Genomic DNA, 90,763 nt, shown 5'->3' with positions numbered 1-90,763 from the left:
ATTTAGCGTTAAGAAAATGGCAATAAAGCAAAGATTAGCGATTTAACTGGGGCGTGTTTTCTTTGCCTACTTTCTTTTACACGAGTAAAAGAAAGTAGGTCGCCATCGGCGAAACCCGATACTAATTTAAAATAAAATTTAAACAAAATAGGAAAACCCAAAATGAAATCATACAACATCGCAGTCCTCCCCGGTGACGGAATCGGTCCTGAAGTGATGGCGGAGGCGATTAAAGTCCTCAATAAAATCCAAGACAAATTCGCTATTAAATTCAATTTTAATGAATTTTATGTAGGAGGCGCCGCCATTGATCACTGTGGCAGCCCGTTACCTACTGAAACGTTAAAAGGTTGTGAAAACGCAGATGCGATTTTATTCGGTTCCGTAGGCGGCCCTAAATGGACACATTTACCGCCGGACCAACAGCCGGAACGAGGCGCACTATTGCCATTGCGCAAACATTTCAAATTATTCTGCAACTTACGTCCGGCAACCCTTTACAAAGGGTTAGAAAAATTCTGTCCGTTACGTGCGGATATTGCCGCGAAAGGCTTTGATATGGTCGTGGTACGTGAACTGACAGGAGGAATTTATTTCGGACAGCCGAAAGGTCGAGAAGGAGAAGGCGCACAAACCAAAGCATTCGATACGGAAGTGTATTACAAATATGAAATCGAACGCATTGCCCGTGCCGCTTTTGAAGCGGCAATGAAACGCCGTAAACATATCACCTCCGTAGATAAAGCCAATGTGTTGCAATCTTCTATTTTATGGCGCGAGACCGTGGCAGAAATTGCAAAAGATTACCCTGACGTTAGCGTAGAAAATATGTATATCGACAACGCCACTATGCAGCTAATCAAAGCGCCGGAATCTTTTGACGTACTGCTCTGCTCCAACATTTTCGGCGATATTATTTCCGACGAAGCCGCCATGATCACCGGTTCAATGGGAATGTTACCTTCCGCCAGTTTAAATGAAGAAGGCTTCGGCTTATACGAACCGGCCGGCGGTTCTGCACCGGACATCGCAGGCAAAGGCATTGCCAATCCTATCGCACAAATTTTATCTGCGGCAATGATGTTACGTTACAGCTTCAACTTAAACGAAGCGGCGGATGCCATTGAAAGTTCGGTACAAAAAGTACTGTCGGCAGGTCATCGTACCGGTGATTTAGCCGATAATACCACAGCGATTTACACGGCAAAAATGGGTACATTGATTGCAGAAGCGATTTAATCATAAAGTGCGGTCAAAATTTAACTCGTTTTTCAACCGCACTTTCATCCTAATAAATAGAGAAAAACCTTATGGCAAAAACACTTTATGAAAAATTATTCGATGCACACGTAGTGTACGAAGCGGAAGGCGAAACACCGATTTTGTATATTAACCGCCATTTGATCCACGAAGTCACCAGCCCGCAAGCCTTTGACGGCTTACGTGTTGCTGGTCGCCAAGTCCGCCAGGTAGGCAAAACGTTCGGCACAATGGATCATAGTATTTCAACGCAAATACGTGATGTGAATAAATTAGAAGGGCAAGCAAAAATTCAGGTGTTAGAGCTTGAAAAAAATACTAAAGCCACCGGTATTCAGCTATTCGATATGAATACCAAAGAACAAGGTATTGTACACGTGATGGGGCCGGAACAGGGCTTAACCCTTCCGGGTATGACTATCGTTTGCGGTGACTCACACACCGCAACTCACGGCGCATTCGGCGCATTGGCATTCGGTATAGGTACATCAGAAGTAGAACACGTTTTAGCCACCCAAACGTTAAAGCAGGCCCGTGCGAAAAATATGAAGATCGAAGTGCGTGGAAAAGTCGCACCCGGCATTACCGCAAAAGATATTATCCTTGCCATCATCGGCAAAACCACCATGGCGGGCGGAACAGGACACGTTGTAGAATTTTGTGGAGAGGCTATCCGTGATCTTTCAATGGAAGGCAGAATGACCGTATGCAATATGGCGATTGAAATGGGCGCAAAAGCAGGCCTAATCGCACCGGATGAAACCACCTTTGAATACTTGAAAGGGCGTCCTCACGCACCTAAAGGTAAGGATTGGGATGATGCCGTTGAATACTGGAAAACCTTAAAATCCGATGAAAATGCGCAATTTGATACCGTTGTTACATTGGAAGCAAAAGATATTGCACCACAGGTTACTTGGGGAACCAACCCGGGCCAGGTGATTGGTATCAATCAGTTAGTGCCAAATCCAACGGAAATAGACGATCCCGTTACCCGTGCTTCGGCAGAAAAAGCCTTGCAGTACATTGGTTTGGAAGCCAATGCCAATTTAAAGAATATTTCCGTGGATCAAGTCTTTATCGGTTCTTGCACCAATGCACGTATTGAAGATTTACGTGCCGCAGCAGCGGTGATGAAAGGGCGTAAAAAAGCGGATAACGTGAAGCGCATTTTAGTCGTGCCAGGTTCCGGCTTGGTAAAAGAACAAGCGGAAAAAGAAGGCTTAGATAAAATTTTTATCGCAGCGGGTGCGGAATGGCGTAACCCGGGCTGCTCCATGTGCTTAGGGATGAATGACGATCGTTTAGGCGAATGGGAGCGCTGCGCCTCTACCAGCAATCGTAACTTTGAAGGCCGCCAAGGTCGTAACGGACGCACACACTTAGTCAGCCCGGCAATGGCTGCCGCTGCTGGGATGTTCGGTAAATTTGTCGATATTCGCGATGTGGCGTTAAATTAAGACTCGAAAAAGAGGAAAACAAAAATGGCAGGATTTAAACAACTTTCAGGCTTAGCGGTACCCTTGGATGCAGCCAATGTGGACACCGATGCCATCATTCCAAAACAATTTTTACAAGCCATTACACGCGTAGGTTTTGGCAAACATTTATTCCACGAGTGGCGTTATTTAGATGTAGAAGGCACACAGCCTAATCCGGAATTTGTACTCAATTTCCCACAATATCAAGGCGCAACAATTTTGCTCGCGCGTAAAAACCTCGGTTGTGGTTCGTCCCGTGAACACGCGCCTTGGGCACTTGCCGATTACGGTTTTAAAGTGATGATCGCCCCAAGTTTTGCGGATATTTTCTACAACAATAGTTTGAACAACCATATGTTGCCGATTCGTTTGAGCGAACAAGAAGTAGAAGAAATTTTCCAATGGATATGGGCAAACGAAGGCAAACAAATTCATGTGGATTTGGAAACCATGACCGTTACCACAGGTGACAAAGTTTATCACTTTGAACTGGACGAATTCCGCCGTCATTGCTTATTAAACGGCTTAGATAATATCGGCTTAACCCTTCAACACGAAGATAAAATCGCAGAATACGAGAAAAATATTCCGGCATTTTTGCGTTAATTTTCACTCGGAAAGTAAAATCGGCGGGTTTGCTATTCAGGCTCGCCATTTTTTATCAAAAACCTCTCAAAAATCAACCGCACTTTTCTCCAACAAATATTCCGTCGTAGCGTTTGACACGCCCAACCCTTGTCTCTATCATCTCCAACGATATTTTTTAAGAATTAGGAATACCATGATTGCTTACATTTTTTTAGCCTTATTCACGATCGCTGCAGTGATTTTTATCATCAACTCCCATTACCGCTGGACGTATTTTTTCGCCATTTCGCTCTTTGTGTTCTTCTTCGGCGGTATGCTTGCGCTTTCCGGACAATGGCAACGCGCACTAAATTTTACTTCAGTGCTTTTTGTGGTACTGATGTTATTCCATCGCCTAAAAATTCATTATTACAAACAACCTTTGCTTATTTCTGATTTTTTTCTTGTTGTCGATTGGCGAAACTGGGAAACTTTAATGCACTATAAAGGTGCGCTTGGTGGTGTTATTGGCTTACTTGCTTTACTCGGTTTTGCAATTTTCGCTTGGTCTGATGTGGAATCCCTTGGCGCAATCGGACATATTTTCGGTGTAATTTTATTTTTCAGCAGCTTCACATTAATGTGGCATTATTCCAAAAATTCCCATGCTTTACAGGTTTGGCTTGATTCTTTACCTGATGATGGTCGTGATGTATTCTTGAATCTGCCAATGTCTTGTCGGGGTATTTTCTTTAAAGTGCCACAATTTTCAGGCAAAAGCGAAAATTTTACGAAAAAAATGACCGCACTTTATGCCGAACAAACAGAACAAAGTTCAACTACCAAACCAGACATTGTAGTAGCATTGTTAGAATCCACACTTAATCCGCACCGGTTTGCTTTTACCAAACAAAACATTCCGCCATTACCTATGTTTGAACACCAATCAGATACGGTTTTTATGTCGCCACTTCGCGTCCACACCTTTGCCGGTGCAACCTGGAAATCTGAGTTTGCTTTTCTTGCAGGAGTGCCTTCTACGGATTTTGGTGCCCTTGCCAGCGGCGTGTTTTATTCCGTCGTGCCGCATATACAATCCGGTTTAGTAAAAAATTTACGTGATCAAGGCTATTTCTGCGTGGCGCTTTCGCCGTTTACCAAGGGAAACTACAATGCAAAATCAGCCTATGAGCATTTCGGTTTCGATTTGATGTTACAGCCACAAGATCTCGGCTATCCTGCGCCGTTTAGTAAAAATTTGTGGACAATCAGTAGCGAAGAAATGATGGAATACACGCGTATGATTTTAAAGAAAAAACATCCGGCACTTGAAAAAGTTACTCAGCCGATGTTTGTTTATGTGCTCACTATGCGTGAACACGGCCCCTATGATCTTGAGATGGAAAATATCTACAACCTTGAAATGCCAAATATTGGGGCAAAAAGCATTTCATCATTAAACGATTATACGCAACGTATTGTCTCGCTCAATGAAGCCATTGAAAAAATGGATGAATATTTACATCAACGTAACAAACCTTTTGTATTTGGCTATTTCGGCGATCATCAAGTGGCATTTGATAACGCCATTCCGGCAAAAAAAGGCGATTTTACTTTCCCTGATTACATCACTCAATTTGTCGTTAGAAGTAACGTAACAACGCCATTTAAGCAAGAACAAGATTTCCTCGATCTTGCCTTTGCCGGCGGTTTATTGTTAGATGTTGCCGGATTAGCGGTACAAGATGATTTTATGAAAGCCAATAAAGCGATGCGTCGATTAAGTGAAGGAAAACTGGAAGATAGCCTAAATAACCAGTTCGTCAATGACTATCGCCACTATCTCTATCAAACATTAAAAATTGCGCAATAAATCTTATCGGATAATTGTTCAATATTTCATTATAATAACGGAGAATCTTCAACAACAAAGGAGTCTATATGAACCTCAAAACTCTCTTAGCATTAACATTAACTGCCGTGTGCACATCAGCCTTAGCAAATGCACAACCAGCAACCGATAAATCAATTGAAGTCAAAGTACAACAACTTGATCCGGTCAATGGTAATAAAGATGTGGGAACAGTCACGATCACCGAATCTGCCTACGGTTTAGTATTTACGCCGAATTTACAAGACTTAACGGCAGGTTTACACGGTTTCCATCTGCACCAAAATCCAAGCTGCGAACCAAAAGAAAAAGACGGTAAACTCACTGCGGGCTTGGCAGCCGGCGGTCACTGGGATCCAAAAGAGACCAAACAACACGGCTACCCTTGGCAAGATGATGCTCATTTAGGTGATTTACCTGCATTAACCGCACTGCCTGACGGTAGTGCAACCAATCCTGTTCTGGCTCCTCGTATTAAACATTTAGATGAGGTTCGCGGTCATTCCATCATGATTCATGCCGGCGGTGATAATCACTCCGATAGCCCTGCACCTCTTGGCGGTGGCGGTTCCCGTATGGCGTGTGGCGTAATTAAATAATCTATTACAAAAAATAACAATCCGCCCATAAAACGGGCGGTTTTTAGGCGACCCTATAAGGGCCTAGGACTTCACATACCCCTCAAGGGGCATGTGAAAAACTGACAACCGCACAATCACTTCATGTCCTACCCCTTAAAGGGGTCTACATATTCTTTCTTCGATAAATTATCCTGAATCATATCTTCTTTTTCTTGATTCCTTATATATTCTTCGACTACTTTTGTGTTTAACCCTACTATACTTACATAGTAACCCTTTGCCCAAAAGGGTCTATTCCCATATTGATATTTCAGATTCGTATGCCTTTCAAATATCATCAGCGAAGATTTACCTTTCTGGTATCCCATAAAACTTGATACTGCCAATTTGGAGGGGAATCTTCAAAAGCATATGAATATGCTCTTTCATTGCATGAGCTTCCAGAATTTGGACTTCTTTATAACTACACAATTGCCTTAATACCCCTCCAATATCTACTCGCAACTTTCCATAAATTGCCTTTCTTCGATACTTCGGGATAAAGACTATATGGTACTTACCATTCTATCTTGTGTGTGATAGACTTGAATCGTCATTGGATTGACTTGCTATGACTTATCCTCCTATATGTTGAATTATGGTTGTCAGCCTTATTTATTATAGGAGGATTTTTTTGCTCACCGCTTAAGCTTTTTGATTCCATACGCATAGCGTATGTTTTTTATAGCCAAACTATGTTTGCCTATAATAAAAGCGAGCTAAGTAATTTAGCCCGCTTTTTAATAGAGCATCCCCTTTGATAGGTAGGCAAGATATTGCTCTATCCGTATCAATCGGTTTCGCTTGATAATACAGTAAATTTTAACCGCACTTTTACACTATTTAATTTCTTCAGCCTTTTCAACGGTACCTTTAATAGTCAAACTGATCTCTGTTGAAATGAGATGTTCAAGAACAGAAGAAAGCTCATCTAAATGGGTAAGATTGCCGTTACCTTGTTCATCGAAATAATCTTCGTTTTTCAAACTAGCGATGAAGGTAGAGAATACCGCTTTATCAAAAAATTCTGGCGCATTAATACCGTGCAACACAGAAAGACGTTGCGCAACCAATTGACTTTCTTTTTCCAATGTAGCACGAGAAATTTGCGGGTCTTTTTGCAAAATTGTCACCGTAATATAATAGCGTTGTAAAATTTCACGCACTCCAGCCGCCCAAAGTTGTAAAATACGCACTTTCGGTCGATTCATTGAAAATAAATTTTCGCTAGAATAAATGACTTCCTGACGAGTAAATTCAGCAATGACTTTCCCAATTTGTACCCTTAATTCGTCCTGGCTGAAATGTAAAAACAATTCCCCTTTTAAGAATGGGTAAATTTTACTCATAGCGTCCAATAATAAATCTTTTTGAATAGTTTCATAATGCAAAATAATGCTTGCCACTAAAGACGGGAGTACAAAAGCGTGCTGAATATTGTTGCGATAGTAAGTCATTAATACTGCGGAGGTTCGTTCAAGGCGAACGATTTCACCAAAATTATCTTTTTCTACCAGCACACCGACACGATCAAGGCTCAGCACATGCTCTAACATTGTTTCAGAAGAATCTTTTGGGATCACCATATCTTCCGAATAAGGCGCTTGTTGTAACATTTGTTGGTAACTATCGAGTTGTTCAACCAATTGTTCACGGGAAAGCGCGCGTTGACGGGAAGAAAGTAACGCCATTCCAACCAAATTCATCGCATTAACTGCCGCTGCTTTATTAATATTTATCATCACTTGCTCGGAAATTTTGCCCACTGCATGGTTAAACCATTGCGGTTTTTCCTCATGGTGATTTTCTTTCCAATCGGGGAAATGTTGGTTCAAATAATTTGATAATGTAATAGGTTCTCCAAAATTAACAAAACCTTGCCCTAAATTCCGCAATTTTTTAATCACACGCAACACTAAACCTGCGTTTTCTTTTTCTTTTTCCGCTCCGCGTAATTCCTTAGCGTAAGTATCTACCTCCAATACGTGCTCATAACCGACATACACCGGCACAACGGAAATAGGTCTGGTTTGATGATGTTGAAGTGCTTGCAATGTCATCGACATCATACCGGTTTTCGGTGCAAGCAAACGACCGGTACGCGAACGTCCACCTTCAATAAAATATTCCACAGAATAACCACGATGGAATAATTCCGCTAAATACTCACGGAAAATTGCCGAATAGAGACGATTTCCTTTGAAAGTACGGCGAATAAAAAATGCCCCCCAGCTTCGGAATAGACTCCCTACCGGCCAGAAATTCAGATTAATTCCTGCCGCAATATGAGGCGGCACGAGCCCTTGATGATAAAGAACATAGGAAAGCAATAAGTAGTCGATATGGCTACGATGACAAGGCACATAAACAATTTCATGGCCTTCAAGAGCAAGTTTACGGACGCGATCCGCATTTTGCACGTCAATACCGGAATACAATTTATTCCATAACCAACGCAAAAAACGGTCCGCTGCACGTAGGCTCGAATGACTAACATCCGCAGCAATTTCATCTAAAATTTTATAAGCCTCTTTCTCGGCTTTTTCACGGCTGATATTTTTACTTTTTGCTTCATCATCAATCGCTGCTTGAATCGGCGCTGATTGCAATAATTTATTAAACATTGCCTCACGGTTCGGCAAGCGCGGACCTGTTGCAGAAATACGTTGGCGTGCAAAGTGCATTTTGGCAACCCGTGCTAATTTTTGCGCCATTTTTTCATCAGAACCGTGCATATTTGCCATATCACGCAATGAAACCGCTTGAGAAAAACGCACAAAAGTATCACGCCCAAACCAAATTGCAGCAAAAGTTTTCTGCATACTGTTTAGTAAACGCAAATTAGGTAAACCCGTTTTATTCTCATGTCCCGGAGAGCGTCCCCAAAGTACTGAAACCGGCACAATTTGCACATCTAAATCTTCAAAAGTGCGGTGTAATTCCAAGTATTTATTAAAAATTTGAATGGTTTCATCTTTCGCCCCTTTGGATTTAAAAAAGCGACGACCTTCGTCCAGATACACATAGCGGGGCAACGTCATCCCCTGTATTTCATTTTTTTCTGCCGGGTCAGGTAAACCGACACTCAGACAATTACGGCGAAAAATAACAAAATCGGTTTGTGAAGTGTAAGGCAGAACATAGACAATAGGTTGCAAAAGATTAAGTTGAAGCTCTTCGATAGGATTAACAGGAATAGGATTATTTTTTACCAAGAATGACAGTGGAAATTCCAATAATTTACGATAAGCATTCACGATACTCGACATAATTAGGTTCTCTTTTAGTTATTCAATTATCGCCGCAATGATACCACATAAGCCTCTTTAATCACTCCTTAAAATTTTTCTATAGAATATAAATAACAGTTGCAATAGCCTGTCCTCTGTATATAATATCAAAAAATCTGTATATAAGGACAGGAGTGGATATGAAACCATTAACCAATAGACAACAGGAAGTGTTGGATTTATTAAAGCGACACTTAGAAACTACCGGTATGCCCCCAACCCGTGCAGAGATTTCTCGTGAGCTGGGGTTTAAATCCCCTAATGCGGCTGAAGAACATTTAAAAGCGCTCGCCCGAAAAGGTGCAATTGAAATTGTTGCCGGCGCATCACGCGGTATCCGTATCTTAAGTGATAGTGATAGTGCTAATGATGAAATGGAAGGTTTACCGTTAATTGGTCGGGTTGCAGCAGGCGAACCGATTCTTGCCGAACAACATATTGAAGCGACTTATAGCGTAGACGCCAGTATGTTTAAACCGCAAGCGGATTTTTTATTGAAAGTTTACGGCCAATCAATGAAAGATATCGGCATTTTAGACGGCGATTTACTTGCGGTACATAGCACAAAAGATGTACGAAACGGGCAAGTCGTTGTCGCACGTATTGAGGATGAAGTCACCGTAAAACGTTTTGAACGTAAAGGATCGATTGTTTACCTTCATGCCGAAAATGAAGAATTCCAGCCTATTGTCGTAAATTTGGCGGAACAACCCAACTTTGAAATTGAAGGGATTGCCGTTGGGATTATCCGTAACAATGCATGGATGTAAATCTTAACTAATAAAGTGCGGTTAAAATCAACCGCACTTTTTTATTTTTACCTCTTATTTTCATAAGTTTGCCATTCAATTCATTGCTTACTATAATTCCGAAGTATCGTTTTAAAAGAATTAAGGATCGGAAATGCAATTTTCCAAAATGCATGGTTTAGGCAATGATTTTGTCGTGGTCGATGCCATTACACAAAATGTTTATTTCACACCCGAAACCATTAAACGTTTGGCAGATCGCCATCGTGGAATTGGTTTTGATCAACTATTGATTGTAGAGCCGCCTTACGATCCCGATTTAGATTTTCATTACCGTATTTTTAATGCCGACGGTAGCGAGGTATCGCAGTGCGGTAACGGCGCGCGCTGTTTTGCACGCTTCGTAACACTTAAAGGTTTAACCAATAAAAAAGACATATCCGTCAGCACGCAAAAAGGCAAAATGATTTTAACCGTAAAAGACAACGGGCAAATTCGGGTAAATATGGGTGAACCTATTTGGGAACCGGCAAAGATCCCTTTTATAGCCAATAAATTCGAAAAAAATTATATTTTACGTACCGATATTCAAACGGTTTTATGTGGTGCGGTTTCTATGGGAAACCCCCATTGCGTAGTGCAAGTGGAAGATATTCACACGGCAAATGTCGAACAACTTGGGCCGCTATTAGAAAATCACGAACGTTTCCCAGAAAGAGTTAATGTCGGATTTATGCAAATAATTAACCGCCACCACATTAAATTACGTGTTTATGAACGCGGTGCCGGTGAAACCCAAGCCTGCGGTAGCGGAGCCTGTGCAGCAGCAGCAGTGGGGATAATGCAAGGCTTACTTGATAATAAAGTCCAAGTGGATTTACCGGGAGGCAGCCTTACCATTGAATGGCAAGGGGAAAATCATCCGCTTTATATGACGGGTGACGCTACACATATTTATGATGGGAGCATTCAGCTTTGAACCCCAAAAGTGCGGTTAATTTCAACCGCACTTTTCTGTCCAATTATTCTTTATTTTCTAATAGTGAGATCACTTTCTTTAACGCTTCAATCTCGTTGTCTTTGGCTGCAAGCAATTCCTTTAATTTCTCGTTTTCAATGGCAAGTTTCTCATTCGCACCAAAATAGTTACTATAGTTAGAATGGTTATCACCAATAGAGCAAATTACAAAGCGTTCATCGTCATCTAATAACTGTGCGACATTAACATTAAAAACTTGTGCGATTTGCTTTAATTTCTCAACGCTCACATTCGTTTGACCTCGTTCAATTTTGGCATAACCAGTCGTGGACATACCTAGTTTTCTGCGACCTCCTCCTGCGTCCACTGATTCATTTCACGCATAATTTTAATTTTTTTCTGATGATTCCATAACTTACCCTATTAGTCACTTTTTAACTCTTTCAGCATTTCAAATAGCTCTTAGAGTTACTGGATTAAATTTGAGCTAAATATAGCATAGCAATTCCTTAGAACCAATTTTCATGAAGGAAATTAATATGAAAAAATTCATCTCAATTTTATTATTAACTGTCGTATTAATCCTTACTGGTTGCTCCGCAACGGTTAATAGAACAAGCTCAGAAAACAGTTACCAATCACAAAATTACACTAAAATAAACTCATCTATTTTACTTGGTGAATTTACCTATGAACCAGCTAAAATAGGTAAAGTAAGGGAAAGCCAACCAGAGAATACTGCTGTAGACACAATCTATTTTGATAGAAGTATCGCAGAAATAGTTAAACATTTTACTGCTAAAGAACTTATGTTAACAGACGTTAAAATTGGAACAGGTCATCTAACACTTTTAGGAAATGTTAAAGAACTAAAAATTGATGACTTAGGATATAGTGTTGATTTTAGCTATACAATTAACTACAAAATCTTAAAAAATGGTTCAACCGCATGGGACAGAGATTATTCTCCTACCAAAGTAACCGTATCAAAATTTGATTCTAACCCTATGAATACTATTACTAACCAAGTATATCGCATGATTGCAGCTGGTTACGAAAAATTTATCAATGATAATGGTGTTAAAACACTTTTAGAAACAAATAAATAGAATAAAAGTGCGGTTGAAATCAACCGCACTTTTTCGTTTTATATCCGGCTCAACCTTTCCCGCAAATCTTCCGCTGTTTGGCAAGTTCTAATCTTTTCAAACATCGCGTTGGCTTCCTCATATTCCTTATTTAAATAACGCAGCCATTGTTTAATTCGCGCGACATGATAAAAGCCCGAATCGTGAGAATTCTCCATTTCGGCATATTTTTGTAACATTGTCTGAATTTCTGACCACGGCATTTTTGGCACATTTGATTTTAAGACATGGCTTAAATTCGGTATGTTTAATGCGCCACGTCCAACCATAAGATCTTGGCAGCCTGTTTTGGCAAGACAATTTTGCCCGTCTTGCCAATGCCAAATTTCACCGTTTGCAATGACAGGAATAGATAGGCGTTCACAAATTTCGCTAATTTTTTCCCAATTAATGCGATCCGCCTGATAGCCATCAGCCTTAGTTCGACCATGGATAGCGATCTCTGTCGCACCACCTTGTTCCACCGCATCGGCAATCTCAATAGCTTGGGAAATATCATCCCAACCCAATCGTACTTTTACGCTAACGGGCTGATAATGAGGAACAGCTTTTCGCAAAGCCTGAGTGGCACGATAAATTAGTTCTGGTTGTTTAAGCAATGCGGCGCCGCCATGGCTACCGTTCACGGTTTTCGAGGGGCACCCGCAATTAAAATCAATGCCGTGAGAACCGAGTTCAATAGCTCGAACGGCATTTTCGGCTAAATAATCGGGATGTTGGCCGAGTAATTGAACCCGCACAGGTGTGCCTGAAAGCGTTAAGCCCTGATTTTTCAGTTCAGGGCATAAACGATAGAACACTTTATTAGGAAGAAGTTGATCAACTACGCGAACAAATTCCGTCACGCACAAGTCGTAGTCGTTCACCTCAGTAAGAAGTTGGCGAACAAGGGGATCCAGTATGCCTTGCATGGGTGCGAGAATCACACGCACAATTTATTTCCAACCCTTTGCTTTGCAAATCAAGTCGTAAGCCGATTGGATCTGTTGTGCTTTTTCTTTTGCCATTTCCATCATCTCCGGCGGTAAGCCTTTTGCAACTAGCTTATCCGGATGATGTTCATTCATTAAGCGACGATAGGCCCGTTTTACTGTACTTTGATCATCAGTCTCCATTACCCCTAATACTTTATAAGCATCGCTTAAAGTTGGCCCTGAAGATTGCTGATACCCGCCACTGTTTTGTTGGTATTGGTAATTCCCTTGCTGTTGATAGGCACCTTGTTGATATTGCTGATAAAATCCGCCTTGTGTGAAGGCTCGGGCGGCTATTTCCATGGCAATCATTTGCTCAAATTGCATACGGGAAAGTCCGAGTTCTTCTGCAATTACATAAAGCACCTCTTTTTCACCTTCATGTAATTGAGAATCCGAGAACGCCGCCTGTACTTGTACATGTAAGAACATCCGCAATAAATCTGCCCGTTGCCCACAGCCGATACGAAATTCACGAATAACCTGACGCATCGGAAAATCCGTTTCTTTACCACGTCGGAAAGCCTCTTGAGCGAGGCGGCGACCATTATCATCCAACTTCATCTGAGCCATTAACTGATTGGCAATTTGGATATCTTCTTCCGTCACCCGCCCTTTCGCTTTACTCAAATGCCCCAACACCGCAAAAGTCGTTTGCATAAAAAGTTCTTGGCGTGTGGTTTTACGTTTGAAAAAACTTGAATTCACGGCACCGAGTTCATATAACTTTTTATCGGCAATAGAACCCAAAATAAGACCGGCTACTGCACCAAAAAATCCGCCCATTTTCCAGCCAATAAACACACCTAAAATTTTTCCAATAAAATTCATTCTCTTCCTCTAAAGTGCGGTTGATTTTTGCCATATTTCTCTACAATGGCGACAAAGATTGATTTATCAAGTTCTATACACCGAATTCAGCTCGGTAGGTACGCATTATCGGCAAATAATCGTGATATTGCGAATCTTGTTCAATAAATTGCATTAAATCATCTAAATCAATGATGGATAACACACGACATTGATAATCGCGTTCAACTTCTTGAATCGCAGAAAGCGTACCTTTGCCACGTTCTTTACGATTTAAAGCAATCAATACGGCAGCCAATTCGGCATTATTTGCCCGAATAATTTGCATGGATTCACGAATTGCCGTTCCCGCGGTGATCACATCATCTACTAATAAAATTTTTCCTTGTAGCGAACTGCCGATTAAATCACCGCCTTCACCGTGATCTTTGGTTTCCTTACGGTTAAAACATACCGGTTTATCAATGCTGTAACGGTTGTATAATGCCACAGACACTGTCGTACCAATCGGGATACCTTTATAAGCCGGTCCAAAAATAATATCAAAATCAACCGCACTTGCTTGAACGGCAGCAGCGTAAAATTCGCCTAAACGCGCTAAATCTGCCCCGGTATTAAATAAACCTGCATTGAAAAAATACGGACTTTTGCGTCCGGATTTCAACGTGAATTCGCCAAATTTCAATACATTACGACTTAGCGCAAATTCAATAAAATCACGTTTATATTGTTCCATTTTTAATCCTTATAGCCCCAAAGCCTCACGTTGTGCAACAAAAATTTGACGACAGCCTTGTTTGGCTAAATCCAATAAAGCGAGTAATTCTTCATGACTAAACGGCTCGCCTTCTGCCGTGCCTTGTACTTCGATCATACGTCCGTCTTCCATCATCACGACATTCATATCCGTTTCTGCCGCAGAATCTTCCACATATTCCAAATCACAAACGGCTTTTCCTTCAACGATACCTACTGAAACGGCTGCGGCCAACCCTTTAATCGGATTCGCCTTTAGCGTGCCATTTTCAATTAATCCATTAATTGCATCACATAATGCAATTGCCGCACCGGTAATTGAAGCAGTACGAGTGCCTCCGTCAGCTTGAATCACATCACAATCTAAGGTAATTGCCCGTTCGCCTAAAGCTTTTAAATCAACCATCGCACGTAACGAGCGGGCAATTAAACGCTGAATTTCCATTGTACGTCCGCCTTGTTTACCCTTTGCCGCTTCACGTTGCATACGGCTATGTGTAGAGCGTGGCAACATACCGTATTCGGCGGTTACCCAACCTTGGTTTTGACCTTTTAAAAAACGCGGTACGGACTCTTCCACCGTGGCGGTACAAAGTACTTTCGTATCACCAAACTCAACGAGAACCGAACCTTCGGCATGTTTGGTATAATGACGGGTAATTTTAATTGGACGGAGTTGATGATTCTCTCGATTATTCGGGCGCATTGAAAATTCCTTAATATGTTAAAAAAGCGCATTATTCTAGCACGCTTTTATTTTTATTATGGGTTAGATTGCTCAAAATCGCGAATTTTATCAAAAGTTTCCTTTAAATCGGAAGCAAAATTAATTTTTTGTATTTCAGACATCGTATTTGATTTCACCAACATTCTGAGCGGTTGGAACTGCATATTACACAAGTAAAGCTGCTGGTGCGGTAACATATGTTGTACAAATCTCGTAAGCGCATGAATCCCCCCCGCATCCAGTACGGTCACAGCATCACACTGCAATACGATATGCTTGATTTCATGATCGGTATGTACCGTTTTATCATGCAAATCAGAAAATAATTTATCTGCCGCGGCAAAAAATAAAGGGCCGCTAATCCGATAGGCTAAAACGTCATTAAGATCATCCGGTACATTGTGTTCAATGGCTTTTGTCATTTCCGCAATGGTACGAATAAACAACAGGCTCGCTAATAATACGCCTACACTGATCGCAATAACCATATCAAACAATACGGTCAAAATTAAGCAGGTAAATAATACCGTAAGCTCATTTTTGCTAGAACGGCGGGCAAGATTTATGATTTCATGTATGCTTGCCATATTCCATGCAACAATCAAAAGTAATGCCGCCATAGAAGAAAGGGGCAGATAAGAGAGCGCTTTTGCAAAAAACAGTAACGCAAACAAAACGAGCAACGCATGTACTACACTGGCGATAGGTGAAACCGCGCCGGATTTGACATTCGCCGCAGAACGTGCAATAGCTGCCGTTGCAGTGATTCCACCAAAAAACGGGGAAACAATATTGCCTAATCCTTGTGCCAACAATTCATTATTAGAATGATGTTTAGTATCCGTCATATTATCAAGCACCACTGCACAAAGTAGTGATTCAATCGCGCCCAACACCGCCATAGAAAATGCCGCCGGCAATAGAGCTTGTAAACTATTAAAATTCCATTGAATCAATTCGCCTTGTGCATTAGGGATATTCCATGGCAAGGCAAAATCAGGCAACACGTTCGGAATACCGGATCCAATTGAACCGTCCGGCAGCGTATATTGGAACGCCAAACCAATCGTCACAACATTAAATCCAAAATATTGTAAAACCAGTGCCAACATCGTGCCTATAATCACTGCCGGTAAATGTCCCGGTATTGCAAGGCGTAATTTATGCCATTGGGTTAATACCAACAAAGTAGCCACACCCACCACAGTATCCGCCCAATTAATCGTCGGGAATGCGGTAAAAATTGCATGAATTTTTTCTAAATAATTCGATGGCATTTGTTCAATGTTCAAGCCTAAAAAATCTTTAATTTGCAAAGTACCGATAGTAATCCCAATCCCGCAGGTAAAACCTAAGGTTACCGGCAGCGGAATATATTCAATCAATCGACCAAGACGAAATAACGCCATTAAAATTAGGATCACTCCGGAAAGTACCGTTGCCATTAATAAACCGCTCAACCCAAATTGTTGGGTTACCGGATACAAAATCACCACAAAAGCGGCTGTAGGGCCTGAAATATTAAAGCGAGATCCACCCATAATTGCAATCACTGCGCCAGCAATAATTGCCGTATAAAGCCCGTGCTGAGGCGGCACACCACTTGCAATCGCCAATGCCATAGAAAGTGGAATAGCGATCACGCCTACGGTTAAGCCTGCAATAATATCCCGAAGAAATGATTTTTTTGTGTAACCGGCTCGGAAAGAATCTTTCAAAGCACTAAAAGGTTTTACGGATAAAAACACATTTTTAGAAAACAATGATTTGAGATGCATAAAAAAACAACAAGACATGAATAAAATATCGCTATTTTAGCGAAAATTTAAGAAGATTTTTATATTCTAGCTCAAAAAACTTGACTAAATTTATGCAAATCTTTATAGTTTGCGCACCTCAGCACGGTGAGATGTCCGAGTGGTTGAAGGAGCACGCCTGGAAAGCGTGTATGTGGGAAACCGCATCGGGGGTTCGAATCCCCCTCTCACCGCCATTATTCATTCTGTTTATACACAAAAATCTTTCTACAAAATAGGAAAGCTTCTCGTACCAATAATCTCCGATTCCTGTAAAGTCATATAAATGCCTTTAGGCTTTATTAAGTATATCAATTGGGGAAAAGAAACTTTTACTTATACAAAACAGGAAATTTCTTGAAATAAATACAATAACCGGCTAAGCATAATTAATGAATAAAAAAGCAAATGGCACGCCCTAAAGGATTCGAACCTTTGACCCACGCCTTAGAAGGGCGTTGCTCTATCCAGCTGAGCTAAGGGCGCATTTTAGGATTGTATCTTTTTTATGAAGTTCCAGGGGAAATATAAAAGAAATGGTCGGCGAGATAGGATTTGAACCTACGACCCACTGGTCCCAAACCAGTTGCGCTACCAAGCTGCGCTACTCGCCGACAAGTGCGGTCAATTATAGTGAGGTTTCTTATTCAGTCAATCAATTTTTATTATTTTTGTATTTGACTGCTCAAAATTATTTCAATTTCCCCATTCAGCATATTTGATTTTGTAAATTTCCCATTGTTAGATAAAATAGCAAATGTTTACGTTTCCATTATTAAGGACTTTTAATGACAGCACAAATTATCTCGGGAACTCAACTTTCTAAACAAATAAAATATAAAATTTCAAAAAAAATTACCCACTATCGCAATAAAGATAAACGCGCTCCCGGACTTGCCGTTATTCTCGTTGGCTCGGATCCCGCCTCTCAAGTTTATGTGGAAAGTAAACGTCGCAGTTGTGAGGAAATCGGGATTAATTCTAAATCCTATGATTTGCCGGAAACAACAACCGAACAGGATTTGCTTACTTTAATCGACCAATTAAATACCGATGAAACTATTGATGGTATCTTGGTACAGCTTCCTCTTCCAAAACAGATCAATCCGGAAGCAATTATTGAACGTATTGATCCGAAAAAAGATGTGGATGGTTTTCATCCTTATAACGTTGGACGTTTATGCCAGCGTATCCCGACTCTACGTGCTTGCACGCCCTATGGCGTAATGAAGTTATTAGAAACAACCGACATTGATTTACACGGAAAACATGCGGTTATCGTTGGCGCTTCAAATATTGTGGGCCGCCCAATGTCCTTGGAATTATTACTTGCCGGTGCAACGGTTACGGTTACTCACCGTTTTACAAAAGATCTGGAAAACCATGTTCGCCAAGCCGATATTTTGGTTGTTGCCGTCGGTAAACCTAATCTTGTGCCGGGTGACTGGGTAAAACAAGGGGCTGTTGTCATTGATGTCGGTATTAACCGAATTGAGGGTAAGTTAGTGGGTGATGTTGGATTTGAAGCCGCAGCCCAAAAAGCAAGCTACATTACACCGGTTCCGGGGGGAGTAGGCCCAATGACAGTCGCAATGTTAATGTATAATACAGTCTATGCTTACGAGCATAACAATAATTTAGTGTAACAAAAAAGTGCGGTTATTTTTGACCGCACTTTTGCTTTCTCGGATTAATGTAATTTCAATCTCGGTTTTAAATAGCGATTAATCTTATCCACCAAAATAATCAATCCAATTTTAGTACAGCCATGCAATGCATGTTGGTGCATACGATAAAGTGATACATAAGCAAATTGTGCAAATTTACCGTGCACGGTTAATGGATTCTTACCAAATTTATTCGTTAAACTACCCAAAGCCGTAAAACTGGAAAGCGATACTAAAGTGCCTTTATCATTGTATTTAAACGCCTTCAACGGTTTATTATCAAAGACGGCAAAAATATTTTTTGCACAAGCCTTTGCCATTTGGTGTGCGGCTTGAGCACGCGGAGGAACTAACGTGCCGTTGGGCTGAGTCAATGCCGCACAATCGCCGATAGCAAAAATACTCTCGTCGACCGTGGTTTGTAGCGTTTCTTTTACCACTAATTGGTTGGTATGATTAATCTCTAAACCATCAAAATTGTGGGTTACTTTTGAAGTTCGCACACCTGCCGCCCAAACAATTAAATCGGCTTTAATTTCCTCGCCGTCTTTTGTAATTAAAGTATTAGGTTGCGCCTCGGTGATCATCGTGCCGAGTTTGACATTCGCCCCCATATCCTTTAATTCGTCTAAAACGGCAGCAGACAAATCTTCCGGTAACGCTGGTAATAAACGAGGACCGGCTTCAACTAAGGTTACCTGCAAACAAGAATTATCAATTTTGCCATAGCCGTAAGAGGACAAATCTTCAGTGGCATGGTAAAGTTCCGCCGTTAATTCCACACCTGTCGCCCCACCACCGACAATAGCAATATTGACTTTATGTTCCTCAATCAATTTTTGTTTAAATTCTTCCTCACCAATATCGTCCAATGCACGGTTTTCAGAGAATTTCAAAAAGAGCTCCAAAACTTTTCGCTGGAAACGTAGTGCTTGCTCGGAACTATCCAAGAAAATACAGTTTTCCGCCACACCTTTAGTGTTAAAATCGTTGGATTTACTACCAATAGCCAAAACTAAATAATCATAAGGAATTCGACGTGCAATCACCAACATATCTCCTTCTTGACCGTAAATAGGTGCAAGTTCCACATACTTTTGTTCACGGTTAATACGGGTAATCGAGCCTTGTTCAAAGCTAAAATAGTGATTTTTACCATGCGCACGGTAGCTTAAAGAATCAACACCGTCATCCAAAACACCGGTTGCAATTTCATGTAATAAAGGTTTCCAAAGGTGGGTGGCGTTGCGATCCACTAAGGTTATTTTGGCTTTTCCCTTGCGGCCAAGTTTATTCCCCAAAAAAGTCGCCAATTCAACACCGCCGGCACCACCGCCAATGACTACGACGTTTTTCATATTGCTCTCCTAAATAAAATATTGTTAAAAATGTTAAATCTTTGTAATGATAACATAACTAAATAAATGATAAGAAAAACTTTCACGAAAATGACCGCACTTACCGATGGCAATGTTCATAAAGAGGCTGTAATCCCCGAATGGTATTCACTATAAAATTTACAGTATCAATATTTTGCAATGCGTTTTTTTCAATATTGTGACCGATACACCAAAAATCCTTATCGGAATGCAGCAATAAATTTTTTATATCGAGTTGATTAACCTGACGAAAATCGTTGTACTCGCTTTCATCGCAATGCCATATATCCCACTTGGAAAAAGCGTTAAAATCAAACTCATCCAGCCATTGATTATATTGTTGCAAGCTAATTTGCGAACGATCCGCACGGTAGCAATGCCAATCTAAACTCACCGATAAACGGCGACGATTTAACAAAACCGAAAAAATTGCCGCCGAATTTTGATTGAATTCATATTTAAAATAGGCAAAAAAATGCGCTCTGACTTGCCAACCGTTTGTCCAGCTTTCAATATGCGGTTTTGCAAAAGGCGTGCCAAGTTGTTTCGCCACTTCTTGAATAATGGCTTTCCAATTATTCCAATGGCATTTGTAATTAGCTTTAATCGAGGGGATGTCTGCCGGACAGAATTTTTTCATTTGTGCAAACTGGTAAAAAGGAATATCAAAAAGCTCGCACGATTCGGTAGTAAGAGAAAGCATTCATTACTCCTTAAAAAACACAATAATTTTTAACCGCATTTTGTATAAAGAATTGCTTGTCTTCCCAACGTAACATCGTCATTCTATTGTTCCACACACAGCCTGTATCCAACGCATAAATACCCTTTGGTGTCGGTTCGTCCACTAAACTTGCCCAATGCCCGAAAATAATCGGAATTTCTTGATAAATAGGATTATTCAAGTTAAACCAAGGCGTTAGTTCCGGTGGGGCACCTTTTAATGGTGATTTACAGGCAAAATCAAGGCGATGATCCCAATAGCAGAAACGCATACGGGTAAAAACATTAATAATATAGCGAAGGCGATCAACCCCCTGTAATTCAGACGACCAACGATCCGGTTGTTCCGCATACATATTTTCCAGTAAATGACAAATATCGCCTTGTCTTAATATATGTTCCACTTCCTTCGCACAGGCTTTCGCCGTAACCAGATCCCAATCAGGCGAGATGCCAGCGTGACACATAACAAAATGCTGTTTTTCATTATGTACAAGCAAAGGCTGATAGCGTAGCCAGTCAATCAGCTCTTCAAAATCCGGCGCTTGAAAAATACTATCTACCCGATCCTTTGATTTCACTTTTTTAATACCAAGTGCGGTAGAAATTAAATGTAAATCGTGATTACCTAAAACTGTTTGTGCAGCATTCCCCAAGGATTTCACAAAACGCAAACACTCTAGCGATTTATCCCCTCGCGCCACTAAATCCCCTACAAGATATAATTTATCCTGTATAGGTTCAAACGCCACTTTTTCCAACAAAAGTTGCAATTCATCATAACAGCCGTGTAGATCGCCTACAAAATATGTTGCCATGTTAACCGCTCTTTAATTAATCATCCGTATCAATAATTTCCGGTTTATTCATTTCTTCCGGAGGATTATTAGCCAACCAATTCGCCAAACGGGCGTAATCCGCAATGGAAAGATTTTCTGCACGTGCATTTAAATCGATCCCAAGTGCGGTCAAAATTTCTGCCGAAAATAAGGTTGATAACGCATTGCGCAAGGTTTTACGGCGTTGATTAAAAGCTTGTGAACACACTCTATTCAGCCAATATAAATCTTTCACCGGATGTGGCAACACTTGATGAGGAATTAAACGCACTACGGCCGAATCTACTTTCGGTGCGGGTTTAAAGGCTGTCGGAGGCACTTCTAACACCGGCATCACTTGACAAAAGTACTGTGCCATAATGGTTAAACGCCCGTAAGCCTTACTATTCGGTGCGGCACATAAACGTTTTACCACCTCTTTTTGCAACATAAAGTGCATATCTTGAATAATGTGATGATATTTAAAAAGGTGGAACATCAAAGGCGTAGAAATGTTATAGGGTAAATTTCCAAAGATACGTAATTTCCGCCCTGTCTCGGCTAAATTTTCTTGACGATAAAGCTCGCCAAAATCAAATTGCATCGCATCATTCTCGATCACAGTAATTTTATGATGTAGAAACGGGTGGTGGAGCAGACGTTCCGCCAGATCGCGATCCAGCTCCACTACGGTTAAATGATCGACTTGTTCGGCGACCGGCTCGGTTAATGCGCCAAGTCCGGGGCCGATTTCTAATAAAAATTGATCCTTTTGCGGATAAATCGCCGCAACAATATCCTGAATGACGTTGTTATCGTGCAAAAAATTTTGCCCGAAACGTTTGCGGGCGGTATGCCCTAAGTGTTTTTTGGAATTCATACTCTTCTATCTTTTATCAAATTGTGGTTATTATAGAGTGTGATTTGGGTTTGTAAATCATTGAACTATTGAATCCCAACCCTACACAAAAAGATTATTTTTTCAACACAATTTGATTTTCCCTTTCACCTCAACTCAAAAACGGCTATAATCCGCCCGTTTTCTTAAGTTTCCGCAGAAAGTGCGGTTAAAATTAGTTATTTTTTAGAGGATACAATGGCAAAAGAAGATAATATCGAAATGCAAGGTACCATTTTAGAAACGTTACCGAATACCATGTTTCGTGTAGAATTAGAAAACGGTCATGTGGTGACGGCTCACATTTCCGGTAAAATGCGTAAAAACTATATTCGTATTTTAACCGGTGATAAAGTTACGGTAGAAATGACCCCTTATGATCTTAGTAAAGGTCGTATTATTTTCCGTAGTCGATAATTTTAGAGAAAAGAAGAAAGCCGATATAAATTATCGGTTTTTTATTGCCTAAAAAAACTTCAAATCAGTTGCAAAAAACAAAAATTTAGATATAATCCGCAACCCTTAGCCACGTTCAATTTTTCGTTCCTTGCCTTTGCAGATTGGTGGCTAATCTATGTCAAAGGCTGATTAACCCGTAAGGAGCAGTAATGCGTCACTACGAAATCGTGTTTATGGTTCATCCGGACCAAAGCGAGCAAGTACCAGGTATGATTGAACGTTACACAGGTTCTATTAAAGAAGCCGGTGGTCAGATTCATCGCCTAGAAGATTGGGGTCGCCGTCAATTAGCATACCCAATCAACAAATTACACAAAGCACATTATGTGCTTATGAATGTAGAAGCGCCTCAACAAGTCATCGACGAGCTAGAAACGACTTTCCGTTATAACGATGCTGTATTACGCAGTCTTGTTATTCATACTAAGCACGCCGTAACAGAAGCGTCCCCAATGGTTAAAGCAAAGGATGATCGTAAAGCTTTAGCTGAAGTTGAAAACAACGATTTTGAGGATGCTGAAGAGTAATTCAAACGTTGATAATCGCTTTTCGTTAACTGGCGTTGTCTGCCAACTACCAAAGCGACATAAAAGCCCTAATGGTATTGAGCATTGCCGATTTTGGTTGGAACATCGTTCCGAACAGGTTGAAAGCGGTTTATCTCGCCAAGCGTGGTTAAAAATGCCCATTCAAGTTAGTGGCAATCAATTAGTAGAAAAAACTCAAAGCATTACGGTCGGCAATCAACTATTGGTTGTGGGTTTCATCACCTCACATAGAACCGTCAACGGTTTAAGCCAGTTAGTTTTACATGCCGAGCAAATCGAATTTATAGATTAGGAGACAGCCAAATGGCACGTTATTTCCGTCGTCGTAAGTTCTGCCGTTTCACTGCGGAAAATGTTGTGGAAATCGATTACAAAGATATCGCTACATTAAAGAACTACATTTCTGAAAGCGGCAAAATTGTACCAAGCCGTATTACCGGTACTCGTGCGAAGTACCAGCGTCAATTAGCCCGTGCAATCAAACGCGCGCGTTATTTAGCGTTATTGCCTTACTCTGATGCACATCATCACTAAGAAGGAGAAGGTCAAATGCAAGTTATTCTTTTAGATAAAATTGCTCACCTAGGTAATGTAGGTGATCAAGTAGATGTTAAATCAGGTTTTGCGCGTAACTTCTTAATCCCGCAAGGTAAAGCGGTTATGGCAACTAAAGCAAACATCGAACACTTTGAAGCACGTCGTGCCGAGTTAGAAGAAAAAGCGGCTAAATCATTAGCAGCGGCAATCGACCGTGCAGAACGTTTAGAAGCGTTAGAAAAAGTAACTATCTCTTCTAAAGCCGGTGATGAAGGTCGTTTATTCGGTTCTATCACTACCCGTGATGTAGCCGAAGCAGTTACTTCTGCAGGCGTTGAAGTGGCGAAAAGCGAAGTTCGTTTACCAAACGGTCCAATTCGTACCCTTGGTGAACACGATGTTCGTTTCCAACTTCACGGTGAAGTGTTTGCCTCATTAAACATCGTTATTGTTGCGGAATAATTTATCCGTACACAAAAAAACCCGACAGAAGTCGGGTTTTTTATTGCTAAGTTCAGTAAAAAGTGTGGTAAAAAATTTCACATTTTTTCATTTATTTTACCTCTGCAGGTAAAGTACCTCGTTCAATAATGACTCCTACACTATGCGCCTGTGCCACTGCTTTCGGTTTACTTAATTTCAAACGCAACCACGGAATAGAAAAACGTTTTTGTAATTGTTCGGCAACCTCGTAAGCAACACGTTCAACAAGTAAAAAGGGCTTTGCCTGCACATAATCTAGAATAAATCGGCTAACTTCCGCATAATTAAGACAATATTGTACGTCATCGGTTTCTGCCGCCTTTCTACAATCCCAGGCCATTTCAATATCAAACACTAATTTTTGTTGAATTTGTTGTTCCCAATCATAGATACCAATTTGGGCAAATACCGTTAATTCCTCAATAAAAATACGATCCATATCAGATTCCTCTAAAATTATAGTAGGCGTATGCTAGCAAGTTTAGGTAAAATAGCGAGGAAATTTTATCATTCTGGGGGATTAAATGAGCCTATTCGCCATTATTTACATGATTCTTGCCTATCTCTTAGGATCGATTTCCAGTGCAATCTTAATTTGTAAAGTAGCAGGCTTACCCGATCCTCGTCAATACGGCTCTCACAATCCAGGAGCAACGAATGTATTTCGTCTTGGCGGGCGTTGGACCGCACTTGCCGTACTCATTTTTGATATTTTAAAAGGTATGTTACCGGTTTGGGCTGGTTATTACCTAGGATTAACTCAATTTGAATTGGGTATGGTCGCTCTCGGGGGCTGTTTAGGACATATTTTTCCTATTTTTTTTAGATTTAAAGGTGGAAAAGGGGTCGCCACGGCATTTGGCGCAATTGCACCAATTGCATGGGCAGTAGCGGGATCGATTTTCGGTACTTGGTTTATCGTTTTCTTAATCAGTGGCTATTCTTCTTTAAGCGCAGTCGTTACCGCACTACTTGCACCTTTTTATGTCTGGTGGTTTAAACCTGAATTTACCTTCCCTGTAGCATTGGTAAGCTGTTTACTAATTTACCGCCATCATGATAACATTCAACGCTTATGGCGTGGGCAAGAAGACAAAATATGGTTAAAATTAAAGAAAAATTAAAATTAAAAAACCTACCATTTGGCAGGTTTTCTTTTTTCAAAAGTAGCTAAAAATTCACCGTACTTTTCAATTTTTTAAGAGCGTTAGCCTCAAGTTGACGAATACGTTCTGCGGACACATTATATTTTGCCGCTAAATCATGCAATGTTGCTTTATTATCATCTAACCAACGGGCTTTAATAATATCTTGACTACGTGCATCAAGGCTTTGCAATGCGTTACTTAACTGCTCAGTCGCTTGGCTTTCAAAATTTTCGTTCTCCAACTCCGCTGCGAAGTTAGAACTTTTATCCTCCAAATAAAGCGATGGTGAATAAGTTTCGCTTTCACTGTCATCAATTGGTAAATCAAAACCTACATCGGCACCGGTCATACGAGATTCCATTTCAATCACATCTTCTTTTGACACGCCTAATTCATTTGCCACAATATCTAATTCATTTTCATTGAACCAACCTAAACGCTGTTTTGTTTTACGTAGATTGAAAAATAATTTGCGTTGTGCTTTTGTGGTCGCAACTTTCACAATACGCCAATTGCGTAATACATATTCATGGATCTCAGCTTTAATCCAATGTACGGCAAAGGAAACTAAACGAACTCCTATTTCCGGATTAAAACGTTTTACTGCTTTCATTAAACCGATATTGCCTTCTTGAATAAGATCTGCCTGCGGTAAACCATAACCGGAGTAACCACGTGCAACGTGAATAACAAAACGAAGATGTGACAACACTAATTTCTTAGCCGCCTCAATATCACCGTTATAATATAAACGTTCCGCTAATTCTTTTTCTTCCTCTGCAGTCAACATTGGATATTCATTTGCCGCACGAATATAGCCTTCAATGCTACCTTGAGGAACTAACATCATTTGTGTTTCTTTATCCATCTTTTTCCTTCTTTTTGGACTTTGCCAATTAGTGATTTTCCTTATTGCACAATAAAGGGCTTTATTGAGCTAATTTACTTTCTAAGACAGGTTTTACCGATTAAAAGTTCAATATATTCAGCTATTTTTTAATACTTCAAGTTCTAAAATCAAACCTTCATTAAGTACCTTAAAAAGCAAATCAATATTGGGGTGTTTACCTGGATTTCTCTTGGCATCTTCCACATATTCCGCAAACCAATCTATGCCCTGTTGCGCCGAAGTGCGGTCTAATTTTCCATTAAATTTTTCCGCAAGAGCGTTGTAAAGGCGCAATGACCCTAGCTTTCCTGCTATGGCGGGAATATTATGAATGATCTCACCATCTTGCTTTACATTTAACCCGGTTAGGTGATCAATTATCGGAAACGTATCTAAAATCTCTTTAAAATTCATTCTATTTTCCTTTATTGATAGGAATCTTTATTCAATACGATAGCAAATTCTAGCACTTATACACGAAAAAATTAAGCAATCGCCTTTTCACTATCGATCTCCCCCTCCGCTCCGATAAAACGAACTTCCGGTTGGAGATAGACAGCAAATTTTTCCGCCACTGTTTGACGGATATAATGCGCAAGCTTCACTACATCTTGTCCTGTTGCGTTATTCTCATTAATCAGTACTAATGCCTGTTTTTTGTGCACTGAAGCACCACCAATTTTAAAGCCTTTAAGATTACATTGTTCAATTAACCAACCTGCTGCGAGCTTTACACGTCCATCAGGCTGTGGAAAGTGCGGTAGATTTTCGTTAAGTTTTTGCAATTCGGAAAACTGTTTGGCACTAATCACCGGGTTCTTAAAAAAACTCCCCGCATTGCCAAACACATCAGGATTCGGTAATTTACTTTGGCGAATATGGCAAACTTCATCAAATATTTGTTTCACCGTTACCCTTTCCCTATCGAAATTTACAAGCGTACCGTATTCCAATACGGGTTGCCAATTTTTTGACAGTTTTAACCCTATCGCAATAATTACATGATCATGCCGATAACGGTGCTTAAAAATACTTTCCCGATAACCAAAATCACATTCTTCCGTACTTAATCGAAATTGTTTGTCCGTTGCCAAATCGAGTACATCAACATAATGACAAACATCTTTAAATTCCACACCATAAGCGCCGATATTTTGAATCGGCGCTGATCCTGCACAGCCCGGAATCAGTGCAAGATTTTCTAACCCTCCAATGCCCCGTTCAAGACTGTATCTCACCAAATTATGCCAATTTTCCCCGGAATTGACGTGGAGATAGTGAAAACAATCATCTTGTTTATGGCTAATACCCAATAGTCGATTGATAATAACGATCCCATTAAAATCTTCGACAAAAAGCATGTTACTACCTTGCCCGAGAAACAGTACGGGAAGATTCTGAGCCTTTGCTCCAATCCAAGCCCCTTTCAATTGTTCAAGATTTTTTACTTCAGTAATCTCATTCGCATTGGCTGAAATATGAAAGGTATGAAAATATTGTAAACTTTTCATTATGTTTCCTTAAAATAGCTTCTGTGGTAACGTGATTTTAACTTGTGTACCGCCCTGTTCACGGCGATTAATGGTTAATTCTGCATTGAGCTGACCACAACGTTCCGCCATAATATTTAATCCGTAATGCCCTTCCGGTTCATCTAAACTTGGAATGCCAACGCCATCATCTTGAATAAGAATTTCATACTCTCCCTCTGGATTGATATGAGCAGTAATTTCAATTGTCGTTCCCAGTGAATGTTTGATCGCATTTAAAGTCGCTTCACGTACAACTTGTAGCAAATGGACGAGTTGCTGGGGATTCAAGCTTTGTGACGGGAGCTGGCTATTTACTCTCATTCGCATATTAGTTTGCGGACGCAAAGAATCAACAACTTGTTCCAATGCCTGCTGTAAATTAGCCTCCTGTACTGTTAGACGGAAGGTAGCCAACAACTCACGCAACTGCATATAACCGCTAGAAAGGGCTTGTTCAAAGTTATCAATAATGGCAAAACTTTTCTGTCGTGCCGCTTCATCATTCTTCCTTAAATTATGTTTCAACAAAGCAAGTTGGATCTGTAAAAAAGATAATACTTGAGCCAATGAATCATGTAACTCTCGCGCAATAATAGATCGTTCTTCCATTAATAAAAGTTGTTCTTGCTGACGTTGATTTTTGTGGAAATATAAGGCTCGTGCTAACATTTGCGCCAAATTTTGCATCATTCGAGGATCAGGGCAAGGTAATCCTGCTTGCCATGAAAGCACACCCAGCACCTCACTTTCCACTTTCAATTCTTGCGTTTCCAGACTCTGATACGTATTTTTCTCTCCTAATGCAATATCCCAATGCTCCGCCCCTAAAATATCCAATTCAATATAGCTCAAATGTTCACTCACAAAAATCTGGTGCAATATTTGGCTGAGAATTTTATCATCAATTGCATTCATAGTAAGTAACTGTGAGCTTTGGTAGAGGGTCGATAAAGAGCGGTTGGTTTGACGTAATTTTTGTGTTTTTTCATTCACTGCATCTTCAAGACGTGAATACAGTTTACCCAACTCTGTTGACATTTGCGTGAATACTCGCGCTAACGTACCAAGCTCATTATCATTTTTCGTATCAAGCGGAATATGTTTAAACTGGCGCATTTGCACTTGTATACTGGCCCGCGTGAGCAATTTTAACGGTTTCACCACTTCACGTTGCGTAAACCAAATGACATAAGAGACCATCCCCACAATGAGTAACATCGAAAAACACAGTACGGATAACGCCAAAAGCCATTTTTGCTCACTAAAACGTTGCAATTCAAACACAAAATAATCCACTTCACTCACATAATCCGTGAGATTTCGACTGTATTGTTGAATATCATTTTGTCGGGCAAAATTTTCCATTATCGCCCAACGTTGAAGGATGGTTTGGTACGATTGTTTTACTGCATCGGGAGTAAATAATTGATGCTGAATATCCATCAAACTTGGAGCATGGAGGCTTTTTTCATAAAACCCTAGATTTTTTTCAACAGTGTTCGGCTGCTTTTCCATCAAGTACAGCAAACGATAACTTTGCATACGAAGTGAACCGGAAACATTAATCGCTTCAGCATCGGATTTATTACTCGCCATAATCGCTAAACTCAGAGAACTAATAACCCCCGCAGCAATAATGATAAGAGAAAGATATTTTGCAATACGTAAAGAAACTGAACGAGTGAATTGCACTGGAATGCCTTTATAGAAAAATTCGTGCCATTTTAACATAAAAATACCCCAGCTTTTAAGTGAAAAGCCACTTTCATAGAAGGTAGTTTTTAGTTAGCTATAAAAAATAAGAAAAGACTATGCTTAAGGGATCTTTATAAGGCGCTAGAATCTTTGGGAAAATAATGTTTGAGAAGTTTATTAAACTATTCTAGGGTGGTGAACTAAGCAGAATTGGTCTTAACAGTAAGTGGCTTACTGTACGCATCCTTGCGGAATTTCTACCTAGCTCACCATGGAGGTGTTCTAGTCTGCAAGACATAAAACGATAAAAAGGTTTTTCAACCCTTTAAGCCACTTTTCAGGAGACCAATCCTGTATTCCTACACATTTGTAGGAATGTGGCGCATGATAGAGCCTTTTCCCTCCATTGTCAATTTAATGTGTATCTATTTGAATATTAAATATACAAAAAACTTTTTCATATATAAAAAAACCACTTTTCAGTGGTTTTTATCCATTATCTTACGCCATAAACAACAATAGTTTTACCATGGGCATAAATCAAATTTTGATCTTCTAGCATTTTAATGATACGCCCCACCGTTTCACGAGAACAACCGACCATTTGGCCTATTTCTTGGCGGGTAATTTTAATTTGCATACCATCCGGATGAGTCATTGCCTCAGGTTGTTTGGCAAGATTAATCAGCGTTTGTGCAATACGTCCGGCAACATCCAAAAATGCCAAATTACTTACTTGGCGAGAAGTATTCTGCACCCGACGTGCTAATTGCGCAGTTAAAAACATTAAAATCTCAGGATTAATTTGGATCAACTGACGATATTTTTTATAAGAAACTTCAGCAATTTCGCAAGGAGTTTTGGTTTTTACCCAAGCCGAACGTTTTGATCCCTCATCAAACAAACCTGCTTCACCAAAAAACTCACCTGCACCTAGATAAGTTAAAATCATCTCTTTGCCTTCATCATCTTTTGCTGAAACCATCACAGTACCTTTAATTACATAATAAAGCGTAGTTGCCTCTTCTCCGGCATAAATTAAAGTTGATTTCGCCGGGTATTTATGTAAATGGCAATGTGTCAAAAACCAATCTAAAGCAGGATCTCTTACAGAATGCTCAGCTTGCAATTGTTCCGCTTCAATATCAGCATCAATGTAATTTGACATATTGACTCCTTACCAATTTCTACTTCAAAAACTCCATTTTATCTTTTATATCAATGGATTCATGTAATTCTGACCAGATAACGACCGCACTTCCATTACGGATTTTTTCTAATAATTGTTCTTTTTTACGTGCAAATGGAATTTCTTCCGCTCCGTAATCGGTGCCCTCGCGTAATATGACACTTTCAACAATATTATCAAGGGTTTCGGATTCCAAGCTCTGCCATGGAATAATCATATATTTCCTTAAGAAAGTCAATTAGGCAAACAAAGGCTCAATAAAAAGCCATTGTTGTTCAAAAGATTGGTTTGATGTTACGCGGAAATTCGTTCGAACATAACGCATAAACTGCCCCTCGCATAAGGTCACTAAATGTGCGGCAATAATACGAATATCTACTGTAAATCCCTTTCCTTCCCGTAATTTGCGCATTTGTAGAATATTCACAAATTGCATTTCAAGGCGATCAAAAAACATTGCTACGCGCGCCTGTAATTCCGCATCTTCAAACATTAACGCATGCCCAGTTAAAATGCGTGTGAAACCGGGATTTTTACGGGCAAAATCCAAAATCATCTGTAAAATATCATGTACGCGATTCAGTGTATTGGTTTCATTACGCATAGAAGCATTGATTCGGCTCAATAAATTACTTTCAATATTTTCAATCAACGCTTCAAATATTTTTGTTTTACTAGGGAAATAACGATAGAGTGCCGCCTCCGACACACCAACTTCCTGTGCCAGACGAGCAGTGGTCATACGCTCCATTCCTCGTTCAGAATGTAACATATGGGTTAATACCGTTAATACTTGCTGACGGCGCTCTTTCACTGTACGTTTTTCAATTTTCGGTATTTTTACCTCCGGTGCAATTTCATCTACACCGGATAAAGATAACTGTTCTTCTATCATAGGTTACTGTTTGCCTGAATGTCCAAAACCGCCTTCACCACGCTCGGTTTGCTGAAAGTCCTGTACAAGATTAAATTCCGCCTGCACCACGGGAACAAATACTAACTGTGCAATACGATCGCCGATTTCAATTTTAAAAGGTTCAGAACCTCGATTCCACATGGAAACCATCAACGGACCTTGATAATCCGAATCAATCAATCCCACTAAATTTCCTAACACGATTCCATGTTTATGTCCTAAACCGGAACGTGGTAAAATAATCGCGGCTAGATTCGGATCTGCAATATAGACGGATAAGCCAGTCGGAATCAATCTTGTTTCATTCGGTTGAATTTCAAAACCTTCATCAATTAACGCCCGCAAATCCAGACCGGCAGAGCCTGCTGTGGCGTAAGTAGGTAAAGGAAATTCTTTTCCAATACGTTGATCTAAAATTTTTACATCAATTTTTTTCATTTTATACTCCGTTTGAAATTCTATTTCTTACATAAAGTGCGGTCAAAAATTATAATATTTTTTGATATTGTTTAACGATCTCATTAACTAAATCGGCTGCAAGTTCGGTTTTCGATTTAAAAGAAAGGGTTGTCCCCCCAGCTTTCCAAAAAAGTTGTAAAGCATTGTCATCCGCATTAAACACTTGCCCGTCCGATACATCATTCGCACAAATCATATCTAAATTTTTACGTTTTAGTTTCTCCTTCGCATAGTCAGCAAGATTTTGTGTTTCCGCTGCAAATCCCACAGTAAAAGGACGATTTTTCGTTAAATGCCCTACATCAGCAATAATATCCAGATTTTTAACTAACTTAAGCGACATTTCCTCAGCAGATTTTTTAATTTTTTGCTCGGCAATATCGGCAACACGATAATCAGCCACTGCCGCACAGCCAATAAAAATCTGATTTTTAACCGCATTTTCAAGGGCAACTTGCCACATTTCTTTTGCCGATATAACATCAATACGTGTCACATTATTCGGTGTCGGTAAACTTACAGGACCGGCAATTAATGTGACATTCGCGCCGCGTTTCGCAAAACTTTCTGCTATAGCAAAGCCCATTTTTCCGGAACTATGATTGGAAATATAACGCACCGGATCAATGGCTTCTCGAGTGGGGCCTGCGGTAATCACCACATTTAGCCCTTGTAAATCTTGGCTTTGCGTGAAAAAAACCGAAAGTGCCGTAAATATTTCCATCGGTTCCGACATCCGCCCTGCGCCCATATCACCACAAGCCTGAAAACCGCTATTTGGGCCTATCATCTGTACGCCTCTCGCTTGAAGTGCGGTCAAATTTTGTTGGGTGATTTGTTGGCGGAACATTTGTTGATTCATAGCCGGTGCAAGAAAAATCGGTGCATCGGTTGCCAAACAAATTGTAGAAAGCAAATCATTTGCCATCCCCACTGTAAAACGAGCAATAAAATCCGCACTAGCCGGCGCAACTACCACGACATCAGCCCATTTTGCAAGCTCAATATGCCCCATAGCAAGTTCCGCCTGCGGGTCAAGTAAAGATTGTGCGACGGCATTACCAGAAATAGCTTGTAAGGTCAGTGGTGTAACAAATTCCGCGGCAGCGGGTGTCAATACCACACGAACTTCAGCCTCAGCTTTACGTAATAAGCGAATAAATTCAATGGTTTTATAGGCTGCGACTCCTCCGGTTATTCCCACAACAATACGTTTTCCGCTTAGCTTCATTTCCTCTCCATTTAATTTGTTAGTGGTTAACCACAATTTGCGTATTTTACTTCAATTTAGTTGAATAAAAAATTTTATTTTCGCGATCCACTACGCAGTATTTACACGCCTAAATAGCCAAATCATACAAGAGCGGTCAAAATCTGAAAGATTTTTATTGATATAAGGTAAAACAATGGAAATTGACCAACTTATGCCGCGCGAAAAGTTATTAAAATATGGAGTCGCCGCTCTTTCAGACCAAGAACTCTTAGCAATTTTCTTACGTACCGGTATAAAAGGTTGCCCCGTTATGCAACTTTCAAAACAAGTCATTGAGCATTTTGGTTCGCTTCGCGCACTACTTTCTGCCGATCAAATTTCTTTTTGTGCAATGAAAGGTTTAGGTATTACGCAATTTATTCAACTTCAAGCTACTACCGAAATGACCAAACGTTACCTTAAACAAGAAATGTTTCATGCACAAATTTTTACCGACCCGGAAACAGTCAAACTCTATTTAAGAATTGAATTACAACACGAAGAACGTGAAATTTTTATGGCGTTATTTTTAGACAATCAACACAGACTCATAAAAAAAGAGCGGTTGTTTTTAGGCACAATTAATGTCGCAAACGTGTATCCGCGAGAAATAATCAAAGAGGCGCTTTATTGCAATGCTGCCGCGCTCATTTTAGTACATAACCATCCTTCGGGGGTAACAGAACCCAGTCATGCGGATCAACTCGTCACACAAAGAATTTGTGAGGCGGCAGAATTAATGGAAATTCGTGTTCTTGATCATTTCATTGTGGGAAAAGACGATTGTTATTCCTTTGCTGAACATAATTTTCTTTAATTCTCATAAAAACCACCGATTTTTTCTCCGGTCCCTTAGGAAAATCGTATTTATGCTTGAGAAATAGAAATAAAGTCAGTATAATCTGCCACCTTTAATATAGTAAGCGGGTCGGATTTGCGCGACCTGACGAGGCAGCAAATCTGGTCAAGCCAGATTTAGAGCAATCCGAACCGTAAGCTCGAGCTTATATTTAATTATTGGAGATTATTATGTCTAGAGTTTGTCAAGTAACAGGCAAGCGTCCGGCTGTGGGTAATAACCGCTCACATGCAATGAATGCGACACGTCGTCGTTTTCTTCCAAACCTTCACACTCACCGTTTTTGGGTTGAAAGTGAAAACCGTTTCGTAACTTTGCGCTTAACAGCAAAAGGTATGCGTATTATTGATAAAAAAGGCATTGATGCAGTGTTAGCTGAAATCCGTGCTCGTGGCGAAAAAATCTAATAAAAGGAGCTAAGACATGGCAGCGAAAGGCGCTCGTGAGAAAATCCGTTTAGTTTCTACTGCAGAGACCGGGCACTTCTACACAACCGATAAAAACAAACGTAACATGCCTGAAAAAATGGAAATCAAAAAATTTGATCCGGTAGTACGTAAACACGTTATCTATAAAGAAGCAAAAATCAAATAATTTTGCCGATTTGAAAAAACCCGACATCGCTCGGGTTTTTTTGTACAAAAAATTCATTAGAGAGCTCAATTATGCCGGAATTACCTGAAGTTGAAACTGCCCTACGGGGTATAAGCCCCTATTTAACAGGTTTTACTATTGAAAAAATAACCGTTCGCCAACCCAAATTACGTTGGGCAGTTTCACCTGAATTAATAGAACTAACCAATGTGAAAATTCTAGAACTCTCACGTCGAGCAAAGTATCTTATTATCCATACAGAACAAGGCTACATCATCGGGCATTTAGGTATGTCCGGTTCAGTTCGAATTGTGCCACACGACAGCCCCATTGATAAACACGATCACGTGGATATTATCATGAATAACGGGAAATTATTACGCTATAACGATCCCCGCCGTTTTGGCGCATGGCTGTGGACTGAAAATCTTGACGAATTTCATCTTTTCTTGAAACTCGGGCCTGAACCGCTCTCCGATGAGTTTAACGCCGAATACCTCTTCAAAAAATCTCGTAAAAAACTGACCGCACTTAAAACCTTCTTAATGGATAATGCCGTCGTTGTCGGTGTCGGCAATATTTATGCCAATGAAAGTTTATTTTTATGCGGATTACATCCACAAAAAGTGACTGCAAATCTCACCCGAAAACAATGCATATTATTAGTGAACACAATCAAATCCGTGTTAACAAAATCAATACAACAGGGTGGAACAACACTCAAAGATTTTTTACAACCGGATGGCCGCCCCGGCTACTTCGCCCAAGAATTATTAGTATATGGTAACAAAGACAAACCTTGTCCAAAGTGCGGTACAAAAATTGAAAGTTTAATTATTGGGCAACGCAATAGTTATATTTGTCCACACTGCCAGAAGAAAAAATAAACTCTTATTACTATTTCAAAGCCCGATTTAAAGCGGGCTTTAAATTTAAAGTTTTTCGTAAAAATCCGCCACTGTAAGATTAAAACCGGATCACAAAAGTTCCTTTGTATTTATACTGCTGCTTCATTGCAAAAAGTAAGGAATCTTATGAAGGCTGTCGTCTATGGAAAACTCAATCTTTTTGTCTGTGAAAGAATAATTTTATTTAATAATCAACGCATTTTTCAAAAGAAATTATTAAATAATAAAACAGGGCTCACATTAATAGTTTTTGTGTAGTGAATATTACAAAAAAATAAAAGAATCATTTAGATAAGCAGACTATTTATATTATTTATAATCAAATAGATCTCCGTTTTCTCTGTCTCTAAGTCCTCATCTTAACCACATTAAACCATTACTCATTTAGAGGTATTTTTTATTGTTACTTTGATCTAAAACAGTTTTTCCTCAAATCGTTCTAGAAAATCATCGAACTTTTGTTATTGTTACAATTGCATGAACCCTGTTTTTTTAAGTTATTTCAACAGCTTATCAATAATGGTTCGCATTTAATGCTATTTTACTTTCCTTATTTTTTATGGAGTGATTATTATGAAAGCATTGAGAAAAAGCCTAATCTTGGCAATTTCTTTCGCAACTTTAGGTACCTACAATTCAGCAATGGCAGAAATGGTCTATAAACCTGTTGAACAACCGGTTGAAGCTCCAAATCCCAACTTAAAAATTGAAGCTGTGAATGAAAAATTCGCAGAAAAATATCCAAAACAATTCCAATCTTGGAAAGCGACAGAGAAAGGCGACAAATTAATTTATGCCGTTGAAGAAGATCCGCGTTTGATCGTTCTTTGGGGCGGATATGCTTTCGCTAAAGAATATAACGCACCACGCGGTCACGCTTACGCAGTTCAAGATGTACGTAATATTTTGCGTACCGGTGCGCCAAAAACTGCCAATGACGGTCCTCAGCCTATGGCATGTTGGACATGTAAAGGCCCTGATGTTCCTCGTTTAATTGCTGAATGGGGCGAAGAAGGTTACTTTAATGCGAAATGGGCAAAAGGCGGACCTGAAGTAGTGAACTCAATAGGTTGTGCAGATTGTCACGATACAACCTCTAAAGATTTTGCAGAAGGAAAACCGGCATTGCGTATTGCACGCCCACATGTTTTACGTGCTTTCGATCACCTCAACAATGCTTTACAGGCCAAGGCAAAAGCGGAAGGAAAAGAGCAAGCGAACCTTAGTTTCAACACCGCAGCACGCACAGAACAACGTGCGGAAATATGTGCAAACTGCCATGTTGAGTACTACTTTGCAGGCGATATAAAACAAGTGACCTTCCCTTGGAATAACGGTCAAACAGTCGATGACATTGAAAAATACTACGATGATATTGGTTTCAGCGATTGGACACACTCTCTTTCCAAAGCACCAATGTTGAAAGCACAGCATCCGGACTTTGAAATTTGGTCTTTAGGGATGCACGGTAAAAACGGTGTGACCTGTGTCGACTGCCATATGCCAAAAGTACAAGATAAAGACGGTAAAGTTTACACCGATCACCAAATTCAAAATCCATTCGATGCCTTTAACTCAACTTGTGCAAACTGTCACGATCAAAGCAAAGAAAAACTTCAAGATATCGTGGCTTCACGTAAAAAAGAAGTCAAAGACATTATGGGACGCTTAGAAGATCAAGTGGTTAAAGCACACTTTGAAGCGAAAGCTGCTTGGGATGCCGGTGCGACCAAAGAAGAAATGGAACCTGCATTAATGGATATCCGTCACGCACAATGGCGTTGGGACTACTCGGCAGCAAGCCACGGTGGTCATATGCACGCGCCGGATGTAATGCTTAGCGTACTAGGTTCCGGTTTAGATAAAGCTGCTGACGCACGTACTAAACTTGCCGTTATCTTAACCAAACACGGCGTAAAAACACCGATTGAAATCCCTGATATTTCTACAGCGGAAAAAGCTTGGAAAGTGATGGGTATTGATATTGAAAAAGAACGTCAAGCAAAAGAAGAATTCTTAAAAACAGTTGTGCCTCAATGGGAAAAAGAAGCAAAAGCCAACGGCAAATTAGCTGAAGATACCATAACAAAACAGTAAGAAAAGTTACCGCACTTTTGTGCTAAAAGTGCGGTCGTTTTCCATAATAAATTTGAGGTTCCAAAATGAATTTAACTTCTTTTATTCGCAATATGGCAAAAGCCGCAGTATTTCTTGTGTTTGCTGCAGCAACACCAGTGATTACCCATGCACAAGCGGATTCCGCACTAAATTATGAACCGCAATTAGACAACCAACGTGATCCAAATCAATATTGTGCGAAATGTCATAAATTTGACAAAGTAGACAAAAATCAAACATTGGATCAATCAGGGGGTGAACTACACTTTGGGAAATTCCATGGTGCGCACTTAAACCAAAAAAATCCAAACAACGGTAAACCGATCACCTGCGTAAGCTGTCACGGTAATATCACTGAAAATCACCGCCGTGGTGCAAAAGATGTAATGCGTTTCGAAGGCGATATTTTTGGTCAGAAAAAACCGATGTATTCCGTGCAAGAACAAAATCAAATCTGTTTTGCCTGCCACCAACCTGATAAATTACGTGAAAAACTTTGGGCTCACGACGTTCACGCGATGAAATTACCTTGTGCCAGCTGCCACACACTTCATCCTAAAGATGATGCCATGAAAGGTATTGAACCAAAACAGCGTGTAAAGCTTTGTGTTGACTGTCATAGTGAACAACAAAAACGCCAAGCCGAACAAGAAAAATCAACCGAACAAAAGGATAAACAATGACAACTTGCTCACGCCGAAACTTTGTTTCCGGCATGGGGGCTGTGATCCTTATGACGGGAACATCCTTAACTTCTTTAGCAAAAGAAGGGAAGGCGGATAAAACTAAACGTTACGCAATGGTGCATGATGAAACAGCTTGCATTGGCTGTACGGCCTGTATGGATGCTTGCCGTGATGTCAACCAGGTGCCACAAGGCGTATCTCGTTTGGAAATTTTGCGCAGCAAACCTTATGGCGAATTTCCAAACCAGAAATATGAGTTTTTCCGTCAATCTTGCCAACACTGCACAAATGCGCCCTGCGTGGCGGTTTGTCCAACCGGGGCGTCGTTCGTTGATAAAGAAACCGGTATTGTAGATGTGCATAAAGATTTATGTGTAGGCTGCCAATATTGTATTGCAGTTTGTCCGTATCGCGTGCGTTTCATTCATCCGGAACATTTAACCGCAGATAAATGTAACTTCTGTCGTGACACTAATTTAGCCAATGGTAAACAACCTGCCTGTGTAGAAGCTTGTCCGACAAAAGCATTAACCTTTGGCGATATGAACGATCCGACCAGCGAAGTCGCGCGTAAGGTGAAAGAAAAACCGGTTTATCGCACAAAAGTGGAATTAGGTACACAACCAAATCTTTACCATATTCCATTCCAACATGGGGAGCCTAGAAGATGACGTTAGATTATCCAGTTCCGTTCCACACACCAAATTTAGTGTGGGATTCGACCATTGCGATCTATTTGTTTTTACTCGGGATCTCATCTGGCGCAGTGCAATTAGCCGTTGCATTTAAACGTAGTAATAAATTGGAAAATCCAAGCCAAAACTGGATTGTTCGTGCCGGTGTGATTTTAGGTTCGGTACCAACATTAATCGGCTTAACACTGTTAATTTTCCACTTGGCACGTCCTTGGACATTCTGGAAATTGATGTTCAACTATCAGTTTGATTCTGTCATGTCTATGGGGGTTATGCTCTTCCAAATTTATATGCTGTTCTTGGTATTATGGGGAGTGGCGATATTCAAAAATGAAATTGAAGCACTCATCCATCGCTTTATGCCAAAACTAAAATTTGTGATGAAACTAATTAACTTTGCAGAACGTTTAACCAATCCGGTGGAAGTGCTTTTATTCATATTGGCTGCAGTATTAGGCGCTTATACCGGTTTCTTACTTTCCGCCCTAATTAGTTATCCAATGCTGAATAACCCCGTTTTACCAACATTATTCCTCGCATCGGGAACCTCATCCGGTATTGCGGCAACATTTTTAATTATCCTAATTGCCGGTAAATTGAAAGGTGATTCTCACGAATCTCACTTTATCCATAAATTTGAAGTACCTATCATGGTCACCGAACTTGGTTTATTAGTATGTTTCTTTGTGGGATTACATTTTGGTGGTGGGCAAAAAACAGTTGCACTTCACAATGCTCTTTCCGGATTTTGGGGAATGATATTCTGGATTGGTGTATTCTTTATCGGAATTTTCATACCGTTAATTGCAAATATGGTTGCTCCCGAGCGACTCAAATATAACCGTAACTTTATCATTCTAGTATCGGTTTTTGACTTAATCGGTGTACTCTGTCTGCGATACTTTATTTTGTATGCGGGACAGTTAACAGTTGCTTAGGTAATAGTTGTTTTATAGAGAAAGGCGTATTAATATGCGCCTTTCTTTTTTGAAACCCTATTTTAATCATTTAAAAATAAATTTTATTATGCTCCCAGAACTTGGTTTCCTTTCTCTTTTAGTTGCCACTATCAGTGCTTTGTTCCTTGCATTGCTGCCACAAATCGGCTTACTCAAAAAAAATTCAACGTTAATTAATTCCGCTTGGTGGTTAAGCTATATTTTTACCCTATCAACGCTCATCTCCATTATCATTCTCGCCTATTCTTTTGCCGTGGACGATTTCACGCTTGAATATGTGGCAGCGCACTCCAATTCCCAGCTACCGACATTCTTCAAAGTTGCCGCCACGTGGGGAGGACACGAAGGATCCATGCTGTTCTGGTTATTTTCATTAAGTTTATGGCTTGCCGCTTTTGCTATTTTCAACCGAAAAAATGACCGCACTTTTTCCACGCAAACGCTCTCCTTACTCGGTTTAATTTGCTTAGGATTTGCCGTTTTTATTCTATTTTATTCTAATCCCTTTGGGCGTATTTTTCCCGCACCAATGGAAGGGCGGGATCTCAATCCAATGCTTCAAGATGTGGGATTAATTTTTCACCCGCCATTGCTGTATATTGGTTATGTGGGCTTTGCAGTGAATTTTGCAATGACGCTATCCGCGCTGATTTATAACCTGCCTGTCAAACAAATTGCCTATAAAATGCGTGGCTGGATATTGTTTTCTTGGTTATTTCTCACACTTGGTATTGTATTGGGTGCTTGGTGGGCATATTACGAGCTGGGTTGGGGAGGATGGTGGTTTTGGGATCCGGTGGAAAATGCCTCACTTATGCCATGGTTAGTAGGGCTTGGCTTGCTGCATAGTTTAATCATCACCGAAAAACAAGGCGCGTTTAATTACTGGACAACCCTGTTTTCCCTTCTTGCTTTCGCCTTCAGCATACTGGGAACATTTATTGTACGCTCCGGTGCACTCACTTCAGTTCATGCCTTTGCCTTGGATAACACCCGTGGTTATATACTGTTATTGATTTTCTTTTTACTCACGCTATTTGCTTTTGGATTATTTGCCTTCCGTGCAAGCAACAATACGCAAAGTGCGGTCAAATTCCGGCTAATTTCTAAAACCGGTGGTATTTTATTATTCAATATTCTATTAACGATAGCGATTGTTTCCACCTTTTTAGGCACATTCTATCCTATGCTGTTTCAAGCCATGAATTGGGGATCTATTTCTGTCGGCAGCCCCTATTTCAACAGCATTTTCTTACCAATTTTAATGGGGATGCTCATTGCCATGGTCGTTTCCCTCGCATTACGCCAATCAAAATTTGATCGTGCTTTTTTCGCACGTTGTTTATTACTGCTCATCCCCTCTTTCGGACTATCCGCCTTAATAATTTGGCAGCAAATTCACAATAATGATACGCTCACTTTTCACAGCTTTGCTTTCTTATTATTAAGTCTTGCTATCTGGCTTTTCTTTGCTACCTTATGGCAAAATTGGCGTAAAGTTCGTTTAACTCAGCTAGGTATGATTGTTGCCCATTGCGGTGTCGCCATTGCAACGATGGGGGCGGTAACAAGCAGTTATTTCGGTAGTGAAATTGGTGTTCGTCTTGCACCGCAACAAAGCCAAAAACTAGGAGAATATGAATTTTATTACCGTCAATTTTCGAATGAAATCGGCCCGAATTTCACCGCCGAAGTCGCTGTTTTCGATGTTACCGAAAACGGTAAAGTTTATGCAACAATTGTTCCCGAACGCCGTTATTACGATGTTCGCACCATGACCATGAGTGAAGTCGGTTTAAACGGCAATTTTTGGGGTGATTTATATATCGTCATGGGCGACGCTCTCGGCAAAGGCGAATTTACCTTCCGCCTACATCACAAACCGCTTATTCGTTGGCTTTGGGCCGGGGGAATTTTAATGGCATTGGGCGCATTTTTTAGTACGCTGACTTCGTGTCGAAAACGGGAAAAATAATGAAGAAAAAACTGCTCTTTTTTACACCGCTCTTGCTGCTTTTAGCGGTATGTATTTTATTAATTGCCGGACTAAATCAAGATCCGAAAAAAATCGCCTCTGCGCTAATTGATAAACCCGTACCGGAATTTTATCAGGTAGATTTACTTGATCCCTCGCAAAGAATCAGCCCCAAAAATTTTCCGAAGCAACCGTTTTTATTGAATGTTTGGGGCAGTTGGTGCGGCTATTGCAAAGAAGAACATCCGCTATTAATGAATATAGCCAAAACCATACCAATCATCGGCATTAATTATCGAGACAACCCACAAAATGGGCGTGAAATGCTCAAAAGAATGGGAAATCCCTTTCTTCTCACGATTGATGACAGCCACGGCGAGCTTGCTCTAAAACTAGGCGTGGACGGCGCACCGGAAACTTATTTGGTGGATATGCATGGCGTGATTCGTTATCGCCATTCAGGATTACTTGAACCTGAAACCTGGGAAAACATTTTTGTACCGAAAATTCAAGAATTAATGAAAAAATGAGAAATTTTTTAACCGCACTTTTATTGCTATTCAGCTTGTTTGCCCAAGCTGAAATTGTGGATACCTATCAATTCAAAAACCAGGCGGATCGCAGCCGAGCCGTGCAACTGGCGAAATCTTTACGTTGCCCGCAATGCCAAAATCAAAACTTGGTAGAATCCAATTCACCCATAGCTTATGACTTGCGGATTGAAGTCTATAATATGGTGAATGAAGGCAAAACAAATCAGCAAATTATCGACACAATGACGGCAAGATTCGGTGATTTTGTTAATTACAAACCGCCTTTCCAATGGAATACAGCATTATTATGGCTATTACCGATAGGATTACTTATTTTAGCCGTCGGGTTGATTTGGTATTCCCGACAAAGAACTTCTCGGCTTGAGCATAATACTTCCCTTTCGGCATTCAACAACCTTGAGCAATTCGAGCAAAATACGCATTCTCCGCAAAAGAGCAATGGCAAAATCACGCTTTGTATTTTTGCTTTACTCATAGCCATTCCAGTTAGCTATTATTTATCCCTTGATCGTTTTTCACGCTTACAAGAAGGCGAACAGGCGATGATTTCCCAACATAACAAGCAAATTGAAATGGCGGACTTTCACAAAAAAGAAGATGTGATTAGTAAAATCCAAGATAAATTACGTGCAAATCCGAATAACGACGAGGCATGGCTTCAACTCGGCGAAGCTTATGTACAAAATAATGAGTTTGGCCATGCCCTAATTGCCTATGCAAATGCCGAAAAATTATCGGGCAGCAAACCTAATATTTTAGGCTTAAAAGCTACCGCACTTTATTATCAAGCAGGTCAGCGGCTTACGCCCGAAATTCAGCAACTTTTAACACAAGCCCTGGAACAGGATAAAAAAGAAATTTCGAGTATTTCTTTGCTGGCTACGATTGAACTTGAACAAGGTAATTATTCACAAGCAAAAAATTATTTACAACAATTATTAGATACCGGTAATGCAGCTGTTGATCGCCGCATGGTGATTCAACGAATGAAGATGTTAGAATTTTTAGACCGAGGACAAGCACAGTGAACCATTATTCCGAAACCCTTATTATCGGTGCCGGTGCTTCCGGCTTATTTTGTGCGGCACAATTAGGAAAATTAGGCAAAGAAGTGGTTGTGCTGGATAATGGTAAAAAAATCGGAAGAAAAATCTTAATGTCCGGCGGTGGGTTCTGTAATTTCACAAATCTTGAAGTTACAGCCGCACACTATCTTTCACAGAATCCGCATTTTGTAAAATCCGCTCTTGCCCGCTATACCAACTGGGATTTTATTACTTTAGTGGCAGAATACGGCATTGCTTATCATGAAAAAGAGCTTGGACAGCTTTTTTGTGATGAAGGAGCGGAAAATATTGTAGAAATGTTGGCAAGCGAATGTAAGAAATATCAAGTAAAGATACACTTACGCAATGAAATATCACAGGTCGAACGGGTTGAAAATGATGAGAAAGTGCGGTTCATTTTGCAGACAAATTCAGCTCAATGGCAATGTAGAAATTTGGTTATCGCAACCGGTGGACTTTCAATGCCCGGACTTGGAGCAACGCCTTTGGGTTACCGGATTGCCGAACAATTTGATATTCCGGTAGTTTCTCCACGAGCCGGCCTTGTGCCTTTCACTTATCGGGAAACAGATCGATTTTTGACCGCACTTTCAGGCATTAGTCTACCAGTCACTATCACAGCAACATGCGGAAAGTCTTTTCACAATCAGTTACTTTTCACTCATCGTGGTATTTCCGGCCCTGCCGTATTACAAATTTCTAATTATTGGCAGTCTAACGAAAGTGTGGAAATTGATTTATTACCGGCACACAATTTGCAAGAAGAGATCTGTCAAACTAAGCAACAATCGCCAAAACTCATGCTAAAAACCGTGCTGACGCGATTACTGCCGAAAAAATTAGTCGAGCTTTGGCTCGAACAAGGGTTTATTCAAGATGAAGCGATCGCTAACCTCAACAAAGAGCGGTTAAAAAATCTGCTGGATTTAGTTCATCATTGGCAATTTGTACCAAATGGAACGGAAGGTTATCGTACGGCGGAAGTCACCATGGGTGGGGTGGACACTCATCATATTTCTTCCAAAACTATGGAAAGTCAGCAAATAAAAGGACTATATTTTATCGGTGAAGTATTGGATGTTGTCGGTTGTCTTGGCGGTTATAATTTCCAATGGGCATGGAGCTCCGCTTATGCTTGTGCCTTAGGAATTGGAAGTGAGGATTAATCCTTTTTAAGTGCGGTTATTTTTTACTTCATTTTCAAGCAAAAAGCCAAGGATTCACCTTGGCTTTCTACATGATAAAACTTGCGGAAAACGAACCGCACTTTTATTCGTCCATATAGCCTAAGCTACGTAATGCACGTTCATCATCCGCCCAACCGGACTTCACTTTTACCCAAAGCTCGAGATGGACTTTGTTATCAAACAAACGTTCCATATCCGCACGGGCCTCCATACCAATGGTTTTAATTTTTTTCCCTTGTGCGCCAATCACCATTTTCTTTTGCCCTTCACGTTCAACCAAAATCAATCCGTTGATTTCATAAGTGCCACGTTCATTGAGTTTAAATTGTTCAATTTCAACGGTGACCGAATAAGGCAGTTCTTCGCCGGTAAAACGCATTAATTTTTCACGGATAATTTCCGATGCCATAAAACGTTGCGAGCGATCCGTTACATAATCTTCAGGAAAATGATGCATACCTTCACGTAAGGAGGTTCGTACAATTTTTTCAAGTTCATCAACATTATTACCACGTTGTGCAGAAATCGGTACGATATGAGCAAAATCAAATTTACTGCTTAATTCAGTGATAAACGGCAATAAATCATCTTTATTTTTGATGTTATCCACCTTGTTAATCGCCAATACCACCGGTGCCTTCGCGTTGCGAAGTTTGTTTAACACCATTTCATCATCGGCATTCCAATGAGTGCCGTCCACCACAAAAATGATAAGATCCACATCACCGATAGCACTACTTGCCGCTCGGTTCATTAAACGATTGATAGCACGTTTTTCTTCAATGTGAAGCCCCGGGGTATCCACATAAATCTCTTGGTATTCCCCTTCGGTTTTTATCCCCACAATGCGATGACGGGTAGTTTGTGCTTTGCGTGATGTAATAGAAATTTTTTGCCCTAAAATTTTATTTAAGAGCGTTGATTTACCCACATTCGGGCGCCCTACAATGGCAATAAAGCCGCAATAGGTTTTGTCAAATTGTTCGGTCATTTTATATCCAATTCTTTTAAAACTTGTTCGGCGGCCGCTTGCTCCGCTTTACGACGGCTCGAACCTTTCGCCACAAAAATTTTATTCACATTTTTCACTTTACATTCAACGGTGAAAGTCTGGCAATGGGGGTCACCTTGAATATTAATGACTTTATAACTTGGTAATGCCAGCCCTTTACCTTGCAAATATTCCTGTAGGCGGGTTTTCGCGTCTTTTTGATTATCACCCGGTTTGATTTCTGCCAATAGGGATTGATACCAAGTTCGAATCACTTGCGTCGTGAGAATAATACCTTGATCCAATGACATTGCTCCAATAATGGCTTCCATACAGTCCGCAAGAGTGGATTCACGGCGAAAACCGCCGCTCTTTAACTCACCGGAACCAAGCGACATATATTCCCCCAGTTCAAACTGGCGCGCTAACATTGCCAGCGTTTTTTCCCTTACTAAGGTCGCACGCATACGACTCAATTCACCTTCGTTACAACGAGGAAATTGATGATACAAGGCTTCTGCAATAGTAAAATTGAGAATAGAATCACCCAAAAACTCTAGGCGTTCATTGTGTTTTGTCGCAGCACTTCGATGTGTTAGTGCCAATTTTAAGAGCGATATATCGTTAAATTGGTAGCCGATTTCTCGCTCTAATCTATCTAAATGATTCATCTTATTTAATTGCTGTAAAGAAACGTTCAAAACGCAAACCTGTCGGCCATTCGTTTGGTTCTTTTTCCAGGCTCATCCAAATATAAGTAGCTTTACCGACAATATTTTTTTCCGGAACAAATCCCCAAAAACGGCTGTCATCACTGTGATCGCGATGATCACCCATGACAAAATATTGTCCTTCCGGTACAACCCATTCTGCGGTCGGGTTACCCTCTTGGGTAAAAAATTCCGGACCGGCATAACGGCGATAGGGACTGATCAACACGTTATGTACCGCATCACCTTTTTCTGTCAACTCCAATTCATTTGGAAATGCCGGATTAGTTGGATTTTGACTATATTCAAACGCTTTACTTTCACAATTTACTTCGCAAGGTTTACCTTCTTTACCATACACAATCTTCAATGTTTTTTGATCCATATCGAAAATCACGCGGTCTCCGCCTTGCCCTACAATACGTTTAATATAATCCACGCCGGACATATTATTTTTTGAGGTTAATGCCAAATTTTCCGCATAAGCCGCACGGGTTGCGCCCAATCCGGTATGGAGTAAAGCTTGTTCCGGCGCTTTAAATACGATGACATCACCGCGTTGCGGTTTTTCACCGGCAATAATCGTATTTTGAAAAATAGGGTCTTTGACGCCATAAGCATATTTATTTACCACCAGAAAATCGCCTACACGCAATGTCGACTCCATTGAACCGGAAGGGATTTGGAAGGGTTCAAATAAAAACGAACGTATAAAGAAAACCACAGCAAGTACAGGGAACAATGAAGACAAAAACTCCGAACCTTCTGAAATAGGCTCGATTTTTGCTTTTTCCTCATCAGTTAATGCCTGACCGGAACGCTGCTCTGCACGTGCAATTTTACGCCGGCGTTTCGGCGCAACAACAAAACGATGATAACACCATAATACGCCTGAAACCGTTGTCAAAATCAACAATAAAATGCTGAAGGTATTCGGTAACTGAAGATAATCCAAGCCTTTCCAAATACCAAAACCAACTACCAGTAAAATGATGAAAAATAAATTCGACATAGCTTTCCTTATTTATCTTTACCTACGTGTAAAATTGCTAAAAATGCCTCTTGCGGTACTTCTACATTACCTAAGGATTTCATTCGTTTTTTACCTTCTTTTTGTTTCTGTAAAAGTTTTTTCTTGCGGCTAACATCACCACCATAACACTTCGCTAAAACATTTTTACGTAATTGTTTCACCGTTGAACGTGCAATAATGTGATTACCAATAGCAGCTTGAATGGCAATATCAAATTGTTGACGAGGAATCAGCTCACGCATTTTTTCCACCAATTCACGACCACGATATTGTGCATTATCTTTGTGTACAATTAACGCTAACGCATCCACACGCTCACCATTGATCATAATATCGACACGCACCATATCCGCCGCTTGGAAACGTTTAAAACCATAATCCAGCGAGGCATAACCGCGAGAGGTTGATTTTAGACGATCGAAGAAATCCAGCACGACTTCGCCCATTGGGATTTCATAAGTCAATGCAATTTGATTACCGTGATAGACCATATTGGTTTGCACACCACGTTTTTCCACACATAACGTAATAACGTTTCCTAAGTATTCTTGCGGCACGAGCATATTACATTCTGCAATCGGTTCACGAATTTCGGAAATATTATTAAGCGGCGGTAATTTAGCCGGACTATCCACATACACCACTTCGCCATTGGTCATTTCCACTTCATAAATTACCGTGGGTGCCGTAGTAATTAAATCCAGATCATACTCTCGTTCTAAGCGTTCTTGAATGATCTCCATATGAAGAAGTCCCAAGAAACCGCAACGGAAACCAAAACCAAGTGCGGTTGAATTTTCCGGTTCATAGAATAATGAGGCATCATTCAGACTTAGTTTACCTAGCGCATCACGAAACGCCTCATAATCGTCCGAGCTGACAGGGAACAAACCAGCGTAAACTTGAGGTTTGACTTTTTTAAAGCCGGGTAAAACACTACTTGCAGGGTTATGCTGATGAGTTAGTGTATCCCCCACCGGTGCGCCTAAAATATCTTTAATCGCACAAACGACCCAACCTACTTCGCCACAATTTAATACCGTCGTGTCCACTTGCTTTGGTGTGAAAATACCAAGGCGATCCACATTATAAGCTTGACCTGTAGACATCACTTTAATTTTATCGCCTTTTCGTAATACGCCGTTTTTTATCCGTACTAACGAAACCACGCCAAGATAGTTGTCAAACCAAGAGTCAATAATCAGGGCTTGTAACGGCGCATTCGGATCGCCCTCAGGTGCAGGGATTTTCGCCACAATTTCTTCTAGTACATCTTCAATGCCCTGCCCGGTTTTTGCGGAACAACGCACCGCTTCCATCGCGTCAATCCCCACAATATCTTCAATTTCTTCGGCAACCCTCTCAGGATCTGCGGCAGGTAAATCAATTTTATTTAAAATCGGCACAACCTCCAGATCCATTTCAATTGCGGTATAGCAGTTCGCTAAAGTTTGTGCTTCTACCCCTTGCCCGGCATCCACCACTAACAACGCGCCTTCACAAGCTGCAAGGGAACGGGAAACTTCATACGAGAAATCCACGTGTCCCGGGGTATCAATAAAGTTTAATTGATAGGTTTCGCCATCTTTAGCTTTATAATTTAAAGTTACGCTTTGAGCTTTAATAGTGATACCGCGCTCACGTTCAAGATCCATTGAATCCAATACTTGTGCTTCCATTTCACGATCTGAAAGACCGCCACAGGTTTGAATCAAACGATCGGAAAGGGTTGATTTACCATGGTCAATATGGGCAATAATAGAAAAGTTACGAATATTCTTCATAAAAGCTTGGTTTTCTCAAAAATCATCAAATTTAACTGGCGGATTGTACCTGAAAACCACAAAAACCGCTAGAAGAGAAAAAGTGCGGTTGATTTTTGATTTATTAAAAAACCCCGACAAAATCGGGGTTTCTGTTTAATCTTTAAATAAATTACAGACTTTCAGTGAAAGTACGGGTAATTACATCGCGTTGTTGTTCCGGAGTTAAGGAGTTGAAACGTACTGCGTAACCGGAAACACGGATTGTTAGTTGTGGATATTTATCCGGGTTGTTTACCGCATCTTCTAATGTTTCGCGGCGTAACACGTTCACGTTTAAATGTTGGCCGCCTTCCACTTTTACAGTCGGCGCAACGTTTACCGGTAATTCACGGTATTCGATTTGACCAAGTTCGCTTACCGCAATAACTTGATCTTCCTTGAAATCACCTTTTGCACATAGGCAACGGGCCTCATTCGTCTCGCTATCTAACAACCAGAATGAGTTGAGTAAATTGTCATTCGCTGCTTGGGTAATTTGAATACCTTTAATCATAATAGACTCCTAAGTTGGTATGGGTATAATCACAAAACTGTGCAAATTTTATCAAAAAATTTTAATACATCAAATTCTTTTAATTAAGAATAAGCAGCTTTTTGCAAATTTTTAGTGAGATCAAAAAATTTTCTTGTAGCATAATTTATTGACAAACTTTAATTAACACTTCACCAGCAAATTATCTCGTTCCATAGATTATAACTTAGTTTATAATGCTACAACTCAATTTGAAGAGGATTCGATGATGAAAACATGGACAGATGTAATCGGCAAAGAAAAAGAGCAACCTTATTTTCAAAACACATTAAAACAAGTTCACCTTGCTAGACAAAGCGGAAAAACCGTTTATCCTCCGCAAGATGAAGTGTTTAACGCGTTTAAATACACCGCATTTGAAGATGTCAAAGTGGTCATTTTAGGGCAAGATCCTTACCACGGCCCAAATCAAGCGCACGGGCTTGCGTTTTCAGTCAAGCCGGAGGTGGCAATACCTCCGTCCCTCGTGAATATCTATAAAGAATTAACCCAAGATATTCCCGGTTTTCAAATGCCTTCCCACGGTTATTTGGTGAAATGGTCGGAACAAGGTGTGTTATTGCTCAATACCGTATTAACCGTTGAGCGGGGACTTGCCCATTCACATGCAAATTTAAATTGGGAAACCTTTACCGATCGCGTTATTGAGGCACTGAATAAATATCGTAAAAATTTAGTTTTTTTGCTCTGGGGTAGCCATGCCCAGAAAAAAGGTAACATGATTGATCGCACTCGCCATCTGGTTCTTACCGCGCCTCACCCGTCTCCCCTTTCAGCACACCGAGGCTTTTTAGGTTGCCGACATTTTTCCAAAACAAATGCTTATCTGAGGGAAAACGGGATAAAAGAAATTAACTGGCAAATTTAAAGTGCGGTCAATTTTTCATGGTTTTTTATAGAGACATTTAGCGATTCACTAGTAAATTCTAATGAAAGTAAAGGAGGAAGTAATGAATCAACGTGAAATGTTACTGACTTACGCTGCCGGACAATACGGTACATCACCTGAATATTTATGGAAAAACTTCCCAAGTTATGCCGTTCTTCGCCATAATAATATGAGAGCGAAATGGTATGCCCTAATTGCAAATGTACCTAAAATGAAACTGGGTTTAAAGGAGGCAGGAAATGTAGAAATTGCCAATTTTAAGTGTATCCCTGAATTAATCGGTGCCTTACGCCAAGATAAAAATATTCTACCCGCTTACCATATGAATAAGGAACATTGGATTACCGTCGTACTGGATAACAACTTCCCTGACGATGAGTTATGTCGATTAATGGAAGAAAGTTATAGATTAACAGAGTAATTTCAAAATAGCTTAAATTAAGTATTCAAAAAATATTTATGGTAAATAAAAGTGGAGTTTACAGTGTTACATTTGCCTTTTCTAACCGCTTCTCAGCCCGCCTTTTACGAAAAAAGGCACTTAATTTCTCACTACATTCTTCCGCTAATATTCCGCCGGTAATTTCCACGGTATGATTCATTTGATAATCATCAAAGAAGTGGAAGCGGGAACCAACCGCACCGGTTTTATAATCAGACGCACCAAACACCAAACGCCGAATTCGGCTGTGTAAAATTGCACCGGCACACATAGTACAGGGCTCAAGTGTCACATAAAGGGTAGTATCAAGCAAACGATAGTTTTGTACCTTTTTTGCCGCATGACGTAATGCCACAATTTCCGCATGGGCAGTCGGATCATTTTCAGTAATCGAAAGATTCCAACCCTCACCAAGGATATTCCCCTCGCTATCTACCAAAACCGCCCCCACCGGAATTTCCCCTAAAGATTCGGCTTTATCCGCCAAACTCAGAGCAAGACGCATAAATTTTTCATCAAAATCCGACCGCACTTTTCCGCCTTATACAGAGAAAGGATACTTAATTGGCTCGTGAGATTGATAGCCAATCACCTTGAAATCATCCATCGTTACCCAAGTTTCCAAATCTTCTAAGGTTTTAATATCCGGATTTATCTCCAGTTTCGGTAACGGGAACGGTTCACGCTGTAATTGGACATCACGCATTAATTCCAGTTGATCTTCATAAATGTGTGCATTAATAATTTTATGGAAAGCTTTGCCCGCCTTCTTTCCAGTGATTTGTGCCATTAAAGCTAAAAAAGTAAAAACTTGAATTTGATTAAAATTTAACCCTAGCGGCACATCGCAAGAACGTTGGTAACTGGTGAGATGTAAAGTATCGCCTACAAGAGAAAAGGTATGTGTGTGCATACAAGGGCGCAAGCAGCCAAGATCAACTTCACCCGGGTTAAAAAATGTCATAATTTCACCACGATCATCAACACCTTGAGTGAGATTATTCACAATTTTACGTAGCTGATCGACGGTTTCTCCGTTCGGTTTTCTCCACGATCTGCCCTGAACACCATAAACACGCCCCATATCATCCGTGCCTTTACGATGAGGATTTGCCAGCCAAGCCGCATTGTCATTAGCATTAGCATCCCAAGTTTTGGTGCCGAGTTTGCGAAAGTCCGCCGCATTATCATAGCCCCGAATGTAGCCTAAAAATTCCGCAATTGCGGCTTTCCAATAACTTTTACGAGTAGTGATAAGCGGAAATTGGTTATTTGCGACATCATATTCCAAATCGGCATTAATCACCGTTAGGCAACGTTTGCCCGTACGTTTATTAGCGATCCATTCGCCTTCATCAATAATTCGACGGCAAAGATCAAGATATTGTTTCATAAAAACTCCTTAATTTTTCACCGCACTTTTGCGGGTATAAGCCCATAACATAATCAAACCGCCACCAATAATCATTGGTAAACACAAGGCTTGACCACGGGTTATAATCCCGAGGAAAGATTCCACTTCCGGTTCACGCACATATTCCACGATAAAACGGAATATACCGTAACCGATTAAAAATAGACCGGCAACCGAGCCTGTCGGGCGCGGTTTTTTAATGAAAAGGTTAAGAATGGTAAATAACACCAATCCTTCTAAAAAGGCCTCATAAAGCTGTGAAGGGTGGCGTGGCAGTAAAAGAGGATCATTCGGGAAAATCATCGCCCAAGGCACATCGGTTTCACGTCCCCAAAGTTCAAGGTTAATAAAATTGCCAATACGTCCTAAACCCAAACCGAACGGGATCAACGGTGCCATAAAATCTGCCGTTTCCCAAAACGTACGCTTTTGCGAACGAGAAGTCCAAATCATCGCAACAATTACCCCGATTAACCCGCCATGGAAAGACATTCCCCCTTCCCATACTCGGAATAAATAAAGCGGCTCCCGTAAGAAATGATCAAGGTTATAGAAGAACACATCACCAATACGTCCCCCTAAAAATACCCCCATAAAACCGTTAAAAAGCAAGGTATCGACTTGTTCAGTCGTCCAAGCGCTATTGGGTTGATTAGCGCGTCTTACGGCAAGCCAACGGGCAAATACAAAGCCAAGTAAATACATTAAACCGTACCAACGCAAGCCGATATTGCTATCACCAAAAGTAAAAATACTCGGATCAAAATGGGGAAGGAGTAGATATTGATTCATAATTTTCCTTTATTTCAGAAACATATCAATGGCGATGACAATTAATAATAATGCAAAGCCTTTTTTCAATATTGACACTGGTAATTTAGCGGTTGCCGTTGCACCTAATTTCGAGGTGAAAAAGGAGGTGGCGGTAATACCGAATACTGCCGGCAAATAAATATAACCCAAAGAATAATCGGGCATGGTCGGATTATGCCAACCGCTCACCATAAAACTCAACATACCGGATAGACCAAGTAACATACCGCAAAAAGCGGAAGAACCGATCGCCTTTTTCATATCAATTCCGCGTGAGTTTAAAAACGGTACGATAAAACCGCCACCGCCAATACCTGCGGCACTAGAGGCCACACCGATTAAAACACCGCCAATAACTGATGATGTTGTCGTCAATGTTTTTGTCGATTCCGTTGCTTTCGGTTTGATAGAAATTACCATTTTTACAGCTAAATAAACCACAAGACAAGCAAATAACTTTGCGGCAATATCTCGATCTAACTTGCCGATGAATAAACCTGAAATAAAGACCGTAATCATAATCACGGGAGCTAAAATTTTTATTGCCTCCCACACAATATTGCCCAACTTGTGATGACGTTGTGCCGAAGAAAATCCCGTAATCACAATAGTCGCAAAAGAAGTGCCAAGTGCGGTTGACATCAACAACGGTTCAGGTACCCCCATCATTGGCAACAAGTAAACCAATACGGGCACTATCACTAAACCGCCGCCAATACCGAATAAGCCGGCAAGAAACCCGACAAGGGCGCCAACTAACAAACAAATTGCAATAAAAGCCAGCATAGCTTAACCTCTTTTATTAAACGAGCGTTTAGAATATTTTGAATAATGGGATTTACGCGAAGGTGTGAATTTTTGTTCTCGTTCCGATTGATCCACCGATTTATCTTTCTCATTAGAAAATAAAAAAATAGCAAATTCTTTCATCGCTCGACGATACACCTCTTTCTTAAACGATACGACTTGGCGCACGGGATACCAAAAGCTTACCCAACGCCAGCCATCAAATTCAGGGGATTTAGTCGTTTGCATATTGATATTTTTTTCGTCGGAAACCAGCTGTAATAAAAACCAACGCTGTTTTTGCCCGATACACATCGGCTTACTGTCATAACGCAACAAACGTTTCGGTAATTTATAACGCAGCCAATGTTTCGACACAGATAAGATGCGTACATCTTTCGGCTGCAATCCCACTTCTTCATATAATTCGCGATACATCGCTTGCTCGGCACTCTCATTATCGTTAATGCCGCCTTGAGGGAACTGCCAAGAATTCTGCCCATAGCGTTTAGCCCAAAGCACCTGTCCTTTTCGATTGCAAATCACAATTCCCACGTTTGGACGGTAGCCATCAAAATCGATCACTATCGTTTTACCTTAAATTTTTATAAAAATAATCTGCGAATTGTTCCATAAATCAGTGTTTTTATCAACCAAAGCAGCAAAAGTGCGGTCATTCCTCAAACAGTTTTCGGATTGTGGATAACATTGTGATTAACTTAAGCATAATCCACAATAAATCTGTGTGAAAAATTACAAGAGACTTTTATCCCCTTTAGATCCTCCCGCTTTAGCAAAATTTTTTACCAAGATCCTTTTTAAAAGGAAACCGCACTTTATTTCATCAAAGTACGGTTGAAAAATATTCATTATCTCCAAATCAACAATTGCCAGCTGAAATTTCCGCTTCTCCTGAAGATTATCCAATATTTCTGTGGATAAAATTGTGATTGAGAAAATTCAAAATACGGTATAACTTTTCCCAACCCGATAAGCGGGTTTTTATAGTCAATTTAATTCCTTATAATTCAAATAATTAGCTTAAATTTTATTAAACAACTGCAATGTGAATAACAGAATAAATGTTGCTGTCTATTTTTTAGCCTTAGGATCAATTCCGCTCAAATAACGTTCCCAATCAAAGTATTGACCCGGATCGATCTTACGTCCGGGAGATATATCCGAATGCCCTACAATACGGTTTTGCGTAATGTTCGGATAGGCAGCCATAATACATTTTGTAAGCCGTTGCAAGGATTCATATTGAGCATCGGTAAAAGGCTGCTCATTACTCCCTTCAAGTTCAATACCAATGGAAAAATCATTACATCTTTCACGTCCCTCAAAGCTGGAAATCCCTGCGTGCCATGCTCGATCATTAAAATTCACATATTGTGTAATGATGCCATGACGATCGATCAAACAATGGGCCGAAACACGCATTTGGTGAATTTCCTCAAAATAGGGATGAAGTTTGGGATCTAACTTACCTTGAAAAAAATCATCAATATACCCTCCGCCAAACTGTTCCGGTGGTAGGCTAATATAATGAATCACCAACAAAGAAATATCTTCCGAATCCAAACGTTCATCAAAATGAGGCGAAAGGATTTGTCGACAATCAGTAAACCAACCTTGTTCAATACATTGCTGTTTTTTCATTATTTTCTCCTATTTTTTGCGAGTAGGATCGCAGAAAAAGTGCGGTCAATTTTACAAAGTTTTTTTCCTTCCGCACAATGTTCCCGCCAATATTGGCTTAACCCACGTTTATAAAGGAAAATCAATGAAACTCATCTCTCAATCCGGACTGAAAAAAGGATTTACGCTCATCGAACTAATGATCGTGATTGCAATCATTGCAATTCTTGCCACTATCGCAATTCCGTCTTATCAAAATTATACCAAAAAGGCGGCAATGTCTGAATTGCTACAAGCCTCCGCCCCCTTTAAATCAGATGTCGAACTCTGTGTTTACGGTACCGGGAACACCTCAAATTGTAGTGGCGGCTCAAATGGTGTTACCGCCAACATCACCACAGCAAAAGGCTACATAAAAAGCGTGAATACAAGTGCCGGCGCAATTACTGTTACAGGTAACGGAACATTAGATGGAATAGAATATACCCTCACAGCAAACGGCGATACATCTAAAGGTGTTACTTGGTCAACCACCTGTATAGGCGATACCTCATTATTCCCGGCCGGATTCTGTTCCAAATGACATCTACATTACTTGAACATCGTGTAGCGGCACAAAACGGTGAGGTCTTTTCGATCTCATCGGAGTTATGGGAACGCAATAAACAGCAACATGCTCTATTTTTGCACTATTTTTCCTTGCCTTTGAAAGAAGAGGAAAATCGCTTATGGCTCGCTGTCGATTCTCTTTCCAATCTCTCGGCTTGCGAAACTATTGCTTTTGTTACCGGGAAATTGGTCGAACCGGTTTTGCTTGACAGCACACAACTCAAAGATCTTCTACAACAACTTTCGCCGCAATCCGTGCAAGTAGAAGAGCAAATGAATTTCTACCAGCCTCAAGAGCAAGAACATCAGGAAAAAAACGATGACGAGCCTATTATCCAATTACTCAATCGTATTTTTGAGTCAGCACTGCAAAAAAATGCTTCCGATATTCACTTAGAAACTTTACAGGATTGTTTTCAAGTGCGGTTTAGAATTGACGGGGTTTTGCAACCTCAAACACCGATTAGTAAAAATTTAGCCAATCGGTTAATTTCCCGATTAAAACTTCTTGCTAAACTTGACATCAGCGAAACCCGATTACCACAAGACGGGCGTTTTCAATTTAAAACAACTTTCTCCGATATTCTTGATTTTCGCCTTTCTACCCTGCCCACCCATTGGGGTGAAAAAGTCGTACTCCGCGCACAACAAAATAAACCTGTGGAATTGAGTTTTGCAGAACTGGGCATGACGGAATCACAACAACAAACTTTCCAGCTGGCACTCCGTCAACCTCAAGGGTTAATTCTAGTTACCGGCCCAACCGGTAGCGGAAAAAGTATCTCCCTTTATACCGCACTTCAGTGGTTAAATACACCTGATAAACACATTATGACAGCAGAAGATCCCATCGAAATTGAATTAACCGGAATCATCCAAAGCCAAATTAATCCGCAAATCGGACTAGATTTTAGTCGCTTATTACGTTCATTTTTACGACAAGATCCCGACATTATTATGCTTGGCGAAATCCGAGATGAAGAAAGTGCGATAATGGCCCTACGGGCTGCGCAAACCGGGCATTTAGTGCTTTCAACCTTACACACAAACGATGCTATTTCCGCTATATCACGCTTACAACAACTTGGGATTCAACGACACGAAATAGAAAGTAGTTTATTACTGGTGATAGCCCAACGGCTTGTACGAAAACGTTGCCAAAAGTGCGATCAATTTTCCATTGATTCTTGCGATTGCCATCAAGGGTATCGCGGCAGAATTGGCGTTTATCAATTCTTACATCGTCAACAAAACAACTATCAAACCGATTTTGCCAATCTCCGTCAAAGCGGGTTAGAAAAAGTAAAACAAGGCATCACCGATGAGGCGGAAATTTATCGTGTTTTGGGAGGCGAATAAAATGGCAAAGAAACTTTTTTACTACCGGGCACATAATGCCCTAAAGCAAATGCAAAAAGGCTCAATCATTGCCGATTCAATGCAACAGGCACAATTTCGATTGATGAACAGAGGGCTAACTAACGTCAAATTACAAAAAAATTGGCAACTCAACAATAAACCGAAAAAGACAGAAATCAGTGCATTATTGAATCAACTTACCACCCTTCTACAATCTGCGATTCCGCTTAAAAATAGTTTACAAATTTTGCAACAAAATTGTACGCAACTTGCCTTAAATGCATGGTTAGAACAGCTTTTAAAATCTATCGAATCCGGATTATCTTTTTCCCAAAGTATTGAGCAACAAGGCAAATATCTTACCCGACAAGAAATTCAATTAATTCAGGTTGGCGAAATGACGGGAAAACTGGCAACTGTTTGCAGCAAAATTGCAACACATCGTCATCAATCCTTAGCACTACAACGCAAATTACAAAAAATTATGCTTTATCCCTCTATGGTATTGGGAATCTCTTTATTGCTAACACTTGCACTTTTACTTTTTATCGTGCCGCAATTTGCCGAAATGTATCAAGGTAATAATACTGAATTACCCACACTCACTTCGCTGTTACTTACCACATCAAATCTACTTAAAGAAGATATTGGAATCTTGCTATTTTTTACGATGATATTCATCCTATTTTACCAGTTAAAATTAAAGCATTCCTCACACTTTCAACGGAAAAAAGCTCAAATCATTGCAGTTATGCCGATTTTTGGCAATATTCAACAACTCTCCCGTTTAGTAAATTTTAGCCAAAGTCTATACATTATGTTACAAGCCGGTGTGCCGCTTAATCAGGCTTTAAATAGCTTTCTACCACGCACACAAACTTGGCAAACCAAGAAAACCATCTTGAGTGATCAGATTCTAGATAGTGAAATTAGGTCAATTTTACATTGGATTTCACAAGGTTATGCCTTTTCCGATAGCGTAAGTAGCCACCTATTTCCTATGGAAGCACAACAAATGCTGCAAATCGGCGAAAAAAGCGGAAAACTGGCTTTCATGTTACAACATATTGCAGAAAACTATCAGGAAAAACTCAATCATCAAATTGATCTCCTTTCTCAAATGTTAGAACCAATGATGATGGTGATTATTGGAAGCCTCATAGGCATCATTATGATGGGAATGTATTTACCGATTTTTAATATGGGAGCGGTGGTGCAATGATCTATCTTGCAAGCTTTTTACTCGGTGGAATCTTCGGTATAACATTATGGTTTTATATCTCCACTTTTGTTGAACGCTTACAAACCGATATTTATAGCGCTTACACAGAGCTATTTCCGCAAAATCCCCCCGCATTTCAACCGCATTTTGCCACTATTCAGGGAAAAAAGTGCGGTCATTTTTTTCGCTATTTTTTTATCGTCGGATCGCTATTTAGCGTGCTGATCTTCATCACAGAAAATGCTTTTTTTGCTTTATGGTTAGCCTGTACACTACTTCTACTATGGGCAATCGCCTACCTGGACTGGCAATATCAACTGATATCAATAACATCTTGTCTCATATTGACAGCGTTAGGATTCATTGGTGCCTCTCAATCCTTTTCCTTTTTAATAGTGGAAGAAAGCCTACAAAGTGCGGTTATTTTTTTCTTCGTTTTTTATGGGATTTATTGGCTTGCAAAGTGGCACTACAAAAAAGAAGCATTCGGACAAGGGGATTATTGGCTCGCTCTTGGAATCGGGAGTTACTTACCGTTAAAACAATTCCCCGTCTTTTTATTGATTGCCTGTTTATCCGGCATTTTATTTGCCCTTCTTTCCCCAAAAAGAAACGCTTTTTTGCCTTTTGCGCCTTTTCTCTGTCTCTCAAGTTTTGTAGTATGGTTATTCAATTATTACTCATAAGGAATCTCAATGACGTATATCGTAGGGTTAACCGGCGGTATTGGCAGTGGCAAAAGCACAATTGCCAATTTATTTGCAGAGCTTGGCGTACCTATAGTGGATGCTGACATTGTTGCACGTGAAGCGGTTGCAAAAGGCACACCTTTGCTTGAACAAATTACCGAACATTTTGGTACATCTATTTTATTAGAAAACGGCGAACTCAATCGCCCTGCACTACGCAAAATTATCTTTGCTAAGGAATCGGAAAAAAATTGGCTCAACGGTTTATTACACCCGGCTATTCGGGAAACCATGTTAAAACAGCTTGCCGCACAAACCGCGCCTTATACGCTTTTCGTCGTACCGCTTCTTATTGAAAATAATCTTACCGAGCTTTGTCATCGTGTACTTGTCATTGATGTCAACCCACAAACCCAACTAATGCGGGCTGCAAAACGCGACCAAAATAACCTTGAGCAAATCCGACAAATTATGAATGCACAAGTAAGTAGAGCGGAACGCTTAAAATGGGCTACGGAGATCATTAACAATGATAAAAATCTGGCTGAAAACTTACCGCACTTAAAGCAAAAAGTGCTAGAATTGCACTACTTTTATTTACAACAAGCAAAAATGACACATGCCTGAAGAAATTATTGAAGTTCCCTGCCCGATTTGCCAAAAAGCCGTGTCTTGGACGACAGAAAGCCCATATCGGCCTTTCTGCAGCAAACGTTGCCAACTTATCGATCTTGGCGAATGGGCAGCAGAAGAAAAAGCTATTCCAAGCGATACCGCCGATTTTACCTCGGATCCTAATTTAAGTGATGAGTGGAATATAAAATGAAAATTCAACATCAGGAAAATCATCAACAAGGTGAGTTTTTTATTTTAAATGAGCAAGGGGAGAAAATCGCCGAACTCACTTATTTTTACGAAACGGAAAATAAAATTAATGCGAATCACACATTTGTATCAAACCAACTCCGCGGGCAGGGTATCGCCGATAAACTTTATCAAGCATTACTTGTCTTTATCACGGAAAAGCAATTAGCGCTTCATCCTACTTGCAGCTATATCAAATACAAATGGGAAAGAAACAATAACAAGGGATAAAATAATTTTCTATTTCCCGTTTTGGTCTAAAGTGCGGTCATTTTTGAGTAATTTTCCCATCTGTGCTATCCTCAGAGCATTTTTAAGAAACTGTAATTTCCATGCAACAAGATTATTTAAGCCAACAAAAATTTGCTGATTTACCCTTACACCCTATTGTTTTAAAAGCCTTACAAATCAAAGGGTTTGACTATTGTACGCCTATTCAGGCACTGTCATTACCCATCAGTCTGCAAGGTAAAGATATTGCGGGACAAGCGCAAACCGGTACAGGTAAAACCATAGCATTTTTAACCACAACTTTTCATCATTTACTTACCTATAAAAAAGATAAGACAGACTACAACCAACCGCGAGCATTGATCCTTGCTCCAACCCGTGAACTTGCGGTTCAAATTAGCAACGATGCTGAGTTTTTAGCAACCACAAGCGGATTAAAGATCGTCCTTGCGTATGGAGGGGACGGTTATGACAAACAACTACAAGCCATTGAACGCGGAGTAGATATTTTAATCGGCACCACCGGGCGTATCATTGATTATGTAAAACAAGGTACGATTCGTCTAGAACAGATTCAAGTTGTGGTATTGGACGAAGCGGATCGAATGTTTGATTTGGGTTTCATTCGTGATATTCGTTATTTATTGCGTAAATGTCCTTCCCCACAAAAGCGTTTAACAATGCTCTTCTCGGCAACTCTGTCTTACAAAGTACGTGAACTTGCCTTTGAAGATATGAATGATCCAGAATACATTGAAATTGAACCCGAACAAAAAACCGGTCATCGTATTAAGGAAGAATTATTTTACCCTTCTAACCAAGAAAAAATGGCACTATTGCTGACTTTAATAGAAGAAGAATGGCCTGAACGCTGTATCGTATTTGCGAATACTAAACATCGTTGTGAAGAAATTTGGCGTTATTTAGCGGCTGACGGACATCGTGTGGGATTACTCACCGGCGATGTCGCACAGAAAAAACGCCTGGCACTATTGAAGCAATTCACTGATGGTGTTCTAGATATTCTTGTCGCAACCGATGTGGCGGCTCGAGGTTTACACATCGCAGATGTTACCCATGTATTTAACTATGATTTACCGGATGACCGTGAAGATTACGTACACCGTATCGGACGTACAGGTCGTGCCGGTGAAAGCGGTGTTTCGATTAGTTTTGCCTGTGAAGAATATGCAATGAATCTACCTGCTATTGAGGAATATATCGGGCATTCGATTCCGGTAAGTCAATATGATCAGGATTCTTTATTAAGTTTGCCTAAGCCGTTTCCTTTAAAATCCCGATCAAATAACTCCCGAGTACCGTTGAGAAATCGCGTACACCGTAAATAGAACTTCACCGTTATAAAAAATTTTTTTAGTTAGTAAAAAATCCACCTTCATAGAAGGTAGCTTTAATTTACGCCCCATAGGGGCGTTTTTAAATTCCGATTCTGAGAATCCGAATTTTATTCTATTGAAAGACTTAATTGCTTGTCTTCAAACTCATGTTTCTCTTGATACTTCACATATCTTCGTATCATTTCTACATTGCCCCCTACGCTACCAAAACAGTAACCTCTATTATTTCTGAAACTGATATCTTCGGCGCAATATTAACCAACAAATGGATATGCGCTATTTGGACGTTTAATTCTACTATTTCTATTTTAAGCTGCTCGCCTAATATTCTTAGCTGAACATAAACTTCCCTACCTACTTTATCTTTTAATATTCTAAAACGACATTTCAGCGTCCAAACTAAGTGACATTGACAATACAAAATCACCATACGATTTATTCAGGCAAAGCCTTTTAAGTCGATAACCACCTTTTAGTTAGCAATAAAATGCAAAGGCATTTTTGCTGCATAATGCCCTTGATTGTTCGATATGATGTAACAGTTATGTGCAAAATAAACATATTTACTTTACACTAACGACAGTTTTGTACTAAATAAAGGATTGGGTTGTCATGGTTGTCCTCTTCATTTGTGATAAGTTAAGTATTGAATTACAAAGACTCAAAGGGCTGAAGTAGATTCAGCCTAAATTTTTCACTATTTTCAAGTGGTTAGAAAAATCTATTTATAGCAGATAGCCTTGTTTGCTTAAGTACATGATAAATTTATTACAAATAGTAAATTCTGCAAGAAAAAATGTTTCTTCGGTTAGCCTAATAAGTGATAAAGCAGTAAGTTAACGCCAAATCCGCCAACCACTAACCATATAAAAACGAATGAACCCAACAGAAGTGGTTTTAACCCGGCTTGTTTCACCGTACTCACACTCGTTGTTAAACCAAGTCCTGCCATGGCCGCCATTAACAAGATCGTATCAATTTGAACTAGTAAAGCTACCCATTCCGCAGGTAGTAGGTTAAAAGAATTAAATACAGCAACGAGAATAAATATCACAGCAAAATAAGGAATTGAAATGGCGTGCTTTTGTTCCTCATCTTTTTTGTGTTTGTGTAAAAAATAAGATAAGACGAGTAGAAAAGGAGCGAGCATCATTACCCGGATCATTTTTGATACCACTGCAATATCGGCGACAACAGGATTAATATTACTCCCCGCTGCATAGACTTGTGCGACTTCGTGTACGGAAGAACCAATGTAAATACCAAACTGATGCGGGTTAATATAGTCAATCAAAATAGGATAAAGAATAGGATATAAAAACATGGAAATCGTGCCGAAAATAACGATTAAAGCAACGGCGACAGAAACTTTATAAGAGGGCGCTTTTACAACGGGTTCACTCGCAATGATTGCCGCAGCACCACAAATACTGCAGCCGGCACCGGTAAGAAAAACGATTTGTTTATCCATTTTTAAGATCTTAATGCCAATCCAGCAGGTGATCACAAATGTTAGTATCAACATAACGGCATCGGCTAATACGGCATTAACCCCCACTTGACCGATATCTTGTAAGGTAATTCTAAAACCGTACAAAATAATGCCGAGGCGTAATAATTGTCCTTTAGCGAAGGTCACCCCGAGATGTGTAAACTTTTCGATTTTATAGTAAAACGTATTACCGCACAGAATACCAATGACAATCGCCAATGTTAATGCGCTGATATTTAGTGTCATCATTAATTCATTATGACCGATTAAAAAGGCGATTGCAGTAATTACTAATACCAAAAGCAAGCCTAAGATTAAGTTTAAATTTTTCATCACAATTCTCTCGTTAGATTAAAACCATACTACAATAACGAATTTAATTTATAAATAAAACTAATTTGTAGTTATTTTAATCGACGAGTGTTATTTAATTAAGAGAGATTGAAGGGAAATAAAGCTCAGAATTGCTGTGATAGTCGTAATCAAAAGTTGCTAAGGGCGGCATTAATGTTTTTATAAATCCACTATGGATAAGCTTATTTCGAACGCTTGTAAAGAATGAATGAACGATCTTCATTTTGTTGGCAAAAACAATTTAAGGTTCCGCATAGCTGCTCAATATCCTTAATAGCGGTTTCCGTTGAAATCAGCACCAGTAAGCTGTCATCTTCCGTGAGGGTTGACAGGGCTTTTTTTATCATCAGCAATGGCAAGGGGCAGCGATAATTTCGCGTATCAAGTTGATAATCCATAACTCAAGGATGACGCCGTTTTGACATAATTTGACCAATAGCGTTCAATTCTGTCTCAGACAAGGATTGTTTACCCAGCTCAAAAAGAGGTTCTTCAATAGCAATATGGTTAGCATAACCCGATATGAACCGCTGAATGAGTGCCGAATCTATTTTGTCGGTTTTTTGTGCGATTAAAGCCTCTAATTGTTTAGAAAGCTCAAACCAATTTTTATGTAAATCAATATGTTGGCGTTCTAGCTCTGCTATTTTTGATTCCGTTTCCGGTACTTTAGCCATTAACACAGGGAAAAAATCTTTTTCTTCATCATCGTGGTGGAGCGGTGCAGCTTGATTAAAATACTGCAAAATTATTTTTATATCGTTCAATACCGCTTGATTTATGCCGTTTTTTTCTAAATAGCCGGGTAATATACTAAGCTGATGACAAAAACGTTTAACCTTACTATGACAGGCATAAAGCATTTCGATGGGTTCATTCCAAGTGGAGAATTGCTGAGGTTCAAGAATTTGCATAATTTCCCTTCTTTTTGTGTGAAAAGTGCGGTCAAAAATAACCGCACTTTTGTTGCTTTATTCAGATAATGGCGATGGTGTAGTATTAAGTTGCAACGGGGGAACCGGTTTCCCCATTCTGGTATAAAATTCCGTCATAAAATCATCAAAGCGATTATCCTCAATAGCTTGACGAATTTCCGCCATTAAACGCTGATAATAACGTAGATTGTGGATGGTGTTTAAACGAGCGCCTAAAATCTCACCACATTTATCTAAATGATATAAATAGGCTTTCGTATAATTTTTACAGGTGTAACAATCACAATGAGGATCAAGCGGAGTTGTGTCATCGCGATATTTTGCATTGCGGATTTTTACAATACCGTCCGTAACAAATAAATGACCGTTACGGGCATTACGGGTCGGCATCACGCAATCAAACATATCAATTCCGCGGCGAACGCCTTCTACTAAATCCTCCGGTTTTCCTACACCCATTAAATAGCGTGGCTTATCCGCCGGAATTTGTGGACAAATGTATTCCAAAATACGGTGCATATCTTCTTTTGGTTCGCCTACGGCCAGACCACCCACAGCATAGCCGTCAAAACCGATATTGACTAAGCCTTCCAAAGAAATTTTACGCAATTCTTCAAATACGCCACCTTGAATGATACCAAAAAGCGCATTTTTATTGCCAAGCTCATCAAAGCGATCACGACTGCGTTTTGCCCAACGAAGAGACATTTCCATGGATTTTTTGGCATAGTCAAAGGTTGCCGGATAAGGCGTGCATTCATCGAAAATCATCACAATATCCGAACCGAGATCGTATTGAATTTCCATGGATTTTTCCGGAGAAAGAAAGATTCGTTCACCATTAATCGGGTTTTGGAATTTTACGCCTTCCTCAGTGATTTTGCGTAATTTACCGAGGCTAAACACTTGGAAACCGCCGCTATCCGTCAAAATAGGGCGATGCCATTGCATAAAATCGTGTAAGTCGCCATGTTTGCGCATTACTTCCTGCCCGGGGCGCAGCCATAAATGGAAGGTATTGCCAAGTAAAATTTCAGCCCCCGTTGCTCGAACTTCTTCGGGGGTCATGCCTTTTACTGTTCCATAGGTGCCCACCGGCATAAATGCGGGGGTTTCCACTTTAAATGTACCCTGCGGGCGTTCAAATATTAACCGGCCACGGCGCGCGTTACCGCTTGTTTTGTCTAATTCATATTTCATTTTATTTCCTCAACGAATAAACAGTTCGAAGATATTAGTAAAAAAGCCTGTTTGAGCAAACAGGCTTCATTTTTTGGATAGTCTGATTATCCTTGGCTTTTTATTGTAGGTGTTGATTTTATTTAAGTCAAACGGCTTATTCCAATCCCTTCACATTGGTATTTTTCGTAATAAACATTGCATCGCCGTAACTGAAAAAACGGTAGCGATTTTCGACCGCACTTTTGTAGGCATTCATCGTACGGGTAAAGCCGGCGAAGGCGGAAACCAGCATGATTAATGTACTTTCCGGTAAATGAAAATTGGTGATTAACGCATCCACCACACGGAATTTTTTACCGGGATAAATGAAAATTGAGGTATCGGAAAAATAAGGCTCGATTAAATCCGGATTGCCGTTTTCCTCTGCGGATAAAGCGGCGGTTTCAATGGAACGAACGGATGTTGTTCCTACCGCAATAACACGTTTTCCGGCTTTTTTGGTTTCAATAATCGCATTGCATACTTCCTGTGAAAGCTCTACATATTCCGCATGCATAATATGATCTTCAATATTTTCCACCCGCACGGGTTGAAATGTGCCTGCGCCCACATGGAGCGTAACAAACTCAAAATTGACACCTTTGGCTTGAAGTTTTGCCAATAGTTCATCATCGAAATGCAAACCGGCTGTCGGTGCAGCCACCGCCCCGGGCACTTTACTATAAACCGTTTGATAGCATTCTTGATCCGCCTCCTCATCGGGGCGATCAATATAAGGCGGTAACGGCATATGGCCAATTTGTTGTAACACGGTTAAAAGTGTGGTGGATTTATCGGTTAATTTGACTTCAAAAAGTGTGTTGTGACGTGCGGTCATCACCGCTTGAATACCTTTATTGTCGCCCAGTTTATCTTCCCCTAAAAATAATTCGGTGCCTTCCTTAGGCGATTTTGAGGAGCGAATGTGAGCGAGAAAGCGGTGTTCATCCAGCATACGTTCAACCAGTACTTCAATTTTTCCGCCACTGGCTTTGCGTCCAAACATTCGTGCAGAAATAACACGGGTATTGTTAAAAACTAATAAATCGCCCGCATCAATAAGATCGAATACATCGGTGAAAGTGCGGTGAGAAATTTCACCGTTTTCGCCATTTAACGTCAATAATCGACAAGAAGAGCGATCTTTTTTGGGATAACGGGCGATAAGTTCATCGGGTAAATCAAAGTGGAAATCTGAAACACGCATAATCATATTGGGTTGATAAAAAGATGGGGTAGTCTAGTTAGAATAATTGACAAGCTCAAGGGGAAATATTCACTATTTCCCCTTTATCATATTAAAGAATCATTTTTACTAATTTATCCGCTTTAACTCGGGCAAACTTTTTCAATAATTTTTGAACCGGCTCAGGGTACTGAGACAGTTCTTCCAATTCGGCATAATGGCTCAATACGGTTGTATGCTGACGAATATGATTTAATTCTTTCTCGACTTGATCACGTAATTCTTGTTTAGGATCGTGAATCAACAAGCCATTTTCCGCATCTAAACGCCAAGCACGCGGATTTAAATTATTACCGGTCAGTAAAATGTAGCGATTATCCACCCACACACCTTTTAAGTGGTAAGTATTATCGCTATCTTTCCATAAACGAATTGTTAATCGACCCTGCTCAATGTCTTGTTGGAATTTTTCACAAAAATGACGGAGATTACTTTCGTATAAATAAGGCAATGCCCCCGCCATTTTGAAAGGCTGTTCCGGCGGAATATAAAAATCGTTTGCTACTTTGTCGCCTACGATAATTTCGATCTTCTTCCCTTCTTCTAGTAAGCGGGCAATTTTAAGTTGCAGGGAACGGGGAAAATTAAAATAAGGTGTACAAACCACCAAATTTTCCTGAACTTGTAAAAATAAATCCTCAATGATTTGGTTTAATTCATTGCCAGACGCGCCCAAACCGAATAATGGCGAAACACTTAAAATATCGGAAAAACCAACCGCACTTTCCAAGCGGTATTCCGCATGATTGGCTAAATTTTTACGATAAACGCGAATAGCGGAACGAATTTCTTTGGTTCGAGGACGATTTGCCACATCAAGCGGATGAACGGTACTCAAGTCTAATAAATACTCATTAATAAAATTTACCATTGAATCGGCTAATTCGGCATTGGTGATTTTTTGATAGCGATCGTAGCGGTATTTGCCGTCTTGTTGTAAATACACGTTGTTGATACTCGCACCACTATAAAGCACCGTATCATCAAAAATAAATCCCTTGACATGTAAAACGCCGAACACTTCACGCGTATTAATCGGTACACCGAAAAATATATTCGGATCGTCCGGGAGTTGGTAGGTTTGACGCTGTTCCACATACCAATCGGCATTGGTCGCCGATTTTTCCGCGCCCAGTAAATTACGCTGATTACGGTGCCAATCCACAAGGATTTTAATGTCTAAGTCAGGCTGTTTTTGTTTGATACGATAAATTTCATCAAGAATTTCTTGCCCCGCTTCATCTTTTTGCCAGTAAAGTGCGGTTACATAAATACGTTTTTGGGCATTTCTAATTAATTCAATAATCTGAGTTTTAAATTCAGTCGGACTAAACAAAAATTCCACGTGCTCTTTTTCTAAAGGCAAAAAAGGCAGATTTGTGAGATTTTGTTCTGTTCGTTTTAATTTATTGATTAACATAATTTGTCTCTGCATTCTCTAGGAGAGGGCTAGTTTACAATATTTCTCCGATGGATTGATAGAAAAAAGGTTTTTTTTCGTTATAATGCTCACAAAATTTGACATTTTTTGGCGAATTATTATCCAATTTTTTCTTGAGTATCCTTTTATGAACAATTCCCGCAAACCGACTTTTCAAACCAACTCTCGTAAATCTTTTCAGGAACAACATTCTGAACGCGATGTTTCTTTGCATTTTAATGAGCAAAAACATCGTGAAAATCGACCGCACTTTGATAAAAAACATAGTGCAGGGAAAAACCAACCTCGTTTTCAACAAGAGGTGCGTGAGCTGCGTGTTGCCGAGCTTTCTCTAAACAAAAGCGGCAGAGCACAAGGTAATGTCAAAGTTTTGGTGAAAAGCACGGGGACGGCATACAAACCAAAAGAAAAGAAAACCGGCGCACTTTCACCCCGTGCGCCAGAAAAAATTAAGAAAAATCGTGCGGAAGAAATGAAAGTCTATGGTGAAAATGCCTGTTTAGCGTTATTTAATAATCGTCCGGAAAGTATTGTTCGTGTTTGGGCAACGGTGCAAATGTCGCATAAAATCGGTGAAATGTTCAGTTATTTAGCGACAAACAAAAAAGTGTACCATGTGGTAGATAATGAAGAATTATCCCTTGTGAGCGGTACGACGCATCACGGCGGTATTTGTATGTTAGTGAAAAAACAACGCTCGTTCATGTTGCAAGGCTATTTGGATATTCCGCATGAGGAGGATTGTTTAGTACTGTTAGACAATGTAGATAATGCTCAAAATATTGGGGGGGTACTGCGTACCTGTGCATTTTATGGGGTGAAGAATGTCGTAACAAATAATGCCGATAATCTGTATTCTGCGGCGGCTATGCGTGTTGCGGAAGGCGGTGCGGAATATATCCGTTTATTAGAGTGTTTAGATATTGAATCCGCATTACAACAACTTCGCCAAAGCGGGTATCAAGTGATACATGTTGCACAAGGCAAAGAGGGGATCCCCCTCGATTCAGTTCGATTTAATAAAAAAGTCGCATTTTTATTCAGTGAAACCGGTACGGTTGATTTATGCGAAAAACAGGATGTAAATGTTCGTCTGTCTTTAAGTAATCCGTTAAAAAACGGGCTAAATATTGCGGTGAACAGCGGCATTCTGTTGTCAAAATGGTATTTTTCAAAGTAAGAATAAACTAAAGTGCGGTTAAAATTAACTATACTTTTTTATCGTAAATGAAATGAGAGTTGAATTAAGGTAACGACGCAAAAATTAGACCGTCTTATATTGAGTTCAACAAACATTTAAATTTACTTACTTTTAGTGATCACTCTTGATTTAATAGTTGATATAATTAGTCGGGTATTTTTCTTTTCGTAAAATATCTTCTCGTATGCTTTGCATACATTCCCTAACTATAAAATTAAATCTAGGAGTGGTGAAATGGGACAGTATAAAAAATTCTGGTACCTATTAGTGACCGTGTTGATAGGGGCATTCTCTATTCTCGGTTACTACGGTTTTGAAATTTATCGTGCGGCACCGCCTATTCCGCAACAATATGTATCGGAACAAGGTGAAAAGGTGATTATTCGCGATGAAATTATGCACGGTCAAACTGCTTGGCAAAGTACCGGCGGTATGCAGTTAGGCTCTGTGTGGGGACATGGTGCCTATCAAGCGCCGGACTGGACGGCAGACTGGTTACACCGTGAGCTTGTTAACTGGTTAGATATTGTTGCGAATCAGGAACATGGCAAAAATTTTGCCGATTTAGACGAAGAGCAACAAATTGTTTTAAAAAACCGCTTAACAAAAGAATACCGTGGTAGCAAAGTCGATGAAAGCGGCACAGTGGTGCTTTCTAACAATCGCATAGCGGCAATTGATAGAACCGCACAATATTACATTTCTTTATACGGTGATGATCCGGCAACGAAAAGCACGCGTGAAAATTTTGCAATGAAGGAGAATACATTGCCAAGTTTACAGGCTCGTCAGGATCTTGCTAAATTCTTCTTTTGGACAGCTTGGACAGCTTCTACTGAGCGTCCTAATACTCACGCAACCTATACGAATAACTGGCCGCATGAGCCATTAATTAATAATGTGCCGACCCCGGAAAACGTGATTTGGTCTATCGCCAGTATCGTATTTTTAATTGCCGGTGTTGGTTTTGTGGTGTGGATTTGGTCATTTAAAAAAGGTGAAGATGAAAAAGAGCCTGTTCCGGCAGATGTTGATCCTCTTACGAAATTACAACTCACCCCATCGCAACGCGCATTAGGTAAATATTTGTTCACTGTCTTAGCTTTATTTGTCGTACAGGTAAATTTAGGAGCAATTGTTGCACACTATACTGTGGAAGGTCAGGAGTTTTACGGCATTGATATTTCACAATACTTGCCTTATTCCCTTGTGCGTACATGGCATATTCAAGCAGCATTATTCTGGATTGCCATGGCATTCCTAGCCGGTGGTTTATTTTTAGCACCGATTATTAACGGCGGGAAAGATCCGAAATATCAAAAATTAGGTGTTGACATTTTATTCTGGGCATTAGTAGTTTTAGTTGTCGGTTCATTCACCGGTAGCTACTTAGCGATTGCACATATCCTACCTGAAGAATTAAGCTTTATGTTTGGTCATCAAGGCTATGAATTCATTGACTTAGGTCGTTTTTGGCAAGCGGTGAAATTTGCGGGTATTTTATTCTGGTTAGTATTAATGCTTCGTGGTACGGTGAACGCATTTAAACAACCGGGTGATAAAAACCTACTTGCTTTATTCTTTGCATCTGTTATTGCTATCGGCTTATTCTACGGTCCTGCATTGTTCTACGGTGAGCATACCCATTTATCTGTGATGGAATACTGGCGTTGGTGGGTGGTTCACTTATGGGTAGAAGGCTTCTTTGAAGTATTTTCCGTTGCGGCACTGTCTTTTATTTTCGTGAGTTTAGGACTCGTTTCCAAAAAAATGGCAACGATTGCTACCATTACCGAAGCCGCATTATTCCTAATCGGCGGTATTCCGGGCACTTTTCACCACCTCTACTTTGCCGGTGCGACCACACCCATTATTGCGGTGGGAGCATCATTCTCCGCACTTGAGGTGGTTCCATTAGTCTTATTAGGCCACGAGGCTTGGGAACACTGGTCAATGAAACAAAAAGCACCTTGGATGGAGCGCTTAAAATGGCCTATCTACTGCTTCGTTGGTGTGGCATTCTGGAATATGTTAGGTGCCGGAGTATTCGGTTTCCTAATCAATCCGCCGATTTCACTCTACTATGTCCAAGGCTTAAATACAACTGCAGTGCATGCTCATTCGGCTTTATTCGGTGTGTATGGTTTCTTAGCGCTAGGTTTTGTATTCTTAATCGCACGCTACTTACGCCCGGATACTCCATTCAATGATAAATTGATGAAATGGGGCTTCTGGCTATTGAATGGCGGCTTGGTATTAATGATCGTATCAAGTTTATTACCAATCGGCATTATTCAAGGTTATGCAAGTATTTCTGAAGGTCTATGGTATGCGCGTAGTGAAGAGTTTATGCAACAACCGTTATTTGATACTTTACGCTGGGTTCGTTTAGTGGGAGATGTAATCTTTATTTTCGGTGCACTCGCCTTCTTCTGGCAAATCTTTACAATGATTTTTTTCAAACCGAAAAAAGTTGCTTAACTTAAGCGCGGTAATAAAAGTGGCTAGAAATAGCCGCTTTTCTTTTTCAAAACACAGTAGTTTTTGAGCGCACTTTGATATGAGAGAAATGGAAATGCTGATTAAACGGCAAGCCGGACTTTCACTTATCCGCTTTTGTTGTTTTAAGAATATAGGTTTTACCGATTCGTTTGGAGAACGCAGTACGATATAGATTTTTTATTTTTTGCATTTGCTACATAATACCGTAAAACTTCTATTTTTTATTCAATGAATGTGAAAAACGGGTTATTAATTCAAGACAACTTTGCACAATCCAGCCAATTCCGGCAGCAAAAATAAGCGTACCGATACCCACTATTCCTCCAAGAAAAAAACCTAGTAGGCAAACCGACATTTCAATACCGGTACGGACAACTCCTACTTTAAGATGGAAGCGTTGGCAAATTCCAACCATAAGCCCGTCACGAGGGCCTGCTCCCAAATGACAAGTGAGATATAATGCCGTGCCTAATCCGTATAGAAAAATCCCGATTATTCCGAAAGTAATGCGTGAGAAAAGTGCGGTCGGTTCCGGTAGAATTTTTGTCGTAATGTCTAAGAAAAGAGCAATCATAATAATATTTAGAAGAGTGCCTAGCCCAAAGCGTAGTTTTAAAGGCAGCCATGCCAACATTACTATACAGCTGATAAAAAACGATGCCCAACCAATGCTAATTTCACTTTGTAAGGTAATGCCTTGAGAAAGCACTGTCCAAGGAGTGGAACCAAAATTGGACAATACAATGAAACCGTCACCAATTCCTAATATTGCTAACGCAAATAATAACACGCAGATCGTTTTACCTTCTATCGACCATAATGAACCCGCTGCCCAGTTTGTATGAGGTATTGCTCGTGCTTTTTTCATAAATTACCTATGGTTAAGAAGATATGGTTATCATAAGGGGGAACAAGTGAAAGGAAAAGCACTTTAACGTCAATATTATATAGCGGAATTGATTATATGGGTTTTCGCTTTCTGTGAAATCTAAGCTTATGCGATAAGCGAGAGGCGGAAAACTAAATCAAACAGTATAAAAAGTGCGGTTAATTTCTTGTTCTTTTTTCTAATGGGATATTGATGAGGAGAGATTAATCACGAGTACTCCTGCAATAATTAACCCAATGCCGATCATGCCTGCCGTATCAATTTTTTGTCCAAAAGCAAAATAGGCAACTACTGCGGTAAGGACAATTCCAACCCCAGACCAGATGGCATAAACCAAACCAACGGGCAAAGAACGAAAAATAATTGAAACAAAATAAAAAGAAATTGCATAAAGCGTGAGTGAGCCAATAGTGGGAAAAAGTTTGGTAAAACCATCGCTCAGTTTTAATAAATTTGTTGCGGCAATTTCTAAGCATATAGAAACTGCAAGTAAAATCCAAGGGTTCATGATGATTCCTCATTAAATAAAAAAGAGATGCAATCAGACATCTCTTTTATTGCATTATCGTAACTATTGAATTATTAACAATCTTGTTTGCCGTAGGCATCCTGACGAAGAATATTGCGCACGCCTGCATCAAAATCAGCAAGCACTTGTTCGGCATTTTTCGGATCGGTACCCCGTGCATCCAAATAGAATTTAATTTTCGGTTCGGTACCGGAAGGACGGGCTATTAAACGTGAGCCGTTTTCTAGCACAAACACAAGAATATCACTTTGACGATCGGTTTTTGTGTGGTCAATGAATTGTGTTACATTCACGCCGCCAATAACACTTGGCGGTACATCGCGAAGTGCGGTCATTAATTTACCGATTTCAGAAAGATCGCTGACGCGGATAGAGATTTGTCCGCTTACATAAGCGCCGAATTCTTTGGTAAATTCATCGGCATAATCTGCCAAAGTTTTACCTTGTTTTTTCAAGTTGCGGACAAGATCTAAGAACATAATTGCCGCAGAAATACCGTCTTTATCACGCACTTTATCCGGATCAACTAAATAGCCGAGCGCTTCTTCAAAGCCGAATAATAAGCCCTGCACTTTACCGATGTATTTGAAACCGGTTAAGGTTTCTTCCGATTGGAAACCGTATTTTTTAGCAATTTCCGCTAATGCCGGTGAGGAAACGAGAGAGCAAGCCAATACACCTTGTTTGCCTTGTGCGCGGTATTGTTTGGCTAAATACCAACCTAAGAAACAACCCACCACATTACCGTGTAAAGATTTCCAGTTACCTTCCGCATCAGGTACGGCAACAGCTAAGCGGTCGGCATCAGGGTCGTTTGCAATAATAAATTCTGCATTGTTTTCTTTCGCCACTTTAATCGCAAGATCCAATGCGCCTTTTTCTTCCGGATTAGGGAAATTAACTGTTGGGAAAGAACCATCCGGCCAGACTTGTTCTGCAACAATATGAGGTTGTGGTAAGCCTGCTTTGGCTAAAGTTTTACTTAATACTTCATAACCCACGCCGTGCATAGCGGTATACACATAATTGATGTCGCATTGCGGTTCTTTAGCAAGAGAGGCGGTTTTCGCAATATAAGCCTCTACCACTTCATCATTTAATATCACATAGTCATCACTACGCGGTAAATCTTGAATATTGCCGGCTGCGACTTTGTCGATTAATGCAGCAATTTCTTGATCCGCAGGGGAGACGATTTGCCCGCCACCGTTAGCCTTACCCAAATAGACTTTATAACCGTTATCCTCAGGTGGGTTGTGGCTTGCAGTCACCATCACACCTGCCGTGGTGTCAAAATATTGAATCGCATAAGCTAATACCGGAGTTGGCAATTTGCGTGGTAATAAATAGGTTTTCACTCCGGCGCCCGCCATAATCTCTGCGGTATCGCGTGCAAACACATCTGAATTTTTGCGTCCGTCGTAGCCTATAACGATAGAAGGTTGGTTGTCATAGTCTTTCAGGAAATCCGCCAAACCACCGGCGGCTTGCGCCACTAAAACACGGTTCATTCCCATTGAACCGGCTTGTAAAGGACCGCGTAAGCCGGCAGTACCAAATTGTAAACGACCGTCAAAGCGAGCTTGTAATTCAGCTTCAGCTTTTGTATCGCCACCTTTTGCCGCCTCTAAAAGTGCGGTCAATTCTGCACGAGTTTCCGCATCGGGATCTTGGTTTAACCAATTTTGTGCTATATCAAAAAGAGTTGCCATAATTTCACCTTCTTAAGTTAAAAGAAATGTTCTAGGTAGGTTATCGGAAAACAATTAAAGTTCAAAGGCTTATTTACTGAAAGTTTGATCTGTTTAACATTTTTTATTCGTGCAATCGTTTACTTAAAAAACGGTATTTGATTTTTATGTTAAGTGATGCTTGGATTTATTTATTAAGGTTATAGTAGTAGCGCGGAACCCCATTTTATAATGTCAAAAAAGAATTTATTTTGATTGGTTGCAACACCGTCAGTATTTTTGAGCGCGCCGTCTTCATTCTTTGAATTATCCACCATGCCATTCTTATATTGCCCTTTCACTACATCTAAATCATCACGTGCTTGGGTTCGTAAAATTAGGCAGCTTTTATTTTCCAACGGCTTAACATCGGCTATTTCCGTGCGAAATTTTTTGAATTGATAAGTGGCGTAATTCATCGATTTTTCATCGTTCTGAATGATTTTGACATAATCTTCACCAATAATTTTTTCCAGTGGATAGAAAAAAATATATTCGGAGTGAATATAACTGTCTTCTTTAGCGAAATGCTGTTGCTGAATACGGGTAAGATTGGGATAAATACATTGCTCCGCCTGTTTGCTTGCAATCGCCCATTGTTTCGCATTTTTATCCGAAAGTTGATAATCCGCCCCCGCAAATTCAGCCGGAATAGGTGATTGTGATGAATTGAAAAGGCTGCAAGCACTAAGTAATAGTGCGCTGCCGAGTGTAAAAATAAATTTCATGTTTGCCTTCGGTGGATTGCTTTAATGTAGACAAAATTTTAGCAATAAGCACAGAATAGATAAAGGCTAAAATAAATTTTCATTTTCCCGAAGCGAAAAACTTCCGTTATAATGACCGCACTTTTCATTAATTAAAAAGGAATATTCATGCAAAATCCAAAAGATGACGTGCTTTATGCGCCCGTTGAATGGGTAGATTATAGTGAGGGATATACGGACATTCGTTATCATAAATCTATCGACGGTATCGCAAAAATCACCATTAACCGTCCTGAAGTGCGTAATGCCTTCCGTCCGCAAACCGTAAAAGAAATGATTCATGCCTTTTCTAATGCCCGTTTTGATGAAAAAATCGGTGTAATTATCCTCACCGGCGAAGGTGAAAAAGCATTTTGTTCCGGCGGTGATCAGAAAATCCGAGGGGATTACGGTGGCTACAAAGACGAAAGCGGCGTACATCATTTAAATGTATTGGATTTTCAACGGGATATTCGTACTTGCCCGAAACCGGTGGTGGCAATGGTGGCGGGTTATGCCATTGGCGGCGGGCATGTATTACATATGTTATGTGATTTAACCGTTGCAGCGGAGAACGCTATTTTTGGTCAAACGGGACCGAAAGTGGGATCTTTTGACGGCGGTTGGGGGGCAAGTTATATGGCGCGTTTGGTCGGCCAGAAAAAAGCCCGTGAGATTTGGTTCTTATGTCGTCAGTATAATGCGCAAGAAGCCTTGGATATGGGCTTAGTGAACACCGTGGTGCCTTACGCCGATCTTGAAAAAGAAACCGTACGTTGGTGTCGCGAGATGTTGCGTAACAGCCCGATTGCGTTACGTTGTTTGAAAGCCGCATTAAATGCGGATTGCGACGGTCAAGCCGGTTTACAAGAGCTGGCAGGTAATGCCACTATGTTGTTCTATATGACGGAAGAAGGTCAAGAAGGTCGTAATGCGTTTAATGAAAAACGTGCACCGGACTTCAGTAAATTCAGACGTAATCCTTAAACGACTCAGTCAAAAGTGCGGTTAATTTCAACCGCACTTTTTTATAAGCAAAATTTATGACAACTCGATACTATAATCTTTATCGCTATTCGATTCCCGTTGATAGCCAACTTATTTTGCGGGATCGGTTTTTAAAACGCCGTGAAGGCTTACTTGTGCGTGTCCAATGCCGGAATAACGAAGGTTGGGGGGAAATTGCGCCATTGCCGGGATTTAGTGAGGAATCCTTAGAGATGGCGGAAATTCAAGCTGCACAATGGCTTGTCGATTGGAATGAAGCTCGCACACGCAATGAAAAATTGTCACTTGATGGGCTTTATCCGTCCGTAGCCTTTGGTTTGAGCTGTGCATTGGCGGAACTAACCGATCGACTTAACTCCGAAGGAAACTATCATACGGCACCGTTATGTTATGGCGATCCCGATGAGCTTTATGGAAAATTAGCCTATCTTTCCGGTGAGAAAGTGGCAAAAATCAAAGTGGGTATGTATGAAGCTAACCGAGACGGATTGATTGCGGATATGTTTTTGGAAGCCATTCCTGACTTGCAACTGCGCCTTGATGCGAACCGACGTTGGTCGCTTGAAAAAGCATTACTGTTTGCGGCAAAAGTAAAACCGGCGCATCGTGCCCGCATTCAATTTTTGGAAGAGCCTTGTAACACGCCGGAATTAAGCCTTGAGTTTGCAACTCAATCAGGGATTGCTATTGCTTGGGATGAATCGTTACGAACACCCGATTTTCAGCTTAAAAAAGAACCTCACCTGGCGGCAATTGTGATTAAGCCGACATTAATCGGTTCCCTTGAGCGTTGTATTGAATTAATTAAAAAAGCTCATACTTTGGGATTGAAAGCGGTGATTAGCTCAAGTATTGAAAGTAGCCTTGGTTTAACCCAACTGGCACGCATGGCACAACAATATACACCGAATGTGACACCGGGTTTAGATACGCTGGATTTAATGGCCTATCAAGTGCTTCGCCCATGGAAAGGATCGACATTACCGCTTATTGATTTGGATTCCGAATTGATTACAAAGATTATCTGATTCGACCACCGCTTATTGAAAAATCCGTATAATGTACAACCTTAAAAGGAAGATAAAATGTTACAAAAATCCCGAGTTTTGTTACTAAATGGCCCGAACTTAAATATGTTAGGCGCGCGCGAGCCTAAACATTACGGCAGTTTATCCCTTGCAGTCATTGAAGAAAATTTGAAAGCATTAGCTAACCGACACAATATTGAACTGGACTGTTTTCAAGCCAATAGCGAGGAAAAATTGATTGAGAAAATCCACCAAAGTTTCCAAACGGTAGATTTTATTTTAATTAATCCGGCCGCTTATACGCATACCAGTGTAGCCTTGCGAGACGCGTTATTGGCGGTATCCATTCCTTTTGTGGAAATTCATTTGTCTAACGTACATAAGCGTGAGCCGTTTCGTCATCATTCTTATTTCAGTGATATTGCGGAAGGCGTGATTTGCGGATTGGGAGCAAAGGGGTATGAATTTGCCTTTTTATTTGCCGTGGATTTTTTAGCTAAAAAATAATGCAAATAAGCAATTTTAGGCGAAATTTATAGAATTTTATCGCAATTTAGCCAAATTTAATGTAATCTTTGCCTGCTCAAAGACAAGTTTATAACTGATTGCACTTTTGTGTGCTTATTTTGATAAAAGTGCGGTCAAAAATTTTATTCTTTTAGGAAGAACATATGGACATTCGTAAAATTAAAAAACTGATCGAATTAGTGGAAGAATCAGGTATCACTGAATTAGAAGTTCAAGAAGAAGAGGGAACGGTTCGTATTAGTCGTGCGGCGCCTACCGTTGTGCCAGCGGCAGTACAATACTCCGCACCTGTTGCTGCGCCGGCGGTTGTGCCGGCTCAGGTCAATGCACCTGCGCCAACTGCTACTCAAGCGGTTTCTGAAGAGGTCGTCGGTCACCAAGTTCGTTCCCCGATGGTAGGAACATTCTACCGTAGCCCAAGCCCGGAAGCGAAAGCATTTGTTGATGTAGGACAATCAATTAAAGTAGGTGATACGCTTTGTATTGTTGAGGCAATGAAAATGATGAACCGTATTGAAGCGGACAAAGCCGGCGTAGTAAAAGCAATCCTAGTCAATGATGGCGAACCTGTTGAATTTGATCAACCATTAATCGTTATTGAATAATCCTATCAATTATCCGAAATGGCGGGCTTACCCGCCATTTTTTAACAAGTGGAATCTCTTATGTTAGAAAAAGTTGTGATTGCCAACCGTGGTGAAATTGCATTACGCATTTTACGCGCATGTAAAGAATTAGGCATTAAAACCGTTGCGGTTCACTCCACGGCAGATCGTGATTTAAAGCATGTATTATTGGCAGATGAAACTGTTTGCATCGGGCCTGCACCTTCGGCAAAAAGCTATCTAAACATTCCTGCGATTATTGCTGCGGCTGAAGTAACGGGCGCGGATGCAATTCATCCGGGATATGGTTTTTTATCTGAAAATGCGGATTTTGCCGAGCAAGTAGAGCGTTCCGGTTTTACTTTTATCGGGCCGACGGCAGATGTTATTCGTTTAATGGGTGATAAAGTCTCTGCGATTAAAGCAATGAAAAAAGCCGGTGTGCCTTGTGTGCCGGGATCTGATGGCCCTGTCGGGAACGACATTGCCAAAAATAAAGAAATTGCAAAACGTATCGGTTATCCGATTATTATTAAAGCCTCCGGTGGTGGTGGTGGTCGCGGTATGCGTGTAGTACGTAGCGAAGAAGCGCTAGAAGAGTCCATTGCGATGACAAAAGCGGAAGCAAAAGCGGCGTTTAATAATGATATGGTTTATATGGAAAAATACTTAGAAAATCCGCGCCACGTGGAAATTCAAGTATTGGCGGATACTCACGGCAATGCGGTGTATTTGGCGGAGCGTGATTGTTCTATGCAGCGCCGCCATCAAAAAGTGGTGGAAGAAGCACCGGCACCGGGAATTACCGAAGAATTACGCCGTGATATCGGTTCTCGTTGTGCTAATGCTTGTGTGGAAATTGGTTATCGTGGTGCGGGTACCTTTGAGTTCTTATATGAAAATGGTGAGTTTTATTTCATTGAAATGAATACCCGTATCCAAGTGGAACATCCTGTTACCGAAATGATTACCGGCATTGATTTAGTAAAAGAGCAGTTACGAATTGCCGCGGGGCTACCACTTTCCTTTAAACAAGAAGATGTGAAAGTGAAAGGTCATGCGATTGAATGCCGTATCAATGCGGAAGATCCAAAATCTTTCTTACCGTCACCGGGCAAAGTTATTCACTTACATTCACCGGGTGGGTTAGGGGTACGTTGGGATTCTCACGTGTATGGTGGTTATACCGTGCCTCCGCATTATGACTCCATGATTGCAAAATTGATTACTTATGGCGATACGCGTGAAGTGGCAATTCGTCGTATGCAAAATGCCTTGGCAGAAACTATTATTGATGGTATTAAAACGAATATCCCGTTACATGAAATGATTTTAGAAGATGAAAATTTTCAAAAGGGAGGAACGAATATTCATTACCTTGAGAAAAAGCTGGGATTACATGATTAACAAAAAAGCTCACATCGGTGAGCTTTTTATTGCTAACTAAAACCACCTTCTGTGAAGGTGGTTATCGACTTAAAAGGCTTTGATAACGCCTCTGTAGGAGCGAATAAATCACCTCAGGGATTTATAAGTCATTTCTCCATTATTTTTTCGGTTTCTTCGGTAAACCCGTTTCTAAATCTAGCCCGTTATCCACTCGAACGCCCGCCTGATTTGCCAGTTTTAACATCAGGGCTTCACTCGGTTTGGGCGGCGCGTCGCCTTCATACCAACGCTGAAAGGCAATTTTGCCGTCCCATTCCGGCAAAGGGGCGGGCGGTAACGGCACGATATCGTCTAAGTCGGGGACTTTGGGTTGAAGATAGTCATAGCGTGATAAATATTTCCGAATAATTTCATATCTTCTTGAACGTTCTTCATCAGGAACTACATCAAGAAAATCAAAACTTTCTTTAGCTATATTTTTGCTAACCCCCTCTCTAAGCACGACTGCTGAGATTGAATCGCCGTTTTTAACACCTTGATGATAACTTTTTACTGCTTCTACATACTTTTTATTAAATTTAAAGCTCGATCCTAAATTAGATGAGGCATCGCCTACCCCTTATTCGGATGCACAGGTCCGCAACTGTTGAACAAGTTTTAAACGATATTTAAAAGCTTCTTGACTTTCCTCTTTATCCATATCAAATAACATCTCTGCTATGACATACTGTGCTTCCCGACTGCCTAAATCCGCCGCTTTTCTTAAATAAGCATATTGACCGTCTTTTTCGGTACGTACCCCATACCCCACATCTAAATAGCCATATAGATTGTAATAAGCGGTGGCAGGCAGTTGTTTTGCTAATTCTTCATTCAGATTGTGCACTTCCGTTTGCGGCATATCACTGCTAATCCGTCCGCTTTGTAACAGATATTGCAAGCGAATATTGGCTTTATAATCGCCGTTGGCGGCAGCAATGCGGTAATAGGCAGCCCGTTCCATACTTCATCGCCTTTCTCTCCCTCCCACATATTATGCAGGTCATGATAAAGAGCATAGTTATATAATTGCCGGGTTTCTTCTGAGAGAGGCGGTCGCGCTTCTTTTTGGCACGTAAATTCTAAGGCGGCCAGTTGTGTTAATTTTGCCATGTTTGTGTTCCTCTGTTGTTCTTTTTGCTTGGTATAGCAACGCTCCGGACGGGGACCGGAAGGCCCGCCGCCCAGGGTTAGCGGTATCGGGTTACATTCCAGATAACGATATAGCCAAAATAAACCGATGATTATTGCAATCACCAGTACTAATAAAATTTTTAAGCATTTTTTCATTCTAAAATTTCATTAGAACAACCTATTCAAACAAAACCGCACCTTAAAACCTAAAAGTGCGGTTATTTTTTAGCGTGTTTTATGGGAGATATTTTCTATTTTTGCCTTGTGATTTTCGGAGTGACTAATGGATGCGTATTTTTAAACGGATAGCCGTGTACCTTTAAAATCCATAAGATAATTTATCCGATTTAATCCAATAAAAAATTTCCTTCTTTCTAATATAGACGCTTTATAAATAAAGCGGTCAAAAAACTTTGGCCGCAATAAATTCTGCAATCAATCAATATGCTTTTCACATTTTGTGCGATTTATGGTATTTTATCGCCCAATTTTCAACTTAAGTTTAATAAGGAAAACATCAAATGGAAGCTCAAAGTCCAATGTCCACGTTAGTTATTTTCGTGATTTTCGGTTTAATTTTTTACTTTATGATTTATCGCCCTCAGGCGAAGCGTAACAAAGAACACAAAAAATTGATGTCTGAATTAGCCAAAGGCTCTGAGGTACTCACTGCCGGCGGTATGATGGGTAAAATCACCAAAGTGATTGAAGACAATAACAGTGTGGTGATTGCATTAAATGAAACAACGGAAATCACAATCAACCGTAACTATATTGTGACTATTCTTCCAAAAGGTTCTGTAAAGACTCTTTAATCCTCCATTCATAAAGGGACAACTATGTTAAATCGTTACCCATTATGGAAGAATCTAATGGTGATCCTCGTGGTCGCCATTGGTGTTTTATACTCTCTTCCAAATATTTACGGTGAAGATCCCGCAGTGCAAATTTCAGGTACTCGGGGGCAACAAGCTAATACGACTACATTAGGACAGGTTCAAGAGGTCTTAAAAGCCAATAATCTTCCGACAAAATCCATTGTTCTTGAACAAGGCTCTATTTTAGCCCGTTTCAATAATACGGACGATCAGTTACTTGCTAAGGACAAAATTGCCGAAAAACTCGGTACAAACTATAGCACGGCTTTAAATCTTGCACCGGCAACCCCTACTTGGTTAAGCAGTATAGGGGCAAACCCAATGAAATGGGGCTTGGATCTACGCGGCGGGGTACGTTTCTTGATGGAAGTGGATATGAACTCCGCACTGGCAAAACGTCAAGAACAATTACAGGACACATTGCGTAACGATCTTCGCAAAGAAAAAATTCAATACACGGGGATTAAGAATGCCGATCATTTCGGTACAACCATTACGCTTGCCAATCCGGATCAACTCTCAAAAGCGACCCGCATTATTCGTCAAGCTCATCCAACCTTAGACGTGAGCGATTCAGGCAACGATACGCTAAATTTATCCTTATCTACAATCGCACTTAATGAAGCACGCGATTTGGCGATTGAGCAAAACTTAACAATTTTGCGTAAACGTGTTTCGGAATTAGGTGTGGCGGAAGCGGTAATACAGCGTCAAGGTGCAGAACGTATCGTCATTGAATTGCCAGGTGTACAGGATACCGCACGCGCGAAAGAGATTCTTGGTGCGACAGCAACTCTTGAATTCCGCATGGTGAACGCTACGGTAAATGCGGAAGCGGCAGCTCGCGGTATTATCCCATCTGATTCAGAAGTGAAATATAATCGTGAGGGGCATCCCGTTGTATTGTTAAAACGCCCGTCTTTAGGCGGTGAACATATCATCAACTCAAGTGCCGCACTCGATCATCAATCTGGAATGCCACAGGTGAGTGTCACTCTAGATAGTGAAGGTGGGGAGCAAATGCTTCAACTCACCAAAAAATACTATAAAAAACCAATGGCAACCCTTTACGTTGAATATAAAGACAACGGCAAGAAAGATGAGAACGGTAAAACCATTCTTGAGAAAAGCGAAGAAGTAATCAACGTTGCTACGATTCAGGCCCGCTTTGGCGCAAACTTCCAAATTACCGGTGTAGGCAGTATGGCGGAAGCCAATAATCTTTCCACTTTATTAAAATCAGGTGCGTTAATCGCTCCGGTACAAATTGTGGAAGAACGCACGATCGGTCCATCACTTGGTGCGCAAAATGTTGAGCAAGGTATGAACGCCAGCTTTTGGGGATTAATCTCTGTTATCGTATTTATGCTTATCTACTATAAGCTTTTCGGTATTATCGCAAGCCTTGCAATGGTTATTAATATTGTCTTGTTAGTCGGTTTAATGTCTATTCTTCCGGGTGCAACATTGTCTATGCCGGGGATTGCGGGTATCGTGTTAACCCTTGGAATGTCGGTTGATGCCAACGTATTGATCTTTGAGCGCATTAAAGAAGAAATCCGTAACGGGCGCCCTATCCAACAGGCTATTAATGAAGGTTACAATGGAGCATTTACCTCTATTTTTGATGCGAACCTAACCACTATCTTAACGGCCATTATTCTCTATGCAGTGGGAACCGGTCCGATTCAAGGTTTCGCAATTACCCTCTCATTGGGTGTGGCAATTTCCATGTTTACCGCTATTACCGGAACTCGCGCTCTGGTAAACGCAATCTATGGCGGCAAACGTGTTGAAAAACTTTCTATTTAATTGAGGTGACTATGGCACTTTTCGCAAGAGATAAAAACGGACATCTCATCAAGGAAATTAACGGAATTAAACTTCCGTTCCCATTAGCCGAATTTATGAAAATACGTAAATGGGGCTATATTGTTTCAACACTTTTTATGGCGATTTCAATGTTTTTTATCGTCACAAAAGGCTTTAACTGGGGATTAGATTTTACCGGTGGCGTAGTATTCGATACTCACTTTTCTCAAACGGCAAATCTTGAACAGATCCGTAATAAACTGAAAGAACACGGTATTGAAAGCCCTATTGTGCAGACTACCGGCTCCGTTCAGGATGTGATGATTCGCTTACCGGCCTCTGATAATGATTCGGGTATTGGTGATCGGGTAAAATCAATGTTGGTAGAACTCGACTCCGGTATTAAAATTAAAAGTATCGAATTCGTTGGGCCTAACGTTGGAGAAGAATTGGCACAAGGAGCGGTTTATGCCACTTTAGCCACACTGGCTATGATGCTAATTTATATCGGTTCACGTTTTGAATGGCGTTTAGGCTTAGGGGGCATCGCCTCTCTCGCCCACGACGTTGTGATTACCCTTGGCGTATTCTCAGCTTTACAAGTGGAAATGGACTTAACTTTCGTGGCGGCAATTCTTTCCGTAGTGGGTTATTCCATCAATGACAGTATTGTTGTGTTTGACCGGGTTCGTGAAAATTTCCGCAAAATCAGACGATTGGATACAATTGATATTATTGATATTTCCCTGACTCAAACTTTATCAAGAACAATTATGACTTCTGCAACAACGCTAATTGTCGTTATCGCATTGTTCTTCTTCGGCGGTCCGTCTATTCATAACTTCTCCTTAGCATTGCTTGTCGGGATTGGATTCGGTACTTATTCCTCCATCTTTATTGCAATTGCCATTGCTTATGATGTCGGATTGAGACGCGAACATATGATTCCGCCAAAAGTAGATAAAGAAGTGGACGAACTCCCTTAATCACAAAAAGTGCGGTTAATTTTGACCGCACTTTTTCAAATGAAAATCTTCTTTCCTAAAAGGATAAAGAAAAAATATTCTCTAATAGAAATTTATATTTTGTGCGAATTTCATCTTTTTATATAAAAAAAATAAGCGACGATGAATATCGTCGCTTATTTATATGATGAGTATAAAAAATTACGCAGGGTAAACAGGAAGACGTTTACAAATTGCTAATACTTTTTCTTTAGTCGCTTCAATAACTTGTTCTTCGTTTTCTTTGCCAAGGACATCTAAAATATCACACATCCAAGCGGCTAAATCACGACAATCTTGTTCATTAAAACCACGACGGGTTACTGACGGTGTACCCACTCGGATACCCGAAGTTACAAACGGCTTTTGCGGGTCATTTGGCACCGAGTTTTTATTCACGGTAATGTTTGCTTTTCCTAATGCCGCATCGGCAGCTTTGCCGGTTAAGCCTTGTTTGATGAAACTCACCAAGAACAGATGATTTTCCGTACCGTTTGATACCACATCAAAACCGCGTTGTTTAAATACTTCTACCATCGCCTTAGCATTTTTCAACACGTTGGCTTGATATACTTTGTATTCAGGTTCTAAGGCTTCTTTAAAACATACCGCTTTCGCTGCGATAATGTGAACTAACGGACCGCCCTGATTAGCCGGGAATACGGAAGATTGTAATTTTTTATAGATTTCTTCATCGCCACAAGAAGAAAGAATTAAACCGCCTCGCGGGCCGCCAAGGGTTTTATGGGTCGTTGTAGTCACTACGTGGGCATGCGGTAATGGATTTGGATATAATCCCGCGGCAATTAACCCTGCAACGTGTGCCATATCCACAAATAAATATGCCCCGACTTCATCGGCAATTTCACGCATTTTCGCCCAATCGACTACCTGAGAATAAGCGGAGAAACCGGCTACAATCATCTTTGGTTTAGATTGTAATGCTTTTTGGCGCACATCTTCATAATCAATCAAACCGTCCGCAGTGATACCATAAAGCACCGAATTATAAATTTTACCGGAGAAACTGACTTTTGCACCGTGTGTTAGGTGGCCGCCGTGCGCTAAATCCATTCCTAAAATAGTATCGCCAGCATTAATCAATGCGCCATACACCGCAGCATTGGCTTGAGAACCTGAGTGCGGTTGAACATTCACATAATCTGCACCGAATAACTCTTTTGCACGATCAATAGCGAGTTGTTCCACAATGTCCGCATACTCACAACCGCCGTAATAACGCTTGCCCGGATAGCCTTCAGCGTATTTATTGGTAAATTGCGAACCCTGTGCTTCCATCACACGCGGACTGGCATAGTTTTCAGAAGCGATTAATTCGATATGCTCTTCCTGACGGCGGTTTTCATCTTGAATCGCTTGCCATAATACCGGATCGTAGTCGGCGATATTCATATTTTTAGTAAACATTGTGTTCTCCTGTTATGTGATTGCGATCTATAGTGTAACCGCTTATTGGTTTAAATTTAATTAAAATCTAGTACATATTTTTTCATCTAAGGAATGAAAAAGATTCATAGGAAAAGTGCGGTCATTTTTTCAATATTTTCTATTCTTGGTACGGAATACCCAGAATGCGACAATTACACAGATCATCGCTTTCAAACTCGGATATTTCACCAGCAATTTTGTTCGGAATAGGGAATAAACGCACGGTCAACGGCTTATTTAAACGAAATGCCATGGTCCCCGCATCACGCATAATCGCAGCAATACTTGCCGCACTGGCATTGCCGGCCACAGGTACCGTATCTAAGCCTATACCGCATACGGCACTATAAGTGAGCAATGAGCGAATATCAAACTGTTCCTGTTGCGTGCCTTGTGCCAAACCGAGATCTTCCGTTACTGCCAACATTAAACCTGAGAATCCCACCAGCGGCACGTTTTGCACGGATTTAAATACTTTGGTTAGTAATGCCGATACTTCAATCGTACCGGCCGCTCCAAAATATGGAACCCCCATAAGCTCATACAGTTTCGTTATAGAAGCACAGTTTTTCGATGGTGCTGCCGAGCTATCAATACCGACAAATTCAAAATTGCCGGATAATTTAACCGCACTTAACGTGGCAAGGATTTCATCTACATGATACTGTAGCGCTTTCAACATAGACTGATAGCAGTCGGCATAAAACTGATTATGAGAGGATTTCAAAACTGATTCTAACGCAGCCACTAACAAATCCGGCGTTTCCAAACCAATAACAAAACTATTCGGCAAATGGCTCAAATGATAACCGGCGGGAAAATAGGGAATAAAGGGTTTGCAGTTAAAATTTACAGTAAAGTTAAAATTGCCTTCAGCACGCGGAGTGATTTGAGCAATACGTTGCACCGCACTAACAGATTGCTCAATCAAATGATTATTCAAAATACCATTTTCATCTAACGGTACATTTACGCAAGCATTACATAAATCACCATAATCAGCGATAAGTTCAGGCAGCAATGCGATTTCCTGAACATTGCTTGCTGCACCGATCGCAAAGCGAATACGTACGCCACTTTCATTCAATTTATTGAGTAAACCCGTTAAGTACTGTAAATCCGCTTTTGCATTTTTCACATCGGTTAAATCTAAATATTCACCGAAAGGATTGGTAATAATCCGAATGGATTGCAAAACATAACCAGATTTTTGCATCGCCGGCAACAATAAATCGACTTCACGTTTCACAGAATGGAGTGCAACTTCCCATTGTGTTTTATCCTTACATAATGTTAAGAAAAAACTAATGGTACGAATACGACAGAGTAATTTATTTTTGTAATCCATGCATTTTCCTATTTTAAGTTAATGAAAAAAATTGACGTCAAGTGCGGTCACAAAATCCGACGGATTTTGAACGTTGGCTTTGCTAACGGCTCCGCAAGAGCGAATAAATCACTTCGGTGATTTATGAGTAATTTTTCCATTATTTTTGCTTTTCACGAGCAACTGCACGATAACCAATATCACGACGATAAAAACGACCGTTCCATTGGATTTGTTCTGCTAGTTTCAACGCTTTTTGTTGTGCTTCCAATACACTGTCGCCTAAGGCAGTAGCACATAATACGCGGCCGCCATTGGTAAGCAATTTCCCGCCTTTGGCTTCCACACCCGCTAAGAAAACTTTTTCATTTTCAACCGCACTTTGCGGCAAACCGATAATTTCATCGCCTTTGCGATAATCCCCCGGATAGCCTTCCGCCGCTAATACAATACCCAATGAAGCCTTTGGATTCCATTGGGATTGAATTTCATCTAACTTGCCTTCACAGGCTTTAAGACAAAGTTCAACCAGATCGGACTCTAAACGTAACATAATTGGTTGGGTTTCCGGATCACCAAAACGGCAGTTAAATTCGATCACTTTCGGTTGGCCGTTCGGCATAATCATTAAACCGGCATATAAGAAACCGGTGTAAACATTCCCTTCCGCCGCCATGCCGTTTACAGTCGGATAAATGACTTCCTGCATAATGCGATCGTGAATCTCAGCTGTAACCACCGGTGCAGGTGAATAAGCGCCCATTCCCCCTGTATTCAACCCAGTATCGTTCTCACCCACGCGTTTATGATCTTGACTGGTTGCCATCGGTTCAACATTTTTGCCATCCACCATCACAATAAAACTGGCTTCTTCACCATCTAAAAACTCTTCGATCACCACTCGGCTACCCGCCTTACCAAAGGCGTTGCCCGATAACATATCACGTACCGCCTCTTCCGCTTCCTGTAGTGTCATCGCTACAATCACGCCTTTACCGGCAGCCAAACCATCTGCTTTCACGACAATTGGAGCACCTTTTTCCCGCAAATATGCTAATGCTGGTTCTACCTCTGTGAAATTTTGATATTCCGCTGTTGGAATTTTGTGGCGGGCTAAAAAATCTTTAGTAAAAGCTTTCGAACCCTCTAATTGGGCTGCCGCTTGTGTTGGCCCGAAAATTTTTAATCCTACCGCACGAAATGCATCCACTACACCAATAACTAACGGAGCTTCAGGCCCAACAATGGTTAAGCCGATTTGATTATCTTGTGCGAATTTAACAAGTGCCGGAATATCAGTAACAGCAATATTAACGTTTTCAATGTTGCTTTCCAGTGCCGTTCCTGCGTTGCCGGGTGCGACAAAAACTTTTTTGGCTAGTGGAGATTGAGCGGCTTTCCAAGCAAGCGCGTGTTCACGACCGCCGTTTCCGATGATTAAAATATTCATGATGATCCTTACAATGTTAATGTTGTGTTTATCAAAAGTATTTTTTTAACTTAATTCAGGTTTCGCCTGAAGGCGACCTACTTTCTTTTACTCGTGTAAAAGAAAGTAGGCAAAGAAAACACGCCCCAGTTAAATCGCTGATCTTTGCTTTATTGTCATTTTCTTAACGCTAAAT

At 40.4% G+C, this 90,763-nt stretch carries 92 protein-coding genes, 3 tRNA genes and 3 pseudogenes; 48 read left to right on the top strand and 50 right to left on the bottom strand.

Features of this window, described 5'->3' with window-relative positions; all coding sequences use genetic code 11:
* Nucleotides 1-162: 162 nt before the first annotated feature.
* The 5 genes from leuB to sodC all read left to right on the top strand — a co-directional run bounded on the left by leuB (nt 163) and on the right by sodC (nt 5,798).
* Nucleotides 163-1,239, top strand: coding sequence for a 3-isopropylmalate dehydrogenase (gene leuB, locus BKL51_RS00560; protein WP_077464818.1), 1,077 nt, complete (start codon nt 163-165; stop codon nt 1,237-1,239).
* A 71-nt stretch (nt 1,240-1,310) separates the two neighbouring features.
* A complete protein-coding gene (leuC, locus tag BKL51_RS00555) occupies nt 1,311-2,720 on the top strand; it encodes a 3-isopropylmalate dehydratase large subunit (RefSeq protein ID WP_077464817.1) in 1,410 nt (469 codons plus the stop codon).
* Between the two features lie 24 nt (nt 2,721-2,744).
* Nucleotides 2,745-3,347: a 3-isopropylmalate dehydratase small subunit gene (gene leuD, locus BKL51_RS00550; protein WP_077464816.1), complete on the top strand. Its 603-nt coding sequence runs from the start codon at nt 2,745-2,747 to the stop codon at nt 3,345-3,347.
* A gap of 175 nt (nt 3,348-3,522) precedes the next feature.
* The gene (locus tag BKL51_RS00545; protein WP_077464815.1) at nt 3,523-5,181 is read left to right on the top strand and encodes an LTA synthase family protein; all 1,659 of its coding nucleotides are present in this window, start codon (nt 3,523-3,525) and stop codon (nt 5,179-5,181) included.
* A 68-nt stretch (nt 5,182-5,249) separates the two neighbouring features.
* A complete protein-coding gene (gene sodC / locus BKL51_RS00540; protein ID WP_077464814.1) occupies nt 5,250-5,798 on the top strand; it encodes a superoxide dismutase family protein in 549 nt (182 codons plus the stop codon).
* Between the two features lie 128 nt (nt 5,799-5,926).
* Here sodC and tnpA (BKL51_RS00535) read toward each other — a convergent pair.
* Nucleotides 5,927-6,329: pseudogene (gene tnpA / locus BKL51_RS00535) on the bottom strand (IS200/IS605 family transposase).
* A gap of 329 nt (nt 6,330-6,658) precedes the next feature.
* Nucleotides 6,659-9,088 carry a glycerol-3-phosphate 1-O-acyltransferase PlsB gene (gene plsB, locus BKL51_RS00530; RefSeq protein WP_077464813.1) on the bottom strand — a complete coding sequence of 810 codons (2,430 nt, stop codon included), beginning with the start codon at nt 9,086-9,088 and terminating at the stop codon, nt 6,659-6,661.
* 161 nt (nt 9,089-9,249) lie between these two features.
* Here plsB and lexA point away from each other — a divergent pair, with 161 nt between their 5' ends.
* A complete protein-coding gene (gene lexA, locus BKL51_RS00525; RefSeq protein ID WP_077464812.1) occupies nt 9,250-9,879 on the top strand; it encodes a transcriptional repressor LexA in 630 nt (209 codons plus the stop codon).
* A gap of 133 nt (nt 9,880-10,012) precedes the next feature.
* Nucleotides 10,013-10,837 carry a diaminopimelate epimerase gene (dapF, locus tag BKL51_RS00520; protein WP_077464811.1) on the top strand — a complete coding sequence of 275 codons (825 nt, stop codon included), beginning with the start codon at nt 10,013-10,015 and terminating at the stop codon, nt 10,835-10,837.
* 43 nt (nt 10,838-10,880) lie between these two features.
* Here the strand turns inward: dapF and BKL51_RS00515 are convergent, their stop codons facing one another.
* Nucleotides 10,881-11,171, bottom strand: a complete 291-nt coding sequence (locus BKL51_RS00515) for a helix-turn-helix domain-containing protein (RefSeq protein ID WP_369801897.1) — start codon at nt 11,169-11,171, stop codon at nt 10,881-10,883.
* 205 nt (nt 11,172-11,376) lie between these two features.
* On the opposite strand from BKL51_RS00515, the gene BKL51_RS00510 reads away from it, so the two are divergent.
* Nucleotides 11,377-11,946, top strand: coding sequence for an integron protein cassette protein (locus BKL51_RS00510; protein WP_077464810.1), 570 nt, complete (start codon nt 11,377-11,379; stop codon nt 11,944-11,946).
* A gap of 38 nt (nt 11,947-11,984) precedes the next feature.
* Here the strand turns inward: BKL51_RS00510 and dusC are convergent, their stop codons facing one another.
* The 5 genes from dusC to dauA all read right to left on the bottom strand — a co-directional run bounded on the left by dusC (nt 11,985) and on the right by dauA (nt 17,030).
* Entirely contained in the window at nt 11,985-12,917 is a 933-nt protein-coding gene (dusC, locus tag BKL51_RS00505; protein WP_077464809.1) for a tRNA dihydrouridine(16) synthase DusC, read from the bottom strand.
* Between the two features lie 3 nt (nt 12,918-12,920).
* Nucleotides 12,921-13,790 carry a co-chaperone DjlA gene (gene djlA / locus BKL51_RS00500; protein ID WP_077464808.1) on the bottom strand — a complete coding sequence of 290 codons (870 nt, stop codon included), beginning with the start codon at nt 13,788-13,790 and terminating at the stop codon, nt 12,921-12,923.
* A 73-nt stretch (nt 13,791-13,863) separates the two neighbouring features.
* A complete protein-coding gene (gene pyrE, locus BKL51_RS00495) occupies nt 13,864-14,505 on the bottom strand; it encodes an orotate phosphoribosyltransferase (RefSeq protein WP_077464807.1) in 642 nt (213 codons plus the stop codon).
* A 9-nt stretch (nt 14,506-14,514) separates the two neighbouring features.
* The gene (rph, locus tag BKL51_RS00490; RefSeq protein WP_077464806.1) at nt 14,515-15,231 is read right to left on the bottom strand and encodes a ribonuclease PH; all 717 of its coding nucleotides are present in this window, start codon (nt 15,229-15,231) and stop codon (nt 14,515-14,517) included.
* A 56-nt stretch (nt 15,232-15,287) separates the two neighbouring features.
* Nucleotides 15,288-17,030, bottom strand: a complete 1,743-nt coding sequence (gene dauA, locus BKL51_RS00485; RefSeq protein WP_077464824.1) for a C4-dicarboxylic acid transporter DauA — start codon at nt 17,028-17,030, stop codon at nt 15,288-15,290.
* 125 nt (nt 17,031-17,155) lie between these two features.
* Between dauA and BKL51_RS00480 the strand changes: the two genes are divergently transcribed.
* Nucleotides 17,156-17,245: transfer RNA gene (locus BKL51_RS00480), tRNA-Ser, on the top strand.
* A gap of 212 nt (nt 17,246-17,457) precedes the next feature.
* Here BKL51_RS00480 and BKL51_RS00475 read toward each other — a convergent pair.
* Both BKL51_RS00475 and BKL51_RS00470 read right to left on the bottom strand, forming a co-directional pair.
* Nucleotides 17,458-17,534 (bottom strand) — tRNA-Arg (locus BKL51_RS00475).
* Nucleotides 17,535-17,585: 51 nt separating this feature from the next.
* Nucleotides 17,586-17,662, bottom strand: a tRNA-Pro gene (locus BKL51_RS00470).
* 174 nt (nt 17,663-17,836) lie between these two features.
* Here BKL51_RS00470 and folD point away from each other — a divergent pair.
* A complete protein-coding gene (gene folD / locus BKL51_RS00465) occupies nt 17,837-18,694 on the top strand; it encodes a bifunctional methylenetetrahydrofolate dehydrogenase/methenyltetrahydrofolate cyclohydrolase FolD (RefSeq protein WP_077464805.1) in 858 nt (285 codons plus the stop codon).
* 44 nt (nt 18,695-18,738) lie between these two features.
* Here the strand turns inward: folD and BKL51_RS00460 are convergent, their stop codons facing one another.
* The 4 genes from BKL51_RS00460 to rsmA all read right to left on the bottom strand — a co-directional run bounded on the left by BKL51_RS00460 (nt 18,739) and on the right by rsmA (nt 22,515).
* Nucleotides 18,739-20,073 carry an NAD(P)/FAD-dependent oxidoreductase gene (locus BKL51_RS00460; RefSeq protein ID WP_077464804.1) on the bottom strand — a complete coding sequence of 445 codons (1,335 nt, stop codon included), beginning with the start codon at nt 20,071-20,073 and terminating at the stop codon, nt 18,739-18,741.
* A 100-nt stretch (nt 20,074-20,173) separates the two neighbouring features.
* The gene (locus BKL51_RS00455) at nt 20,174-20,797 is read right to left on the bottom strand and encodes an HI_0552 family protein (protein ID WP_077464803.1); all 624 of its coding nucleotides are present in this window, start codon (nt 20,795-20,797) and stop codon (nt 20,174-20,176) included.
* 10 nt (nt 20,798-20,807) lie between these two features.
* Nucleotides 20,808-21,635 carry a bis(5'-nucleosyl)-tetraphosphatase (symmetrical) ApaH gene (gene apaH / locus BKL51_RS00450; RefSeq protein ID WP_077464802.1) on the bottom strand — a complete coding sequence of 276 codons (828 nt, stop codon included), beginning with the start codon at nt 21,633-21,635 and terminating at the stop codon, nt 20,808-20,810.
* A 16-nt stretch (nt 21,636-21,651) separates the two neighbouring features.
* The gene (gene rsmA / locus BKL51_RS00445) at nt 21,652-22,515 is read right to left on the bottom strand and encodes a 16S rRNA (adenine(1518)-N(6)/adenine(1519)-N(6))-dimethyltransferase RsmA (RefSeq protein ID WP_077464801.1); all 864 of its coding nucleotides are present in this window, start codon (nt 22,513-22,515) and stop codon (nt 21,652-21,654) included.
* Between the two features lie 216 nt (nt 22,516-22,731).
* Between rsmA and infA the strand changes: the two genes are divergently transcribed.
* From infA to rplI, 5 genes are all read left to right on the top strand, one after another.
* Nucleotides 22,732-22,950 carry a translation initiation factor IF-1 gene (gene infA / locus BKL51_RS00440; protein WP_077464800.1) on the top strand — a complete coding sequence of 73 codons (219 nt, stop codon included), beginning with the start codon at nt 22,732-22,734 and terminating at the stop codon, nt 22,948-22,950.
* 191 nt (nt 22,951-23,141) lie between these two features.
* Nucleotides 23,142-23,519, top strand: coding sequence for a 30S ribosomal protein S6 (gene rpsF, locus BKL51_RS00435; RefSeq protein ID WP_077464799.1), 378 nt, complete (start codon nt 23,142-23,144; stop codon nt 23,517-23,519).
* Nucleotides 23,506-23,832, top strand: coding sequence for a primosomal replication protein N (gene priB / locus BKL51_RS00430; RefSeq protein WP_077464798.1), 327 nt, complete (start codon nt 23,506-23,508; stop codon nt 23,830-23,832). The genes rpsF and priB overlap by 14 nt, the downstream gene beginning before the upstream one ends.
* Before the next feature lie 11 nt (nt 23,833-23,843).
* Nucleotides 23,844-24,074: a 30S ribosomal protein S18 gene (gene rpsR, locus BKL51_RS00425; RefSeq protein WP_018355466.1), complete on the top strand. Its 231-nt coding sequence runs from the start codon at nt 23,844-23,846 to the stop codon at nt 24,072-24,074.
* 15 nt (nt 24,075-24,089) lie between these two features.
* Nucleotides 24,090-24,539: a 50S ribosomal protein L9 gene (rplI, locus tag BKL51_RS00420; RefSeq protein ID WP_077464797.1), complete on the top strand. Its 450-nt coding sequence runs from the start codon at nt 24,090-24,092 to the stop codon at nt 24,537-24,539.
* A 91-nt stretch (nt 24,540-24,630) separates the two neighbouring features.
* Here rplI and folB read toward each other — a convergent pair whose 3' ends face one another.
* Complete coding sequence (folB, locus tag BKL51_RS00415) at nt 24,631-24,999, bottom strand: dihydroneopterin aldolase (protein ID WP_077464796.1); 369 nt, start codon at nt 24,997-24,999, stop codon at nt 24,631-24,633.
* An 85-nt stretch (nt 25,000-25,084) separates the two neighbouring features.
* Between folB and plsY the strand changes: the two genes are divergently transcribed.
* Entirely contained in the window at nt 25,085-25,684 is a 600-nt protein-coding gene (gene plsY, locus BKL51_RS00410) for a glycerol-3-phosphate 1-O-acyltransferase PlsY (protein WP_077464795.1), read from the top strand.
* A 46-nt stretch (nt 25,685-25,730) separates the two neighbouring features.
* Here plsY and rpoH read toward each other — a convergent pair whose 3' ends face one another.
* From rpoH to coaBC, 9 genes are all read right to left on the bottom strand, one after another.
* Nucleotides 25,731-26,576 (bottom strand): RNA polymerase sigma factor RpoH, encoded by an 846-nt coding sequence (gene rpoH, locus BKL51_RS00405; protein WP_077464794.1) that lies wholly within the window; start codon nt 26,574-26,576, stop codon nt 25,731-25,733.
* 117 nt (nt 26,577-26,693) lie between these two features.
* Entirely contained in the window at nt 26,694-27,011 is a 318-nt protein-coding gene (locus BKL51_RS00400) for a DUF2322 family protein (protein ID WP_077464793.1), read from the bottom strand.
* Nucleotides 27,012-27,082: 71 nt separating this feature from the next.
* A complete protein-coding gene (gene murB / locus BKL51_RS00395) occupies nt 27,083-28,108 on the bottom strand; it encodes a UDP-N-acetylmuramate dehydrogenase (RefSeq protein ID WP_077464792.1) in 1,026 nt (341 codons plus the stop codon).
* A gap of 9 nt (nt 28,109-28,117) precedes the next feature.
* Nucleotides 28,118-29,860, bottom strand: a complete 1,743-nt coding sequence (gene narQ, locus BKL51_RS00390; RefSeq protein ID WP_077464791.1) for a nitrate/nitrite two-component system sensor histidine kinase NarQ — start codon at nt 29,858-29,860, stop codon at nt 28,118-28,120.
* Nucleotides 29,861-30,320: 460 nt separating this feature from the next.
* Nucleotides 30,321-30,992 carry a cAMP-activated global transcriptional regulator CRP gene (gene crp / locus BKL51_RS00385; RefSeq protein WP_077464790.1) on the bottom strand — a complete coding sequence of 224 codons (672 nt, stop codon included), beginning with the start codon at nt 30,990-30,992 and terminating at the stop codon, nt 30,321-30,323.
* Between the two features lie 19 nt (nt 30,993-31,011).
* Nucleotides 31,012-31,230 (bottom strand): YheU family protein, encoded by a 219-nt coding sequence (locus tag BKL51_RS00380; RefSeq protein WP_077464789.1) that lies wholly within the window; start codon nt 31,228-31,230, stop codon nt 31,012-31,014.
* Nucleotides 31,231-31,251: 21 nt separating this feature from the next.
* A complete protein-coding gene (slmA, locus tag BKL51_RS00375; protein WP_077464788.1) occupies nt 31,252-31,908 on the bottom strand; it encodes a nucleoid occlusion factor SlmA in 657 nt (218 codons plus the stop codon).
* A gap of 3 nt (nt 31,909-31,911) precedes the next feature.
* The gene (gene dut, locus BKL51_RS00370) at nt 31,912-32,367 is read right to left on the bottom strand and encodes a dUTP diphosphatase (protein ID WP_077464787.1); all 456 of its coding nucleotides are present in this window, start codon (nt 32,365-32,367) and stop codon (nt 31,912-31,914) included.
* Between the two features lie 49 nt (nt 32,368-32,416).
* The gene (coaBC, locus tag BKL51_RS00365) at nt 32,417-33,619 is read right to left on the bottom strand and encodes a bifunctional phosphopantothenoylcysteine decarboxylase/phosphopantothenate--cysteine ligase CoaBC (protein WP_077464786.1); all 1,203 of its coding nucleotides are present in this window, start codon (nt 33,617-33,619) and stop codon (nt 32,417-32,419) included.
* 175 nt (nt 33,620-33,794) lie between these two features.
* On the opposite strand from coaBC, the gene radC reads away from it, so the two are divergent.
* From radC to BKL51_RS00305, 12 genes are all read left to right on the top strand, one after another.
* On the top strand, nt 33,795-34,457 hold the full coding sequence (gene radC / locus BKL51_RS00360; protein WP_077464785.1) for a DNA repair protein RadC: 663 nt from the start codon (nt 33,795-33,797) through the stop codon (nt 34,455-34,457).
* A gap of 212 nt (nt 34,458-34,669) precedes the next feature.
* Nucleotides 34,670-34,906, top strand: coding sequence for a 50S ribosomal protein L28 (gene rpmB, locus BKL51_RS00355; protein WP_005542826.1), 237 nt, complete (start codon nt 34,670-34,672; stop codon nt 34,904-34,906).
* Between the two features lie 16 nt (nt 34,907-34,922).
* On the top strand, nt 34,923-35,093 hold the full coding sequence (gene rpmG / locus BKL51_RS00350; protein ID WP_005613503.1) for a 50S ribosomal protein L33: 171 nt from the start codon (nt 34,923-34,925) through the stop codon (nt 35,091-35,093).
* Nucleotides 35,094-35,164: 71 nt separating this feature from the next.
* Nucleotides 35,165-35,980 (top strand): DNA-formamidopyrimidine glycosylase, encoded by an 816-nt coding sequence (mutM, locus tag BKL51_RS00345; RefSeq protein WP_077464784.1) that lies wholly within the window; start codon nt 35,165-35,167, stop codon nt 35,978-35,980.
* A gap of 594 nt (nt 35,981-36,574) precedes the next feature.
* Nucleotides 36,575-38,098 carry an ammonia-forming nitrite reductase cytochrome c552 subunit gene (nrfA, locus tag BKL51_RS00340; protein WP_077464783.1) on the top strand — a complete coding sequence of 508 codons (1,524 nt, stop codon included), beginning with the start codon at nt 36,575-36,577 and terminating at the stop codon, nt 38,096-38,098.
* Nucleotides 38,099-38,163: 65 nt separating this feature from the next.
* On the top strand, nt 38,164-38,802 hold the full coding sequence (gene nrfB, locus BKL51_RS00335) for a cytochrome c nitrite reductase pentaheme subunit (protein WP_077464782.1): 639 nt from the start codon (nt 38,164-38,166) through the stop codon (nt 38,800-38,802).
* The gene (nrfC, locus tag BKL51_RS00330) at nt 38,799-39,476 is read left to right on the top strand and encodes a cytochrome c nitrite reductase Fe-S protein (protein WP_077464781.1); all 678 of its coding nucleotides are present in this window, start codon (nt 38,799-38,801) and stop codon (nt 39,474-39,476) included. The genes nrfB and nrfC overlap by 4 nt, the downstream gene beginning before the upstream one ends.
* Entirely contained in the window at nt 39,473-40,438 is a 966-nt protein-coding gene (gene nrfD, locus BKL51_RS00325) for a cytochrome c nitrite reductase subunit NrfD (RefSeq protein ID WP_077464780.1), read from the top strand. Before nrfC ends, nrfD begins: the two co-directional genes overlap by 4 nt.
* A gap of 88 nt (nt 40,439-40,526) precedes the next feature.
* Nucleotides 40,527-42,434, top strand: coding sequence for a heme lyase NrfEFG subunit NrfE (gene nrfE, locus BKL51_RS00320; RefSeq protein ID WP_077464823.1), 1,908 nt, complete (start codon nt 40,527-40,529; stop codon nt 42,432-42,434).
* Nucleotides 42,434-42,964, top strand: coding sequence for a DsbE family thiol:disulfide interchange protein (locus BKL51_RS00315; protein ID WP_077464779.1), 531 nt, complete (start codon nt 42,434-42,436; stop codon nt 42,962-42,964). The genes nrfE and BKL51_RS00315 overlap by 1 nt, the downstream gene beginning before the upstream one ends.
* On the top strand, nt 42,961-44,016 hold the full coding sequence (gene nrfF / locus BKL51_RS00310; protein ID WP_077464778.1) for a heme lyase NrfEFG subunit NrfF: 1,056 nt from the start codon (nt 42,961-42,963) through the stop codon (nt 44,014-44,016). The genes BKL51_RS00315 and nrfF overlap by 4 nt, the downstream gene beginning before the upstream one ends.
* A complete protein-coding gene (locus tag BKL51_RS00305; RefSeq protein ID WP_077464777.1) occupies nt 44,013-45,221 on the top strand; it encodes an NAD(P)/FAD-dependent oxidoreductase in 1,209 nt (402 codons plus the stop codon). The genes nrfF and BKL51_RS00305 overlap by 4 nt, the downstream gene beginning before the upstream one ends.
* A 103-nt stretch (nt 45,222-45,324) precedes the next feature.
* Here BKL51_RS00305 and era read toward each other — a convergent pair whose 3' ends face one another.
* The 5 genes from era to grcA form a co-directional block, all read right to left on the bottom strand.
* Complete coding sequence (era, locus tag BKL51_RS00300) at nt 45,325-46,233, bottom strand: GTPase Era (protein ID WP_077464776.1); 909 nt, start codon at nt 46,231-46,233, stop codon at nt 45,325-45,327.
* Complete coding sequence (gene rnc / locus BKL51_RS00295) at nt 46,230-46,904, bottom strand: ribonuclease III (protein ID WP_077464822.1); 675 nt, start codon at nt 46,902-46,904, stop codon at nt 46,230-46,232. The genes era and rnc overlap by 4 nt, the downstream gene beginning before the upstream one ends.
* Nucleotide 46,905: 1 nt before the next feature.
* Entirely contained in the window at nt 46,906-47,955 is a 1,050-nt protein-coding gene (gene lepB, locus BKL51_RS00290; protein WP_077464775.1) for a signal peptidase I, read from the bottom strand.
* Nucleotides 47,956-47,963: 8 nt separating this feature from the next.
* Nucleotides 47,964-49,760 (bottom strand): translation elongation factor 4, encoded by a 1,797-nt coding sequence (lepA, locus tag BKL51_RS00285; RefSeq protein ID WP_077464774.1) that lies wholly within the window; start codon nt 49,758-49,760, stop codon nt 47,964-47,966.
* Nucleotides 49,761-49,911: 151 nt separating this feature from the next.
* The gene (gene grcA / locus BKL51_RS00280) at nt 49,912-50,295 is read right to left on the bottom strand and encodes an autonomous glycyl radical cofactor GrcA (RefSeq protein ID WP_077464773.1); all 384 of its coding nucleotides are present in this window, start codon (nt 50,293-50,295) and stop codon (nt 49,912-49,914) included.
* Nucleotides 50,296-50,542: 247 nt separating this feature from the next.
* On the opposite strand from grcA, the gene ung reads away from it, so the two are divergent.
* Together ung and BKL51_RS00270 are read left to right on the top strand one after the other, a co-directional pair.
* The gene (gene ung / locus BKL51_RS00275; protein WP_077464772.1) at nt 50,543-51,202 is read left to right on the top strand and encodes a uracil-DNA glycosylase; all 660 of its coding nucleotides are present in this window, start codon (nt 50,543-50,545) and stop codon (nt 51,200-51,202) included.
* 82 nt (nt 51,203-51,284) lie between these two features.
* Complete coding sequence (locus tag BKL51_RS00270; protein WP_077464771.1) at nt 51,285-51,644, top strand: MmcQ/YjbR family DNA-binding protein; 360 nt, start codon at nt 51,285-51,287, stop codon at nt 51,642-51,644.
* Nucleotides 51,645-51,702: 58 nt separating this feature from the next.
* Here BKL51_RS00270 and tadA read toward each other — a convergent pair whose 3' ends face one another.
* From tadA to ampD, 6 genes are all read right to left on the bottom strand, one after another.
* Nucleotides 51,703-52,197, bottom strand: a complete 495-nt coding sequence (tadA, locus tag BKL51_RS00265) for a tRNA adenosine(34) deaminase TadA (protein WP_369801896.1) — start codon at nt 52,195-52,197, stop codon at nt 51,703-51,705.
* 9 nt (nt 52,198-52,206) lie between these two features.
* Complete coding sequence (locus BKL51_RS00260; RefSeq protein ID WP_077464770.1) at nt 52,207-53,058, bottom strand: thymidylate synthase; 852 nt, start codon at nt 53,056-53,058, stop codon at nt 52,207-52,209.
* Between the two features lie 9 nt (nt 53,059-53,067).
* Entirely contained in the window at nt 53,068-53,871 is an 804-nt protein-coding gene (lgt, locus tag BKL51_RS00255; protein ID WP_369801895.1) for a prolipoprotein diacylglyceryl transferase, read from the bottom strand.
* Nucleotides 53,872-53,880: 9 nt separating this feature from the next.
* Nucleotides 53,881-54,678, bottom strand: a complete 798-nt coding sequence (locus BKL51_RS00250; protein WP_077464768.1) for a sulfite exporter TauE/SafE family protein — start codon at nt 54,676-54,678, stop codon at nt 53,881-53,883.
* A gap of 3 nt (nt 54,679-54,681) precedes the next feature.
* Complete coding sequence (rppH, locus tag BKL51_RS00245) at nt 54,682-55,263, bottom strand: RNA pyrophosphohydrolase (RefSeq protein ID WP_077464767.1); 582 nt, start codon at nt 55,261-55,263, stop codon at nt 54,682-54,684.
* 507 nt (nt 55,264-55,770) lie between these two features.
* Nucleotides 55,771-56,340, bottom strand: coding sequence for a 1,6-anhydro-N-acetylmuramyl-L-alanine amidase AmpD (ampD, locus tag BKL51_RS00240; RefSeq protein ID WP_077464766.1), 570 nt, complete (start codon nt 56,338-56,340; stop codon nt 55,771-55,773).
* Between the two features lie 124 nt (nt 56,341-56,464).
* Between ampD and BKL51_RS00235 the strand changes: the two genes are divergently transcribed.
* The 8 genes from BKL51_RS00235 (at nt 56,465) to rhlB (ending at nt 62,642) form a co-directional block, all read left to right on the top strand.
* Nucleotides 56,465-56,902: a prepilin-type N-terminal cleavage/methylation domain-containing protein gene (locus tag BKL51_RS00235; RefSeq protein WP_077464765.1), complete on the top strand. Its 438-nt coding sequence runs from the start codon at nt 56,465-56,467 to the stop codon at nt 56,900-56,902.
* Nucleotides 56,899-58,287 (top strand): GspE/PulE family protein, encoded by a 1,389-nt coding sequence (locus BKL51_RS00230; protein ID WP_077464764.1) that lies wholly within the window; start codon nt 56,899-56,901, stop codon nt 58,285-58,287. The genes BKL51_RS00235 and BKL51_RS00230 overlap by 4 nt, the downstream gene beginning before the upstream one ends.
* 1 nt (nt 58,288) lies before the next feature.
* Entirely contained in the window at nt 58,289-59,509 is a 1,221-nt protein-coding gene (locus BKL51_RS00225) for a type II secretion system F family protein (protein ID WP_077464763.1), read from the top strand.
* Nucleotides 59,506-60,195 (top strand): A24 family peptidase, encoded by a 690-nt coding sequence (locus BKL51_RS00220; RefSeq protein ID WP_077464762.1) that lies wholly within the window; start codon nt 59,506-59,508, stop codon nt 60,193-60,195. Before BKL51_RS00225 ends, BKL51_RS00220 begins: the two co-directional genes overlap by 4 nt.
* A 9-nt stretch (nt 60,196-60,204) precedes the next feature.
* Nucleotides 60,205-60,825, top strand: a complete 621-nt coding sequence (gene coaE, locus BKL51_RS00215; protein WP_077464761.1) for a dephospho-CoA kinase — start codon at nt 60,205-60,207, stop codon at nt 60,823-60,825.
* Nucleotides 60,818-61,024 carry a DNA gyrase inhibitor YacG gene (yacG, locus tag BKL51_RS00210; protein WP_077464760.1) on the top strand — a complete coding sequence of 69 codons (207 nt, stop codon included), beginning with the start codon at nt 60,818-60,820 and terminating at the stop codon, nt 61,022-61,024. Before coaE ends, yacG begins: the two co-directional genes overlap by 8 nt.
* Nucleotides 61,021-61,293, top strand: coding sequence for a GNAT family N-acetyltransferase (locus BKL51_RS00205; RefSeq protein ID WP_077464759.1), 273 nt, complete (start codon nt 61,021-61,023; stop codon nt 61,291-61,293). The genes yacG and BKL51_RS00205 overlap by 4 nt, the downstream gene beginning before the upstream one ends.
* Nucleotides 61,294-61,394: 101 nt before the next feature.
* Entirely contained in the window at nt 61,395-62,642 is a 1,248-nt protein-coding gene (rhlB, locus tag BKL51_RS00200; RefSeq protein WP_077464758.1) for an ATP-dependent RNA helicase RhlB, read from the top strand.
* 116 nt (nt 62,643-62,758) lie between these two features.
* Here rhlB and tnpA (BKL51_RS00195) read toward each other — a convergent pair.
* From tnpA (BKL51_RS00195) to pssA, 7 genes and pseudogenes are all read right to left on the bottom strand, one after another.
* Nucleotides 62,759-63,081: pseudogene (gene tnpA / locus BKL51_RS00195) on the bottom strand (IS200/IS605 family transposase).
* A 378-nt stretch (nt 63,082-63,459) separates the two neighbouring features.
* On the bottom strand, nt 63,460-64,476 hold the full coding sequence (locus BKL51_RS00190; protein ID WP_077464757.1) for a YeiH family protein: 1,017 nt from the start codon (nt 64,474-64,476) through the stop codon (nt 63,460-63,462).
* A 203-nt stretch (nt 64,477-64,679) separates the two neighbouring features.
* A complete protein-coding gene (locus BKL51_RS00185; RefSeq protein ID WP_077464756.1) occupies nt 64,680-64,895 on the bottom strand; it encodes a sulfurtransferase TusA family protein in 216 nt (71 codons plus the stop codon).
* 3 nt (nt 64,896-64,898) lie between these two features.
* Nucleotides 64,899-65,411 carry a hemerythrin domain-containing protein gene (locus BKL51_RS00180; RefSeq protein ID WP_077464755.1) on the bottom strand — a complete coding sequence of 171 codons (513 nt, stop codon included), beginning with the start codon at nt 65,409-65,411 and terminating at the stop codon, nt 64,899-64,901.
* Nucleotides 65,412-65,468: 57 nt separating this feature from the next.
* On the bottom strand, nt 65,469-66,632 hold the full coding sequence (tgt, locus tag BKL51_RS00175; RefSeq protein ID WP_077464754.1) for a tRNA guanosine(34) transglycosylase Tgt: 1,164 nt from the start codon (nt 66,630-66,632) through the stop codon (nt 65,469-65,471).
* A 136-nt stretch (nt 66,633-66,768) separates the two neighbouring features.
* Nucleotides 66,769-67,860: a tRNA preQ1(34) S-adenosylmethionine ribosyltransferase-isomerase QueA gene (gene queA, locus BKL51_RS00170; RefSeq protein ID WP_077464820.1), complete on the bottom strand. Its 1,092-nt coding sequence runs from the start codon at nt 67,858-67,860 to the stop codon at nt 66,769-66,771.
* 91 nt (nt 67,861-67,951) lie between these two features.
* Nucleotides 67,952-69,319, bottom strand: a complete 1,368-nt coding sequence (gene pssA, locus BKL51_RS00165; RefSeq protein WP_077464753.1) for a CDP-diacylglycerol--serine O-phosphatidyltransferase — start codon at nt 69,317-69,319, stop codon at nt 67,952-67,954.
* A gap of 148 nt (nt 69,320-69,467) precedes the next feature.
* On the opposite strand from pssA, the gene BKL51_RS00160 reads away from it, so the two are divergent.
* On the top strand, nt 69,468-70,520 hold the full coding sequence (locus BKL51_RS00160; RefSeq protein ID WP_077464819.1) for a TrmH family RNA methyltransferase: 1,053 nt from the start codon (nt 69,468-69,470) through the stop codon (nt 70,518-70,520).
* 255 nt (nt 70,521-70,775) lie between these two features.
* Nucleotides 70,776-73,022, top strand: a complete 2,247-nt coding sequence (locus BKL51_RS00155; RefSeq protein ID WP_077464752.1) for a nitric-oxide reductase large subunit — start codon at nt 70,776-70,778, stop codon at nt 73,020-73,022.
* Nucleotides 73,023-73,257: 235 nt separating this feature from the next.
* Here BKL51_RS00155 and BKL51_RS00150 read toward each other — a convergent pair whose 3' ends face one another.
* The 4 genes from BKL51_RS00150 to BKL51_RS00135 form a co-directional block, all read right to left on the bottom strand.
* Nucleotides 73,258-73,911, bottom strand: a complete 654-nt coding sequence (locus tag BKL51_RS00150) for a YitT family protein (protein ID WP_077464751.1) — start codon at nt 73,909-73,911, stop codon at nt 73,258-73,260.
* Nucleotides 73,912-74,110: 199 nt separating this feature from the next.
* Complete coding sequence (locus tag BKL51_RS00145) at nt 74,111-74,440, bottom strand: multidrug efflux SMR transporter (RefSeq protein ID WP_077464750.1); 330 nt, start codon at nt 74,438-74,440, stop codon at nt 74,111-74,113.
* A 74-nt stretch (nt 74,441-74,514) separates the two neighbouring features.
* Nucleotides 74,515-76,173, bottom strand: a complete 1,659-nt coding sequence (locus BKL51_RS00140; RefSeq protein ID WP_077464749.1) for a phospho-sugar mutase — start codon at nt 76,171-76,173, stop codon at nt 74,515-74,517.
* Between the two features lie 179 nt (nt 76,174-76,352).
* The gene (locus BKL51_RS00135) at nt 76,353-76,919 is read right to left on the bottom strand and encodes a DUF5358 domain-containing protein (RefSeq protein WP_077464748.1); all 567 of its coding nucleotides are present in this window, start codon (nt 76,917-76,919) and stop codon (nt 76,353-76,355) included.
* Between the two features lie 147 nt (nt 76,920-77,066).
* Between BKL51_RS00135 and menB the strand changes: the two genes are divergently transcribed.
* The 5 genes from menB (at nt 77,067) to accC (ending at nt 81,513) form a co-directional block, all read left to right on the top strand.
* Nucleotides 77,067-77,924 carry a 1,4-dihydroxy-2-naphthoyl-CoA synthase gene (menB, locus tag BKL51_RS00130; RefSeq protein WP_077464747.1) on the top strand — a complete coding sequence of 286 codons (858 nt, stop codon included), beginning with the start codon at nt 77,067-77,069 and terminating at the stop codon, nt 77,922-77,924.
* A 56-nt stretch (nt 77,925-77,980) separates the two neighbouring features.
* The gene (menC, locus tag BKL51_RS00125; RefSeq protein WP_077464746.1) at nt 77,981-78,973 is read left to right on the top strand and encodes an o-succinylbenzoate synthase; all 993 of its coding nucleotides are present in this window, start codon (nt 77,981-77,983) and stop codon (nt 78,971-78,973) included.
* A 57-nt stretch (nt 78,974-79,030) separates the two neighbouring features.
* Nucleotides 79,031-79,480 carry a type II 3-dehydroquinate dehydratase gene (aroQ, locus tag BKL51_RS00120; RefSeq protein WP_077464745.1) on the top strand — a complete coding sequence of 150 codons (450 nt, stop codon included), beginning with the start codon at nt 79,031-79,033 and terminating at the stop codon, nt 79,478-79,480.
* Nucleotides 79,481-79,644: 164 nt separating this feature from the next.
* The gene (accB, locus tag BKL51_RS00115; protein ID WP_077464744.1) at nt 79,645-80,106 is read left to right on the top strand and encodes an acetyl-CoA carboxylase biotin carboxyl carrier protein; all 462 of its coding nucleotides are present in this window, start codon (nt 79,645-79,647) and stop codon (nt 80,104-80,106) included.
* Nucleotides 80,107-80,166: 60 nt separating this feature from the next.
* A complete protein-coding gene (accC, locus tag BKL51_RS00110; RefSeq protein WP_077464743.1) occupies nt 80,167-81,513 on the top strand; it encodes an acetyl-CoA carboxylase biotin carboxylase subunit in 1,347 nt (448 codons plus the stop codon).
* A gap of 139 nt (nt 81,514-81,652) precedes the next feature.
* Here the strand turns inward: accC and BKL51_RS00105 are convergent.
* Nucleotides 81,653-82,824 (bottom strand): annotated as a pseudogene (locus BKL51_RS00105) (DUF6396 domain-containing protein).
* 365 nt (nt 82,825-83,189) lie between these two features.
* Here BKL51_RS00105 and yajC point away from each other — a divergent pair.
* Genes yajC through secF form a run of 3 tightly spaced genes read left to right on the top strand, consistent with a single transcriptional unit; the run spans nt 83,190 to nt 86,344 of the window.
* On the top strand, nt 83,190-83,483 hold the full coding sequence (gene yajC, locus BKL51_RS00100) for a preprotein translocase subunit YajC (protein ID WP_077464742.1): 294 nt from the start codon (nt 83,190-83,192) through the stop codon (nt 83,481-83,483).
* A 24-nt stretch (nt 83,484-83,507) separates the two neighbouring features.
* Nucleotides 83,508-85,358 (top strand): protein translocase subunit SecD, encoded by a 1,851-nt coding sequence (secD, locus tag BKL51_RS00095; RefSeq protein WP_077464741.1) that lies wholly within the window; start codon nt 83,508-83,510, stop codon nt 85,356-85,358.
* An 11-nt stretch (nt 85,359-85,369) separates the two neighbouring features.
* Nucleotides 85,370-86,344, top strand: a complete 975-nt coding sequence (gene secF / locus BKL51_RS00090) for a protein translocase subunit SecF (RefSeq protein WP_077464740.1) — start codon at nt 85,370-85,372, stop codon at nt 86,342-86,344.
* A 180-nt stretch (nt 86,345-86,524) separates the two neighbouring features.
* Here the strand turns inward: secF and glyA are convergent, their stop codons facing one another.
* From glyA to purD, 3 genes are all read right to left on the bottom strand, one after another.
* On the bottom strand, nt 86,525-87,790 hold the full coding sequence (gene glyA, locus BKL51_RS00085; protein ID WP_077464739.1) for a serine hydroxymethyltransferase: 1,266 nt from the start codon (nt 87,788-87,790) through the stop codon (nt 86,525-86,527).
* A 139-nt stretch (nt 87,791-87,929) separates the two neighbouring features.
* A complete protein-coding gene (locus tag BKL51_RS00080; protein ID WP_077464738.1) occupies nt 87,930-89,159 on the bottom strand; it encodes a DUF711 family protein in 1,230 nt (409 codons plus the stop codon).
* A gap of 139 nt (nt 89,160-89,298) precedes the next feature.
* Entirely contained in the window at nt 89,299-90,588 is a 1,290-nt protein-coding gene (gene purD, locus BKL51_RS00075) for a phosphoribosylamine--glycine ligase (protein WP_077464737.1), read from the bottom strand.
* Between the last annotated feature and the right edge of the window lie 175 nt (nt 90,589-90,763).

Source organism: Rodentibacter sp. Ppn85 (genome assembly GCF_001999335.1).
Taxonomy (GTDB): domain Bacteria; phylum Pseudomonadota; class Gammaproteobacteria; order Enterobacterales; family Pasteurellaceae; genus Rodentibacter.
Note: the sequence above shows the minus strand (reverse complement) of the source record. Positions and strands in the feature narration are given on the sequence as shown.

Coding starts and splice junctions, on each gene's coding strand:
- leuB (WP_077464818.1), top strand. CDS start 163: ATGAAATCATACAACATCGCAGTCCTCCCCGGTGACGGAATCGGTCCT.
- leuC (WP_077464817.1), top strand. CDS start 1,311: ATGGCAAAAACACTTTATGAAAAATTATTCGATGCACACGTAGTGTAC.
- leuD (WP_077464816.1), top strand. CDS start 2,745: ATGGCAGGATTTAAACAACTTTCAGGCTTAGCGGTACCCTTGGATGCA.
- BKL51_RS00545 (WP_077464815.1), top strand. CDS start 3,523: ATGATTGCTTACATTTTTTTAGCCTTATTCACGATCGCTGCAGTGATT.
- sodC (WP_077464814.1), top strand. CDS start 5,250: ATGAACCTCAAAACTCTCTTAGCATTAACATTAACTGCCGTGTGCACA.
- plsB (WP_077464813.1), bottom strand. CDS start 9,088: ATGTCGAGTATCGTGAATGCTTATCGTAAATTATTGGAATTTCCACTG.
- lexA (WP_077464812.1), top strand. CDS start 9,250: ATGAAACCATTAACCAATAGACAACAGGAAGTGTTGGATTTATTAAAG.
- dapF (WP_077464811.1), top strand. CDS start 10,013: ATGCAATTTTCCAAAATGCATGGTTTAGGCAATGATTTTGTCGTGGTC.
- BKL51_RS00515 (WP_369801897.1), bottom strand. CDS start 11,171: ATGTCCACGACTGGTTATGCCAAAATTGAACGAGGTCAAACGAATGTG.
- BKL51_RS00510 (WP_077464810.1), top strand. CDS start 11,377: ATGAAAAAATTCATCTCAATTTTATTATTAACTGTCGTATTAATCCTT.
- djlA (WP_077464808.1), bottom strand. CDS start 13,790: ATGAATTTTATTGGAAAAATTTTAGGTGTGTTTATTGGCTGGAAAATG.
- pyrE (WP_077464807.1), bottom strand. CDS start 14,505: ATGGAACAATATAAACGTGATTTTATTGAATTTGCGCTAAGTCGTAAT.
- rph (WP_077464806.1), bottom strand. CDS start 15,231: ATGCGCCCGAATAATCGAGAGAATCATCAACTCCGTCCAATTAAAATT.
- dauA (WP_077464824.1), bottom strand. CDS start 17,030: ATGCATCTCAAATCATTGTTTTCTAAAAATGTGTTTTTATCCGTAAAA.
- folD (WP_077464805.1), top strand. CDS start 17,837: ATGACAGCACAAATTATCTCGGGAACTCAACTTTCTAAACAAATAAAA.
- BKL51_RS00460 (WP_077464804.1), bottom strand. CDS start 20,073: ATGAAAAACGTCGTAGTCATTGGCGGTGGTGCCGGCGGTGTTGAATTG.
- BKL51_RS00455 (WP_077464803.1), bottom strand. CDS start 20,797: ATGCTTTCTCTTACTACCGAATCGTGCGAGCTTTTTGATATTCCTTTT.
- apaH (WP_077464802.1), bottom strand. CDS start 21,635: ATGGCAACATATTTTGTAGGCGATCTACACGGCTGTTATGATGAATTG.
- rsmA (WP_077464801.1), bottom strand. CDS start 22,515: ATGAATTCCAAAAAACACTTAGGGCATACCGCCCGCAAACGTTTCGGG.
- infA (WP_077464800.1), top strand. CDS start 22,732: ATGGCAAAAGAAGATAATATCGAAATGCAAGGTACCATTTTAGAAACG.
- rpsF (WP_077464799.1), top strand. CDS start 23,142: ATGCGTCACTACGAAATCGTGTTTATGGTTCATCCGGACCAAAGCGAG.
- priB (WP_077464798.1), top strand. CDS start 23,506: ATGCTGAAGAGTAATTCAAACGTTGATAATCGCTTTTCGTTAACTGGC.
- rpsR (WP_018355466.1), top strand. CDS start 23,844: ATGGCACGTTATTTCCGTCGTCGTAAGTTCTGCCGTTTCACTGCGGAA.
- rplI (WP_077464797.1), top strand. CDS start 24,090: ATGCAAGTTATTCTTTTAGATAAAATTGCTCACCTAGGTAATGTAGGT.
- folB (WP_077464796.1), bottom strand. CDS start 24,999: ATGGATCGTATTTTTATTGAGGAATTAACGGTATTTGCCCAAATTGGT.
- plsY (WP_077464795.1), top strand. CDS start 25,085: ATGAGCCTATTCGCCATTATTTACATGATTCTTGCCTATCTCTTAGGA.
- rpoH (WP_077464794.1), bottom strand. CDS start 26,576: ATGGATAAAGAAACACAAATGATGTTAGTTCCTCAAGGTAGCATTGAA.
- BKL51_RS00400 (WP_077464793.1), bottom strand. CDS start 27,011: ATGAATTTTAAAGAGATTTTAGATACGTTTCCGATAATTGATCACCTA.
- murB (WP_077464792.1), bottom strand. CDS start 28,108: ATGAAAAGTTTACAATATTTTCATACCTTTCATATTTCAGCCAATGCG.
- narQ (WP_077464791.1), bottom strand. CDS start 29,860: ATGTTAAAATGGCACGAATTTTTCTATAAAGGCATTCCAGTGCAATTC.
- crp (WP_077464790.1), bottom strand. CDS start 30,992: ATGTCAAATTACATTGATGCTGATATTGAAGCGGAACAATTGCAAGCT.
- BKL51_RS00380 (WP_077464789.1), bottom strand. CDS start 31,230: ATGATTATTCCATGGCAGAGCTTGGAATCCGAAACCCTTGATAATATT.
- slmA (WP_077464788.1), bottom strand. CDS start 31,908: ATGATAGAAGAACAGTTATCTTTATCCGGTGTAGATGAAATTGCACCG.
- dut (WP_077464787.1), bottom strand. CDS start 32,367: ATGAAAAAAATTGATGTAAAAATTTTAGATCAACGTATTGGAAAAGAA.
- coaBC (WP_077464786.1), bottom strand. CDS start 33,619: ATGAAGCTAAGCGGAAAACGTATTGTTGTGGGAATAACCGGAGGAGTC.
- radC (WP_077464785.1), top strand. CDS start 33,795: ATGGAAATTGACCAACTTATGCCGCGCGAAAAGTTATTAAAATATGGA.
- rpmB (WP_005542826.1), top strand. CDS start 34,670: ATGTCTAGAGTTTGTCAAGTAACAGGCAAGCGTCCGGCTGTGGGTAAT.
- rpmG (WP_005613503.1), top strand. CDS start 34,923: ATGGCAGCGAAAGGCGCTCGTGAGAAAATCCGTTTAGTTTCTACTGCA.
- mutM (WP_077464784.1), top strand. CDS start 35,165: ATGCCGGAATTACCTGAAGTTGAAACTGCCCTACGGGGTATAAGCCCC.
- nrfA (WP_077464783.1), top strand. CDS start 36,575: ATGAAAGCATTGAGAAAAAGCCTAATCTTGGCAATTTCTTTCGCAACT.
- nrfB (WP_077464782.1), top strand. CDS start 38,164: ATGAATTTAACTTCTTTTATTCGCAATATGGCAAAAGCCGCAGTATTT.
- nrfC (WP_077464781.1), top strand. CDS start 38,799: ATGACAACTTGCTCACGCCGAAACTTTGTTTCCGGCATGGGGGCTGTG.
- nrfD (WP_077464780.1), top strand. CDS start 39,473: ATGACGTTAGATTATCCAGTTCCGTTCCACACACCAAATTTAGTGTGG.
- nrfE (WP_077464823.1), top strand. CDS start 40,527: ATGCTCCCAGAACTTGGTTTCCTTTCTCTTTTAGTTGCCACTATCAGT.
- BKL51_RS00315 (WP_077464779.1), top strand. CDS start 42,434: ATGAAGAAAAAACTGCTCTTTTTTACACCGCTCTTGCTGCTTTTAGCG.
- nrfF (WP_077464778.1), top strand. CDS start 42,961: ATGAGAAATTTTTTAACCGCACTTTTATTGCTATTCAGCTTGTTTGCC.
- era (WP_077464776.1), bottom strand. CDS start 46,233: ATGACCGAACAATTTGACAAAACCTATTGCGGCTTTATTGCCATTGTA.
- rnc (WP_077464822.1), bottom strand. CDS start 46,904: ATGAATCATTTAGATAGATTAGAGCGAGAAATCGGCTACCAATTTAAC.
- lepB (WP_077464775.1), bottom strand. CDS start 47,955: ATGTCGAATTTATTTTTCATCATTTTACTGGTAGTTGGTTTTGGTATT.
- lepA (WP_077464774.1), bottom strand. CDS start 49,760: ATGAAGAATATTCGTAACTTTTCTATTATTGCCCATATTGACCATGGT.
- grcA (WP_077464773.1), bottom strand. CDS start 50,295: ATGATTAAAGGTATTCAAATTACCCAAGCAGCGAATGACAATTTACTC.
- ung (WP_077464772.1), top strand. CDS start 50,543: ATGAAAACATGGACAGATGTAATCGGCAAAGAAAAAGAGCAACCTTAT.
- BKL51_RS00270 (WP_077464771.1), top strand. CDS start 51,285: ATGAATCAACGTGAAATGTTACTGACTTACGCTGCCGGACAATACGGT.
- BKL51_RS00260 (WP_077464770.1), bottom strand. CDS start 53,058: ATGAAACAATATCTTGATCTTTGCCGTCGAATTATTGATGAAGGCGAA.
- lgt (WP_369801895.1), bottom strand. CDS start 53,871: ATGAATCAATATCTACTCCTTCCCCATTTTGATCCGAGTATTTTTACT.
- BKL51_RS00250 (WP_077464768.1), bottom strand. CDS start 54,678: ATGCTGGCTTTTATTGCAATTTGTTTGTTAGTTGGCGCCCTTGTCGGG.
- ampD (WP_077464766.1), bottom strand. CDS start 56,340: ATGAAAAAACAGCAATGTATTGAACAAGGTTGGTTTACTGATTGTCGA.
- BKL51_RS00235 (WP_077464765.1), top strand. CDS start 56,465: ATGAAACTCATCTCTCAATCCGGACTGAAAAAAGGATTTACGCTCATC.
- BKL51_RS00230 (WP_077464764.1), top strand. CDS start 56,899: ATGACATCTACATTACTTGAACATCGTGTAGCGGCACAAAACGGTGAG.
- BKL51_RS00225 (WP_077464763.1), top strand. CDS start 58,289: ATGGCAAAGAAACTTTTTTACTACCGGGCACATAATGCCCTAAAGCAA.
- BKL51_RS00220 (WP_077464762.1), top strand. CDS start 59,506: ATGATCTATCTTGCAAGCTTTTTACTCGGTGGAATCTTCGGTATAACA.
- coaE (WP_077464761.1), top strand. CDS start 60,205: ATGACGTATATCGTAGGGTTAACCGGCGGTATTGGCAGTGGCAAAAGC.
- yacG (WP_077464760.1), top strand. CDS start 60,818: ATGCCTGAAGAAATTATTGAAGTTCCCTGCCCGATTTGCCAAAAAGCC.
- BKL51_RS00205 (WP_077464759.1), top strand. CDS start 61,021: ATGAAAATTCAACATCAGGAAAATCATCAACAAGGTGAGTTTTTTATT.
- rhlB (WP_077464758.1), top strand. CDS start 61,395: ATGCAACAAGATTATTTAAGCCAACAAAAATTTGCTGATTTACCCTTA.
- BKL51_RS00190 (WP_077464757.1), bottom strand. CDS start 64,476: ATGAAAAATTTAAACTTAATCTTAGGCTTGCTTTTGGTATTAGTAATT.
- BKL51_RS00185 (WP_077464756.1), bottom strand. CDS start 64,895: ATGGATTATCAACTTGATACGCGAAATTATCGCTGCCCCTTGCCATTG.
- BKL51_RS00180 (WP_077464755.1), bottom strand. CDS start 65,411: ATGCAAATTCTTGAACCTCAGCAATTCTCCACTTGGAATGAACCCATC.
- tgt (WP_077464754.1), bottom strand. CDS start 66,632: ATGAAATATGAATTAGACAAAACAAGCGGTAACGCGCGCCGTGGCCGG.
- queA (WP_077464820.1), bottom strand. CDS start 67,860: ATGCGTGTTTCAGATTTCCACTTTGATTTACCCGATGAACTTATCGCC.
- pssA (WP_077464753.1), bottom strand. CDS start 69,319: ATGTTAATCAATAAATTAAAACGAACAGAACAAAATCTCACAAATCTG.
- BKL51_RS00160 (WP_077464819.1), top strand. CDS start 69,468: ATGAACAATTCCCGCAAACCGACTTTTCAAACCAACTCTCGTAAATCT.
- BKL51_RS00155 (WP_077464752.1), top strand. CDS start 70,776: ATGGGACAGTATAAAAAATTCTGGTACCTATTAGTGACCGTGTTGATA.
- BKL51_RS00150 (WP_077464751.1), bottom strand. CDS start 73,911: ATGAAAAAAGCACGAGCAATACCTCATACAAACTGGGCAGCGGGTTCA.
- BKL51_RS00145 (WP_077464750.1), bottom strand. CDS start 74,440: ATGAACCCTTGGATTTTACTTGCAGTTTCTATATGCTTAGAAATTGCC.
- BKL51_RS00140 (WP_077464749.1), bottom strand. CDS start 76,173: ATGGCAACTCTTTTTGATATAGCACAAAATTGGTTAAACCAAGATCCC.
- BKL51_RS00135 (WP_077464748.1), bottom strand. CDS start 76,919: ATGAAATTTATTTTTACACTCGGCAGCGCACTATTACTTAGTGCTTGC.
- menB (WP_077464747.1), top strand. CDS start 77,067: ATGCAAAATCCAAAAGATGACGTGCTTTATGCGCCCGTTGAATGGGTA.
- menC (WP_077464746.1), top strand. CDS start 77,981: ATGACAACTCGATACTATAATCTTTATCGCTATTCGATTCCCGTTGAT.
- aroQ (WP_077464745.1), top strand. CDS start 79,031: ATGTTACAAAAATCCCGAGTTTTGTTACTAAATGGCCCGAACTTAAAT.
- accB (WP_077464744.1), top strand. CDS start 79,645: ATGGACATTCGTAAAATTAAAAAACTGATCGAATTAGTGGAAGAATCA.
- accC (WP_077464743.1), top strand. CDS start 80,167: ATGTTAGAAAAAGTTGTGATTGCCAACCGTGGTGAAATTGCATTACGC.
- yajC (WP_077464742.1), top strand. CDS start 83,190: ATGGAAGCTCAAAGTCCAATGTCCACGTTAGTTATTTTCGTGATTTTC.
- secD (WP_077464741.1), top strand. CDS start 83,508: ATGTTAAATCGTTACCCATTATGGAAGAATCTAATGGTGATCCTCGTG.
- secF (WP_077464740.1), top strand. CDS start 85,370: ATGGCACTTTTCGCAAGAGATAAAAACGGACATCTCATCAAGGAAATT.
- glyA (WP_077464739.1), bottom strand. CDS start 87,790: ATGTTTACTAAAAATATGAATATCGCCGACTACGATCCGGTATTATGG.
- BKL51_RS00080 (WP_077464738.1), bottom strand. CDS start 89,159: ATGGATTACAAAAATAAATTACTCTGTCGTATTCGTACCATTAGTTTT.
- purD (WP_077464737.1), bottom strand. CDS start 90,588: ATGAATATTTTAATCATCGGAAACGGCGGTCGTGAACACGCGCTTGCT.